This window comes from Tistlia consotensis USBA 355 (assembly GCF_900177295.1).
Classification (GTDB): Bacteria; Pseudomonadota; Alphaproteobacteria; order Kiloniellales; family DSM-21159; genus Tistlia; species Tistlia consotensis.
This window is the reverse complement of record NZ_FWZX01000014.1, coordinates 54,150-149,338: the sequence shown is the minus strand read 5'-3', so window position 1 is coordinate 149,338 and position 95,189 is coordinate 54,150. Positions and strand designations below refer to the sequence as shown.

Genomic DNA, 95,189 nt, shown 5'->3' with positions numbered 1-95,189 from the left:
CCTCGAACGTCTTGCGCCGGCCGGCGGCGGCGTCGCCCGCGGCCTGGAGCGCGCCCTTCGTCGGGTCCAGGCCGAGGTTGCGGAGATCGACGAAGGCGCTGGTCACCTCGCCGAGCTGGAACGGCGTCTTGGCGGCGAAGTCCGAGACCCAGTCCATGGCCACCTTGGCCTTCTCGGACGATCCCTCGATGGTCTCCAGGACCGCCCGGAAGCTCTCGAACTCGGTGGCCGTGTCGAGGAACTGGCTCTTGAAGAGGAACAGCCCGCCGAGGGCCGACCCGCCGCTCAAGAGCGCCAGGCGCCCGCCGACCTGGCCGAGCGCCCCGGCGAGGCCGCGCGCCCGTTCGGTAATGCCGCCGAGCGCCGCCGAGACACGGCCGAGGCCGGCGGCCTCGCCGAAGCGGCCGAGGGCGCCGTTCACCCGCCGCACCGGCTCGGTCAGGCGGTCGATCTGGCTCTGAATGCGCCGGACCGGGGCTGTGAAACGGTCGGCCAATTCGAAGATGACAGAGAGCTTCATCTGGCTCATGTCGCGTACCCCTCGCTTTCGGCCCGCTCGGCCCGCAGCCGAGCTACCAGGCCGTCGATTTCAGCCATTGCCTCTTCGGCCGTGAGCCTGCGCGCGGTCAGGGTCATGATCGCCTCCCTGATGGCCGCCATCTCGCCGTCCGTGAGCCCGGCCGGTATCCGCAGGCCGGCGGCCCACAGCATCTCCAAGGCACTCACCACAGCCCGGCCTCCCTGCCCAGCACATCCAGGATACCGGCGATCGTCTCCTCGGCCGCCGCCGCGTCCTGGCCGGTCAGCCGCGCCAGCGTCGCTCTCGACAGCCCGGTCATCATCGTGGAGACCGCCCACGCCCGGCTCTTCTTGGTCGGGCGGCGGCGGCCGGCCCGGCGCACCTCCGCGAGTGACGGATGCCGCACCCGCAGCTCGGTGACGAGCTGCCCCGCGTCGTCGCGGATCGGGTTCCGCAGGGGGATGACCGTTTCCGTCATGTGCCAGCTCCACTTGGGGGAGGGGCCGGAGCGGCAGCACCCGCTCCGGCCCCCGGTACCGGCCGGGGAACGCCGTCAGAAACCCCGGCCATCGATCACCGCGCCTCGGTGCAAGCAGGAAGGCGAAAACCGACTTGCCCGGCGCGGTGACGATCCGCCTGCGATCAGCCCGCCTGTGATCAGGCGAGCCAGGCCGACACGACCGGCTTGGCCGTGCCGTTCCACTCGTTCTGGATAGCGACCGACTGCGGCGCCGCCGGGTCGCCGACCATGACCGTCTCGACCCGCGTGCCGTTGTTGAGCAGCCGCAGGGCGGCGCCCTCCAGCGCGGGCGGCACGACCAGCGTGTTCGGCTTGATGCCGAGCGGCCGGCCCTCGTCGCCGGTCATCTCCATCATCGCCTGGCGCGCGGCCTCGTAGTTGTCCGCGGTGAGCGCGGCCTTGGAGGCGAAGGCGAGCTGCCACAGGCCGAAGCCGGCGTTCGCCCGCGCGGCCACGCCGTAGATGTACTCGTTGCGCATGAAGACGTTCTCGTCCTCCTCGCGGTCGAGCCGGGCCAGCTTGTAGTCGCGGCGCGGCTGGAACAGCAGGGGCTTGATCGCCCGGCTGCCGTCGAGCAGGAACCACGGCGTCTCGGCGCCGGCCTGGACGTTGCTGACGCTCTGCGCCTGGCCGTCCGGACCCTTGACCGGATGGTCGCTGTCGAAGAAGAACCGGCCGTCGTAGCCCTTGGTCTCGAAGCCCTTGGCGAGCAGCGCGAATACCAGCTCGTCCGGATGCTCCGCCGCCGAGCGGCCCATCTCCTGGAACAGCGGATCGAAGATCCCGTACTGGTCGTCTTCGATCTTGTTGCGGTGCACGGAGATCGTGCTCTCGAAGTCCTTGTTCTCGATCGCGTAGCTGTGCGCGGCCAGGTTCCGGATGACGCGGTCTCCGACCCACTCGCGCAGCTTCGGGAACTGGCCGAGCCAGCCGTAGGTGTTCCCGCTGGTGATGCTCGGAACGATCATCGCGACGTCGCGGTAGTGGCTCTCGGCGCCCTCGAAGCCCTTGTTGAACGAGACGTTGAAGCCCTCGAAGAGGGTGCGGATGTTGGCGGCGTTGATGAGCATGGACGGTCAGCCTTCCCGGTTCCTGGTGAACTCCTCGGGCGTGTGCCCGAGGGCGGCGCAGACGGCGCGCTCGGTGTCGTCGAGGGCACTGCCGCCGGGGCTCCAGCCCTTGGGCGGCAGGGCGGTGGCCGGCCCCGGCTCGAAGAGCTGGCGGATCGCGGGGCCGGTCTTCGCCATGAAGCCGTCGAAGGCCGGCTTGTTGACGCTGCACAGGTTGACGCCCCACTCCCGCAGGAAGGGCGCCAGGCGGCCGGCCGTGATCTCCCGGTCCACCGCGATCTCCGCGGCCTGGACCGAGACGCCCTGGTTGACGCGGTTCAGCTCGGCGGCCAGGCGCTCGAACTCGCCGATCGGCACGTAGTGGGCCGGGTCCGGCGCGGCCGACTGCGCGGCCGTCACGGCGTTCTTGAGTTCGGCGAGGATCGCCGAGGCGTCGGCATCGTCCGGCAGCCCCAGGGCCGCGCGGAGCTGCCGCATGAACTCTTCCATGTCCATGGTGGACGGGTCTCCGTTGCGTTGCTGTTGGGAGGCGAGGGCGGTCAGCTCCAGGTTCGGCACGTTGGTCAGGCCGGCGCGGAGCAGGTTGGTGATCGTGCCGTCCTTCCGGTGCCGGAAGACCGGCGACAGGTAGCGGTACTCGCGCGCCCAGATCGACGCGGCGGCACGCTCGGTCCAGGCGACCAGGCCCCAGATCCCGTCCGCGCGCGCCTGCAGGCCCTTGATCCAGCCTGCCGCCGGGGCCGGACGGCCTTCCGGTGCGGCCTTGTCCAGGGCGTGGTCGTAGTCGATCGGGATCTGCGCCGTCCCGGCGTAGCGGCGCGCGGCCTCGATCACGGCCGCCGCGTCGGTCAGGCGGTAGGGGCCGCGCCCGTCGCGGCCGGAGAAGGTGCCGGCCGGGATCAGGTGCACCCACTGCTCATAGGGTTTCGCGGTCGGCGTGGCATGGAGGGCGATGACGGAAGAGGCGGTGATCAGCACGTCGGCTTCCTCCCGCCGGTCCTGGCAAGGACGTAGCGCACGCCCCGCTCCGTCAAGCCGTAGCGGCGCGCCATCTCGCCAGTCGAGACACCGTCCTCCCTGAGTTCTGCAAACTTTTCCGGCCGGTATATCGATACAAGACTGCTATAGGAGGGAAGTTCGATGTAGTCGCGATGGTAGTGATCGTAGAGTGCTGCCGCCTTTTCCTCACCGACAAGCTCGATGAGCTTTCTGTACCCGTTAAATCTGGATACATATATCTTCGAACCGCCGAATGCATCGATCAGGGCGAACAGACCTTCGTATCCGACGATTGAAAAGATGTTGGAGGTTGTTTCTCCCATCGGCATCGGCAGCTTGTTCGGCTGCTGCAGGTAAAACGCCAGCAGCTCGCCTCGGGTAATTCCCGGCGCGACTAGAACATCCCGGTTCGCCTCGTCTTTCTCTTCCATGACCTGAAACAGTTCCGCCTGACACGCCGATAATGTTCGTGCCAACGACCCAAAGTCAGAGGAAGACATTCCGGTGTGTGGTGCGGGATCCATGCTGCTCGGCAGCGCGGCGCCGAAGGGTGTTGGAGGGCAGTGCGCGCGGAAGCGCCTGGAAGGCCCGTGAGCGCCGCGGAGGGGGTGAAGGCTACCCCGGCAGCCTCTTGGGGCCAGATCGCCGCGTAGCCCCGTTTAAGGACCGTTTAACGGCGATCCTGGAAGCCGCCGGTCCTTGCGACCGTCGCGGCGGGCTCTCTGGGGGCCTCGCCGATGTGGCCGGCGTGCCACCGGGCACCGGTTGGCGGGGCCACATCCCGACCGATGCCGTCGTCGACCGGATCATGGCGCCGTCCGGCCGGCCGGGCAAGGGCAGCCCCGACGAGAAAGGGCGGCCGGTCGCCGGCCGCCCTCTCCCCGCCCGCGACGCAGGCCGTCAGGCCGGCAGCCCGATCCCCAGCGCCGCCAGCGTCTCGCGCGCCTCCGCGTAGCTCGGGCAGCGCACGTCCGGCGGCAGGCGGTCCGCCAGCCGCTCGACCGCCGCTTCCAGGGTGCTCGCCTCGCGCCGCTTGAGCATGCGCATCAGCGGCAGCACCCACTGCGGCGCCGTCCGGCTCGGCGCCGGCGCGACCGCCGGGCCGGCCGGCAGGCTCGGCGCCGTGCCGGCGATCGGCGCGACCTGGCGCCGCTCGGTGACGATCCGCTTGACCAGGTCGTCGAACGCCGCCGCCGGCAGCGTCGTCACGTGGTACTCGCAGCGGAAGCCGCTCCGCGCCGGCACCTCCCGGAAGCGCCAGCCGCGCTGCCGGGCCGCCCGGTTGATGCCCTGGCGCGTCGCCGGCAGGCCGGGCAGGCCCAAGGCCGCCAGCTCGGCGGCGCTGAACCACTCCTTCAGGCCCGCCTTGTGGCGCAGCACCTGGATGACGACGGCCTCGAGGAAGTGCATGCGCCGGTTGACGTAGGCCCACTCGTCGGCGCCGACCGTCACGGTCAGGGGAAAGTCGTTGTCCCGCATCTCTTGCCCTCCAAAGGGAAAGGCGGGCCGCAGGGGCCCGCCTTCAGGTGGCTCGCTCGGCTGGCTTCAGCCGGCGGCGGCGCGGCGGCGGCGCGACGGCTTGCGCTGCGGCGCCGGCTCTTCCGCCGGGGCCGCCTCGGCGGCGTCGAGCTTCGGATAGGTCTCCGCCTCGGCCGCCTTCGCCGCTTCCAGCCGGTCGAGCGCCGCGCGGGCCGTCCTCCCCGCACGGCCACGCCGCCGGGCGCGCGCATGCTCCCCGGCGGCCTCGGCCGCCATCTCGGCCCGGGCGACCCGCTTGACCTCTTCGAAGAACTCCTCCGTGCTCATGCCGCGACCAGCCGGCTCCTCGGCCTCGCCGTCGAGCGCCTGCTCCAGCGCGCGGCGGGCCCCGAAGAAGTCCTCGCGCGCCTCGTCGGCCGCCTCCTGGACGGTCGCCGCGATCGACCGGGACAGCACGAACAGGCCGTGCCGTTCGTCGTCGTCGAGCATGCCGAGGTCGTTCGCGGTGGCCAGCAGCGTCCCCATCAGGCGGACGGAGCAGGCCGCGTCGTGCAGCTGGTCGAGGAAGTCGGTGAATTCGCGCAGCCCGAGGCTGCTGAGAGAGCTGGTCATGTCGGTCTCCTCTTTGCGTGCTTTCGAAGGCACCGGCCCGAATGGCTCGGGCAGCCGGGAGTTCGAAACCGCAAAGAGGCACGGCGCGACGGCTTTTAGGCTTTCGCCCTGGACATCTGCCGCCGCCTCCCGGCCTCGCCGTGGCAAGGGCCACGCTAAGCCGAACGACCAACAAAAAAGCACCGTTCGACGGCCTGTCGCCGTCCGGCGGTGCGTTCCGCCTCTTTGGTGGGTTTCGACGCCCACGAACAAGGTAGGCTACGCCTGCGACTCCGTCAACTCGGCGGGAACCGCTTCCGCTTGCCGGTAGCGTCTTGCCGGCGCCGCCGTGCAGCGCTCGCGTCAGAGTTCGAACGCGCTCGCATGGAATGACGAACATCCGCAATGTGTTGCGAACGTTGACCTTTTCGGAACTCTGACGGCCAGAGTTCGGGTATGCGCCTTCGGTCAGAGTTCGGCCGATGAACTCTGACCGAAGGCGTCAACCCACGGGTGAGGCGGCGCCAGTTTACCGGTCCGGTCAAGCCGGATTTTCGGTTCCCACTTAAACTGGGAACGGCGTTCCGGTCTTATCTTGTTTAGTGTCGTTTTATCAATGGCTTATGAGAAGTGGGAACGCACTGCGGCACGCGATGCAGCCGTTCCCGGTTTCCGATCCGAACCGGTAACCCGGCTCAGAGAGGTGTAGGCGTGTTTCAAAAACCGGTCTGAGGCTGCGAAGGCGGCTGGTGTCGCAAAGACCGCAGGCGTCAACCCACGGGTGAGCCGGCAGCCGCTGCGCGCGATCTTCGCCGTTCAGCGACCGTCGGAACGGTGAAGATCGCCCATCCCAGATCGCGCTGAAAATACAATGACTTCGCGCCGCTGAATCAGTTCAGCGGGCCTTGTGCATGCGGTTCAGCGGCCTTCCTTGCGGCTGAACCGGGCTCGGCGGCCTTCCCGGTCACACCTCGCCGCGGGCGATGACGCATTGTCGATTCTCTATCGCGTTGATATTGCGAGAGAATGTCGAGGTGTGACCGGGAACTCAGGTGTGACGTCTCCGGTCACACCTGGCGAACCGAGCTGTGACCGGAACGCCACCACCACCATGGAGAGAAGAATGGCGAGTTGAAGGGAGACTCCAGGCATTCAAGTTTTTCGGAGTTAGAGAGGGAACCCGTTGATTAGGTGTCCGAATTTATGATTCTGCATCAACGACTTAATGAACTCCGAAATAAGATGAATGGTCCGATGCTCGATTTCGGAGTTCCATTCATCTTCTCCGAACTTACATGAATGCCGGGAGCCGGTTTTCTGACCCGGTTTGGTTGCTCTCGGCGACCTGTTAAACGGTGTGTTTAATACCTCCAACCGAGGGCACCTTCATTTACGCTTCAATCGGGTCGGCATCGCGCCCCGCTATCGCCAACTACATGAAATCCTTGATGAAAGCGCCGTCTGTAAAGCGTTAGGCGCCAACCACGCCTCGTTTAACGGTCACCGATCGGGACCGTAAAATTTGCGTTGCGCGCTCACCGTTGCGCAGCCTTGCAGGCGAGTTGCTCAGGAAGTCGCCATGGAGTCTCAAATCTCGCGCCGAAAATGACCAGTTCTGCCGAAAACTGCGCATTTGGTGTCAAATCGACGATCGCGTAAGTCACTGTTTAGAATGCTGTTTCGCCAACGCCCAGGTCTCAAAGCGATCACCTCCCCACACAAGGGTGGCGAGCGTCGCGCACCTCGCGCTCACCCTCGTCGGAGATGAACGTGCCCGACACCAGCGCCTTCCCCCACGAGCTGGCCGGCCTCTCGCGGGTGATTGAGATCCTTCGGACGATCGACAGCGACATGACCGTGCAGGCAGTCGCGATCTTCCTCGCCATATGCAGGCGGGAGGGTATCACGATGAAGGAACTGGGAATCGGCCTCGGCATTGCTCAGTCCTCCGTCTCTCGCAACGTCGCGGCGCTGAGCGACAAGGCACGGCGAGATCGACCCGCCCTCGGCCTCGTGGCCGCCGAGGAGGATCCCGACGACTGGCGCCGGAAGATCGTCCGCCTGACGCCCCGCGGACGCCAGGTTCGGGCCCAGCTGGCAGAGCCCCTTCGCTAGGCGGCTCGTCCGGCGACGAATCCCGGCACGAACTCGCGACAGGCCTCCGTCATCGCCTCGCCGTCCAGCAGGCGGGACACGAACCGCAGGCGCTCGTCCATCACCGAACACTCCTTCCACGGCATCTCGACCTCCTGGCAGGCAGGCATGCCAGGAGGTGTTACCCATGTGTCCGGTACGTTCTGTCACCTATGTCTCGGGCCGCTCATCCTAGCAAGATCATCAATCAAACGTGGCCGCGCAAACCGCTGGCTTGGCCGCCGTAGGCTGCTCGTTGTTGGCCATCGCAGCGAGCGCTCCGGTTGCGCTTCACCGCAGCGCACGGCTACGGGAAGCGTCATGCACGTCCCGGGAGTCAAAGTGCCAAAAGCGGCAGGATCCGAGCGCTCGTTGATGGCCCTGAAGCGAGCCGTGGACGTTTTCCGTCTCGTCGATGCTGAAGCCAATCTCCAGATGGTGGCCATCTTCATAGCGGTCTGTCAGCGCGACGGCATCACGATGAAGGAGCTCACGACCGACCTTGAGATCAGCCAGTCGTCATTGTCGCGGAACGTCCAAGCGCTGAACGACAAGCCGCGCCGTGGCAAGAGCGGTCTCGGCCTCGTCCGCACGGACGAGGACCCCAACGACTGGCGGCGTAAGATCGTGATCCTGACGGCCCGCGGCAGGCAGCTTCGTGCACAGTTGTCTGAGGCCATTGGATAGCAGAGGCGGTTGGCGGGCCTCCGTCATCGTCTGATCGTCCAACTGCCGGGACACGCACCGCAGGCGCTCGTCCGTCACCGAACGCTCCTCTCACTGCATCACGACCTCCTGGCTGGCTCGCGTGCCAGGAGGTGTCACCTCTGTATCCGGTACGATCTGCCAGCTATGTCTCGGGCCGCTCACCGGGCGACGGTCGGCGCAGAGCGCCGGGAGCGCGGCAAGGCTGCCGCGTAGCACCAGGCCGCAGGGACCCCTGCCCGCGTCGCCCGGACGCCGCCGCCGCGCGCTTCCTTGAGGCGATCGGTCTCCAGGCGATGTCGGATCAGGCGTAGGCCTGGGGCCTCCTGGCGCCTTGAACAGCTTCCAGCGGCGGCCGGATCTGCGCAATCACCTCTGCCGCCCGGGCGACATGCGCGTCCATCTGCATCCGCGCGGCGACGGCGATCCATTCCCGCGCCAGCGCCTCCGCCGCGACGAAATCGTCCTGCCGCAGGCAGACCTCGACCTTGCTCTGCAGCACCTCGACCTGCACCGTGGTCGGCCGCTTGGTGTTGCGCGTGCTGCGCTTCAGCGCGTCCGAGAGCCAGAGCTGGGCGCGCTGCATCTCTCCGGTCTCCGCATAGGTCAGCCCGATCACCTTGGCGCAGGCCGCCTCCCACGAGGTGTCGTCGAGCTGGCAGGCCAGCGCGAAGGCCTCCTCCAGGCCCGGCCGCAAGGCCGCCGGATCGGCGCCTCGCCGCAGCCGGATCTCGCCGGCCACCGCGATCGCCCAGGGCCGGAAGGCGATCCAGTGCTCCGCCTCGACCAGCACGAGCGCGCCGGCGATCCAGCCCTCCGCCTCCGCCAGCCGCCCGGCCCGCAGCAGGCCCCAGGCGCCGATGGCGAGCGCCCAGCACTGGTTGCGCCGATTGCCCGCGGCGCGGGCATGGCCGAGCGCCTGCTCCAGGCGGCGGAGGCCGCCGTCATGGTCGCCGCGGCCGATCAGGTTGAAGCCCTGGAACGCGCGGATGCCGGCGAGGCTCTCGTCGCCCCGCGCGATCTCGGCCGCCGCGGCCAGATAGCCGTCCGCCGCGAGGCGCTGGCCGGCCAGCGCCTCGACATAGCCGAGCTCGCGTAGCGCGCTCGACGCGATGGCGACCCGGCCTGCGCCCCGGGCGAGCGTCATCGCCTGCTGGAGCAGGATCGCCGCCTCCCCGTCGTGGCCGCGGCAGGCATGCACCATGGCGGTGCCGAGCTCCATCTTCGTCATCGCCGTCAGATGGCCGTCGCCGGTTCGTTCGGCATCCCGCAGCGCCCGCCGCAGCTGCTCGATTCCGACATCGACGACCCCGGCAGCGAGCGCGGCGAGGCCCGAGCGCAGCATCGACTGGACATAGGCCGCCGTCGATATGCCCGAGGGCGAGGCCATGACCGGCTGCCGGGCCGCCGCCCGAAGGTCCGGCGACGGCCGCTCGCCCAGCTCTTCCAGGAACAGCTCCTCGGTCACCGCCACGTGGGCCAGCGCCGCCTTCTGGCGCCCGGCCAGCGCCAGGCTCTTGGTCAGCAGGATATGCGCCGCCTCGGTCAGCGGCTCGCGCCGCACCCCGAGCTCGGCCAGCCGGATCGCCCGCTCGTAGTCCTCGACCGCCAGCGCCCGGATCGTGTCCTGCCGCACCCGCGCGTCGACGATCGCCGCGATCCGCTCGCGCTCGATCAGCAGCCAGGTCGAGAACTCCGGGCTGCAGCGGGGCGCGAAGGTGCCGAGCAGGGCCCCCGCCTGCTCGATGTCGAAGTCGTCGCGGTCGAGGTGCCAGACGTCGACATGGATCCCGGGGCAGAGGTTCGGCTCCAGCGGATCGCCGCGCAGGCTGTCCGAGGAGTCGAGCGCCTGCCGCAGCGAGGCCAGGCACCAGCGCAGCGAGCCGAGCGGGTCCGCCGTCTCCGGGAACAGCTCGGCCGCCAGGCTGCGGCGGTCGAGCGGCCGCCGCGCCAGCAGCACGCGGGCCAGAAGCGCCCAGGCCTGATGGCCGCGCACGGGCCGCAGCAGCCCGTCACGATCGAGAATGACCGGTTCGCCAAGAAGTCGGATCGTGCTGCTCACGGGAACGGCCTTCGCTGCTGAACACGCAAAGCCTCGGTCAAACTAGCCCGGAATTCTGAAGCTGGAAGGGCCCGTCATCGCGCCGGCCGGACGACAGCGCGCGTGGACCCCGCCGCGGAGCCAATTCGAGCCTCGCGCCCCGCCGTATGACGAACCGTGTGACCGCGGGCCGCCGGAGCCCGCGCCCCGTCCGCATCCCGTCCAACGCCGAGGCGCGACGCTCCGATTCGCGGCGGCATCCGGCCGCCAGCCACACGGGAGAAGCACATGCCGACTTTCGTCATCGAACGGAACATCCCCGGGGCGGACAGGCTGAGCGAAGAGGAGCTCAGGGAGATCTCGGCCAAGTCCAACGAGGTCGTCGCCGGCCTCGGCGAGCCCTACAGGTGGGTCACCAGCTACGTCGCCGGCGACAAGATCTACTGCGTCCACGAGGCCGCCAGCGTCGACGCCATCCGCCGCCATGCGCGCGAAGGCGGTTTCCCGGCCGACCTCGTGACCGAGGTTTCGGCCGTGATCGGACCGCAGACCGCGAAGGCTGCCCGCTGAGGGCAGCGCGACCAGACGGGCCGGCGGGCCGCTCGCCCGCCAGCCGCCTTCATGACTTGGAGATTCGAATGAGCACGCTTTCCCGATCCGCGATCCTTCTCGTTGCCGCCCTGTTCGCCGGCGCCGTTGCCCCTGCCGTGGTCAGTGCCGGCCAGGAGAAGGCCGTCCCGCAGGCCGCCCGCAATCCGCTTCTGGACAAGGTGCTGAAGGCCAACGGCCGGTTCAAGAACGTCTCGGCCGCCCTCGGCGAGGGCTATGCGCCGATCCCCTGCGCCAGCGGCGCCGGCGGCGGGGCCATGGGCATCCACTATGTCAACGCGACCTATCTGAAGGACGACGCCATCGACCTCGCCCACCCCGAGGCGGTGATGTACGAGCCCCAGCCCGACGGCCGGCTCGAGCTCGTCGGCGTGGAATACATCACCTTCAAGGGCTCGGCCTCGCTCGAAGGCCAGCTCTTCAACTTCGCCGGCGCGCCCAACCGCTACGGCCTGCCGCCCTACTACGAGCTCCACGTCTGGGCTTGGCGCCACAACCCAAGCGGGCCGTTCGCCGACATGAACCCGAAGGTTTCCTGCGCCGCGGCGCGGTACGGCCGGTAGTCTGCGAGCGTTCGGCCGATGCATTTCATGTGATGGAGGCCGCGTTCGGTCTAGGATCAGCGAGACCGCGGACACCGGGCCGAAGGCGCACGTTCTGCGCCCGGCACCCGGAATAGTGGCACCATCCCGGCACTGAAGACTGCATCTTTGGCTGGACTCAGGAGAGGAGACCGAGATGACCGTGAGACCCGACCCGACCTTTCACGCCTCGCCGCAGCTGGCGATGGAGGCGCCGCCCGAGAAGCTGGCCTTCACGCTGATGCTCAGCCCCGACTTCAGCCAGCCCGACGGCGTCGCGGTGGTGAACGTCGACCGCCGCTCGGCCCACTGCGGCAAGGTGGTGAACACGCTCTTAATGCCGAACAGGGGCGACGAGTTCCACCATTTCGGCTGGAACGCCTGCTCCTCGGCGCTGTCGCCGCTGAACGGCCATCCGTTCCTCGAGCGGCGCTATCTGATCATCCCCGGCATCCGGTCCTCGCGGATCTACGTGGTCGACGTGAAGGACGCGCCGAAGATGAAGATCCACAGGATCGTCGAGCCCGAGGAGATCTTCGCCAAGACCGGCTACTCGCGCCCCCACACCGTCCATTGCGGCCCCGAGGGCATCTACGTCTCGACCCTCGGCGGCGGCGGCAAGGACGGGACCGAGGGCCCGCCCGGCATCTTCATCATGGATTGCGAGAGCTTCGAGGTGATCGGCCGCTACGAGATGGACCGCGGGCCGCAGGACAAGCACTACGATTTCTGGTGGAACCTGCCGCGCGACTACATGGTGTCGAGCGAATGGGGCCTGCCGCCGCAGTTCGAGAACGGCATCGTGCCCGCGGACCTGCTGTCCAACAAGTACGGCCACAGGCTGCACTTCTGGGACCTGCGCGGCCGCCGGAACGTGCAGACCATCGACCTCGGCGAAAACCAGCAGATGGCGCTGGAGATACGGCCCGCGCATGACCCGGTGAAGCAATACGGCTTCTGCGGCGTGGTGGTGGACACCACGAACCTCGAAGGCGCGATCTGGACCTGGTGGCGCGAGAAGGACGGCACGTTCAACGCCAGGAAGACCGCGACCATCCCGCCCGAAGCCGCCGATCCGGCCGACCTGCCCGAGCTCCTGAAGGGCTTCTCGGCCGTGCCGCCGCTCGTCACCGACATCGACCTCAGCCTCGACGACAAGCACCTCTATGTCGCCTGCTGGGGCACGGGCGAGCTGCGCCAGTACGACGTGAGCGATCCGATGGCCCCCAAGCACAGCGGCTCGGTCCGGATCGGCGGCATCGTGCAGAAGGGCAGGCACCCGAACGGCAAGGCCTTCCAGGGCGGGCCGCAGATGCTCGAGATCAGCCGCGACGGCAAGCGCGTCTACTGGACCAACTCGCTCTACTCGACCTGGGACGACCAGTTCTATCCCGAAGGGGTCGAGGCGGCGATGGTCATGGCCCATGTCGGAGACAACGGCGGGATCGCCCTCGACAAGGATTTCCACGTCGCGTTCCCCGAGGGCTACCGCTCGCACCAGATCCGCCTCGAAGGCGGCGACTGCTCGACCGACAGCTTCTGCTACCCCTCGGCGAGGTGATGGCCGATGCCCAATCGACGGCGGCGCTCTGGGGCGCCGTCGTCCTCTCCGGCCTCTATCACGGGGCGAATCCCGGGATGGGCTGGCCGCTCGCGGTCTCGGCGGCGATGATGGAGCATCGCCGCGCTGCCCTGCCCCGCGCCATCGTGGCGCTCGGGGCGGGCCATTTCGCCGCCATGGCGGCGATCCTGATCCCCTTCTCGATGCTGACGCTGCTCCTGGCCTGGCAGCAGCAGATCCGCATCGGCGCCGGCGCGCTCGTGATCGGGCTCGGCCTCTACCTCCTGATCCACCGCCGCCACCCGCGGTTCCTCTCGCGCGTGCCGCCCGGCCGGCTCGCGCTCTGGTCCTTCCTGATCGCCACCGCGCATGGCGCGGCACTGATGCTGGTGCCGATCTACCTCGGCCTGTGCGCCGACCCGGAGGCGCAGGGCGCGAGCCACGCGGCGGCGGCTCGGCTGATGGGCGAGAACGGCCTGCAGGCGCTCGTCGTCGCCGGCGTCCACACCCTCGCCATGGTCTGCGCAGGCGGGATCGCGGCGACGGCGGTCTACTGCTGGGTCGGCCTCAAGGTGCTGAACAGGGGCTGGTTCAACCTCGATATCCTCTGGGCGATCAGCCTGGTCCTGGTCGGCGCGCTCGCCATCGCCCTGGCGGCCTGAAGCGCAGGCCAGGCGGCCCGTCGTGCGGCGGCAGGCGCCGGTCGCGGGCGGATGGGGGTCTTCCATCGAAGGCTGAATCGAGAGCGCCCGTCACCGCCCCCTGCCCAAGTGCCGAGGCATCGATCGACCGTTACGGTGAGTGCCGCGGCGCGCGAAGCGACCCGACGCCGGCCCCGGCTGCTATGCTCCCGGCCCGAGCGAGTCGAGACGACCCGAGAGCCCATGCCACGCGCGCCCAGGGACCGCACCCAGCACGAGAGGATCCTCCGGGACCTCAAGGACCGCATCGTCAGCGGCGCCTGGCCACCGGGCTTCCAGCTGCCCTTCGAGCTGAAGCTGGCCGAGGACTATGGCGTTTCGCGCATGACCATGAACAAGGTGCTCAGCCAGCTGACGCGCGAGGGCTTCCTGGTCCGCCGGCGCAAGCTCGGCACCTTCGTCGCGACGCCGCAGGCGCAGTCGGCGGTCCTGGAGATCACCGACATCGAGTCGGAGGTCCGCGCGCTCGGGCTCGACTACGGCTTCGCGCTCCACGAGCGCGCGATCCGGCCGCCAAGCGAGAGCGAGCGCCGGGAGGCTGGGATCGCCGCCGCGGAGCCGGGCGAGGTGCTCTTCCTGCGCGGCGTCCACTTCGCCGGCCGGGCGCCCTTCTGCCTGGAGACGCGGATCATCAGCCTCGAGGCCGCGCCCGACGCCCGGGAGCAGGACTTCTCCCGCGAGGCGCCCGGCCGCTGGCTGCTCGAGCGGATCCCCTGGACCTCGGCCGAGCACCGCATCCGGGCCGTGAACGCCGTCGGCGCCACGGCGAAGCTGCTCGGCCTGGATCCCGGCGAGGCCTGCCTCGAGGTGCTGCGCCGCACCGAGATCGCCGGCCAGTGGGTCACGCTGGTGCGGCAGAGCTATCCCGGCTCGAAGCACCAGCTGCTCGCGCAGTTCACGCCGCGCGCCGACGCGGGCTGAGCCCGGACCGCGCCGCCGTCAGTTGCCGAGGATCGCGGGCAGGCGCAGGCCGTGCTCGCGGGCGCAGTCGAGCGCCTCCTCGTAGCCGGCGTCGGCGTGGCGCATGACGCCGGACGCCGGGTCGTTCCAGAGCACGTTGGCGAGGCGGCGGTCGGCGTCCGCGCTGCCGTCGCAGACCACCACCATGCCGGCGTGCTGGGAGAAGCCCATGCCGACGCCGCCGCCATGGTGGATCGAGACCCAGGTGGCGCCGCCGGCGACGTTCAGCATGGCGTTGATCAGCGGCCAGTCGGAGACGGCGTCGGAGCCGTCGCGCATCGCCTCGGTCTCGCGGTTGGGGCTGGCGACCGAGCCGCTGTCCAGGTGGTCGCGGCCGATCACGACCGGCGCCGTCAGCTCGCCCGTGCGCACCATCTCGTTGAACTTCAGGCCGGCGCGGTGGCGGTCGCCGAGGCCGATCCAGCAGATCCGCGCGGGCAGGCCCTGGAAGGCGATGCGCTCGCGCGCCATGTCGAGCCAGCGGTGCAGATGCTCGTTCTCCGGGAACAGCGCCTTCATCGCCGCGTCGGTCCTGTAGATGTCCTCGGGGTCGCCGGACAGCGCGGCCCAGCGGAACGGCCCGATGCCGCGGCAGAACAGCGGGCGGATGTAGGCCGGCACGAAGCCGGGGAAGGCGAAGGCGTTCTCCAGCCCCTCCTCCTTGGCGACCTGGCGGATGTTGTTGCCGTAGTCGAGCGTCGGCACGCCGGCGTTCCAGAAGCCGACCATCGCGGCGACGTGGGCCTTCATCGAGGCGCGCGCCGCCTGCTCCACGGCCTTCGGCTCGCTGTCCTGCCGCGAGCGCCACTCGGCGACGCTCCAGCCGAGCGGCAGGTAGCCGTGGACCGGGTCGTGGGCCGAGGTCTGGTCGGTGACGATGTCGGGCCGGCCGCTGGGCAGCGGCTCGCCGGCCTGCATGCGCCGCAGGATCTCGGGGAAGACCTCGGCGGCGTTGCCGATCAGCGCCACCGACTTCGCCTCGCCGGCCCTGGTCCAGGCCCCGATCGTCGCCAGGGCCTCGTCCAGGCTGTGGGCCTTGGCGTCGCAGTAGCGGGTGCGCAGCCGGAAGTCGGCGCGGCTCTCGTCGCACTCGACGGCGAGGCAGCAGGCCCCGGCCATGACCGCCGCCAGCGGCTGCGCGCCGCCCATGCCGCCGAGGCCGGCGGTCAGGATCCAGCGGCCTTTGAGGTCGCCGCCGTAGTGCTGGCGCCCGGCCTCGGCGAAGGTCTCGTAGGTGCCCTGCACGATGCCCTGGGTGCCGATGTAGATCCAGGAGCCCGCGGTCATCTGGCCGTACATGGCCAGGCCCTTGCGGTCGAGCTCGTTGAAGTGGTCCCAGGTCGCCCAGTGCGGCACCAGGTTCGAGTTCGCGATCAGCACGCGCGGCGCGTCCCTGTGGGTGCGGAAGATGCCGACCGGCTTGCCGGACTGCACGACCAGGGTCTCGTCGGCCTCCAGCGTGCGCAGGCTGGCGCAGATCCTGTCGAAGTCCGCCCAGGTGCGCGCCGCCCGGCCGATGCCGCCGTAGACCACCAGCTCGTGCGGGTTCTCGGCGACGTCGGGATGGAGGTTGTTCATGATCATCCGGAGCGGCGCCTCGGTCAGCCAGCTCTTGGCGGTGATCTCGGTGCCGGTCGGGGGAAAGACGTCGCGGAGGTTGTGGCGCGGGTCGGTCATGGTCGGGTCCCTTCTCTGGCGGCCGGCGGCTCAGGCGAGCCTCGGCAGGATATCCGCGCCCGCGGCGTCGAGCGCACCCTCGGCGACCAGCTCGCCCGCCGCCTGCAGGTCGCCCGCCATGTAGCGGTCGGCCGCCAGCGGCGCGACGCGGCCGCGGATCGCGGCGATGGCCCGGCCGAGCCGCTCCGAGGTCGGGGTCGGCCCGCGCAGCTCGATCGCCTGGGCGCCGGCCAGGGCCTCGATGCCGACGATCCAGAACAGGTTCTGGGTCATCGGCAGCAGCCGGCGGGCGCCGTGGCAGGCCATCGAGACGTGGTCCTCCTGGTTGGCCGAGGTCGGCGTGCTGTCGACCGAGGCCGGATGGGCGCGCTGCTTGTTCTCGCTCATCAGGGCGGCCGAGGTGACCTCGGCGATCATGAAGCCGGAGTTGAGGCCCGGGTGCGGCGTCAGGAAGCCCGGCAGCCCGTAGTTCAGCGCCGGATCGACCAGCAGGGCGATGCGCCGCTGCGCGATGGCGCCGATCTCGCAGACCGCGAGCGCGATCTGGTCGGCCGCGAAGGCGACCGGCTCGGCGTGGAAGTTGCCGCCCGAGACGACCTCGCCGTTCGAGAGCACCAGCGGGTTGTCGGTCGCGGCGTTGGCCTCGATCTCCAGCGTGCGCGCCGCCTGGCGCAGCAGGTCGAGGCAGGCGCCGGCGACCTGCGGATGGCAGCGGATGCAGTAGGGATCCTGGACGCGCTCGTCGCCCTCGACGTGGCTGTCGCGGATCGCCGAGCCCTCGAGCAGCGCGCGCAGCGCCGCCGCGACGTCGATCTGGCCGGCATGGCCGCGCAGGCTGTGGATCTCCTCGGCGAAGGGCGCGGTCGAGCCCATCGCGGCATCGGTCGAGAGCGCCCCGGTCACCACGGCGGCGCGCAGCGCGCGCTCGGCGCGGAACAGGCCGGCCAGCGCCAGCGCCGTCGAGACCTGGGTGCCGTTGATCAGCGCCAGTCCCTCCTTGGCCGCCAGCACGATCGGCGCCAGCCCCGCCCGGGCCAGCGCCTCGGCGCCGGGCAGGCGCTCGCCCGCGACGAAGGCCTCGCCCTCGCCCAGCATGACAGCGGCCAGATGCGCCAGCGGCGCCAGGTCGCCGGAGGCGCCGACCGAGCCCTTCGCGGGGACCACCGGCAGGACGCCGCGCGCCAGCATCTCCTCCAGCAGCCGGACGAGCTGCGGCCGCACGCCCGAGGCGCCGCGTCCGAGGGACAGCAGCTTGAGGGTCATGACCAGGCGGACCACCCGTTCGTCGAGCGGCTCGCCGACGCCGGAGCAGTGCGAGAGAATCAGGTTGCGCTGCAGCGTCGCGACGTCGGCCACCGCGATCTTGATCGAGGCGAGCTTCCCGAAGCCGGTGTTGACCCCGTAGACCGGCGCGTTGCCCGCGGCGACCGCGGCGATCCGGGCCGCCGCACGCTCGACGGCGGGCGCCGAGGCCGGATCGAGCCGCATCGCGCGGCCGTTCCAGTAGACGTCGGCGAGCAGCGACAGGGTCACCGCTCCGGGAGTGAGAAAGTCCGCCATGGCCAGCCCCTTGCTCCCCGGATGCCGGTGCCGGACTCGCGCGGCAGGCTCCGGGGTTCCGTTGCGCGAGATTATGTATATACATGACCGGAGCGCCGCGCAAGCGGACGCGATGCCGCGCCTCTCCGGAAGAACGCCCCGCCCGGCAGCCCGGCGCGCCGTCGCTTCGCCGCGTCCGGCCGAACCAAAAGCTGGAGCCGGCGGGCCGCGCCTGACAGACTGCCGACCCGACACGCCTCCGAAGCCGCGCAGAGGAAGGACTGTCCCATGGCGCAGACGGACGAGAGCCGCAGCCTCGCGGTGCTGATCGACGCCGACAACACCTCCGCGCGCTACGCGACCGCCATCTTCGACGAGATCGCCTCGCTCGGCGAGGCCAACGTCCGGCGCATCTACGGCGACTTCTCGGTCGGCCGCCTGGGCGGCTGGGACAAGGCGGTGCAGTCGCTGGCGATCCTGCAGCACCAGCAGCGCAGCAACACGACCGGCAAGAACGCCGCCGACATCGCGCTGGTCATCGACGCCATGGACCTGATGTACAAGGGCCGGCTCGACGGCTTCTGCCTGGTCTCCTCCGACAGCGACTTCACGCGGCTGGCGCAGCGGCTGCGCGAGGACGGCCTGGTCGTCTACGGCTTCGGCGAGCGCAAGACGCCGGAGGCCTTCCGTAATGCCTGCAGCCGCTTCATCTACGTCGAGAACCTCGTCGACCAGCCGGCGGCCGCGCCCCTCGCCAAGACCGCCGGCAAGGCCGCCGCTCCGGCCGACGAGGCGAAGAGCGAGGGCGCCAGGAAGGAGCCGGCCAGCAAGGCCGTGCCGATGCTCCAGAAGGCGATGGCCGGCCTCGAGGACGAGGAGGGCTGGGTCGCGCTCGGCGGCGTCGGCAGCCGCCTCGGCAACATCGCGCCGGACTTCGACCCGCGCAGCTTCGGCCACGCCAAGCTCAGCACGCTGGTCGAGAAGAGCGGCGCCTTCGAGCTCAAGCGTTCGGCCGACCGGCAGATGCTGATCCGGGTGAAGCCGAGCCCGAGGCGGGCCCGGGCGAAGTAGAGCGCGCCCGACCGCGGCTGCCGGGCGCGCTCACGCCATCGCCACCAGCACCCGCCGCGGACCGGTGAACGGCTTGCGGCCGTGCATCGCCAGCACGTTGTCGAGCAGCATCACGTCGCCGGCCTGCCAGGGGAAGGTCACCTCGCAGGCGCGCGAGACGGCGCGCACCGTCTCCAGGTCGGCGGGATCGATCTCGCCGCCGTCGCCGTAGGTGACGTGGTTGCCCAGGCTCGCCTCGCCGGCCGTCGCGGGATCGAAGCGCGGGTCCTCCCGGGCGCCGATCGAGACCTTCACGCTGGCGAGCGCGCGGTGCCATTGGTCGGCCTGGTTGTGCCAGCAGGACTCGCCGGCGACCGCGTGGCGGCGCACCGCCGGCCGCCGGGCGCGCGTGCGCAGCCCGAAGTCGGTCCAGTCCCAGTCCATGCCGGCCCCGGCCAGGTAGCGCTCGGCCTCGGCGCGCTCGCCGGTCTCGAAGGTCTCCTGCCAGCTCTTGCCGATGCCGGGCGGCCCCTCGGCGTCCCAGAGATGCTGCAGGTAGGCGATGCCGCGCGTCTCGAAGCGCTCGCGGAGCCCGGCCGGCAGGGCGCGATAGACCGCCCGCCCGTCGGCGATCTGGGTCTCGCCGCCGGTCGCGGCCGGCAGCAGGCAGCCGAAGAACAGCCGGTCCGGCGACCAGCCGGCATAGGACAGCTCGTTGTGCAGCAGCACCTCGAGCTCCTGCGGGTATTCGGTCGAGGTGTAGACCCGATCGGCGACGCCGCTGCGCGGGGAATCGCCGCCGGCGTAGGTCCGGAGGTCCGGGCGGATCGCGGCGCAGACCGCCCGGAAGGCGGCCGGGCCGTCGATGCGGAAGCCGCGGATCAGCAGCACGCCGGCCCGGTCGGCCAGCGCCTCGAGCTCGGCCGCATGATCCGCCGCCCAGGCCGCCGCCGCCTCGGCCGAGCGGTCTTCCACCTCAACCGCCGGCACCAGCGGGATCGGATGGCACTCTGTCAGCGGTTCGGCCTGCATGGCGGGGCAGCTCCCTGGTGGTCGGCGGGACAGCCCGGATCCTAGGGCGCGGCCGCTGCACGGGACAAGGCGGCACAGGACCTGGTCCCGCCCGGTGCATTCCGCCCGTCGATAATCGCAAGAGCTGTGCTAAAATTGCGCGCAAGGCGTGCTCCGACACGCCGCGACGAGCCGCAGGAAGGCCGCCGCCGCGCCGCCGCCAGGCAGGCCCGAGCCGAGCGACGCCACCGACGCTGCGGTCCAGTGTGTCCGAAGAATCGATGTTCCGATGCGTCGTCCCGCTGCGCCGGCCCCTGGTTGCCCGCCGCCGGGGACGAAGGGGCCGGAAAGGCCCGGCGACCGCGCGGCCGAAGGAGCGCGGGGCGGCCGGGCCCGACCGGGAGCGAACCAGAAGCCGAAGGGAGGACCATCATGATCGACTTGACCGTGAACGGCAGGGCCGAGCGCCACGACGGCGACCCGGCGATGCCGCTGCTCTGGTACCTGCGCGACTCGCTCGGCCTGACCGGCGCCAAGTACGGCTGCGGGGTCGGCCTGTGCGGCGCCTGCACGGTGCATGTCGAGGGCGAAGCGGTGCGCGCCTGCATGACCAGCGTCGGCGACGCGGCCGGCAAGGCCGTCGTCACCATCGAGGGCCTCGACCCCGCCGGCGACCATCCCCTGCAGAAGGCCTGGCGCCAGCTCTCGGTGCCGCAGTGCGGCTTCTGCCAGGCCGGCCAGATCATGCAGGCGGCCGCCCTGGTCGCGACCAACCCCGCCGCCAGCCCGGACGAGATCACCGAGGCGATGTCCGGCAACATCTGCCGCTGCGGCTGCTACCAGCGCATCCATGCCGCGGTGCGCCAGGTCGTGGGAGGCGCATGATGCTCGGCTATCTGGACCGGGAGCTGTCCGGGCGCGTGCGCCCCGACACCTCCACCGACCGCTCCGGCGACCCGATCCTCGTGGGCCGGCTCGAAAAGCTCGATCGCCGCCGCTTCCTGCAGCTGACCGGCGCCGCCGGCGCCTTCGTCGTCGCCTTCCGGGTGCTGCCGGCCGAGGCCATGCAGCCCTACCCGACCGGCGCCTCCGGCATGCCCAACGGCACGGTCAGCGACCCCCATGTCTTCGTCGCCATCGCCGAGGACGGCACGGTCACCATCGTCGCCCATCGCGCCGAGATGGGCACCGGCGTGCGCACCAGCCTGCCGATGGTCGTCGCCGACGAAATGGAGGCCGACTGGGCGCGGGTGACGGTCGTCCAGGCGCCCGGCGACGAGCCGAAGTACGGCAACCAGGACACCGACGGCTCGCGCAGCCTGCGCCACTTCGTGCAGCCGATGCGCCAGTGCGGTGCCGCCATGCGCGCCATGCTGGAGGCCGCGGCCGCCGCCCGGTGGGGCCTCGACCCGAAGCAGGTCAAGGCCGAGCTGCACGAGGTCGTCCAGCGCGCCGACCCGTCGAAGCGGCTCGGCTACGGCGCCCTCGCCAAGGCCGCCATGGCCCAGCCGGTGCCGCCCTTCGAGGCGCTCGCCTTCAAGGACGAGTCGGAGTTCCGCTACATCGGCAAGGGCGAGATCAGGATCGTCGACCTGCACGACATCACGACCGGCAAGGCGACCTACGGCGCCGACGTGCGCCTGCCCGGCATGAAGTACGCCGTGGTCGCCCGCCCGCCGGTGGTCGGCGGCAGGGTCAAGAGCTACGACGCCTCGGCGGCGCTCAAGGTGCCGGGCGTCGAGAAGGTCGTCGAGATCCCCGGCTCGACGCCGCCGGCCAAGTTCGCGCCGCTCGGCGGCATCGCCGTCGTCGCGGACAACACCTGGACCGCGATGCAGGGTCGCGATCAGCTGAAGATCGAGTGGGACGACGGCCCGAACGGCAGCTACGACACCACGGCCTACCGGGCCGCCATGTCGGCGACGGCGAAGCAGCCCGGCAAGGTGATCCGCAAGCAGGGCGACCCCGACGCCGCCTTCGCCGCGGCCGCAAGGGTCGTGAGCGCGGAGTACTACGAGCCGCACGTGACCCACGCTCCGATGGAGCCGCCGGCGGCGGTCGCCAACGTCACCGCCGACAAGGCCGAGGTCTGGGCGCCGGTGCAGAGCAGCTACGGCACCCGCGAGGACGTCGCCAAGCTGCTCGGGCTGCCGATCGAGCAGGTGACGGTCAACGTCACGCTGCTCGGCGGCGGCTTCGGCCGCAAGTCGAAGTGCGACTACGTGCAGGAGGCCGCGCTGGTCTCCCGGGCGGTCGGCGCCCCGGTCAAGCTGCAGTGGAGCCGCGAGGACGAGATCCACCACAGCTTCTACCACACGACCTCGGTCGAGCGGATCGAGGCGGCGCTCGACGGCAGCGGCAAGGTGACCGCTTGGCGCCACCGCTCGGTGGCGCCGTCGATCCTTTCGACCTTCGCGCCGGACTCCGGCTACCAGTTCCCGATCGAGTACGGCATGGGCTTCGTCGACATGCCCTTCGACATCCCCAACGTGGTCTGCGAGAACGGCCAGGCGATGGCGCACACGCGCATCGGCTGGTTCCGCTCGGTGTCCAACGTGCCGCGCGCCTTCGCGGTGCAGTCCTTCGCCGGCGAGCTGGCCCACGAACTGGGCCGCGACCCCAAGGAGATGCTGCTGGAGCTGATCGGCCCGGCCCGGATCATCGATCCCAAGACAGCGGGCATGCCGAAGGACTTCTGGAACTACGGCGAGCCCTACGAGGAGTTCCCGATCGACACCGGGCGGCTTCGCCACGTGGTCGAGCTGGCCGCCGACAAGGCCGGCTGGGGCAAGGCGCTGCCCAAGGGCGAGGGCCTCGGCATCGCCGCGCACCGCAGCTTCGTCTCCTACATCGCGACGGTCGTCCACGTGAAGATCGGCGACGACGGCGCGATCACGGTGCCGGAGGTGACGACGGCGGTCGACTGCGGCTACTGCATCAACCCAGAGCGGGTCGAATCGCAGATGCAGGGGGCCGCCGTCATGGGCATGACCCTGTCGCTCTACTCGGCGATCACCTTCGCCAAGGGCCGGGTCGAGCAGTCGAATTTCTACGACTACGAGATGGCCCGGATGACCCGCTATCCCGAGAAGGTCGCGGTGCACGTCGTGCCGCATCCCTTCCCGGTCCATGCCACCGGCGTCGGCGAACCGGGCGTGCCGCCCTTCGCGCCGGCGCTCGCCAACGCGATCTTCGCGGCGACCGGCAAGCGCCTGCGCGACCTGCCGTTCGGCGACACGCTGAGCTGAGCCCTGCCCTCCCCGCGGGCTGCCCCGGCGGCCCGCGGAGAGACTCTCTCCCCCTGACCGACCATCCTCGTGCCGCGGCTCGCGCGGTGGCTACCGCAGCCGGCCGAGACAGGCTATGAAGGGACCGGCTTCGTGGTCGCAGGAGGCGGCGCTACCCGGTCATGACCGTTCTTGAGGTGCCGAGCGCCTATCGGGAGGGCTATGCCCGGGGCGCGACGGTTGATGCCGCGCTGACCGAGCGCTACCTGCGCCATACGACGATCGGCGACCCCGAGGCCGATGCGGTGATGGCCGCCTTGAACGGGCATCCCGTCGATCAGCTCCAGGGCTGGCTGCGCCGCGGCCTCGATGGCGGCGCGGGCGCGATTCCGGACGCGCCGGCCGTGGTCCGCGACTTCTTCGACGCCATCGAGCCGGTGCCGACCTGGTTCGATGCCGAGCTCGCCCTGCCCGGCTGCCGGGCCTTCCACCGCCATTCCGAGATGTTCATCGGCGCCTTCGTGGGCGCGGTGCTGATCGAGGGCTTCTCGACCCTGATCAGCCAGTCCTTCTACATCACCGGCCGGGTCATCGATCAGGGCGTCAACCGCCTGAAGCAGAACAACCGCCACCTCGTCGAGATCTTCATGCCCGGCGGTCTGGAGCGCGGCGGCGACGGCTGGAAGCTGTCGGTGCGCATCCGCCTGATGCACGCCCGCGTGCGGCAGCTGCTGGACCGCTCGCCGGAATGGGACGCCGCCGCCTGGGGCAGGCCCTTGAGCGCCGCCCACATCGGCTACGCCGCCGCCTGCTTCTCCGGCCTGCTGCTGACGCGCGCGCGCATGCTGGGCGTCGAACTGAGCGACGAGGAGCGCGAGTCCTTCATGACGGTCTGGCGCTACTCGGGCATCCTGATGGGCGTGCCGGAGGCCCTGTCCTGCGCGACCCAGGCCGAGGCTCTCCGCCTGCACCGGATCGGCCAGCTCTGCGAGCCGCCGCCCACGGACGAGTCGATCATCATGGCCAACTGCCTGGTCAACTCGGCACCGGTCGTCGCCGGCATCACCGAGCCGCGCGAGCGCGACAGGCTGACCCGGCGAATCTACCAGGTCTCGCGCGCGCTGATCGGCGACGAGCTGGCCGGCCAGCTCAACTTCCCGCCGGCCAGGACCTTCGGCACGCTGACCGCGCTCAGGCTCAAGAACCGGCTGGAGGGCCTGGCCGGCCGGCTGGTCCCGACGTTCCGCCAGCGACGCCTGGCCAGCCAGTTCCAGCGGATGCTCGAGGTCTCCTTCTACACCGACGAAGGTATGCGCTACCGCATGCCGGAGAAGGTTCACGCCGAGGAAGACGTCCCGCAATGACCGACGCCCCGGACGGCAGGCCGGACGACATCGCACCCGTGCTGATCCTCAGCACGGGCCGCTGCGGCTCGACCCTGGTTTCGGAGATGCTCAACCGCCATCCCGGGGTGCTGAGCCTGTCCGAGTTCTTCATCACGCTCGGGCCCGGGGCCTTCTCGGAGCCGGCGCCGGACGGCGAGGACATGTGGCGGCTGCTCAGCCGCCAGAGCCCGGCCTTCCACTCGCTGCTCAAGGGCGGCGACATCGTCGAGGAGAACCTCTACCCCTTCGACGCCCCGGGCGCGCGTTTCGGCCCCGGCGACATCCCGCCGGTCATGACCGTCGCGCTGCCGCACCTGACGCCGGACCACGAGGCGCTGTTCGACGAGCTGGAGCCCTTCGTGCGCGCCCAGCCGCGCCGGCCGCTCGCCGAGCAGTACCGCGTGCTCTTCGCCCATCTGGCCGAGCGCTTCGGCAAGCGCGTCTGGGTCGAGCGCTCCGGCGGGTCGCTGATGCTGGCGGCCAAGCTGATGCGGCTGTTCCCGGACGCCCGCATCGTGCACGTCTATCGCGACGGCCGCGACACCGCCCTCTCCATGGTGCGGCACCACAACTTCCGCGTCCTGCTGGCGATGATCCTGCTGTTCCGGCGCTACGGCGTGGAGGCGCGGAAGGTCTATCTCTCGCCGAAGGGCAGCCGCTTCAACAGCTGGCTGCAGCAGGTCGTGTTCCGGCTCGTCGACACCGAGAAGCTGATCGCCGGCGGACCGGGGCTCGACGATTTCGGCCGCTTCTGGAGCGACCTCGTCCTGGTCGGCCAGGAGGCCTTCGGCGACCTGCCGCCCGATCGCCTGCTCAACCTCAAGTTCGAGGACCTGCAGAGCTCGCCGCGCGGGAACCTGCAGCAGCTGATCCGCTTCATCGACCCCTCGCTCGAGGATCCGGCCTGGCTCGAGCAGGTCGCCGCCCTGCCCCGGCCGGCCCGCTCCAAGTACCAGGCGCTGCCGCCCGAGCAGCGGGACTCGTTGACCCAGGCCTGCAAGCCGGGGCTCGAGCTGCTGGGCTATCCCCTGTGACAGACGCCGACACGGCCGAGCTGCTGGCGGTGCTGCGACGCACCTTCCAGCGGCCACGGCCGGACGGCTCCCTGCCCCGCCAGGCCCACGACAAGACCCACGGCTGCCTCGCCGCGACCTTCCGGATCGAGCCCGCTGCCGACCCGGCCCTGCGCCACGGCCTCTTCGCAGAGGCCGCGAGCTATCCGGCGCTGGTCCGCTTTTCCAGCTCCTTCTTCGACGACGACAGCCTGCCGGACACGCGCGGCCTCGCGATCAAGGTCAGGGGCTGCCCGGGCCCGGTCTGCGAGGGCGCGCCGGAGGGCCAGCAGGACTTCCTGCTGATCGACAAGCCGATCCAGCCGTTCCGCGACGCCGCCGAGGCGCGTGCGCTGTTCTACGCCCTCGACGGCATCCCGGCAGCGACGCCCCTGACCCTTCTTGCCCTCAGCTACGCCTTTCCGGGCCTCGATCCGCGGCGCATCCGCTGGCACCATCTCGCCTTCCTGCTGCGCGCCGGCCTGCGCAACCCGCTCGACCGGGACCTGGCGCGCCTGACCTGGTACAGCACGACGCCCTACCGCCTGGGCGAAGGAGCGACCCGCTACCTCTGCCGGCCCGAGGCCGGGACTCGGCGGCGCCCCCGGGCGCGCGGCCGTGATTTTCGCAGCCGCCTGCAGGCGGCTCTCGACCGGGGCCCGCTCGGCTTCGACTTCCTCCTGCAGCCGCGCCGCGGCGAGGAGGATGCGCTCGACGACGCCGGCCGCGCCTGGCACGGCCCGGTCTTCGTGGTCGGCCACCTGGAGATCCCGCCGCAGGACGTCGCCGCGACGGTGCCGCTCGGCGACCGCCTCAGCTTCAACCCCTGGCACTGCCTCGCCGCACACCAGCCGCTCGGCTCGGTCAACGCCCTGCGCCGCGCCGCCTACCGCGCCTCCGCCGAGAACCGAGGCGCCTGCCCCCTGTTCCCCGACGACCGGTCGGCAGGGCCTTGAGCGGCGGGAGCCCCCGCCCGGCCGGAATCGGCGCACCTTGAAGCGCGTCGGCGCATCCGGCAGCATGGCCGCGCCGTCATCTGCACCCCGGACCGGCGCAGCGAGATGATCGAGGCCGAGGCCCAGTCCGTGTAGTCATTGTCGAAGCTGCCGCGCCCGCTCGTTCCCGCGCCTCTCCACCCGCACCCCACGCCACGAGCGCAGACGGCATTCCGCGTGCTCAGCCACGCCCACGCCGGAGCCGACGGAGCGCCATGACCACTGCCCCCGCCGACTCGATCGCCCCCGTCCTGGTGCTCAGCACCGGACGTTGCGGCTCGACCATGGTGTCCGACCTGCTGAGCCGGCATCCGCAGGTGCTCAGCCTCTCCGAGTTCTTCGTGCCGCTCGGCGCCCAGGCCTTCGCCTGGCAGCGCCCCGACGGCGAGCGGATGTGGCGCATCCTGACCCGCCAGAACACGGCGCTCCATGCCATGCTGAAGGACGGCAAGATCGTCGAGGAGAATCTCTACCGCTACGGTACGCCCGGCGCCCGCTTCAGCCCAGGCGACGTGCCACCGATCCTGGCGGTGACGCTCCCGCACCTGACCGATCGTCCCGACGAACTGCACGACGAGCTGGAGCCCGTCGTGCGCAACCAGCCGCGCCAGCCGCTCGCCGAGCACTACCGGCACCTCTTCGGACACCTCATGGCACGCTTCGGCCGGCAGGTCTGGGTCGAGCGCTCGGGCGGCTCGCTGATGCACGCGGCCAAGCTGCTGCGCCTCTTCCCCGAGGCCCGCGTCGTGCATGTCTTCCGCGACGGCCGGGACACCGCGATCTCGATGGGCCGACACCACAACTTCCGGGTCCTGCTCGGCGCGATCCTGAAAGTCCAGAGCCTGGGTTACGATGCCCGCCGCGCCTTTCTGAAGTCGAAGGGCAGTCTGCTCGAGGTCTGGATCCACCAGCAGGCCTTTCGCCTCCTCGACGTCGGGAAGCTGGCGGCCCGTCCGACGCTCACCGACTTCGGTGCCTTCTGGAGCGACATGGAGCTGGTCGGCCGGCAGGTGCTGGGCACCTTGCCGCCCGAGCGTCAGCTCAGCCTCAGGTTCGAGGACGTCCTGTCCGCGCCGCGCGAGACGCTCGCCGGGCTGATCCGCTTCATCGACCCCTCGCTGGAGGACGCGGCCTGGCTGGACGAGGTCTCGGCGATACCGCGTACCGCCCGCTCCAAGTACCTGGAGCTGCCGGAGAGCGAGCGCCAGGCCCTGACCAGCGCTTGCGCGCCGGGCCTCGAGCTGCTGGGCTACGCGCTGTGAGCGGCGAGGCGACCGCCACGATCGACGCGGCCACGGCCGAGATTCTCGAGCGGCTGAGGCGCACCTTCCAGCGGCCGAGGTCGGACGGCTCGCTGCCGCGCCAGGTCCACGACAAGACCCACGCCTGCCTGACCGCGACCTTCCGGGTCGAGCCGGCCGCCGAGCCGGCCCTGCGCCACGGCCTTTTCGCCGAGGCCGCCCGCTATCCGGCCCTGGTGCGCTTCTCCAACTCCCTGTTCCAGGACGACCGCTGGCCCGACACCCGAGGCCTGGCGATCAAGCTGAAGGGCGTCGCGGGCTCGGTCTGCGACGGCGCGCCGGCCGGCCAGCACGAGATCCTGCTGGCGGACAAGCCGGTCCAGCCGTTCCGCGACGCCGCCGAGGCGACCGAGCTGTTCCGCGTCCTCGACGGCATCCCCTCCGTGACGGTGCTCAACATGCTGGGCGCGCGCTACGCGTTCCCCGCTCTCGATCCCCGACGGATCCGCTGGCACTATCTCGCGACGCTGCTGGCGACCGGCTGGCACACGGCCGCAGACCGGGACCTCGCGCGCGTCACCTATTACAGCGCGACGCCCTATCGCCTGGGCGACGGCGCGACCAAGTACCTCTGCCGGCCGGACGCACAGACAAAGCGGCGGCCAAGGGCTCGTGGCTGCGACTTCCGCAGCCGCCTGCAATCGGCACTGGACCGAGGGCCGCTCGGCTTCGACTTCCTTCTCCAGCCGCGCCGTGGCGAGGAGGACCCGATCGACGACGCCAGTCGCGCCTGGCGCGGCCCGGCCGTCAGGGTCGGCCATCTGGAGATCCCGCCGCAGGACGTCATGGCAGGCGTCGCGCTCGGCGACCGCCTGAGCTTCAACTCCTGGCACTGCCTCGCCGCCCACGAGCCGCTCGGCTCGGTCAACACCTTGCGCCGCGCCGCCTACAGGGCTTCGGCGGAGAACCGCGGCGCCTGCCCCTTCTTTCCGAGGGACAGGGCGGCACCGGGCTGACGCACCCGCCTCGGCTACTTCCGTTGCTGCAGGCTCCGGATCGCCTCGAACGCTGCGCGCGCGTCGGGAATCGCGATGAAGCCGATGTTCTCGCGCCGGTACGGCACTGGCGAGACGATCGAGGCCGGAGCCGTGCCGAGGTAGACATGCCCGCGCCCGCTTCGTGCCTCGTCGAGCTCGAACAGCTCGAGATTTCGCGCGTCCAGCCGCTGCACACGGCCGCGCCGACCATTGGCGATGACGATGCTGCCGTCCTCGCAGACGGCGTAGCGCATCGCCCGGGCCTCCAGGAAGCCGTAGACCGGCGCCAGCGCGAAGACCAGCGCCACCACGACAAACAGAAGGCCGACGCCGAAGAACAGCCAATGGATGGGAACGAAGTGAGGAGCAGAGAGCAGGCTCGTCAGCCAGAAGCTCATGAAGACCAGCCCGAACAGGCCGTAAGACGTCCGGATCGGCTAGCGCTTGGCAACGTAGCGAAGAGGGTCGGGTCGACCCGACCAGATGACCGGCGCGGTCGCCTGCTCAAAGCCCGCGCAGGCCGGGCCGCCGCCGAGACTGGAATCCATGGCATCCCCCCGATCCTGCCACCCTCCTTGTCGCAGCCGGCGGCCGGGCCGTCTACCGTGAGTCGTTCGCGGCGACAGAGGAAGCGACCGACGCATGCCACGCACCCCGCGCGAATCGGCCGGTCCGGGCCTATGATTGCGAAGGGTCTTTGCCGGTCGGAGTTTCGAAAATGCCCGTCGGACGTCCGAACGCCGCTCCGGACGCCAATGCGCCAAGCGCCGGGGCGGCATGCGGGCGCATGAGATGAGCGGCGGCCGGGCCGGTCTCCAGCGCTGGGCGGCGCTGCTGGTCCTTGGCGGCATCGCGCTGCACATGACGCTCGCCGTCCTCGGCAACATCACCGACTACGGCACCAACTGGCAGTTCGTACAGCACGTCCTGTCAATGGACACGACCTTCAAGAGCCCGGCGCTGATGTGGCGGGCGGTCACCGACCCGACGCTGCAGAGCCTGGCCTATCTCGCGATCATCGCGGCGGAGCTGCTGGCAGCCGCCCTGCTCTGGGCCGGCTGGCTGCGGCTCTGGCGTGCCCGGCGGGGCGAGACGGAGGCCTTCCAGGCGGCCAAGGGACTCGCCCTTTTCGCCCTGGCCTGGGCCTTCTCGATCTGGGTCGCCGGCTTCATCGCCGTCGGCGGCGAGTGGTTCGCGATGTGGCAGTCGGCGAGCTGGAACGGCCAGGATGGCGCCACCCGCTTCGCCACGGTCACCGGCTTCGCCCTGCTCTTCGTCGCGCTGCGCGAGTAGCGCTCAGCCCTCCGCCGCGAAGAAGCCCCGCAGCGCCGCGATCTCCGACGCGCCGCCCGGCGCCGCGAGCCGGGCGATGCCCTCGAAGGCCCCGGCCCGCCTGCGGCTGGCGTCGCTGCGGCCGCCCAGCAGGGTGCGGACCTCCAGGCCGTGCTCGACCAGGCGGCCGGCGAGGCCCGCCCCCATGTTGCCGGGAGCGACGACGGCGACGACTGGCTTCGTGGGCACCTCCGGTCGGACGGCCGCGAAAAGGATCGCCGGCCACTATGGCCGCCCGAGCGCGCGCCGGTCGAGCCCGCGGCCCGGCCATGCCCGAAACGCCCTGGCCGTCGCGGCCCGGAGGTCGTATCCCTTGTCCCGGCCATCGAGACCGGGGCCGCCGGCTGCCGCCGCCGGATCCCGGCGCAGAGATCCGGGAGACCAGAGGCGTGAGCGACCACGAGCACGAGCACCACGGCCATGACCACGGCCATGACCAGGGCGGCGAGCCGCGCTGGAAGTACGACGGCGTGCGCGTCATCAAGGGCGACCAGCTCGATCCCAACACGGCGCAGACGCCGGGCATGTTCCGCCAGGCGGCGATCAACCACGCCCGGGTCGGCGCCCAGAAGATCTGGGCCGGGACCGTCGCCATCGAGCCCGACGCGAAGACCGGCGTGCACCACCACGGCGCCCTGGAGAGCGTGATCTACGTGGTCAGCGGCAAGGCCCGGATGCGCTGGGGCGAGCGGCTGGAGTTCGTCGCCGAGGCCGGGCCCGGCGACTTCATCTTCGTGCCGCCCTACGTGCCGCACCAGGAGATCAACGCCGATCCCGCGAACCCGCTGCAGTGCGTGCTGGTGCGCTCCGACAACGAGGCCGTGGTCGTCAACATCACCGACGTCGACCCGGTCGAGAAGCCCGAGGCAGTCTACTGGGTCGACCCGATCCACAAGGACCCGGCCGGCTGAGACTGAGCCGCCGCCGCGGGAGGCGACCATCGTCACGCTCGCCCGAGAGCCCTTCGGCACGCTGCCCGACGGCCGGCCGGTCGAGCGCTGGCGCCTGGCCGGCGGCGGCATCGAGGTCGCCGTCTTGACCTGGGGCGGCATCGTCCAGGCGATCCGCGTGCCCGATCGCGAGGGGCGGGTCGAGGACGTGGCGCTCGGATTCGACGGCCTCGAGGACTACCTGGAGCGCAACCGATACTGCGGCGCCCTCGTCGGGCGCTATGCCAACCGCATCGCCGGCGGGCGTTTCACGCTCGACGGCAGGGAGCACCGCCTGCCGGTCAACAACGGGCCGAACTCGATCCACGGCGGCACGGTCGGCTTCGACAAGCGCCTCTGGGCGGCCGAGGAGGTCCGCGGCCAGGCCGACGCGGGCGTCGCGTTGCGCTACCGCTCGCCGGACGGCGAGATGGGCTATCCCGGCACCCTGGACGTGACCGTCCGCTACAGGCTGGACGAGGCCGGACGCCTGACCCTCGACTACGCGGCGACGACCGACCGGCCGACGGTGCTCAACCTGACCAACCACAGCTACTTCAACCTGGCCGGCGCCGGCCGCGGCAGGGTGCTGGACCAGGTCGCCTGGATCGACGCCGACCGGGTGACGCCGGTCGACGAGAATCTGATTCCGACCGGCGCGCTCGCCCCGGTCGCCGGCACGCCGCTCGACTTCACGAGCCCGGCGGCGATCGGCGCGCGCATCCGGGCCGACGACCCGCAGCTGAAGCGCGCCGAGCCGCAGGACGGCGGCTACGACTTCAACTACGTGCTGAACCGCCCGGGCGACCTCTCGGCGCCGGCGGCGCGGGTCACCGACCCGGTGTCGGGGCGGACGGTCGAGTGCTTCACGACCGAGCCGGGCCTGCAGTTCTACACCAGCAACTTCATCCGCGGGCTGCCCGGCAAGGACGGCCGGACCTACGACCACTGGGGCGCCTTCACCCTGGAGGCCCAGCACTTCCCGGACTCGCCGAACCGGCCGGCCTTCCCCTCGACCGTGCTGCGCCCGGGCGAGACCTACCGCCAGACGACGATCTACCGCTTCTTCGCCGCGTAGCCGCGTCACTGGCGGCGCAGGTCGTCCTGCTTCAGGGCGAACCGGGCCGTGACGCCCGCAGGCCCAGTGACCTCCAGGACGATGCCGTCGTCCTCGTCGAAATCGAGACCGGTGACCGAGACGGCGAGACTGCCGTCCGCAGCGCTCTGCCAGGACGGCTGCTCCTCGACCGGATCGTCGCACCAGCGCCGCACGGTGAGGCCGCCCAGGCCGACGCCCGGGTCGCTCTCGGCGACCAGCCGGAAGCGCCCGAGGTAGCGGCGCGCGTCGAGCCGGCTCAGCAGCACCGCCTCGCCGCGGACCAGCGCCTCGGCGACGATCCGCGCGCGGTCGAGCAGCCGGCGGTTGACGACCCGGCGGTGCGCCTCGGCATAGAAGGCGCGCGGCGTCAGCAGGACATGCTCGGAGCCTTCGCCGACCGGCATCTCCTCGGCATGGAGCAGGCGGCGCACGAAGACCCGCGGCAGGTCGCGGGCGATCGCCTCGCCCTCGCCGCGCGCGACCGGGATCTGCGTCCGAGTCTCCATGTCCTCGGCGTTCAGCGTGTCGAGCAGGTCCTGCAGGATCGCCTGCTCCAGGTTGCCGCCCCGGTCGAGCAGGGCGACCACCTTGTCCATCGCCGCGCGGTCGACCCGACTGCCGGAGAGCCGGCCGACCCAGTGCCGCTCGATCGCCCAGCGGGCGAAGCCGTCGATCCAGCGCTGCTCCAGCTTGGCCATCAGGGCGTCGCGCGTCTCCGACAGCAGGAAGTCGACGTACCAGGTCGCGAGGCCGGCGCCGCTGCCCAGCAGGTCGCCGGCGACCTGGCCGAGCGTGGCGTCGGTCAGCGCGAAGCCGAACTTGTTGAGCGCCTCCTCCTGCTGCGTCGCGGTCGCCGCGTCGCGCAGGCCGAGCCACAGCTCGATCCCGGCGGCGGCCAGGCCGACCTTGTCGAGCACGTCGCCGACCTTGAAGCGGCTCGCCTCGACGCCGGTGTAGCGCATGACGTCGCCGGTGACCTCGAAGGTCTGGCCGTAGGTCTCGGCGATCGGCCACTCGGCCAGCAGGTTGCCGGTCATCTTGACGTTGACGTCGACGCCCCACTTCCAGCTCTCGGCGAACAGCCTGGCGAAGCGCGCCGCGGCGGCCTGCGGGTCGGACGAGGGGCGCCAGCCGCTGTCTTTCGACAACCGGCGCAGCTCGTCGGCGGCGAAGGCCTCGAGGTCGGCGCGCGCCGCCGGGTCGGTCAGGAGCTCGCGCGCCTTGCGCTCGACCGGACCGCCGTAGAACACCGAGGCGACGGCCGCATCCTGTTCGAGCCGGCAGCGCAGGGAATCGGCCGCCGCGGCCGCGACCGGGACAGGCCGCCAGGTCCGCTTGCCGTCGGTCAGCAGCGGCGTCGGCGCGGCGACTTCGAGGGCGATCGTCGCCGACCGCTCGCTCTCCTCGCCGTTCAGCATCAGGACGAAGACCAGTTCGTAGCGCCCCGGCGCGTCGGGGGCGACCGCCTCGACGACGGCCCTGCCGGCACCGTCGAGCTCGGCGACCTCGGGCGTGACGGCGAAACGGCCGCCGGCAGGCCCGGCCTTGCCGGCGAGCGCGACCAGCCCGGCCCGCGCCGGCCGGGTGGCGATCCTGAGCTCGAGCCGCGCGCCCGGTGGCAGGCTCGCGGGCAGCGTCTGCCAGGGCCGGTCCGGCGCGCCGCGCTGCGTGACCTCGACGGCGACCGGCGGCGGCGCCTTCGGGGCCGCGGCGGGCGGCGGTACCTGGCGCGCGCCCTTGCCGCAGATCCGCTCGGCGCCGGCCAGCAGGACGGCGCGCGTTTCGCGCGCCATGTCGGCCTCCAGCTGGGCCGGGCCGGCCGGCCCCAGTTCCTCGGTCTTCCAGTGGAAGTCGCCGTCGAAAGTGATCTGGTAGTGGCCGCAGACCGCCCACATGCCGATGCCGACGTAGCCCCGCTGGGACTGCAGCTTCAGGGTGTAGAGGTCGGCGACGCCGGCGGCCTCGGGCGGCCGCCGCACCGCGGGCCGCGGCGCCTCCTGGGTGAAGCGGTGGACGCCGAAGCTGCCCTTGGAGCTGGAGACCAGGCCGCCGAAGCGCGTGCCGGTCACGAGGCGGACGTCCCGGAACGAGGCGGCGTAGCTGTCGGCCAGGCCCTGGCGCGCGCCGACGTGGTTGTAGCGTGTGGCCAGCGAGGCCGAGGCGCTGTCCGGGATCGGCGCCATGTAGCGCATCATGGCGTTCATCGCCTCGACCTCGGGGCCGCGCTCGCCGTTCGGCCAGATGCTCAGCTTGGCCGCCTCGGCGACGGCCGGGCCGAGCGCCCCAACCGACAGCGCCACCAGGAACGCGAGCAGGACCGGGACTGCGCGGCCACAGCCCCGCGGATGACCGCCGGTCATTGTGGAGCCGTCGGCGGCGTCGAGGCACCGCCCGGAGGGCCGACCGCCGCACCGTCCGGAGCACCGACGGCGGGCCCGCTCGCCGGACCGGTCGCCGAACCGGTCGCTGGGCCGGTCGCTGGGCCCACCGCCGGCCCCGTCACGGAGGGCGCGGGCGCCGGCCCGCCGCCCGGCAGGCCCAGCGGCGTCACGCTCCGGGCCAGGGCGAGCAGCTGCCGCCAGGCGTCGGGGCGATCGTCGGCCACCATGCCGATCACGATGAAGACCTGGGCGTCGCTCGACAGCAGGCGCACCACCGAGCGCAGCGGCCGGCCGGCGCCGCTGCCGCGGAACTGCGTGGTCAGCACGCTGTAGCCGGCGGCGCGCTCCAGCTCCTGCGCCTCCCGGCGCGCCAGGGCGCTCTCCCCGGCCGCGATGCCGTCGGTCACCTGGCGCAGCTCGGCGTCGCTCAGGCGACGCCCGCTCTGCTCGACGCCGACCTGGAGGGCGTCGAGGGGGCGGCCCGGGTTGAGAGCCCGCTCCAGGGCGCCGCTACTGGTCCGCGCCTGCCAGCCGGCCGGCAGGATCAGGGTGAAGCCCCGGACGTCGGTCAGCCGCTCGCCGCCGCCCGCGGCGGCGCCGAACCCCGCGGGCGGCGGGCCGACCCGCTCCGCGGTAACGCTGTTGCCGATCTGGTTGCGGCCGCTCAGCCGCCGGCCGTCAGGCGACAGCGTCAGGGTGTCGATCCACTTGCCGTTCGTCCAGTCGACCACGATGACCGGTCCGCTCGGATCGGCGCAGCGCCAGACGTTGACGGCACTGCCCGCGATCCGGCCGCCGGCCAGGAAGGTCACGGTGCTGCCGGTGAACCACTTCCAGGCGCCCAGCACCTCCTCGCAGCCGGCGGCACGGGCGCTGCCCGCCGCCAGGCAGAGCAGAGTGACGGCCGCCAGGCAGCCGGCGCCCGCGCGCCGTCCGAATGCCTGGATGGAGGTCGTGGTCGGCATCGCCCTTCCCGGTCTGGCAGTCCCCTCGATCTCGCGAGCCGAGGATGGCACCGCAGCTCTTCACCCAAGAATGATCCAGATCATTCGCGGACTGACGGCTTTGACCGATGGTCCGGCCTCGAAGAGCGCCCCGTCGTGACGGCCGGGGCCGGAGGGAGAACCGATGACCGCCACGCGACGCCGCACCGCCCTTCCCCGGCTCGTAAGGCTCGCAGCGCTGATCGGCGCGCTCGTCCTGCTGGCCGTCGGCGCCGAGGCCGGCTGGCGCGAGGATGCCGCGGCGGGCTACCGGATCTGGTTCCCGGACTCCTGGACCGTGCAGCGCCTGGAGCAGCCGCCGGGCCACACGGTGATCGGCCTCAGTCCCGACGAGGCCGTCGCCGTCTCGATCACGGCGGTGCCGGCCGGCCGGCCGGTGACGGCGGACCAGATGATGCAGGCCTTCGAGAGCACCGTGCTGTCCGACATGCTGACCGGCGGCCGGGCCGTCGACCGCGTGCGTCACAGCATCAACGGCCTGGAGGGCAACTACGTCACCTATGTCGGCTCCTACGACGAGGGCCAGGGCACCTTCGACGCCGTCGTCCACGCCTTCTATGCGGCCGCCGGCGAGACCGGCTATTTCCTCTGGTGGATCATCCCGAGCGCACAGGCCGCGCAGCGGCGTACCGAGGCGGACAGGATCTTCCAGTCGCTGACCGTCGCCTCGGTGACGGCGCGCGCGCCGGCGACGAAGGCCGGCCCGGGCCCCGCGCCGGCGACTCCTCCGGCCGGCGGCTCCGCGTCGAGCGGCGCTTCCTCCGCGACCGCCTCGCCCCCTGCCGCTCCGGCGGGCAAGACGGCGTCCGGGCGCGCGGCCCGCGATCTCGCATCCGGACCGCTCGAGGCTTTCCTGCCGGCGCCGGAGGAGCTGCCGCCCTACGCCAAGCGGCCCGATCTGCGCTGGCGGGTGCAGGTGCCGGCCCATCCGGTGCCGAACGTGCCGGCGGGCATCCGGCGGGTCGAGATCGTCTACGAGCTGGTCGGCGATCCGGGGCCGGCGCTGGGGGTCACCCTGACCAGCGGCACGCCCGAGGCCCTGGCCCGCCTGCGCAAGATGGACAGGATCATGGCCGACCCGAAGCTGGCGCTCGGCGAGATGCGCACCGGCAGCCTGGGCCTCGGCGAATGGGACAACCTGACCCTGCCGGCGAGCGACGACCTCCAGCCGGGCAGCAACGCCACGATCGTGTTCCACAAGGGCGAGGCCATCGTCCGCATCGTCGCGCGCCCCGTCGCCCTGGCCGAGCCGGTCGCCCGCCTGATGGCCGACAGGCTGCCCTGAACGCCCCGATCCCTGGGAGCTCGCCATGCGCATCCCGCTGCTTCCTGTCCTGCCGCTGCTCGCCGCCCTGGCGGCGGCGCCTGTCCTGGCCGGCGACCCGGCCTACCTCAGGGCGCATCCGGAGGCGACCGAGTCCGGAACGGGCGGCGACGCCGCGGCCTTCGAGGCCGCGCGCGACGCGCTGATCCGGACCGCCGCGCGGATCCCCTTCGGCTTCCGCAAGGCACTGTTCGTCCAGGGGGCTCCGCAGGGCTTCGGCATCTACCGCCCGCGCCGCGATACGGTCTTCGCCACCGACGAGCCGCTGATCGCCTACGTCGAGCCGATCGGCGTCGCCTGGACCCAGGCCGACGGCGCCAACCACGCGGAGTTCGTGGTCGACTTCGAGCTGCAGCTGCCGGACGGACGGATCGCCGCCGGCCAGCGCGGCTTCGGCAACTTCAAGTTCCGCAGCCAGGAGCGCAACCTCGAGATCTTCGCCCACCTGACGCTCAACCTGACCGGTGCGCCGGCCGGCCGCTACCTGCTGCGCTACACCTTCCACGACAAGGTCTCGGGCGAGGACGCGTCCGTCGAGCTGCCGTTCGAGGTGCGCTGAGTCCCCGGGCGGACCGTCGCCGCCGACACCTCCGCCACGACGGGGAGCGGCGCCGGGGAATCGGCTATGCTGACGCCATGACCGGCAACCCCTTCTCGCTCTGCCGCTCCTGGCTGTTCGTCGGCGGCCCGGACGCCCGCGCGGAGACCGCCGCCGAGAGCGGCGCCGACGTCGTGATCCTGGAGCTCGAGGACTTCACCCCGCCCGGCGGCCGGCCGGCGGCGCGGGCGGCCGCCCCGGCACTGCTCGCCGCCTGGCGTGCGGCCGGCGCCGTCTCGGCGGTCCGGGTCAATCCGCTGGCCGGCGACGGCCGCGACGACCTGGCCGCGGTGATGGCCGGCGCGCCCGAGGTCGTGATGCTGCCCAAGGTCGCCGGGCCGGCCGACGTCGCGGCGCTCGCCGAGGCGGTCGGCGCCGAGGAACGGCGCCACGGCCTCGCCGCCGGCTCGACCCGGCTGGTGCCCAACGTCGAGAGCGCCGCCGCCCTGTTCCAGACCCGCGAGATCGCCGGCGCCGACCCGCGCGTCGCCGGCTGCCTGCTGGCCAGCGAGGACCTGACCGCCGACCTCGGCGCGCCGCGCAGCCGGGAGGGCGGCGAGATCGCCTTCGCCCGCGCCTTCTTCCACGCCGCCTGCGTCGCCGCCGGGGCGCTCTCGATCGACTACCCCTACACCTTCGCCGACGAGGCGGGCCTGGCCGCCAGCTGCGCCGGCGCCAGGGCTCTCGGCTTCCACGCCAAGTCGGCGGTCGCGCCGGCCCATGCCGGGCCGATCAACGCCGCCTTCACGCCCTCGGCCGGCGAGGTCGCCGCGGCCGAGCGCCTGGTCGCCGCCTTCGAGGCGGCGCGGGCGGCCGGCCGCGACCGTGTCCTGCTCGATGGCCACCTGGTCGAGGTGCCGAGCGTCCGCAACGCCGAGGCCCTGCTGTCCCGGGCCTCGGCACTGGCGGGCCGGGACTGACCGTCACGGACGACGCCCCGGCGCAGGGAAGCCGCACCGGGTCGTCGTGTCGAGACGGTCGCGAACGCGGTCAGGCGGCCTGCACGTCGTGGAGGAAGTCGCGGACCTCCTTCTTCAGGGTCTCAGACTTCTCGGCGACGGAGCCGGCGGCGGTCAGCACCTGGGAGGACGCCGAGCTGGTCGTCTCCGAGGCCTCGCGGATGCCATGGACGTTCTTCGAGACCTCCTCGGTGCCCTTCGCCGCCTCGGTGACGCTGCGGCTGATCTCGTCGGTCGTCGCGGCCTGCTCCTCGGTCGTCGCGGCCACCGCCGCGGCGATTCCGTTGAGCTGCTCGATGACCTCCGAGATCGCGCCGATCACCGGGACCGTGGTCTCGACGCCGCGCTGCATCGCCTCGATCTGGGAGGAGATCTCCTGGGTCGCCTGGGCGGTCTGGTTGGCCAGGTTCTTGACCTCGGAGGCGACCACGGCGAAGCCCTTGCCGGCCTCGCCGGCCCGCGCCGCCTCGATCGTCGCGTTCAGCGCCAGCAGGTTGGTCTGCTCGGCGATCTCCTGGATCAGCGTCACGACCTCGCCGATCCGCCCCGCGCCTTCGCGCAGCACGTCGATCTGCGAGACCGCCGCCGCGCTCTTCTGCGAGGCCTCGCCGGCGATCGAGGAGGTCTTGCTGATCTGGCTGCTGACGTCGCGGATCGAGGCGGTCAGCTCCTCGGTCGCCGAGGCCACGGTCTGCACGCTGTTCGCCGCCTGGGTCGAGGCTGAGGCGACGGCCGCGCTCTGCGCCGCTCCCTCCTCCGCCGTCGAGGCCATCGAGCTGGCGGTCGCCTCGAGCTCGCTGGCGGCCGAGCTCAGCGTGTCGAGGATCTCGTCGACCTGCTTCTCGAACCGCGCCGTCGTCGCCTGGATGCGCTCGGCCCGCTCGGCCTTGCGCCGGGCCTCCTGCTCCTGCTCGGCGACCAGCCGGCGCTGTTCCAGGGCACCGTCCTTGAAGACCGCGAGCGCCCGGGCGATGTCGCCGATCTCGTCCTTGCGCTCGCGGTTGGCGATCTCGACCTCGAGGTCGCCTTCGGCGAGCCGGCGCAGCGTGCCGACCGAGGCGTTGAGCGGCCGGACGATCGTGCTGCGCGACAGGAAGAAGCCGATCGCGATGCCGCCGAGCACGCCGACGAGGCCGATGCCGATCATCAGCGAATAGGCGGTCGAGGCCATGCTGTCGGCGGACATCGACACCTAGCGGCTGTGCGCCTCGACGAAGTCGACGTAGGCCGCGGCCTTCTCGTGGAGCAGCGCGACCTCCTTCTGGGAATCCTGGACCGCCGACAGCACCGACCGCTGCTCGGCGGTGAGCTCGACCTTGCCGGCCTTTCCGGCGACCGCGACGACGCTCTCGAGCGCCTTCATGTAGTCGCCGAAGGCACCGTCGATTTCCGCCAGCTGCCGGCGGCCCTCGCCCGACGAGTCCGCGGTCGCCGCGTCGAGCAGCTCGCGGGCCTCGCCCTCGAGCTTCTCGATCTGCGGCTGCAGCGCAGAGACCTGCCCGGGATCCGCCGCCAGATGGTACTCGACCTGGCTGAGCGCCATCACCTCGGCGTTGAAGCGCGCGCCGAGCCTGATCTCGTCGGCGGAGTTGCCCAGATCGTCGGCAGACCGGACCAGCCGGTCGACGGAGAACACGCCGGTGCCGGCGATCGCGGCAGAGACGACGCCGAGCAGAAGCACGATGCCAAGTATCTTCTGTCCGATCGGCCAATCGGCCATCTTGCTGTTCATGGCTTTCCCCCAGATTTCCGGGAATCTGATCCAGATACCTCCTATCAGCTGAAATCCATTGGGTTAATGAACTGTAACTATTTCTCAGAACCTCAGGAAACATGCCGATTCGAAGACGCGTGCAGCATATTCATTCATACAACCTGACAATTTACTTGATGCGAATATGTCGTGCATCTTGTTCATGAGGAAACGAAGTATCCCCAGACCTAGCGGGAAGGGCACCGCCGCCCCAAAAATCGTAAACACCTCGTGCCGCAGACCCGCATGGTCACGTTTCGAGCGGCGAATAGCAGCCGTCGAGACTTCCCCCGGAAGCGAAAAGACGCGCCGGGCCGTTCCGCCGTGCGCGCCGGGCCGCCTGCGCGGCTGCCGGAAGGCCTCAGGCGGTCGGCTCGGGGGGTGGCTCGGGCGGTGCGTCCGGATGGTCCGGCAGCGGAACGCGGCCCGCCGCGGTGACGGCGGCCGTGGCCGGAGGGCCCGGGAAGATGCGCACGCCGACCGCCTCGGACCGGCCGCGCAGCCGCTGCGGCGGCAGCGGCTCGAAGCCGTCGAGCAGCCGCGCCGCGGTCGCCTCGCCGACTCCGGCCGCGACGGCCTCGGCCAGCGCCTCGCTGATCGCGATGGCGCCGCCGGTCGAGCGCACCAGCCCTTCGAGCCGGCTGGCGACGTTGACGGTGTCGCCGATCACGGCGATCTCGGTGCGCTTGTCGCTGCCCAGCGCGCCGATCAGCAGCGGCCCGACGTGCACCCCGATCGCGACCCGGGCGACCGGCAGCTGCGCGACCTCGCGCCAGGCGTTGAAGCTGTCGACCGCGGCCGACAGCGCCCGGGCGCAGGCGAGGGCGTTCCCGGCGTCACTGGCGCTGCTGCGCGGCAGGCCGAAGGTCGCCATGAAGCCGTCGCCGGTGAACTTGGTCAGGGTGCCGCCGGTGTCGAAGACCGCCCGCGCCCCGTGATCGTGGAACTCGCGCAGCAGCGCGAAGACGACGTGCGGCGGCCAGCGCTCGGCGAGGCCGGTGAAGCCGACCAGATCGGCGAACAGCACCGCGGCGGTCTGCTGGCGCGGCGGCCCGAAGGGCTCGTCGGCCGCCGCCACCAGGTCGACCAGCGCCGGCGCCACGAAACGCGACAGCTGGGCCCGCGCGCGGCGCTCGGCCTTCAGCGCCGTGACGTCGAGCGCCACGGTGATCACGCCCTCGACGGCCTCGGCGGTCCCTCCCTCGTCCGGCGCGCCGCCGAGCAGCGGCATCTTCGCCGTGTACCAGGTGCGCGGCCGGCCCGAGACGTCGACGAAGTCGCGCTCGCTGAAGGGTTGGGGCCTGCCGGCAGCCAGCACCTCGAGATCGAGCTCGCGCGAGCGGTCGCCGTAGGCGGCACCGACGATGTCGCTCGAGGTCAGGCCGATCGCCGCCTGGGGGTCGATCCCGTAGACCTCGCCCTGGTAGCGGTTCATCAGCAGGTAGCGGGACTGCCGGTCCTTGACGTTGATGAGCGCCGGCACGCTGTCGACGACGGCGCGCAGCAGGTGCTCCTTGCGCTCGAGCTCGAGCTGCGTGCGCTTGCGGTCGCTGATGTCCCGCAGGCTGCCGACGACGCGCTGCGGCCGTCCGACGGCGTAGAGGATGACGCCGCGCAGCACGATCCAGCGTGCCGCGCCTGCCGTCGGCCCCTCCGGTGCGACGAGGCGGCACTCGACCTCGAAGCTGCGCCGCCGCTCCGCGAAGCAGGCGGCGAAGAAGCCGTCGAGGTCGCCGCCCCGGGACGGCTGCAGCCGGCGCGACAGCTCGGCGAAGATCTCTCCGTCGCCGCCGGCGACGAGCCCCAGGATGCGGCGGCAGCGCCGCGACAGGAAGGCGGTGCCTTCGGGCGGGTCCCACTCCCAGAGGCCGTCGTCGGCACCGAGCGCCGCCAGGGCGTGGCGCTGCTGGCTGAGCCTGAGGTCGCGCTGCGCCCGGGCGCGGGCGACCGCGCCGCCGATCAGCGCGGCGGCGATCTCCAGCACCTTGATCTCCAGCGGGCTCCAGCCGCGCTCCGCGCGGCAGTCGTCGAAGCCGAGGAAGCCCCAGTAGCGCCCCTCGACGAAGATCGGCACGGACAGGAACGAGAAGGTGCCCTGCTCCTCGAAGACCTTGCGGTCGTAGCCGCTGGTCTCGCTGAGGCGGACCTGCAGGATCTCGCCGCGCGAGCGGCGCAGCGACCAGTCCTCCAGGCCCCGGCCGCTGGCGTCCCAGATCGGCATGCTGCGATAGCGCGGATCGCCCGAGAGCGGCGCCAGCCCCGGCTCCGCCCAGTCGAAGCGGCAGCTCTCGACCGGCCGGCCCTCGCCATCCTCATGGACCTCGAAGAGCGTGACCCGGCTGACCGCCGCCGCGCGGCCGAGCCGCGCGAGCAGCTCCTGGATGTCGCGCTGCCAGGGCCCGAGCGTGCCGATCCGGCCGGCGGCGAAGGCGAGCGCGTCGAGGATCGCGACGAAGGAGCCGACACCGGCTTCGCCCGAACCGTCCCGCGGCGAGGTCATGCGCCCCCGACTCCCCCTGATCGCCGGCGGCCCTGCCGGCGGACTGCGCAAGAGAGCTCCAACGCTCCATTCCCCGGCAATCTGCGCGTCTTCGCAGAGGGCCGCAACGGCGCGCCAGCGGGCCGGAAGCGGTGCCCCGGCTCAGCCGAGGAGCGGCGGTTCGCGGTCGCGGCCGAGCAGGGCCAGGGTCGCGATGCAGGCCAAGCCGCGGAACTGCAGCGGCAGCACGAAGCGCTGCCAGGCCTCCGGCCGCGCCACGCCGCCGACGACGATCGGGCCGCGGCAGGCCTGGGTCAGCGGCCGGCGGCTGCGATGGATCTCGAGAAAGGCCCGGGCGCTGGCCCGGCACAGGCTGCCGTCGGGCAGGTTGAAGCGGCCGACCAGGCTGCGCGCCACCGGCTCGCCCCACAGCTCGGCGGGCGGCGTGCGGTCGCCGCAGTGCAGATAGGGAAAGCCGTCGCTGGTCGGCAGCATGATCTGCAGCCAGGGCAGCAACCGCTGGAAGCCGAGCTCGTCCTCGGCGACCCGGCCGCCGGTGCGCTCGAACCACGCGATGGCGGTGCCGAAGATCGCATGGCGTGCCTTCAGCAGCTCGGGCGGACGATCCTCGAAGGTGAAGTCCGGCAGCGTCTCGGCGGGCTCGGCGGCCAGGCGCTCCGGCGTGCCCGGAACGATCCCGCCGCGGTCGAGAAGGCCCTCGACGCGCCGCAGCGCATCGGTCAGGGCCGACAGCTGATCGGCCGCGCCCGAGTCGCCGTCGCGCCGGCGGCGCAGCAGGTCCTCGACCAGGCCGCCCAGGCTGCTCACCCGGGCGATGACGCGGTTGAGGTCCTGCAGCTGGGCGTCGCTCAGCTGGTCGACCCGCTCGGCGCGATGCCGCTCGCGCATGTACTCCTGCAGCAGCTCGGCAAGATCCGGGCCCAGATGGGCCAGGGCCGGATCGGTCCTCGGCCGCCCGAACAGCAGGCTGCGCAGCTCGGTCCCGTAGGCCTCGGCGGCGCCGAGCATCTGGCCCACCGTCGGCTCCCGGTCACCCGACTCGATCTGCAGCAGCGCGCTCGGAGCGACTCCCAGGGCTGCGGCCGCCCGTTCCGGCGACAGTCGCCCGCGGGCCTCGCGGAAGCGATGCGGCAGGCTGCCGAGCGGCTGTGTCGTCCGCTCATCCATGCATGATGATTGCCAGCTTTACGGCCCAGCGTCCAGCTTCCCCATACGACCGGTGCGTCCGCGCCCTGCCGGCCCAGCGTGAACGAGCGCGCCTGTGGCTTTCACGCTGCACTCACGGCGCCTGCCGTCTGATCCGCCGGTGACCGGGCGCCGGCGCCGGTCCGGCGGCCTTCCGTCGCGGGTCGCCGGCCGGCGACAGGTCGGCCCGCCTCAGTTTGCCAAGGAAACCCGACGGGGAGACGGCCATGACCACGCTCGACAGACCGACCGAAGGCCGCTCCCGCAAGTCCGGGCCGACGCAGAGCTGGCTCGAGATCTCCGCCGAGCGCCGCCGCCATCGCGGCGGCGTCGAGGTCGGCCAGGGCATCGATAGCGGTGCCGGCCTGGTCGACCCGGTCGGCGACCTGCTGCGCATCGCCGGCGTCCTCTGACAGAGCCTCGGCGACGCAGACCCCCTCGGTAGCACCGGGGGGACCCGGAGGGCCGCCGGCCCCTCCGGGAAGCGGCCCAGCCGGCGGGACGGGCGCGCGAGGGATGCCGGCCCTCGCGCGCCTTTCTCTCTTTAGGGGGAAGCTGGAAGACGAGCGGCGGAGGCGCGGCGCCGAGCGCCTCGACGCGGGGCCGCATGCCGGGGCAACGGCGCCTCGCCCCCGGGGCTCCGGTCACCTCTCGCCCAACAACAGGACGATCCAGTCCGCGACCAGCGCGGGCTTGTCCTCCCCCTCGATCTCCACGGCGCTCTCGAGCACGAGCCGCCATTGCCCCGGCTGGCGCTCGAGGCAGTCCTTGAGCCCGAAGCGGCCCCGGATGCGCCTGCCCGTGCGCAGCGGCGCGATGAAGCGCACCGAGTCGAACCCGTAGTTCATCGACAGGCCGGCGCCCCGGACCTCGCCGCAAGCCTCCAGGAACAGGACCGAGAGCAGGGACAGCGGCAGGAAGCCGTGGGCGATCGTGCCGCCGAAGCGCGTGGCGGCGGCCCGTTCGGGATCGACGTGGATGAACTGGAAGTCCTCCGTCACCGCCGCGAAGGCGGAGACCCGGTCCTGATCGACCAGGTGCCAGTCCGACGTTCCCAGCTCGCACCCGACCTTCGAGGGCAGGCTGTCCAGGTCCAGGCCGCCGGCCGGCATCAGAGCACCTCGAACAGGCCGGCGGCGCCCATGCCGCCGCCGACGCACATGGTGACGACGACGTGCCTGGCGCCGCGACGCCGGCCCTCGATCAGCGCATGGCCGACCATGCGGGCGCCCGACATGCCGTAGGGATGGCCGATCGAGATGGCGCCGCCGTTCACGTTGAGCAGGTCGTCGGGGATGCCCAGCCGGTCGCGGCAGTAGAGAACCTGTACCGCGAAGGCCTCGTTGAGCTCCCACAGGCCGATGTCGTCGATGCCGAGATCGAAGCGCCCGAGCAGCTTCGGGACGGCGAAGACCGGGCCGATCCCCATCTCGTCCGGCTTGGTGCCGGCCACCGCCATGCCGAGGTAGCGGCCGAGCGGCTGCAGGCCGGCGCGCTCGGCGCGCCTCGCCTCCATCACCACGCAGGCCGAGGCACCGTCGGACAGCTGGCTCGCGTTGCCCGCCGTTACGACGCCGCCCTCGCGAACGGTCTTCAGGCCGGCCAGGCCCTCGGCGCTGGTGTCCGGACGGCTGCCCTCGTCCCGCGCCAGCGTCACCTCGCGGCGCGAGGTCTCGCCCGTCGCCTTGTCGACCAGCTTCATGGCGGCCGTCACCGGCACGATCTCCGCATCGAAGCGGCCCGCTTCCTGGGCCGCGGCCGTGCGCTGCTGCGACCGCAGCGCATGGGCGTCCTGGCGGTCGCGGCCGATGCCGTAGCGCCGCGCCACCACCTCGGCCGTGTCGATCATCGCCATGAAGATGTCGTCGTGCAGGGCGACGAGCTCCGGGTCCGGCTCGACCCGCAGCGCGTCGGTCTGCACCGTCGAGATCGATTCGACCCCACCGGCCAGGACGACCTCCATCCTGTCCACGACGACCTGCTTGGCCGCCGTCGCGACGGCCATCAGCCCCGAGGAGCACTGGCGGTCGAGGGTCATTCCCGGGACGTCGACCGGCAGGCCGGCGCGCAGCGCGGCGGTCCGGCCGATCGTGTGCTGGCAGCCCTGCGGCAGGGCGGCACCGAGCAGGCAGTCGTCGAGCTCGCCGCCCTCCAGTCCGGCGCGCTCGAGCGCCGCGCGGATGGCATGGGCCGCCAGGCTGGGGGCCGGCGTGTCGTTGAAGGCGCCGCGGTAGGCCTTGCCGATCGGCGTCCGCGCGGTGGAGACGATGACGGCCTCGCGCATCTACCCGGCCCTCGCCGGAACGAACCCGGCCTTCGCCAGCTCGTGGCTGCCCTGGCCGGCACCGTCTTCCGGCACGAGCTGGCCCGCCGGGTCGGCGAGCCGGCCGAGCTCGTCGAGAATCCGCTCGGCGACCGCGTCGCCGCCGCCGAGATGCAGTCCCCGGGTCAGGGTGATCTGGGCGATCTCGAAGCTGCCGGCACCGGCGCAGAGCACCGTCCTGGTCGGCGCCGCCTCCGCCACCAGCGCCAGCACCGCGGGGCTGACCAGCGCGGGGTCCAGCGCCGCGAGCTGCTCCGCCGGCATCAGCCCTTCGAGCATCCGGGTCCCGGCGGTGGGCGCCAGGCAGTTCACCTTGATGCCGTACCTGGCGCCTTCGAGCGCCAGCGTGTTCATGAGCCCGACGAGCGCCATCTTGGCGGCGCCGTAGTTCGATTGCCCGAAGTTGCCGTAGAGCCCGCTCGAGGAGGTCGTGAAGACGATGCGCCCGTAGTTGCGGTCCCGCATGCCCGGCCAGACCGCCTTCGCACAGTGCACCGAGCCCATCACGTGGACCTCGAGGACGGCGCGGAAGTCCTCCAGCGCCATCTTGGCGAAGCTTCTGTCGCGCAGGATCCCGGCGTTCGCGACCAGGATGTCGACGGCGCCCCAGCGCCCGGTCGCCTCTTCGACCATCGCCTCGACCTGGGCGAAGTCCGTGACCGACGCGCTGCTGGCGATCGCCTGCCCGCCCGCCGTGCGGATCTCCTCGGCGACGCGCTCGGCGGCCGCGAGCGACCCGCCGCTGCCGTCGACCGCGCCGCCGAGGTCGTTGACCACCACCCTGGCGCCGCGCCCGGCCAGGGCCAGGGCATGCTCGCGCCCCAGCCCGCCGCCGGCGCCCGTCACGATGGCGACCCTGCCCGTCAAGTCGATAGCCAAGATGCACACTCCCTTGCCGTTCGTGCTGAAGAGGGCGGCCGCCCGGCCCGCCCTGCCGGAACGCTCACATGAGCGACGGCAGGAAGAGGCTTATCTGCGGAAAGATCACGATGAGGGCGACCAGGACCAGGTAGGCGATCCAGAAAGGCAGGACGCCGCGGAAGATGTCGTACATCGGCACCTCCCTGGCCAGCGTCGCGATGGCGAAGACGTTGACGCCGATCGGCGGCGTCACGACGCCCAGCTCGACCATGATGACCACCAGCACGCCGAACCAGACGGGATCGAAGCCCGCGCCCATCGCGATCGGAAAGAACAGGGGAACGGTCAGCACCAGCGCCGGCAGGGCGTTCATGAACATCCCGATGACCACGTAGAACAGCAGGATGGCCACGACGATCTGGTACTTGCCGAGGTGGAGCCCGATGATCAGCTCGGCGAGCTGGTGGGTCAGCCCGCTGATCGCGATGAAGCGGCTGAAGGCCGTCGCGAACATGAAGATCACGATGATGCCGGCGGTCAGGCGCAGGCTCCGGGCGATCGACTGCCAGAACGCCGCCAGGGTGAGGCGCCGCGTCAGGACCGACACGAGCAGCGCGCCGAAGACGCCCAGCCCGGCCGCCTCGTTGGCAGTGACGAGCCCGGCGTAGATGCCGCCCAGGACCAGCAGCATCAGCAGCAGCACCGGCCAGGTGCCGGCGCAGGACGCCAGGCGGTCCCGCCAGCTGCTCCGCTCGCCCCGCGGCGCCAGCGCCGGATTCAGCGCCGCGCGCACGGTGATCAGCGCGATCAGGATGACGGCGAACAGCAGGCCGGGCAGGACGCCGGCGATGAACAGCTTGCCGATCGAGACCTCGGTGATCATGCCGTAGATGATGAAGGCGATGCTCGGCGGCACCATCACGCCGATGGTCGCCGCGCAGGCGATCGAGGCCGTCGCCAGCTTCATGTCGTAGCCGTAGGCCCGCATCTGCGGCAGGGCGATCGAGCCCATGCTGTAGACCCCGGACAGCGTGTCCCCGACGATCGAGGAGAGGCCCGCGCAGGCGACGGTGCTGGCCGAGGCCAGCCCGCCCGGCAGGTGGCCGATCCAGCGATAGGCCGAGCGGTAGAGCTCCGCGGCGAAGCCCGAGGCGACGACGATCAGGCCCATCCAGGTGAACAGCGGCACCACGCTCCAGGTCTGGTCGGTCACGACGTCGATGGTCGTCGTGCCGAGGCTGGTCAGGCTCGCCGCCGGGGAGATCAGCAGGCTGATGCCGATCAGCGCGGTGACCGCCATCGCCGCCGCGACATGGACGCCGAGGAAGATCAGGACGAAGCAGAGCGTGATGCAGAGGATGCCGCGAAGATCCCGGGAGAGCGCGAAGGGCAGCGCGTCGGGGTGGAGGCAGAGATAGACGATGAGGCCGACGGCCGCGGCCCAGACGGCGGCGAGGACGACCGCCCGGGGATCCCGCGCCCTCGCGACCTCGGCCAGGGCCGAGGCGAGGTTGGCCAGCAGCGCCAGGGCGAAGAGCAGGACGAAGACCATCGCGGCGATCACGAAGGGCCACTCGGGCAGGCCCAGGACGCCGGTGACGATGGCGTTGCCCTTCAGGTAGAGCGCCTGCTTCAGGATCTGCGCCGCGGTGACGCCCATGATCGCCAGGGCGAGCAGCAGCCCGCCGGCCTCGGTCGGCAGGCGCAGCACCTTCGGCATCGCCCGAAGCAGCAGGTCGACCCGGACGTGGCCGCGCTCGATCTCGACGACGCCCAGGGTCGACAGCGTGACGAGGATCGTCAGGAGCCCCGTCAGCTCCATGCCGCCCGGCACGACGATCGAGAAGAGGTTGCGGAGCAGGACGTCGGCGACCGTGAGCCCCATCATCGCGACGATCGCCGCGGCCCCGAGGTAGAGGGACAGGCGGTTCGGCCAGGAGACGACGCGCCGCACGGCCGCCGCGCCTGCCTCGAGCGACACGGCGAGCCCCTCGCCGCCCGCCGCGGATGACGTCGCCCGTCTCACGCTCGCCTCGGCCCGGCGGAGCTCACCGCTTCGCCTGCCGGCGGTGCCCCGCCGATGCGGCGGAAAGCGCGAAGCGTCCGCTAGTTCTGGTCATAGAGCTTCATCAGGCGGACGGTCTCGTCGAGGATCTTCTGCCCCGGCATCCCCATCGCGTCGGCCTTCTTGACCCAGTCGTCCCACTGCGGCCGCATCTTGTCGGCCAGCTCGGCCTGGTCCTCGGCGCTGAGCGTGAAGATGTTCTCCGGCGGGATGTGCGCCGTCGCGGCCGCCGCGCTGTCCGTCGTGTTGTAGAGGAAATAGAGCGGCGTGATGTCGGCGAGGTGCTGCTGCTCTTCGGGCGTCAGCTTGTCGTAGGTGTCCCGGTTCATCACGGAGCTGTAGGTGCCAGGGTTGAGATTGAGCAGGGTGTGGTAGGTCGTGACCTCGTTGAGCTTGAAGTTGTTGACCCAGCCCCAGGCCGAGAGCACGCCGACGATGGCGCCGCGCTGCAGCGCCAGGTAGGCATCCGAGCCGACCATCACGACGGCGCTGGCACCGAGTTCCTGGAGCACCTTCACGCCGGCCGAGTCCTGGGCGCCGAAGACCTTGCCCTTGAGGTCGGCCAGGGTGCGGATCGGCTCGCGGCTGTGCAGGTGCGAGCCCATGGCGACGAAGGTCGCCAGCTCGACGACGTTGTCCGCCTTGGTGAAGAGCTTGCCCATCTCGGGAAACGCCTCGCGCACGCGCCAGTAGACGACGCTGGCGATGGTCTGGTTCTTCGACAGCCCAGGCAGGCTGAAGAGCTCCATCTGCGGGAACTTGCCCGGCAGGATCGGATGCCAGACGAAGCCGAGGTCGAGCACGCCGGCGCCGGTCGCCTGCAGCCAGTCCTTGAAGGGCGTCACCGAGTTCGGCGGAAAGAACTGGACCTTGGCGCGGCCGCCCGTGACCGCCTCGATCTGCGCGGCGAAACGCCGGTCCATCCTGTTCCAGGGGGTGCCGTCCGGCGAGGCGAACTGCATCTTGAGTTCGAGCCCCGCGGCCGCCGCCGGACGGGCGACCAGCTGCGCCCCTGCAAGGGCGAAGAGTGACAGCGTGCCGAACGTCCTGCGGCTGAAGCGTCGCCCGGACGAAGGGCTGGTGATCGCTTTCTCGGACCTCATCGTTCTCCTCCCCTGTTCCGGCGGCGCCCCGAGTCGGGCGGCCCCCGCTGCCCGGCTGTGTCGCCGGGTCGTTTGCGTTCAGGAAAGACGTTAATGACCGGAAGCATTCAGGAGAACGCAGTTTCTCCTAAAGCGATCCCTAACTGCTGCTTAAGGCTCCGGCCATGATCCTCTGCCATTCGCTTTCGGTCCGCTGCAGCTCCTGGCAGAAATAGTCGTAGAGCAGCTGCGACGGACGCGACAGCGGCCGCTGAGCGGGAAAGATCAGCGCCACGTCGACGCGCAGCGTCGGATCGACGATCGGATTGACGGTGACCCGCTCGTTGCCGAGCTCCTTGAGGCAGAGCCAATAGGGCAGGATCCAGGACCAGTCGGTCTGGCTGACGAACTCGAGCCCGGCGGGGAGGTTGTCCATCAGGATCGTCCGCTCCACCGCGATCGCTCCGCCCTGGATCGCCTCTTCGATCTTCGGCCTGAGGCTGTTGGCGGCCGAAGGCAGGACCAGCTTGAGCGGCGCCACGCTGTCGAGACGCAGCGGCTTCATGGGCATGAAGCCGCGTCGGACCCCCGAGATGAGCGCGACCGGATAGCGGCCGATCGGATTGGCCGACAATCCGATGTGCGCCTTCGCGAACTGCCCGACGAAGAAGTCGAGCGTGCCGCTGGAGGTCGCCGAGACGAGCGCGTCGGCCGAGCCGCTGGAGATCTCCAGATCGACCCGGGGAAACTCGCGGGTGAAGCGCGCGAGGGCCTGGGGGAGGATCGCCTTCGCCACGCCGGGCGCGAAACCCGCGGAGACCGACCCGCAGAGCCCGGCCTTGAAGTCCTCGATCTCGATCTCCGCCTCGGAGACCGCCTTCAGCACCGCCAGGCAGCGATCGTAGAAGCGCCGCCCGGCAGGCGTCGGGGTGACGCCGCGCGGCGTCCGCTCGAAGAGGCTGGTGCCGAGCCGCCCCTCCAGGGCAGTCATCTGCTGGCTCACGCCGGGCGCCGTGCAGTTCAGCCGCACGGCGGCAGCGCTGAGCGAGCCCTCCTCGCAGGCCGCGACGAAGTAGCGGATTTGCCTGAGGTCCATGTCACCACGCGCATCCGATATAAGGGATCGATAACACCAGGCTTAGGAAATTTAAATACTGCTAAAGGCTAACTGGATTCTATGGTTCGGCCGCCTGGGTCCTGGAGGCGCCCCGCGAAGCTGGCCCTCCGGTCCCGCGTGAGAGGGAGAGCCCGGCATCAGAGGGAAGCAGGCATGACTCCGCAGGAGCGGAAAATCTGGGTCCGGCGCATGGGCGCGCGATCCGAGTGGTGGGATCGCCGTCGCGAAGCCGTCGTCGAGCCCGAATGGGAAATCGTCGACGCCCACTGCCACTTCTGGGAGGAGCGCGACCTTCCCGATCCGCAGGACAGCGGGGTCCTGCTCCGGACCAGCCGCTACCTGCCGGACGAGTTTCTTCGCGATGCCGGGAACGGTCACCGGGTCGCAGCCTGCGTCTACATCGAGTGCGGCTCGGGCTATCGCGACGAGGGGCCCGAGCATCTGCGGCCGGTCGGCGAGACGGCCTTCGCCGCGGAGCTCGCCGACCGGCTGGCCGCCCGCGAAGGCGCCCCCGAAATCGCCGCGATCGTCGCCCATGCCGACATGCGGCATCCGGACCTTCCCGCGGTGCTGGACGCCCACGAGAAGGCCGGCCGCGGCCGGCTTCGCGGCGTCCGGCACAGCGCGGCGCGCCTCGAGGATCCCGCGGCACGGCTGATCGCGGGCGCGGCGCCGCCCGGCCTCTACCTCGATCCGGGCTTCCGCCGCGGCGTGGCTCTCCTGGGCGAGCGGGGCCTGACCTTCGACGCCTTCCAGTTCCACTTCCAGCTCGACGAGCTGGCCGGCCTCGCCCGCTCCGCGCCGGGAACGACGATCGTGGTCAATCATCTCGGCGCGCCGGTCGGCTTCACCCGCGACCCCGGCGCCGGCGATCCCATCTTCGCCGCCTGGGCCGTGTCCATCGAGATGCTGGCCAGGCTTCCGAACGTCGTCATGAAGCTCGGAGGGCTGGCGTCGATCGTCACGGGATACGACGGCCACGAACGCGACCGGCCGCCGTCCTCGCAGGACTTCGTCTCGGAGCGCGGCGCCTGGTTCCGCCACGCCATCGACCGCTTCGGCCCCGAGCGCTGCCTGTTCGAGAGCAACTTTCCGGTCGACAGCGTGGCCATCGGCTACGGCGTCCTCTGGAACGCCTACAAGACGCTCGCCGGCGAGTACGACGCCGCGGCCCGCCATGCCCTGCTCGCCGGGACGGCGCGCCGTGTCTACCGCCTGTAGCGCCCGCACCACCCGGGCGGCCGGCGTCCCTGTCCGCCCGCGAACGACGTTTGAGGAGCAGCTCGCCGGATGACCATGGATCGTTCCGCCAGCCCGGACGCGGGCGAGGTCGCCCGCCCCTTCCAGGGCGTCCGCATCGTCGACGTCTCCCACGTGCTGGCCGGCCCCTATTGCAGCTATCAGCTGGCGCTGCTCGGCGCCGACGTCATCCGGATCGAGCCCCCGGCCAACGGCGACATCGCCCGCAACATGGGGCCGGATGCCGAGCTGAACGCCCAGGGCCTCGGCCTCGCCTTCCTGGGCCAGAACTCGAACAAGCGCTCGCTCGCGATCGATCTCAAGAGCGAGGCCGGCAAGGCGATCCTCTGGCAGCTGATCGACACGGCGGACGTCTTCATCGAGAACTATCGTCCCGGCGTCATGCGCCGGCTCGGCTTCGACTGCGAGGCGGTGCTGGAGCGGCGGCCGGACATCGTCTACGCATCGCTGACGGGCTACGGCCAGGAGGGCCCGCTCTCGACCCGTCCGGCCTACGACCACGTCCTGCAGGGCCTCTCCGGCATGATGTCGGCGAACCACACGCCGGCGGGCGAGCGGCACCGCGTCGGCTTCCCGGTGGTCGACTACGTGGCCGGGCTGATCGGGGCCTTCGCGATCGCCTCGGCCCTGTTCCAGCGCACCCATTCCCGGCGGGGCCAGGTCATCGACGTCGCGATGCTGGATGCCGCCCTGGCCATCATGGGCCCGCTGATCACCGAAGTGGCGATGAACGGCCGGCTCAACAGACCCGGCGGCACCAGAGCGTTCAGCGGCAGCCCCCTGTCCGGCATCTTCGAGACCGACGACGGCCTGATCGTCACCACGGCGAACACCCACGCCCAGGCGGTCGCCATGCTCGGCGCCCTCGGCCTGGCGGAGCAGGCCGGGGACCCGAGGCTGAGGAACTGGGGTGCCCATCCCGGCCTCGGCGACGAGTTCGCACCGATCCTGCGCCGGATCTTCGCCGGCGGCTCGGCCGCGCACTGGGAGGAGATCCTGTCCGCCGCCGGCGTGCCGGCGTCGCGGGTCCGGGACCTGCCCGAGATTCTCGATCATCCCCACCTGGCCTGGCGTCAGGTCCTGCTCGACGCACCGCGGATCGCCGGGCTCGACAGGGGGCTGCGCGTGCCCGGCGTCGGGTTCAAGCTGGCGAACGGCGGGCAGGCCCTGGACCGCCCGCCCCCGCGGCGCGGACAGCACAGCGTCGAGGTCCTGGAGTCGCTCGGCTGCTCGGTCGAGGAGATCGATCGGCTGATCGCGGCCGGCGTGGTCGGCGTGTCGCGGACCGGCGAGACGCCGTGATCCGCGCGGCCGTGCGCCGCGTGGCGAGCACCGGCCGGTTCTCGCCCGTCCCCGGCACCAGCAGGTGCCGCCGCTAGAAGAAGGCTTCCAGGAACGCGGCCGCCGCGTCCGACAGGCCGACGATCTTGTCTGTGGCCTGGCGGTAGAGCTTGAAGTTGAGCTCGGTCTCGGGGCGGCCGTCGGTCCAGTCGGCGAAGGGCCTGAGCTCGCGCCGGCCCAGAGGACGGCTCGCGAGGCCGGTGCGCCTGACGACGATGCTCACGCGCGGCGTCTGGCGGGCGATCCCGGGCGTCCGGGGGACTGCCTCGGCCGCGGTGACGAGGCCGCAGGCGACGAGGCCCCGGCCGCCCTCGTTCTCGCTGGCGAAGAGGAAGATTCTGTCGCCCTCGGCGACCTGCCTGCCGCCGTACATCGTCTTCTGCCGGCCGAACGCGAAGCTCTCGGCCCGCGGGTCGTCGATCTCGGCCTTGATCGCGTATGCCATGTCGGTCCTCCGCCGCCGCGGCCGGCGAGCTGCCTCCCGCTCCCTCAAAACGGCGGCGCCTTGCGCTCCCTTTGCATCTTCGCCGCCTCGGTCCACCAGGCGAGGTCGTCGGCGAAGCGGCCGAAGGCGCGCTGGAGCGCGGCACCGGGATCGCCGGTCGGCCGGCCCTCCGCATCCAGGGTCTGGGCGATCGGGCCGACGGCGAGGGTCGAGGAGACGACGACCATGCCCATCTCCGAGAGGATGGCGTGCCAGAGGCTGCCGGAGCGCACGCCGGCGAGGCGCCCGGCCGAGTAGCTGGCGATCGCGGCGGGGCGCCAGAACCATTCCTCCAGGAAGTGGTCGGTCAGGTTCTTCAGGCCCGGCTGCGGCCCCCAGTTGTACTCGCCGGTGACGAAGACGAAGGCGTCGGCCCGCCGGATCTTCCCGGCCAGGGCCTCCAGCGCCGGCGGCGCCTCGCCCTTCGGGTACTCCTTGTACATGCGGTCGAGCATCGGCAGGCCCACCGCCCGGGCATCGACCAGCTCGGGAGCCGCGCCGCGCGCCGCCAGGCCGGACACGATGAAGTCCGCCAGGCGGATGCCCATCCGGTCCGAGCGATAGGACCCGTAGAAGACCAGGATGCTGTCGGTCATCAAAACCTCTCCGTGCCGCCGCCGCGCCGCAAGCCCAGGATCGCGGCTGCGCGCCCTCCCGGCAACGGCCGCGGTGCGCCCGGCTGCCGCCCCGGGGTCCGGCAGCCTACAGCGGGAAGAACTCGAGCTGCTCGCTGGGCGGATCCCACTCGACCCTGCGGCCGGTCGCGCGATCCGGGTCCAGGCGGTAGACCGTGGCGCCCAGCACCCCGTCGCCGGTGACGCCGTCGCCGGCCAGCGGCAGGATCAGTCGCTCGCCCTCGCCGGCGCCGCCGGCGTGCACGAAGACGTGGCCGGAGCCGCGCATGCCGCAGGGCCCGATCATCACCTTCTCCATCCGCCAGCGCATCTCCCGGGCGTGCTCGGGGGCGAAGAACTGGTTCGGCGTCTTGCCGCGCAGGCTCTTGCCGAAGGCGGCGTTGATCTGCTCGCCGGCGAGCCGGCCGACGAAGTCGCCGAGCTCGGGATCGAAGCGCCAGGACCAGACGATCGGCAGATGCGGCTTCAGCTCCGCCGGATCGAGGTCCTGCCAGCCCGGCATCCGACGCGCCCCGCGGCAGCGGTTCCAGTGGTCGGCGACATCGCGCAGCGCGGCTGCCTGCAGACTCGCGAACAGTGCCTCGAAGCCCATCCCCTCCCCCTTTTCCCTACTCGTTTCATGGCTAAGGGGTCGGGTCAAGCCGCCGTCGGCTACAGCTGCGCCGCGGCGAAGATCTCCACGGCCCAGTCGAGGAAGACCCTCAGCCGCGGCGCCAACTGCCGTTTCTGGGGATAGAGCGCCGAGAGCGGCGTCGGGGACGGCGGGAAGTCGGCCAGGACCTCGACCAGCCTGCCCTCGGCGAGGTCTCGCTCGAAGCGATAGCGCGGCGCCTGGACGAGGCCGAAGCCCATGCGCGCCAGCTCGGCGACCGTGTCGGAGTTGTTGGCGGTGACGCGGCTCGGCAGCCTGACCTCGCGCAGCCGCCCCTCCACCGTGAACTCCAGCGGCAGCACCTCGCCGCTGCGCGACGAGACGAAACCCACCGCGCGGTGGCCCTCCAGCGCGTCGGGCGAGGCCGGCACGCCGTGCCGGGCGAGATAGTCGGGGCTCGCGCAGGTCGCCTCGCGGATCGTCGCGAGCCGGCGCAGCACCATGCCGCTGTCCCGGGGCTCGCCGGCGCGGATCACGCAGTCGACGCCCTCGCGCACCAGGTCGACCAGGCGGTCGCTCTGCCCGAGCTGCAGCGAGACCAGCGGATAGCGTTCGAGGAACGCGGGCAGGCGCGGCAGCAGGAAGGTGCGGGTCAGGAGCGGATGCGCGTCGACGCGCAGCAGGCCGCGCGGCTCGGCATTGCGCAGGGCCGACTCGGCATCCTCCACCTCGGCCAGGATCGAGAGGCAGCGGTGGTAGTAGGCCTGCCCGTCCAGCGTCGCGGCGACGTGCCGTGTCGTGCGCTCCAGCAGGCGCGCGCCCAGCTGCGCCTCGAGCCGCTTGACCGCCTCGGTGGCGGTCGAGCGCGACAGGCCGAGGTCCGAGGCGGCCGCCGTGAAGCTGCGCCGCTCGACCACGCGCACGAAGAGCCGCATGCAGTCCAGGCGATCCATGAGCTTTGTTCGTAAATTCCGAATACTGTTACCGAACATCGGCCGATTATCCGGCCCGAGCAAGTCTCTACCTCCGCTTCATCACAAGCGGAGACATCCCATGACAGACAGCCAGACGAGGACAGCGATCGTGACCGGGGCGTCGAAGGGCATCGGCGCCGCCGTGGCGCGGCGGCTCGCCGGCGACGGCCTCGCCGTCCTGGTCAACTACGCCCAGGGGCGCGAGGCGGCCGAGGCGCTCGTCCGCGCGATCGAGGCCGGAGGCGGCCGGGCGCTCGCCGTCCGGGCCGACATCGGCGATCCCGCCGGCCTGCCGGCCCTCTTCGATGCCGCCGAACAGGCCTTCGGCGGGGTCGACGTCCTGGTCAACAACGCCGCCGTCATGACGCTCTCGCCGATCGCGGAAACGGACGACGACGCCTTCGAGCGCCAGGTCGCCGTCAACCTCGGCGGCGTGTTCCGCGGCCTGCGCGAGGGGGCACGGCGCCTGCGCGACGGCGGCCGCATCGTCAGCTTCTCCTCCAGCGTCGTCGGCTTCTACCAGCCCGGCTACGGGGTCTATGCCGCCACCAAGGCGGCGGTCGAGGCGATGACCCACGTCCTGGCCAAGGAGCTAGGGCCCCGGCGGATCACGGCGAACGTCGTGGCGCCCGGGCCGGTCGAGACAGCGCTCTTCATGGACGGCAAGACGGCCGCGCAGGTCGAGGCGATCACGCGGCTGATTCCGCTCGGCCGCCTCGGCCGACCCGACGACATCGCCGGGCTCGTCTCCTTCCTCGCCGGCCCGGACAGCGGCTGGGTCAACGGCCAGGTGATCCGCGCCAACGGCGGCGCGATCTGACCGACGCCCCCCCCCCCCCGACAGAGATCGGAGAAGAATCCCCATGCCCTTCGCCAACTTCAAGATGCCGCAGGCCGCGCTCTCCCGGGCCCAGAAGGAGGAGCTGGTCCACCGGACCACCGACCTCCTCGTCGACTACTTCGGAGAGGCCGTGCGGCCCTACACCATGGTGCTGATCGAGGAGGTGCCCGACGGCGGCTACGGCCGCGCCGACGAGGTCTTCGTCGTGCCCGAAGCCTATCGGGCCAGGGACGGCGCCTGATCCCCGCCGGGCGCGGCGGCGGCCCCGGCGGGCCGCCGCCCCCTCCCTACCCCGCCGGCTGCGCCTCGTCGGCCAGGAAGCCGCCGGCCTGGCGGGCCCACATGTCGGCATAGAGGCCGCCGCGCCCCAGCAGCTCCCGGTGCGTGCCCTCTTCGACGATGCGGCCGCGGTCCAGGATCACCAGCCGGTCCATCGCCGCGATGGTCGAGAGCCGGTGGGCGATGGCGATCACGGTCTTGCCGGCCATCAGCGCGAAGAGCTGCTCCTGGATCGCCGCCTCGGCCTCGGAATCGAGCGCCGAGGTCGCCTCGTCGAGGATCAGGATCGGCGCGTTCTTGAGCAGCACCCGGGCGATCGCGATGCGCTGGCGCTGGCCGCCCGACAGCTTGACCCCGCGCTCGCCGACATGGGCCTCGTAGCCGCGCCGCCCGCGCCCGTCCTCCAGGCCCAGGACGAAGTCGTGGGCGTGGGCCCGCTTCGCCGCCTCGACGACGGCCGCGCGGTCCGCCCCGGGATGGCCGTAGCGGATGTTGTTGAGCACCGAGCGGTGCAGCAGCGAGGTGTCCTGGGTCACCATGCCGATGGCCCGGCGCAGGCTCTCCTGGGTGACGCCGGCGATGTCCTGGCCGTCGATGGTGATGCGCCCGCCCTCCAGGTCGTGGAAGCGCAGCAGCAGCTGGACTAGGGTCGACTTGCCGGCGCCCGAGCGGCCGACCAGGCCGACCTTCTCGCCCGGCGCGACGCTGAGCGAGAGGTTCTCGATGACCGAGCCGCGCCCGCCCTCCTGCTCGGCCAGATCCCGGCCGTAGTGGAAGCGGATGCCCTCGAAGCGCACCGCGCCGCGCGTGACCCTCAATTCGGCGGCGCCGGGCCGGTCGACCACGGCGTGCGGCCGGGCGATCACGTCGAGGCCGTTCGCGACGACGCCGACGTTCTCCGAGATGCCGCTCGCCGCGAACATGATCCAGTGGGACATGTTGGAGATGCGCATCGCGAGGCCGAGCGCCGCCGCGACGGCACCGACGCTGATCGCCTCCCGGCTCCACAGCCAGAAGGCGGCCGCCGCCGTGCCGGCCAGCAGCGCCGAGCCGAGCAGGCTGACCAGGATCTTGAGGCCGGTCATCAGCCGCATCAGCTCGGCGGTGCGGTCGTTCTGCTCGACGATGCCGGCCCGGGCGTAGTCGTCCTCGCGCGCCGCGTGGCTGAACAGCTTGACGGTCAGGATGTTGGTGTAGCTGTCGACGATCCGGCCGAGCAGGCGCGAGTAGGCCTCGGAGGAAGCCGCCGAGCGGCGTCCGACCGCCGGCACGACGAGCCGGAGCGCCAGTCCGTAGGCGGCCAGCCAGGCGAGCATCGGCACCGCCAGCCAGGGGTCGAGCCGCGCCAGGATCAGCAGGCTGCTGGCCACGAAGACCGCGACGAACCAGATCGCGTCGATCAGCTCGACCACCGAGCGCCTGAGCGCCAGGGCCGCCTGCATCACCTTGTTGGCGATGCGGCCGGCGAAGTCGTTCTGGTAGAAGGCCAGGCTCTGGCGCAGCACGTAACGGTGCGTCTGCCAGCGGATCAGGTTGGTGAAGGCCGGCACGACGGCCTGGTTGGTCAGCAGCGTGTAGACCACGTGCAGGACCGGCACAACGGCGACCAGCACCGCCGCCTGGACCAGCAGCGCCTCGTTCTCGGCGAAGAAGGCGCCGGGGCTCGAGGCCTCCCGCGTGCGGTCGATCAGGTCACCGATGTAGGCGAACAGCAGGGCGTTGACGACCGCGATCGCCGCCGAGGCCGCGAGCGCGATCGCCAGCAGGACCCAGGCCTGGGAGACGTAGCGCCAGTAGAAGGCGCCGAGCCGGTCGGGCGGCTGGTCCAGCCGGTCCGACTGGAAGGGGTCGATGAGGTGTTCGATCCGGCGGATCATCGCTTCGCTCTCGGCATGCAGGAAAAGGAGACGTCCCCAGAGGGACGGCGCCGGTCGCATGCAGGGGCGAAGCGGAAGCTCTCCGCGTCGCGTTCAGCGCCGGCGCATCAGCCCATTCGGGCGGGATTCGACGGGCGTACTGACATTTCGGATCCTTTCGGGTCGCGGGCGAGGACGGCGCCGGCCGTCCCCGAACGAGGCCGACAGCATCGCACAACCCTTGCGCGGCGTCGACGCACAAGGTGCACAAAAGTCACAGAGCCGGGGAGATTGTTGCAGAATTGCACCAGGACGACGGAGGCCGGCGCCCTGCCAGTCGCCGTCAGGCGCAGTCGCGCGGCCGTCCGAGCCCCCCGCGGGCCAACGCGGCGGCGATCTCGGCCACGTGCCGACCCTGATGGCGGGCACCCTCGAGCTCGTTGGCGCTCGGCTGCCGCCAGCCGCCGCTTGCCGTCGCGGCCAGGGTCGTTGCGCCGTAGGGCGAGCCGCCGGTGATCTCGTCCATGCGGGTCTGGCCCCGGAAGGAGTAGGGCAGGCCGACGATCACCATGCCGAGATGCTGGAGCGATGCCTGCATGGCGAGCAGCGTGTGCTCCTGGCCGCCGTGCTGGCTCCCGCTCGAGGTGAACACGCTGCCGACCCGCCCGACCAGGGCGTTGCGGACCCAGAGCCCGCCGCAGCGGTCGAGGAAGTGCTTCATCTGCGACGCCATGTTGCCGAAGCGCGTGGGCATGCCGAACAGGATGGCATCGAAGCCGGCGAGCTCCTCGACCGAAGCCACCGCCGTATCGTCGGGGCGATGGCCCGCCTGCCGCGCCGCCGCATCGTCGAGCAGCTCGGGCACCCGCCGCGTCGCGACCGATGCACCGGCCTGTCGGGCGCCCTCGGCGGCGGCGGCCGCCATCGCCGCGATGTGGCCGTAGGCGGAATAGTAGAGGACGAGAACCTTGGACATGGTCGCGCTCCGGTCTTGTGGTGTGCGGGAAGACGGGGGGCGGTCAGGAACGCGAGGCTTCGCGCAGGCGTGCGCCCCCGCCGGACAGCCCGCGCTGCGCGAGCCAGACGCTGCCGAGCACGACGAGCATGCCGGCGAGCTGCGCCGGGCCGAGCCGCTGGCCGAGCAGCGTCCAGCCGAGGACGACCGCGGTCACGGGACTGAGGAAGAGGAGCGGTGCGATCGCCGAGGGCTCGAGACGGGCGACGCCGCGGAACCAGAGGGCGTAGGTCAGCGCCGCCCCGATCAGGCCGAGGTAGAGGAAGCCGAAGACATTGGCCACGCTCGGATTCGGCAGGGGCGGCTCCAGCCACAGGGCGGCGGGCAGCAGCAGCAGCCCCCCGGCCGTGAGCTGCCAGGCCGTGAAGGTCAGCGGCGAAACCGGCGGCTGCCAGCGACGGCTGAGCACCGTCCCGCCGGCCATCGAGACGGCGCCGGCGAGAGCCGCCGCGACGCCGAGAGGATCGAGGTCGGCCCGCGGCGTCAGGATCAGCAGCGCGACCCCGGCGACCCCGGCGACCGCCGCGACGACGGAGAGCGCGCGGACCGGCGATCCCAGGAGCAGGCGCGCCAGCAGGATCACGACCAGGGGCTGAACGGCGCCGACCGTCGCCGCGACACCGCCGGGCAGCCGATAGGCGGCGACGAACAGCACCCACTGGAAGATCGAGATATTGAGCGCCCCGAGGGCGAGGGCCCTGGCCAGCCAGATCCCCCTCGGCAGCCGCCTGACGGCCAGCAGGAGCAGCAGGCCCGCCGGCAGGGCGCGCAGCGTCGCGTCCGTCAGGGGATAGCCGTCGGGCAGGAACTCCGTCGTCACCAGGTAGGTGCTGCCCCAGATCGCTGGCGCGATCGCCGTCGGCAGCAGGTCGAGGGTTCGGGTCATCGGAAGGCCTCTCAATTTATCTTGACGTCAAGATAGTCGGCATTGTCTTGACGTCAAGATAAATTCCGGCCGATCATGGGCCATGGATCGCGTCGACAGGATTCTGGCCCAGTGGCAGCGGGAGCGGCCCGACCTCGACGTCACGGCGATGGGCCTGATCGGCCGCATCAGGCGACTGTCCCTGCATCTGCTCCGCGGGATGGAGGAGACCTTCGCCGCGCACGGGCTCACGGCCGCCGCCTTCGACGTGCTGGCGACGCTGCGGCGCTCCGGCCCGCCCTATTCCCTGTCGCCGGGCGAGCTGATCGCGACGACCATGGTCACCTCCGGAACGATGACCCACCGGATCGCCCAGCTGGAGAAGGCGGGCCTGGTCGAGCGCGTCGTCAATCCCGAGGACCGCCGCGGCGCCATCATCTCGCTCACGAAGCAGGGCTTCGCGCTGATCGATGCCGCCGTGACGGCGCATGTCGAGACGCAGGCGCGGCTCACGGCTGCCCTGTCGAAGGGCGAGAAGGCCGCCCTCGCGGCCCTGCTCCGGAAATACCTGGCGGCGTTCGAGACGGAGCCGTGAGGATTCCGCGGCCCGGCCCCTCGCCCGTTGCGCCGGGCCTCCGCTTGCACAGGCCCGGCGAATCGGCAGACTGGCGGCCCCATCCCCGCCGAGGACCCAGCCCATGAGCAGCTTTTCCCGCTCCCAGGTCGTGCGCAAGCCGGCCGTCTCCGGCGCCGGCGGCCTGGTCGCCGCGCAGCACCGCGGTGCGGCCGAGGTCGGCGCCGAGGTGCTGGCGGCCGGCGGCGACGCCCTCGACGCGGCGGTCGCGACCTCCTTCGCGCTCGGCGTGCTGGAGCCCTGGATGAGCGGCCCGGCAGGCGGCGGCGCGATGATGCTGTGGCGCGCCGAGGAGCAGAAGGCCTACTGCGTCTTCTACGGCATGCGCGCGCCGGCCGGCCTCGATCCGGCCGACTACCCGCTGTCCGGAGGCAAGGTCTCGGACGATCTCTTCCCCTGGGCCGCCGTGGTCGACGACCGCAACGTCCAGGGCGCGACGGCGGTCGCGGTGCCCGGCCTGGTCGACGGCATCGGCCTGGCTCACGGCCGCTTCGGCCGCCTGCCCTGGCGCGAGCTGCTGCAGCCCGCGGTCGGCCTCGCCCGCAAGGGCCTGCTGGTCGACTGGTACGCGGCGCTGATGATCGCCTCGGCGACGCGCATCCTGGCCAGGGACCCGGACGCGGCGGCGCTGTTCCTGGAGGACGGCCAGTGGCCGACGATCGCCGGCTGGACCGCGCTCTCGGACAAGCGCCTCGACTTCTCCCGGATGGCCGACACCCTCGCCGAGATCGCCGACAAGGGACCGCGCGAGCTCTACGACGGCGAGGTCGGCCGGGCCCTGGCGCGCGACGTCCAGGCCAAGGGCGGCAGCCTCTCGGCGGCCGACCTCGCCGCCTACCACGCGGAGCTGCAGGAGCCGCTGGCGATCCCCTACCGCGGCGGCCGGGTCTTCGCCGCGCCGAGGCTGACCGCCGGGCCGACCCTGGCCGACGTGCTGGGCCGCCTCTCCGAGACGCTGCGGCCGGCGGGCAAGGCGCCCGACGGCACGGCCTACGCCGCCTACGCCGCCGCCCTGGGCGCCGCCTACGAGAAACGCCTCTCGGGCATGGGCGACACGGAAGGGGCGTGGAGCGGCGAGAGCCCCGAGGCGCCGGCCTGCACCACGCACTTCTCGGTGGTCGACCGCCAGGGCAACATGGCGGCGGTCACCCAGACCCTGCTGTCGAGCTTCGGCGCGCGCTGCGTCTCGCCCTCGACCGGCCTGCTGCTCAACAACGGCATCATGTGGTTCGACCCGGAGCCGGGCCGGCCGAACTCCCTGGCGCCGGGCAAGCGCTGCCTGATGAACGTCTGCCCGGTCGTCGGGGAGAGTGGCGGCGCGGACGGCCGCCGCTTCGCCCTCGGCGCCTCGGGCGGCCGCAAGATCATGCCGGCCGTCGCCCAGCTCTCCTCCTTCCTGCTCGACTACGGCATGAGCCTGGACGAGGCCTTCCACCAGCCGCGCATCGACTGCTCCGGCGGCCCGACGGTGGTCGCCGACGAAGCCCTGCCGGCCGGCGCGCTGGCTGCGCTGACGGCGGGCCACGAGGTCGTGACGACCAAGCGCACGGTCTTCCCCTACGCCTTCGCCTGCCCGGCCGGCGTGCTGCGCGACGCCGGGGCCAGCTGGGGCGCGACCGAGCCGCTCTCGCCCTGGGGCGACGCGGTGGCGGAAGCGTGAGGCGCGGCCCGGCGGCGGCTCAGCCGAGGTAGGCGGAGGCCAGGCCCAGGCCGGCGAAGCCGAGCGCGAAGGCCAGGGTCGAGATCCAGCGCGGCGGCTCCGGCCGGTCGCCTTCGGGCACGATGTCCTCGATGGTGGTCAGCAGCAGCACGCCCACGATGAAGGCGAGCGCGGTCTCCTGCAGGACCCCGCTCCCGCTGCGCAGCAGCCAGAAGGCGGCGAGCGCGCTGGCGAGCGCCGGCAGGGCCATGCCGGCGGCCAGCAGCCAGCGCCGTGGGCGCGGCACGCCGCTGTCCTGCAGGTTCTTGGTCGCGGCGAAGCCGCCGGGGATGTTGGCGACCGCCTGGGTCGCGCCGATCAGCAGGCCGAGGCTGCCGGCGACCGCGGCACCCGCGCCGGTCATCAGGCCGTCGCTGGCGAGATCGGCGGCGACCGCGACATAGACCATCAGCGCCGGGCCGCGGGCCGCCCCGACCCGGTGGCGCAGCGCCCGCATGGCCCGCGCCAGCAGCAGCGAGGCGCCGGCGCCGGCCAGGAAGGCCGGCAGGATCGCCCACATCGGCAGCGACTGCAGCAGGCGGGGCATCAGGTCGATGCCGACCAGCGCGATGGCGATGCCAGCGGCGCCGTGCAGCGCCGCACCGACCAGCCAGCGCGGCGCGCGGACACTCTCGCCGAGCAGGCTGCCGCCGAGCGTGCCGGCGACGGGCAGCAGCGCGAAGGCGAGGACGTTGACGAAGACGATCAGGGAGTCCGGCATGGCCTCTCGGCGCCGGTCCGGCCAGCGACCCGCGAGGGTCCCATCCGCCGGCCGGCGGCGCAAGCCCTCGGGGCGACGCCGGCGTCGCCGGCCCCCTCCTACCCCCGGGTGCCGCGGCCTTCGGTCACGGCCGGCGCGGTCGCGACGCTGTGGCTGGAGATCTCGGCGCCGGCGTCGGGACGCAGCGTCAGGAAGACCAGCAGCGAGCTGCCGGACAGGGCGGCGATCGCGACGAAGCCGGTGACGAAGTCGCCGACGGCCAGCGGCCCGCCGCCGCGCGCGGCCTGGGAGGCCTCGAGCACCAGGGCCGCGAAGGCGACGCCGGCGGCCAGCGAGAGCTGCTGGATGACGGCGGCGAAGGAGGTCGCGCGGCTCATCCGCGGCGGATCGATGTCGGCGTAGGCGATGGCGTTGATCGAGGTGAACTGCAGCGAGCGGAAGAAGCCGCCGGCGAGCAGCACCGAGACGATCACGAGGTGCGGCGTCGAGCCGCTGAACAGCGCGATCGCGCCGAGCAGCCCGGCCGAGATCAGCGCATTGGCGACCAGCACCCGGCGGAAGCCGAAGCGCCGCAGGATCGGACCGGCCGTCGCCTTCATGGTCAGCGCCCCGGCGGCGGCCGCGAAGGTCAGCGAGCCCGAGGCGAAGGGCGAGAGGCCGAAGCCGAGCTGCAGCATCAGCGGCAGCAGGAAGGGGATCGCGCCGGTGCCGATGCGGAACAGCGAGCCGCCGGCGACCGAGGCCCGGAAGGTCGGGATGGCGAGCAGCTTCAGGTCGATGATCGGATGCGGCGCGCGGCGCGCATGGCGGAGGTAGAGCAGGATCAGGGTCAGGCCGACGACGACCAGCAGCAGGGCGTCGCGCTGCGGCAGCACCGCGGCGCCGAGCAGGGTGAAGCCGAAGATCAGCGTCGAGAGGCCGAGCCCGGACAGCAGGAAGCCGCGGAAATCGAGCGGCGGCACCGAGTCGGCCTTGACCTGCGGGATGATCAGCGTCGCCAGCACCATGCCCGCCAGGCCGACCGGCACGTTCAGCCAGAAGATCCAGCGCCAGTGGTAGTAGGTCGTGATGAAGCCGCCGACCGGCGGGCCGAGCAGCGGCGCGATCAGCGCCGGGATGGTCAGCCAGGTCATGGCGTTGACCAGCTGGCGCTTCTCGACGACGCGCAGGATGATCAGGCGGCCGACCGGCACCATCATGGCGCCGCCGATGCCCTGGACGAAGCGCGCCGCGACCAGGCTCGTCAGGTCGTTCGACAGGGCGCAGCCGATCGAGGCGAGGATGAAGGTGCCGATCGCGGCGCGGAAGACCGTGCGCGCGCCGAAGCGGTCGGCGCACCAGCCGCTGATCGGGATGAAGATCGCCAGCGACACCAGGTAGGCCGTGAAGGCCAGCTTGAGCACGATCGGGTTGACCCCGAGATCGAGCGCCATCGCCGGCAGGGAAGTGGCGATGACCGTGCTGTCGAGGTTCTCGATGAACAGCGCCGAGGCGACGACGAGGGTGATCCGGCGGGCGCTGGGCATGGCCTCCTACTTAGCCCCTCCCCGGCCGGAGCAGGCAGGGGTCTGCCGCATGCTTTCCCCCCGGCGAATGCATGGCGGGGGACGCGCGGCCGGAAGCCGCCGGTCGAACTGTCCCCTACCGCTGACCGCCCGAACGCGTTATTGAGGCGCACTTCCGCTCACCGCCGCAGCAGCATCGTTCCGCCGCCTTGTCCGATTCCCCCGACGCTTCCCCCGAGACGCAGACCTCCCCCGAGACCAAGGCCGGGCCGCCGTCCCCGACGGCCGCCGGCGCCACAGCGCGCAGCGCGCTGGCCTCGCCGGCCGCGCCGCTGCTGGCGCGCGCCGCCCAGCTGCACAAGGCCGGCGACCTGCCGGCCGCGGTCCAGACCTATCGCCAGGCGATCGTCGTCGATCCCGGCTTCGCCGAGGCGCACAACAACCTCGGCGCCGCGCTGCGCGCCTGGGGCAAGCGCAACGAGGCGATCGTCGCCTACCAGGAGGCGCTGGCGCTGGCGCCGGACTACGCCCTGGCCCACGCCAACCTGGGCGGCGCCCTGGCCGAGAGCGGCGAGACCGAGGCCGCGCTCGACCACCTGGCGGCCGGCTACCTGCTGGCGCCGGACCGCCCCCAGATGGGCCGGCGCCTGGTCAACGTGCTGCGCCGCTCGACGCCCGCCAGCGTGACGCCGCGGGTCCACGAGGCCCTGGCCGCCCTGGTCGAGGATCCCGCGGTCGAGCCGCAGTCGCTCGAGCCCTGCATCGTCGCCCTGCTGAACGCCGACCCGCGGATCCGCGGCGTGCTCGACGCCCTGGCGGCCGGCCAGCCGCCGACCGTCGCCGAGGCCGGCCCGCCGGTCTACGCCGCGATCGCCGAGTCCGAGCTGCCGGCCCTGCTGGCCGAGGCGGTGCTGACCGACTCGCGGCTCGAGATGCTGTTCGCGATCCTGCGCGCGGCCTGGCTGGAGGCCCTGCTCGAGGACCATCCGGAGCTGCTGCCGGACCGTGCGCTGCTGGTCGCCCTCGGCCTGCAGCTCGAGACGGTCGAATGGTCCTGGCTGGAGAGTCCGGCCGAGCAGCAGCGCCTGGCCGGGCTGGCCGAGCGGCTGCGGGATCCGGCGGCGCGCCGCGACGGTCCGGATGCACCCGGAGCCGCAAGCCTCGCCCTGCTGGTCTATGCCCTCTACCGCCCGCTCGATCCCTTCTACGAGGACGCCGAGCTCCACGCCCTGGCCGATCCGGCCGCCGGACCGGAAGGCCTGCTGCTCTACCGTCATCTGGTCGAGCCGGCCGAGCGCGAGCGCTTCGCGGCGGCGATCCCGGGCGCGACGCCGATCCGCGACCGCACCTCGCAGTCGGTGCGCGCGATGTACGAGGTCAACGCCTATCCGCGCTGGCGGCGCCTCGCGCGCCGGCCGGGCCGGCGCGTCGACCTGCTGATGCCCGAGCTGCTGCCCGACCTGCGGCGCGTCTCGATCCCCTTCGACCAGCGGCGCGTGCGCATCCTGGTCGCCGGCTGCGGCACCGGGCGCCACGCCTGCATGACCGCCCAGCGCTTCGCCTTCTCCCAGGTCGTCGCCGTCGACCTGTCGCGCCGCTCGCTGTCCTACGCGGCGCAGCGGGCCCGCGACCTCGAGCTGCGCAACCTGCATTTCCTGCAGGGCGACATCCTGGAGCTCGGCGGCCTCGGCGAGGAGTTCGACATCATCGAGTGCTCCGGCGTGCTGCACCACCTGGCGAGCCCCGAGCAGGGCTGGCGGGTGCTGTGCGGCCTGCTGGCGCCGGGCGGGCTGATGCGCATCGCGCTCTACAGCGACCTCGCGCGCCAGGGCGTCGAGGAGGCGCGCGCCGTGATCCGCGAGCAGGGCCTGACGCCGACCCCCGACGGCATCCGCGCGGCGCGCGCGGCGATCCGCGCCCTGCCCGAGGACTCGCAGGCGCGCCTGCTCGCGGAATCGCCGGACTTCTTCTCGCTGTCGGGCTGCCGCGACCTCTTCTTCCACGTCCGCGAGGACCGCTTCACCGTCCCGCGCATCGCCCACGCGCTGGAGGCGTTGCAGCTCGACTTCCTCGGCTTCGAGCTGCCCAGCGAGGGCATCCGCTACAACTACCGGCGCCGCTTCCCGGAGGACCCGGAGCAGCGCGACCTCGCCAAGTGGGCGACCTTCGAGGAGGAGAACTACCTGACCTTCGCCGCGATGTACCAGTTCTGGTGCCAGGCGAAGGGCTGAGGCGAGACTCCCCCCGTGAGGTAGCCGCTCGGGGGCTTGGCCGGGCAGATGCCCGCCGCCTTCTGTACAGGATCTGTACAGACGCATGGACGCGCTCTATCTTGACGATAGAGGAACCGCGATGACCGAGACCCTGAACATCACCGAGGCCCGGGCGCGCTTCAGCGAGCTGGTGCAGCGCGCACGCAGGGGCGAGGAGATTCTGATCAGCCGCGAAGGCCAGGTCGTCGCCCGGCTCGTGCCGGCGCAGGGTCAGGGCCTGTCGGCGCCCGGCCTGCTCAAGCGCTGGCTGCCGTCGGAGCAGGCAGAGGCCCTGCGACGAGGGCTCGAGGCCGCCCTGCCTTCCGCCGAGCAGGCGGCCCAGGAGGGCGAAGAGAGCGACGGCCTCGGGCGCAGCCTGCCGCGGCCGCGGCGCGGCTGATGGCCGTCCTGCTCGACAGTCACGTCCTGGTCTGGTGGCTGTTCGACGCGCCGGAGCTGTCGGCCGGCGCGCGGGCGGCGATCGAGGAGGCCGACAGAAGCGCCCTGGTCAGCGCGGCGTCGCTCTACGAGCTGCTCTGGAAGGGACGGATCGGCAAGCTCCCGGGCATCGAGCGCCTGCCGGAGGCAGTGGCAGCGAGCGGCTTCGGCCTGCTGGCCATCGAGCCGCGCCACGCCAGCGAGGCCGCGCTGCTGGATTGGGGCCATCGCGATCCCTGGGACCGGATCCTCGCCGCGCAGGCCCGCGTCGAAGGCCTGCCGCTGGTCTCCTCCGACCGGATCTTCGACGAGATCGGCCTGCCGCGAATCTCCTGAACGGCCTTCAGGCGACCGCGTCGAGGGCCGCCTTCGACAGCTCCGTCGAGGCGATCCAGCCGCCGCCGAGCAGCCGGCTGCCGTCGTAGCAGACCGCGGCCTGGCCCGGCGCCACGCCGTACTGCGGCCGGTCCAGGCTGACCAGGGCGCCGCCCGCGCCGTCGGGCGCCACCCGTCCGGGCGCCGGCGCCTGGGCCGAGCGCAGCTTGACCGAGCAGGCCAGCCCCGCCGCCGGCAGGGCGCCGCCCAGCCAGTTGAGGGACTCGAGGCGCACCCGGTCGCGGGCCAGCGCCTCCTTGGGTCCGACGACGACGCGGTGCCGCCCGGCGTCCAGCGCCACGACGTAGAGCGGCGCCTCGGTGCCGCCGATGCCGAGGCCGCGGCGCTGGCCGACGGTGTAGCGCACGATGCCCTCGTGGCGGCCGAGCACGCGGCCCGAGAGGTCGACGATCTCGCCGGGCTCGACCGCGCCGGGCCGCAGCCTGGCGACGACCTCGGCGTAGTTGCCGTTCGGCACGAAGCAGATGTCCTGGCTGTCCGGCTTGGCCGCGACCGGCAGGCCGAGCCGGCCGGCCAGGGCGCGCACCTGGTCCTTCGGCAGCTCGCCCAGCGGGAAGCGCAGGAAGTCGAGCTGGCCGGCGGTGGTCGCGAAGAGGAAGTAGCTCTGGTCGCGCGCGTCCTCGGCGGCGGCGTGCAGCTCGGCACCGGCCGGGCCTTCGACGCGGCGCACGTAGTGGCCGGTCGCCAGCGCCGCCGCGCCCAGCTCGCGCGCGGTCTCCAGCAGGTCGCGGAACTTGACCCGCTGGTTGCAGCGCACGCAGGGGATCGGCGTCGCGCCGGCGAGATAGCTGTCGGCGAAGTCCTCGATCACCGCCTCGCGGAAGCGGCTCTCGTAATCGAGCACGTAGTGCGGGATGCCGAGCCGCTCGGCGACCCGCCGGGCGTCGTAGATGTCCTGGCCGGCGCAGCAGGCGCCCGCCTTGCGCAGCGCCGCCCCCTGGTCGTAGAGCTGCAGCGTGATGCCGACCGCCTCGTAGCCCGCGGCCCGGACCAGCGCCGCGGTCACCGAGGAATCGACGCCGCCGGACATGGCGACGACGACGCGGGCGCCCTTCGGCAGGCCGAGGTCGAGGGTCGGCAGGCTGGCGAGCGGAGCGGTCATGGCCGAGGACTTAAGGCAGCGGCCGCCCGCGTGCAACCGGCGGCGCCCGGAAGGGCGTCAGCGGATCAGGCTGACGCCCCGGATGCCGGCCAGGCGCAGTGCCCCCTGGGTCAGCAGCAGGACGCCGATCACCGTCGCCATGATGCAGACCGCGAAGGCCGCCGCCTGGTTGAGCGCGCCGCGGTCGTCGAGGTAGAGCACCGAGACGGCGGCCAGCTGGGTCGAGGGCGTGATCAGGAAGATCACCGCCGAGAGCGTGACCATGGCGCGCATGAAGAAGAACACGCCGACCCCCAGCACGGTCGGCCAGATCATCGGCAGGGTGACGCGCAGCAGCGTCGTCAGCCGGCTGGCGCCGAGCGTCGCCGAAGCCTCCTCGAAGGTCCGGCTGATCTGCTTCATGTTGGTGGTCGCCAGCAGGAAGCCCTGGGCGTGGTAGTGGTAGATGTTGCAGGCCGCGATGATCAGGATCGTGTCGTAGATCGCATAGACCGGATTGGCCGGATCGTTGAAGGCCAGGATGTAGCCGAGGCCGAGCACCATGCCCGGCACCGCCGCCGGCAGGATCGCCAGGAAGTAGAGCGGCCGCTTCAGGCCGCCCGAGAGCTGGTGGTTGGCGTAGGCGGCGAGCGTGACGACGACGACCGCGATCGCCGCGGTGACCAGCGCCACCTCGACCGAGGTCCAGAGCGGCGCGATGCCGTTCTGCACGTCGAAGGCGTAGTGGCGCAGGCTGAGCGACAGGTTGTAGGGCCAGAGCCGGACGAAGCTGGCGTAGACGACGATCGCGACGACCGCGAGGAGGGCGGCCGCGACCAGCAGGCAGTAGGCCAGCCAGAGCGCGTCGCGCCGGCGGTTCGGCCGCGGCTTCAGGGGCACCGACTGGGCGCTCACCGAGGCGTGCTGGTGCCGGGCGATCCAGCGCTCGGCGAGCACCGCCAGGGCCGCCGGCAGCAGCAGCAGCACGCCGATCACGGCCCCCATGGAGAAGTTCGCCTGGCCGGAGACCTGGTTGTAGATCTCGACCGCCAGGACGCCGTAGTTGCCGCCGATCACCACCGGGTTGCCGAAGTCGGTGATGACGATGGTGAAGACCACGAAGACCGCCGAGGCGATGCCGTAGCGTGTCGCCGGCAGGGTCACGGTCCGGAAGCTGCGCCAGGAGGAGGCGCCCAGCGTCTCGGCCGATTCGTAGAGCCGCTGGGCGCCGACCGCGAGCGCCGTCGAAAGGATCAGGAAGGCGTGTGGGAAGGCGTAGAGCAGGTCGGCGAGGAAGATGCCCCAGAAGCCGTAGACGTCGATCTCCGTGCCGAAGCTGCGGTTGATCAGGCCGTTGCGGCCGAGCAGGAACTGCAGGCCGAGCGCCTGGACCAGCGAGGGCGAGAAGATCGGCAGCAGGGCGACCAGCCGGAGCAGCGGCTTCAGCCTCATGGTCGTGCGCTGCAGGGCGTAGGCGAAGCCGTAGGCCAGCAGGATCGTCGCCGCAGTCACGCTGAGCGCCACCGTGAAGGTGTTGCCGATGATGCCGACGAAGCGCGGATCGCCGAAGTAGCGCGCGTAGTTGCCGAGCCCGAGGCCGTCCGGCGTGACCAGCGAGTAGCCGAGGATGCCCCAGAGCGGCAGCACGACGAAGACGACGAGCAGCAGCGTGGCGCCGCCGGCGAGGCCGGCCAGCAGCAGCCGGTCGGCGTCGAGGGCGGCGCGGCCGGGCCGCGGGCCTGCCAGGCTCATCTCGGCCCGGCCGAAACGGCGCTGAGGTGCTCGCCCGGCAGCACGAAGCGCAGGGTCTCGCCGACCTCGCCCTGCTGGAGCGGGCCGTGCACCTCGATCTCGACCAGCCCGGCGTCGGCCTCGACGAGCAGCCGGGTCATGTTGCCGAGGAAGGCGACCTTGCGCACCCTGCCCTCGACCACCGGACCGGCCGGCGCCTCGTCGGCCGCGAGCAGCCGGACGTGTTCCGGACGGATCGCCAGCAGCGCCTCCGAGAGGTCCCCGGCGGGCGGCAGCAGGTCGCCCCAGCGCTCGCGCTCCAGGACGTTGAGGCGGCCGATGAACTCGCCGACGAAGCGCGTGGCCGGCCGCCGGTAGAGATCCTGGGCGACGCCGACCTGCTCGATCCGCCCGCGGTTCATGACCAGGATGCGGTCGGCCATCTCCATGGCCTCGTCCTGGTCGTGGGTGACCATGATCGTGGTGATGCCGAGCCGCTTCTGCAGGTCGCGGATCTCGCTGCGCAGGGTCTCGCGGACCTTGGCGTCGAGCGCCGACAGCGGCTCGTCGAGCAGCAGTACCGCCGGCTCGGGCGCCAGCGCGCGCGCCAGGGCGACGCGCTGCTGCATGCCGCCGGACAGCTCGTGGGGATACTTGCCGGCCTGGTCGCGCAGGTGGACCAGGTCGAGCATCTCGTCGACCCGCGCCTCGATCTCGCGACGCGGCCACTTCCGGCAGGCCAGGCCGTAGGCGACGTTGCGCGCGACGGTCATGCCGGGGAACAGCGAATAGGACTGGAAGACGACGCCGAAGTTCCGCTTGCGCGCCGGCAGCTGCCCGAGGTCGCTGCCGCGCAGGAGGATCGCGCCCTCGTCGAGGCTCTCCAGCCCGGCGATCAGGCGCAGCAGGGTGGTCTTGCCGCAGCCCGACGGCCCAAGGAAGCAGATGAACTCGCCGGCCTCGATGTCGAGGTCGACGTGGTCGACGGCGGCGACGCCGCCGAAGCGCTTGGTGACGCTGCGCAGTTCGAGAAACATTCGGATTCCCCGCTCGGCGATCTCAGGCGATCGGAAGCCGCGCGGACGGCGGAGCGGACCGGCTGCTCCGCCGCCCTCGGCCTTGGCCGTGAGCGCCTACTTCTCGTAGCGCTTCTGCCACTCGGCGACGATGCGGTCGCGGTTCTCCGCCGCCCAGGCGTAGTCGACGTCGAACAGCACGGTCGAGATGTCGGCCGGCAGCCCCGCCTTCATGAAGCGCTCGGGCATGACGCGATCGGACATCGTCACGATCGACTTCCAGTTGTTGTACTCGTCGGCCGCCGCCCTGGTCAGGATCCAGTCGAGGAAGCGCCTGGCGTCGGCCTTGTTCTGCGAGCTCTTCATCAGGGCCGCCGCCTCCAGCTCGTGGCCGGCGCCCTCGCTCGGCACGACCATGGTGATCGGATAGCCCTCCTCGATGTTCTTGATGGCGCGCAGCGCGAAGGAGATGCCGATCGCGTACTCGCCGGCGCTGGCGACGTTGCAGGGCTTGGAGCCGCTCTTGATGTACTGCGCCATGTTCTTGTCGAGCGCGTCGAGGAAGGCCCAGCCCTTGTCCTCGCCCATCATCTGCAGGATCGAGGCGACGTGCAGGTAGCCGGTGCCCGAGCTCGCCGGGTTCGGCATCACCAGGCGGCCCTTGTACTCGGGCTTCAGCAGGTCCTGCCAGGTCGCCGGCATCGGCAGGTTCTCGGCCTTCATGATCTCGTTGTTGACGCAGAACGCGCCCATGTAGCCGGTCGTCGCGAACCAGCGGTTCTGGGCATCCCGGAAGCGCGCCGGCACCTTGTCGAGGCCCTTCGCCTCGTAGGGCTCGAGCATCCCGAGGATGCGCGGGTCGACCATCGAGGTCGCGGCCCAGCCCCAGATCACGTCGTGCTTCGGGTTCGAGGCCTCGGCGAGCATGCGGGCGCGCAGGTCGCCGGTCGACAGGCGCAGCACGTCGACCTCGATGTCCGGCAGGTCCTTCTTGGCCTTGTCGAGGAAGGCGGCCAGTTCGTCCTCCTCGTAGGAGGTGTAGACCGTGATCTTGCCGGCCTGCGCCGGAGCGCTCCCGGCGAACAGGGCGAGCGCGGCAACGGCCAGCGCACCCCGCAGGCCCCGCGGCAGAACGGAAACCGTCATGAGACATCCCTCCCGTTGCGGGCCCGGTCGTCCGCGCCGGGCCATCGGGGCGATTGTCATATTTTTGTCATCTTCCGCACAAGCGTCATGGTTGAACCGATGCTCGACAGCTCTTGCCGGCCGTGACGAGCGGGCGGCCGACGGTCCGCGGCGGTCAGCCCTGCCCCATCGCCGCGAGCAGCCGCCCGATCGGCGCCTTGTCGGCCAGCAGGCCGAGCGAGACGGCGAAATGGCCCTGGCGGCGCACGAAGAGGTTCTGCTCGGACAGGCGCCAGCGCCGCGCCAGGGCCAGGCCGCCGGCGAAGGGCACCAGCTCGTCGACGGCACCGAGCAGCATGACGATCCGCTCCGGCGGCAACGCCGGCTCACCGAGCGGGGTCAGCAGCGGCTCGATGCGGGACAGGCTCGCCTCGTCCCAGCCGGCGGCCCGCACGGCGGCGGGCATGCCGAGGGCCCGCCCCAGGCTGGCGCGCTCGGCGAGCTCGCCGGGCGCGCCGCTGGTCGCGACCAGCAGGGCCGCGTCCGGCGTCAGCGGCGCCGGCCAGCCGGCCGCCGCGCAGAGCAGCAGCTGCGCGGTCAGGGCGCCCATCGAGACGCCCGCGAGCGCCAGCGGCTCCGCGTATTCGGCGCGCAGGTGGCCGATCAGCAGGGCGACCTCGGCGACCCAGGCCTGGAACAGCTCGACGACGCCGAGCGGCCCGCGGCCGAGCATCGGCTCGCCGCCGTAGCGCCCGGCCGGCCGCCGCCGGCCGTGCCACGGCCCCTCGGGCCGCACCACGCGCAGGCCGCGCGGCACCTCCGGCGCCAGCGGGTCGGCGAGGCCCCGCCAGAACTCGTTCTCCATGCCGAGGCCGTGCAGGGACACAACGGTCCCGGTCGCCGGCCGGCCGCAGGGCTCCTCGACGCGGACCTGGCAGAGGTCGCCGAGAACCGGCGAGCGGAAGCGCAGCCAGAAGGTCCTGACGCCGCCGCTCTCGAAGGCCCGCGAGCGCTCGAGCGGCCGCGGCTCGGGCGGCGGCCAGAGCGGCGCCGCACCCGACAGGCGCGCGGCCTGCGCGGCCAGCGCCTCGCCGGGCGTCGCGACCTCGGCCAGCACCGGCGGGATGCGCCGGGCGAGGTGCAGCGGCAGGAACAGGCCGCGGGCCGCCATGAAGCGATGGGCCGCCCGGGTCCGGGCCTCGGTCGCGCCGGCGAGGTCGCCGTCCGCGCCGCCGAAGGCCACGGCCTGGAACGCGGCCTCGGCAGCCTCGTAGCGCCGCCGGCGCGCCGCCGTCGCCCCGAGGGCCCGCCGCGCCAGCAGGCGCTGGCCGCCGCTGCGCGGACCGCCGATACCGTCCCAGAAGCGCTCGGGCCGGCCGTCGACGTCGGCCGCGGCGGCCCAGGCACGCGACAGCGGGAAATAGAGGCCGGCGACCCAGCGCAGCGCGACCCGGTCGAACCAGGGCCGCAGCAGCAGCTCTCCGACCCGGCCGCCGAGCAGCCGATAGGGGTCGCGATCCGCCATGGATCCCTCAAGAGAAAGCGCCCGCAGGAGACCCCGCGGGCGGGCGGTCAGGCCGGCGGCGCCAGCCCCATGTCCCAGAAGCCGACCTCGAGCCGCACCGCGGTGGCGAAGGTGTCGCTGATCGAGGGCCAGCGTGCGCTCCCGTCCCAGGGCGGCGTCAGGCCGCGTCGGCCGGCGACGCGGTCGAGCTGCGCGGCCATGGCGGCCGCGCCCTCCTGGAACTCGGCGCCGCCGTAGAGCTCGATCCACGGCAGGTAGGGGTTGCCCTCCCGCTTCGTCGCCGGGTCGGCGAGCAGGCGCCGGCCGATTTCGGCATAGCCGAGGCCGCAGGGCGCCAGCGCGACCAGCAGGTCGAGCAGGTCGCCGGCCAGGCCGCGGTCCATGACGTAGCGCGTGTAGAGGCGGTTGGCCGGCGCCTCGGGGGTCGCCGCCAGCGCCGTCTCGTCGAGGCCCCAGCCGCCGCAGAAGTCGACGTGCAGCGCGATCTCGTGATTGAGCAGGAGGTCGACCAGCGCCGCCGACTGGCGCAGGTCGTCGAGCCGGTCGGACTTGACGACCGCCAGGGACCAGGCGCGGCTGTAGTGCAGGAGGAAGAGGTAGTCCTGGGCCAGGTAGTGCCGGAAGCAGCGCTCGGGCAGGCTGCCGTCGGCGAGGCCGCGCACGAAGGGATGCCCGACGTAGGCCCGCCAGTCGGCGCCACAGGCCGCCGTCAGGGCGCCGAACAGGCCGCCCCGGGGATCGCGCGGGGCGGACACCGCTACTCGAGCAGCATGTTGCGGGTCTCGCCCGGCAAGGCGACGGTCAGGCCGTCGAGTTCCTCGGTCATGATCAGCTGGCAGCCGAGTCGCGAGGTCTTCTGCAGGTCGAAGGCGAGGTCGAGCATGTCCTCCTCGTCCTCGCTCGGCTCCTTGAGCCGCTCGTACCATTCGGGCGCGACGATGACGTGGCAGGTCGAGCAGGCCAGCGAGCCCTCGCAGGCGCCCTCGATGTCGACGTCGTTGCGGTGCGCGATCTCCAGAACGGACAGGCCCACCGGCGCATCGACTTCCTTCCGGTTACCGTCCCGTTCGATGAAGACCATTTTCGGCATGGCGGACTGTTCCTCTGGGCCGGAGCCCGAATCGATGACGCACAGGTTCGAGTTGGCGGTGATGCCGACCATGTGGGAACCAGCCGGGGTCGGTAGCAGACTCCCCAGACGGCGACAAGCCGTTCCGCCAAGACCCAGCTATTCCGCCGCGGACTCGCCTCCGGATTCAGCATGACGGGCCCGCAGGCTGGCGACCGTCTCCGCGAGAATCCCGGCCGCCCGCTCGACCTCGCCGCCGGTCGTGAAGCGGCCGAAGCCGACCCGGATGGCGCTGCGCGTGCGCCAGTCGGGCAGGCCGAGCGCCTGGACGACGTAGGAGGGCTCGACCGCGGCGCTGCTGCAGGCGCTGCCGCTGGAGGCGGCGACGCCGACCAGGTGGTCGAGCAGCTCCTGGGTATCCACTCCCTCGAAGGAGAGGTTGAGGTTGCCCGGGATGCGCCGCTCCGGGTCGCCGTTGAGCGCGACCCCCGCCAGGCGCGCCCTCAGCCCGGCCAGGAAGCGCTCGCGCAGCACGGTCAGGCGCTCGGCCTCCTCGGCCATCTCCAGGCCGGCCAGTCGGCAGGCCTCGCCGAGGCCGACGCAGAGCGGCGCCGGCAGGGTCCCCGAGCGCAGGCCCCGCTCCTGCCCGCCGCCGTCGAACAGCGGCTCCAGGCGGACCCGCGGCCGGCGCCGGACGTAGAGCGCGCCGATGCCCTTGGGACCATAGAGCTTGTGGCCGGAGATCGACAGCAGGTCGATGCCGAGCGCGTCGACGTCGATCGGGATCTTGCCGACCGCCTGGGCCGCGTCGCAGTGCAGCCAGATGCCCTTCGCCCGGGTCAGCGCGCCGATCTCGGCGAGCGGCTGGATCACGCCGATCTCGTTGTTGACCGCCATGACCGAGACCAGGGCCGTGTCGTCGCGCAGCGCCGCCGCCAGGCGCTCGAGATCGACCAGGCCGTTCTCGCGGACCGGCAGGAACTCGACCTCGAAGCCCTCGCGGCCCAGGGCCTTGACCGATTCCAGGACGCACTTGTGCTCGGTCGCCAGGGTGACGACGTGGCCCCGGCCCTCATGGGCCCGGCGGAAGCGGGCGCCGCCCTTGATCGCCAGGTTGTTGGACTCGGTGGCGCCGGAGGTGAAGACCAGCTCGCGCGCCTCCGCGCCGATCAGCCGGGCGACCTCGCCGCGCGCCGTCTCGACCAGCGCCGCGACGCGCCGGCCGAGCTCGTGGTCCTCGCTGTGCGGATTGCCGAACTCCTCGGTGAAGAGCGGCAGCATCAGCTCGACGACCCGGGGGTCGGTCGGCGTGGTCGCCTGGTAGTCGAGGTAGATCGGCCGTTCCGGCCGGTTGCTCCGCTCGGCCTCGCTCATGCCAGGGCCCGCTCCTTCTGCCGGTCGTTCTCTCGGGGCCCGGCCCGGGCGACGAGCGCCTCCAGGCAGCGGTCGAGATCCCTGCGCCGGCTGGCCCAGCCGAACGACAGCCGCAGCGCGCCCGCGACCAGCCCGGCCGGCACGCCCATGGCGGCCAGCACGTGCGACGGCACGACCTTGCCGGACGAGCAGGCCGAGCCCGAGGACAGGGCGACGCCGGCGAGGTCGAGGCCGATCAGCAGGGTCTCGGCGCGCCGGCCCGGCAGCGCGAAGCAGCTCGTATTGGGCAGCCGCGGCGCCCCGGCCGCGAAGACCACGGCCTCCGGCAGCCGCTCGGCCAGCGCCGCCTCGAAGCCGTCCCGCCAGGCCGCCCGGTGCGCCGTCTCGGCCAGTTCCGCCGCGGCCAGCTCGGCGGCGAGGCCGAAGCCGACGATGCCGGCGACGTTCTCGGTGCCGGCGCGGCGCCGCCGCTCCTGGCCGCCGCCGCGCAGCAGCGGAGCCGGCTCGAGGCCGCCGCGCACGACCAGCGCGCCGACGCCCTGCGGGCCGCCCAGCTTGTGCGCCGAGAGGCTGACCAGGTCGAGGCCGAGGGCGGCGCGGTCGAGCGGCAGCTTGCCGGCGGCCTGCACGGCGTCGCTGTGCAGCAGCGCGCCGCGGCGGCGCGCCAGCTCGGCGACCTCGGCCAGCGGCTGCACGGCGCCGGTCTCATTGTTGGCGGCCTGCACCGAGACCAGCGCCGGCTCGTCCGAGGCGTCGAGCAGGCGTTCCAGCGCCTCGAGATCGACCAGGCCGCCGCCGGTCAGCGGGATGATCCCGGCCTCCGGTGCCGCGGCCAGCACCGCCGGGTGCTCGCCGGCCGAGACCAGGCGGCGCGAACGGCCGAAGCCGGCCAGTGCCCAGTTGTCGGCCTCGGTACCGCTGGCGGTGAAGAAGACCTCTTCCGGGGCGGCGCCGACCAGTCCGGCGACCTGCGCCCGCGCCCGCTCGACGGCGGCCCGGGCGTCGCGGCCGAAGCCGTGCAGCGACGAGGCGTTGCCGACCCGGCCGAGCGTCTCGGCGACGGCCTCGATCACCGCCGGACGGACCGGCGCGGTCGCGTTGTAGTCGAGGTATACGGGCTCGGCCACCGGGCGGCTCGTCGGGCGGCTATTCGGCGGCGACCGGCTTCGGCAGGGTCGCCTCTTCGTCGGCGAAGATGACGCCGCTGGTGCCGAGGATGCGCTTGCCGACGACGTCGGCGACGCTGACCGAGCTGAGATAGAGGTAGATCTGGTTGCCCAGCTCCTCCCAGAGGTCGTGGGTCGCGCAGCGGCTGCGGTTGCCGCGGCAGCCGTAGGGCTGGCCGGGCGTGCAGCGGGTCGCGCGGATCGGCTCGTCGACCGCCAGGATGATGTCGGAGATGTGCGTCTCGGCCGCCTCGCGGGCCAGCAGGTAGCCGCCACCGGGCCCGCGCACCGACTTGACGAGGTCGCCGCGCCTGAGCTTGGCGAAGAGCTGCTCGAGGTAGGACAGCGAGATCTCCTGGCGATCGGCGATCTCGGCCAAGGAGACGGGCTTTCCCTCGCTGTGCTCGGCGAGATCGATCATCGCCATCACGGCATAGCGCCCCTTGGTACTCAGCTTCACTGGACCTCTCCCGTCTGTCGCGACGCTCCGGCCGGCCCGGCCGGAGACGTCAACACTTGCCGGCCGGCGCCCCCGGGCCCTCGGACTCGGACTCGGCTTCCGGCGGCGCGCCGGCGACGCGCTCGTGGCGCGCGGCGTCCTCCTCCAGCTGATTGACCCGCTGGCGCAGGCGCTGGACCTCGTCGAGCAGGCCCTCGAGGGCGCGCGCCACCGGATCCGGCAGGTCGCCGGTCGGCGTGCCGTAGGCGACGAAGGTCGGCGTCTCGCGGTGCTCGGCCGCCCGCACCGGGCGCGCCGGGATGCCGACGACCGTGGTTTCGACCGGCACGTCCTTGGTGACCACCGCGTTGGCGCCGACGCGCGCGCAGCGGCCGACCGTGATCGGCCCCAGGATCTGCGCGCCGGAGCCGACGATCACGAAGTCCTCGAGCGTCGGGTGGCGCTTGGTGTTGCGCTGGCTGTCGGAATCGACCGAGGGCGCGACGCCGCCCAGGGTCACGTCGTGATAGAGCGTCACGTCGTTGCCGATCTCGGCGGTCTCGCCGATCACGACCCCCATGCCGTGGTCGATGAAGAAGCGCTGCCCGATCGTGGCGCCCGGGTGGATCTCGATGCCGGTCAGCAGCCGGCCGAGCTGGGACACCATGCGCGCCAGCAGGAAGAAATGTCTGCGCCAGGCCCAGTTGGCGATACGATACAGCTGGACGGCCTGGAATCCGGGGTAGCAAAGCACCACCTCCCAGGCAGAGCGGGCCGCCGGGTCGCGGGCCATGGTCGCATCGATCTCGGCGCGCAAAGTCTTGAACATTGAGGTGTCCTTTCGATATCTTCGCGCGCCGCATCTCCGGCACCGATCCCGGCAGCCAGGCGCCTACAGGAACCCCGTGGTCGGTCTAGGGATATAGGTTGCCCGACTAATCCAGTCAACTTTACCCGCTTCCCGGAACGCCCCCCTCGGCGGTGCGCCGAACGCCCCCGGGATGGAACCAAGAACGAAAGCGAAGCTGATGCCCGAGGTGATCATCAACGGCCCTGAGGGCCGGTTGGAAGGTCGTTACCAGCACAATCCGGTGAAGGACGCACCGATCGCGCTGGTGCTGCATCCCCATCCGCAGCACGGCGGCACGATGAACAACAAGGTCGTCTACCAGCTGTTCCAGGCCTTCAGCCGCCAGGGCTTCTCGGTGTTGCGCTTCAACTTCCGGGGGGTCGGGCGCAGCCAGGGCACCTACGATCGCGGCGAAGGCGAGCTCAGCGACGCCGCCTCGGCGCTCGACTGGCTGCAGGCCACCAACCCGAACGCCTCGGCCTGCTGGATCGCCGGCTTCTCGTTCGGCGCCTGGATCGGCATGCAGCTGCTGATGCGCCGGCCGGAGATCGCCGGCTTCATCTCGATCTCGCCGCCGGCCAACCTCTTCGACTTCTCGTTCCTGGCGCCCTGCCCCTCGTCCGGCCTCGTGATCCACGGCGGCAAGGACGAGCTGGCGCCGGAGCCCTCGGTCAAGAAGCTGGTCGACAAGCTGCAGCACCAGCGCGACATCGTGATCGACTACCGCGTGATCCCCGATGCCAACCACTTCTACGCCGAGCACCTCGACGAGATGATCGGCATGGTCGAGGACTACGTCCGCAAGGCGGTCGCCACGCCGGCCGAAGCGGCCGCGCAGTAGGCGACGTCCGGGACAAGGTGTTTTTCCTGGATCGGCATCGAGTCCGGTGACGGCACGCCCCTCGACAGGCTCGGGACGAAGCGACCATCGGAGCTAGCCTCGGCGCTTGCTTCGTCCCGAGCCTGTCGAGGGGCGTGGGAGCACCGACGCTCGCGGCTCCCTCTGTCACGCTGCGCGGCGCGGCCGGAAGCGGCGGCCGCCGGTCTGCGGCGCCGGCACGCCGGTCGTGCCGGGCAGGGACAGCGGCAGGCCCTCGAGGCTGCGCACCGCGAGATAGGCGAAGGCCTCCGCCTCCACGGCATCGCCGTTCCAGCCGGCCGCCTCGACCGGCTCGACGATGGCGCCGAGCGCATCGCGCAGGGCCTGCAGCAGCACCGGGTTGCGCCGGCCGCCGCCGGTCACCAGCCAGCGCCGCGGCGCCTCGGGCAGCAGCGGCAGGGCGGCCGCGACCGAAGCGGCCGTGAAGGCGGTCAGGGTCGCCGCCCCGTCCTCGGTCGAGAGGCCCTCCAGCAGCGAGACGTCCCAGGCGTCGCGGTCCAGCGACTTCGGCGGCCGGCGGCCGAAGTAGGGATGGTCGAGCAGCCGCACCAGGATGCCGCGCTCGACGGTGCCGGCGGCAGCGAGCCGCCCGTCCAGGTCGCAGGACAGACCGGCCCGCCGCGCCACCCAGTCGTCGATCAGCGCGTTGGCCGGGCCGGTGTCGAAGGCCAGCAGGTCCTGCCCGCCGGCCGCTCCGATCCAGGTCACGTTGCCGACGCCGCCGAGGTTGAGCACCGCCAGCGGCCGCTCCAGCCCGGTCGCGCGCGCCGCGTGGTAGAGCGGCGCAAAGGGCGCGCCCTCGCCGCCGGCCGCGACGTCGGCCGAGCGGAAGTCGGCGACGACCTCGATGCCGAGCTGCTCGGCGAGCCGCTGGCCGTCGCCGATCTGCCAGGTCCGGCGCCGCTCCGGCTCGTGCAGGATGGTCTGGCCGTGGAAGCCGACCACGGCGATCTCGGACGGCCGGCGGCCGGCCGCGGCGAGGAGCCGGCGCACCAGCACCGCATGGCGGTCGGTCAGCTCGGCCTCGACGGCGGCGACCTCGGCCGCCGCGGCCTTGCCGCCGAGCAGCCCGCGGAGGCGCGGCCGGAAGGCCTCGTCGTAGGCCTCGCTGAGGAAGGCCTGAGGCTCGACGCGCGTGAGGCCGTCGGTCTCGATCAGCGCCGCATCGATGCCGTCGAGCGAGGTGCCGCTCATCAGTCCGACCGCCAGCACCATGGTCTCCGCCCACCCCTTCGCGTTGTTGACCTCCGGGGAGTGTGGTAAGCGACGCGCCCGCCCGCAAGCGAACAGTGTCCCGAGCGATGACCAGCCTGAAATCCGACTTCCTGCGCGTGCTGACCGAGCGCGGCTTCGTGCACCAGGCGACCGATCCCGAGGGCCTCGACGCCCTGGCGAAGAGCGGCGAGCTGGTCGCCTACGTCGGCTACGACGCGACGGCGGACTCGCTGCACGTCGGCAGCCTGATCTCGATCATGATGCTGCGCTGGCTGCAGAAGACCGGCGGCACGCCGATCGCGCTGATGGGCGGCGGCACGACCAAGGTCGGCGACCCCTCGGGCAAGGACGAGTCGCGCAAGCTGCTGAGCGAGGCCGAGATCCAGTCGAACATCGACAAGATCGGCGCGATCTTCGCGAACTTCCTGGAGTTCGGCCCGGCGAGCCAGGGCGGGGCCACGGCGATGATGGCCAACAACGCGGACTGGCTCGACGCGCTGGCCTACATCCCCCTGCTGCGCGACATCGGCCGGCACTTCACGATCAACCGCATGCTGACCTTCGATTCGGTGAAGCTGCGGCTGGAGCGCGAGCAGCCGCTGACCTTCCTCGAGTTCAACTACATGATCCTCCAGGCGTACGACTTCCTGGAGCTGAGCCGGCGCCACGGCTGCCGTCTGCAGATGGGCGGCTCCGACCAGTGGGGCAACATCGTCAACGGCATCGAGCTGGCGCGGCGCGTCGAGGGCCGCGAGCTGTTCGGCCTGACCTGCCCGCTGCTGACCACCGCCTCGGGCCAGAAGATGGGCAAGACCGCCGCCGGCGCGGTCTGGCTCAGCCCGGAGCGGCTCGGCGACTTCGAGTACTGGCAGTACTGGCGCAACACCGAGGACGCCGACGTCGGCCGCTTCCTCAAGCTCTTCACCGAGCTGCCGCTCGACGAGGTCGCCCGCCTCGAGGCGCTCGGCGGCAGCGAGATCAACGAGGCCAAGAAGGTCCTGGCCAACGAGGCGACCGCGCTGTGCCGCGGCCGCGCCGCCGCCGAGGCGGCGGCCGAGACCGCGCGCCGCACCTTCGAGGAAGGCGGCCTCGACGAGGGCCTGCCGACCGTCACCGTGGAGCGGGCCCGGCTCGCGGCCGGCCTGCCGGCCTACGAGCTGTTCCGCGAGGCGGGCCTCGCCGCCTCCAACGGCGAGGCCCGGCGGCTGATCAAGGGCGGCGGCGCGCGCCTCAACGACGCCCGCATCGAGGCCGAGGACCTGCGCGTCTCGCTCGACGACCTGGGCGCCGAGGGCGTCGTCAAGCTGTCGGCCGGGCGCAAGCGCCACGCCCTGGTGCGCGCCGGGTAGCGTCCGCTCCGCCGCACGGCGGCGCCATCCTTCCCCATCCCCCGACGGCGACGGCGGCCAAGACACCGAGGGCCCGGCCGTGGGCGGCGTCTCGCGCCGTCGCTGCGTCGCCCTGCCCGCCCCCGGTCCGCCGGCGATTCGTAGTATTCGAACCGCGCCGTTGCGACAAATCGCTCCATACAGAACTGTAAGGATTCAGACACACAAGTCTGAGCGACAATCTCCTCGTCGAAGATAAGTCGACTGCGACGAATACTCGCGACCGGCAAAAATTCGTCACCAGATCCCGAAGCAACCGGGCACCCCCCAGGGCCCGGACAGGGACACTTGTACCGAAGCCGTGGGCTCGCTTGCGGACCGGAAGGCGAGCCTGGGGGAGCCCAGTCGGCGACGGGCGACAACGAAAGGACTTGCAGATGAGGAAGGTTCTTCTTCACGGCACCGCCCTGGCGGCCGGCGTCGTGAGCATCGGCATCGCGACACCGTCGCACGCCCAGATCAAGCTGGGCCTCGGCGGCTACATGCAGCAGTGGTTCGGCTACGCCCACAGCAGCACCAACGTCGGCTCGAGCAGCGACGCCTTCAACGGCTTCGACGTCAAGTCGAACTCCGAAGTCTGGTTCGTCGGTTCGACGACCCTCGACAACGGCCTCAAGTTCGGCGTGAACATCCAGCTCGAGGGCAACACCAACACCGCCGACCAGATCGACGAGTCCTACATGTACGTCGAGGGCTCGTTCGGCCGCTTCAACATCGGCTCCGAGAACTCGGCCGGCTACCTGATGACCTACGCCGCCCCCGATGTCGGCCAGGGCGTCAACTCCTCCGGCACCCTGACCGGCTACCTGCCGCAGGGCGGCAGCTTCGCCGGCGCCGGCTTCTTCCGGGGACCGCTGGGGTCGACCTACCTCGAGCTCGACCGCAACAACGACTCGACCAAGATCACCTACTTCACGCCGCGCTTCTCGGGCTTCCAGTTCGGCGCGTCCTTCCTGCCGGATCCGCAGCAGGATTCGAACTCGCAGGTCGACAAGGCGACCGTCTCCTACCGCAACGGCTTCTCGCTCGGCGGCAACTTCGTCAACTCGTTCAACGGCATCGACGTCGCCGTGTCGGGCCGCTACGACTGGGCCAACGACCAGTCGTCCGCCGGCACCGACCCGAGCCTCTATTCGTTCGGCACCAACCTGGGCTACGCCGGCTTCACGCTCGGCGGCTCCTATGCCCACACCAGCGACATGGGCGCCGACACCGGCCGTTCCTTCGACGTCGGCCTGTCCTACGAGACCGGTCCCTGGGGCGTCTCCGTCACCTATCTCAACGGCCAGGCCCAGGCCACGGCCGCGGCCGGGGACAGCACCTACAAGGCCTACGAGGGCGCGGCCAGCTACGCCCTCGGCCCGGGCGTGACGATGGTCGGATCCATTTCCTACCAGGATCTCAACGCCGACACCGGCTCGAACGCCAAGACCTGGGCCGTGGTCAGCGGCGTCAAGCTGAAGTTCTAGACTACCCTGTCGTCCTGCTTCGCCCTGCCTGGCCGCGCGAGTGGCCGGGCAGGGCGTCTTCTTTGGGCCGCGGCGGACTCAGCGGCCGATCTCGCCCGACGGGAAGACGTCGTCCAGCTCGTCGGCCTGGCCGCCGCCCGGCTTCGGCACGCTGAACAGGCCGCGCAGGAAGCCCGGCGCCAGGATCGACAGCGGGTTGACGCTGACGTCGGGATCGTCGATCCGGCCGCTGACCCGGTAGGTGACGCCGAGGATGCCCTCGCCCTCGCCGCCGGTCAGCAGCTTGCCGAGGATCGGGATCTCGCCGAGGATCCGGTTGACCGAATAGGCCGGCACCAGGGTTCCCGAGACGTCGGTCTCGGCGCCTTCCAGGTCGATCTGGCCCTTGGCGGTGATCCCGAGCGACGAGCCGTAGGCGCGGAACAGCGGCGTCGTGATCCGGTCGTCGGCCAGGGTGAACTTGCCGACCGCTCGGTCGAACTCGATGCCCTCGCCGCTCAGCAGGTTGCCGATGCCGGTCAGCGAGGCGACGGTCAGCAGCTTGGCCATGGCCGGCGCGTTGACGACGCGGAAGCCCTTGGTCTCGATCCGGCCGTTGAGCGGCGAGTCCGGCAGCGGCCCCGGCAGCGTGCCGACGATCTCGCCCTTGCCGCCCTCGATCGAGTCGATCCAGCCGAGCGCGCGCAGGGTCGCGCCGATGTCGTCGGCGAACAGCTCGAAGCGGTAGGTGCCGTCGGCCTCGGGCCGGTAGAAGACGCTCATCGACTTCTCGGCGACCTGGGCGTCCTCGGCGACCTGGCGGTTCTTGTGGCGCCACAGCGAGCGCGGGATCTGCGCCTGGGCCTTGATCAGCTGCCAGCCGCGACGGTCGCGCACCAGCTGCAGGCTGACCGCCTCGAGCGAGCGGCCCTCGGCGAGCCGCACGCGCGACAGCGAGGGCGCGTCGAGCTTGAGCGGCAGATAGGGCGGGCCCGACTTGCGCTGGCTCGCCGCCGCGGCAGCAGCGGCGGCCTTGGCCTCCGGCGTCTGGTCCTCGGGGCGCGTGCCGAGCAGCGGCGCCAGGTCGAGCGTGCCGGTCTGCACGGAGACGGCGTAGCCGCCGCCGTCCAGCGGCGTCACCACCAGGCCGGTCACGCTGTTGTGCGCCACGGCGAGCTGGTCGAAGGCGATGCGGGCGATCCCGCCGCCCTTGGCGAAGCCGATCTCGCCGTGCGCCCGGTCGTCGCCCAGGTCGACCGCCAGGTCGGCGATCCGGGTCAGGCTGCCCTTGTCGATGCTCATGACCGCCGACAGCGTGCCGGGCTTGCCGGAGGGCTTCTCCCAGTCGAGGGTCGGGATCCGGGCGCTCACCTGCTGCAGGTTCGCCGACAGGCCGATGCGCGAGCTGCCGTGGTGGTCGGCGGCGATGTCGAGCTTCAGCGACAGCGCGCCCCGGGCGAAATCGCCGGCGTCGAGGCCGAAGGCGGTGAGCTGCGAGACCTGGACCGCCGGCGCCGCGGCGGTCACCCGGGTCGGCGTCTTGACCGCCTCGAAGCTCTCGCTCCAGGTGACGCTCTTCAGCGGGATGCCGGCGAGCGTCGCCGTTCCGGTCGCCTTCAGGCCCTTGCCGTCGAGCTTGAGATCGAACTGGCCCTTGTCGAGATCGTAGCCCGCGACGCCGCCCTTCAGGCCGGCGTCGGCGACCTTGCCTTCGACGCCGACCTGGATCTGCTCGAAGGTCAGGTCGGCGACCAGCGGGAAGGCGAAGCTCACCTTGTCGTGGAAGGTGCCGCTGGCCGCCGCCGGGTCGATGCCGAGATTGCCCAGCAGGTCGAGCCGCGGGTGGGCGAGCAGGGTCAGGGCCTGCTTGAGCGGCCCGTCGGCGTCGAAGACGATCGAGATGCGGTGGTCGTGGCCTTCGAGGCCGAAGATCGAGATGCCGCCGTTGCTGATCTTGATGTCGTCGCGCTGCGCCTGCTCGACCGTGAAGTCGAGGCCCTTGAGGTCGTAGGCGGCGCTGCCGGTGGCATCGGTCAGGGGCGGCAGCGGACGCAGGTAGTGGACCTCGAGCCCCTGGTAGCGGAAGCGGCCGCCGAACGAGCCGATGCTCTGGATCTCGTGGCTGTCGCGATCGACCGACAGGCTGGTCGAGAGCGTCGCCGAGGTCACCTCGCCGGCGGTGATGTTCTCGATCACCCAAGGCCGGCCGTTGCCGCCGACGCCCTTCGGCCAGTAGAGCTTGAGGTCCTGGGCCGGCAGGTCGCGGATCTCGGCCATCAGCTTGACCTCGAAGACCGAGGGCTGCGGGTCGACGATCGCCTCGACCGAGAAGGCCGGGCCGCTGCCGCCGCCCGCCGCCGGCGCCAGCGAACCCGACAGCTTGTCCAGCACGAAGGGATCATCGAGGCCGCCGCCGTGGGCCTCGATCGCGAGGTCGTTGACCGCCAGCGGCTGCTCCAGGCGGTCGGGCAGGTCCAGGGTGATGCGATCGGACGACAGCTCGAGGACCGTCTCGCTGGGCCGGCCGTCCTCCGCCAGGGTCATGCCGACCCGGCCGTGCAGCGCCCCGGAGATGCCCTGCAGCGCCTTGGCGTCGGGCAGCACCGCGGCCAGCGCGGCGGGCTCCAGGGAATCGACGTTGATCACCGTCTCCAGGCCCGGCGAGCCGGCGACCTCGGTCATCGTCAGGTCGAGCCGCGAGCGCTTGTCGCCGAGCGCGATGGTCGCCGAGCCGGTGGCGCTGACCCCGGCGGTATCGCGCAGGATCTTGAGATCGACGTTGGGCGCCCGCCAGATCACCTTCAGCCGCTGGTCGATCATCAGGGCCGAGGCCCGCACGATGGTGACGTTGGCGAGCTGGGCGAAGGGGTTGTTCGGGTCGGGCTTGTCGCGCAGCTCCGAGAACAGCAGCTGCAGGGCCGACTGCTCGGCCTGCGCGCCCGCGATCTGGCCGCTGTCGGGCAGCGTGTCGGGTTGCGCCTCGCCCTCTGCGGCCGGCAGCTTGCCGAAGGTGAAGCGACCGTCCGGCCGGCGCAGCAGCGAGATGTGCAGGCCGCGCAGGGTGATCGCCGTGGGCGCGACCTGCCCGTCGAGCAGCGCGCTCAGGCTGAGCTGGATCGAGGCGTCGGGAATCGTCAGCAGCCGCCGGCCGTCGGCGCCGATCACCTTCCAGTCCTGGCCGGCGACCTCGATCCGCGAGCCCCAGCCCGCCCAGACCAGCTGGGTGCCGCCGACCTCGACCTTGACGCCGTCGTCGCTGCTGAGCGCCGCCTCGATGTAGGGCTTGACGAAGTCGACCGGCAGCGGCTCGCGGCTCAGCCAGAACAGGCCGAACGCGGCCAGCAGGGCGAGGCCGGCGATGACGGCGACCACCCACTCCAGCGCGATCCGGCAGCTCTTCAGCACCATGGGGCGATCCTAGCCTGGATTCCCGAAAGGCACAGACGGCCGCCGGGCGCGGCCGCCGCAGCGCTTGACCGCCGGGCCCTGGCTGGTCGACCTTGCCGCTACGATGCTCAACGCCGCCTTCGCCGCCGCCGACTGGCCGCAGCCCGCCGATCCGGCCCAGGCCGAGCTCGCCCGGCAGCGCTGGAGCGAAGCCGCCGCGCGACTCGAGCCGCCGGAGCGGGCGCGGGCCGAGGCGCTCGCCGCCGAAGCCGCCGGACGGCGGCTGCTCGATGCCCTGTTCGGGAGCTCGCCCTTTCTCACCGACGCCCTCCTGCGCGAGCCGGTCTTCACTCTCGATCTGCTGCGCGACGGGCCCGATGCGGTCATGGCCGAGCTTCTCGACGAGTTGAAGGCGCTCAGCAAGCAGGAAGTTCCACGCGATCGGCTCTCCGCCGAGCTGCGCCGGGCCAAGCGCCGCGCCGCCCTGGCCGTCGGCCTCGCCGACGTCGGCGGCCTCTGGGCGCTGGAGGCGGTGACCGGCGCGCTCAGCGAGCTGGCCGACGCCGCTCTCGACGCCGCGCTGGCCTGGCTGCTGGCCGAGCGCATCGCGCGCGGCGACCTGGAGCTGCCGGCCTCTGCCTGCGCGAAGGACGGCACGCCGCTGGAGCGCTGCGGCTACTTCGTGCTGGCCATGGGCAAGTACGGCGCCCGCGAGCTCAACTACTCCTCGGACGTCGACCTCATCGTCTTCTACGAGCCCGGCCGCATGGCCTGGCACGGCCGCCGCACCCTCTCGGAGGCGATGGTGCGCATGACCGAGGAGCTGGCCCGGCTGATCGACGAGCGCACGGCCGAGGGCTACGTCTTCCGCACCGACCTGCGCCTGCGCCCCGACCCCGGCGCGACGCCGCTGGCGATCTCGGTCGACGCCGCCCTCGCCTACTACGAGTCCGCGGGCCAGAACTGGGAGCGCGCGGCGATGATCAAGGCGCGCGTCGCCGCCGGCGACCGGGCGACCGGCGACGCCTTCCTGCGCGACCTCAAGCCCTTCGTCTGGCGCAAGCACCTCGACTTCTGGGCGATCCAGGACGTGCACTCGATCAAGCGCCAGATCCAGGCGGTCAAGGGCGGCGCCGAGGTCGCCGTCGAGGGCCACAACGTCAAGCTCGGCCGCGGCGGCATCCGCGAGATCGAGTTCTTCTGCCAGACCCAGCAGCTGATCTTCGGCGGCCGCGATCCGCGACTGCGCGACCCGTGCACGCTCCACGCCCTGCAGGCCCTGGCCGACAGCGGCCACGTCGAGGCGAGGACCGCCAAGGAGCTGGCCGAGGCCTACCGCGAGCTCAGGCGCATCGAGCACCGGCTGCAGATGGTCGACGACCGCCAGACCCACAGCCTGCCGGACAGCGCCGCGGGCATCGCGCGGATCGCGACCTTCCTCGGCTATCCCGACGGCGCGAGCTTCCGCCGGCACCTGCTGGCCACCCTGCACTGCGTCGAGGGCCATTACGGCGAGCTGTTCGAGGAGGCGCCGCCGCTGTCCGGCCCGGGTAACCTGGTGTTCACCGGCGGCGAGCCGGACCCCGGCACCGTCGAGACGCTGGCCCGGCTCGGCTTCAAGGACGGCGAGCGGGTCTTCAACATCGTCCGCGCCTGGCACCACGGCCGCTACCGCGCGACCCGCTCGGCGCGCGCCCGCGAGCTCCTGACCGAGCTGATGCCGGCGCTGCTGGAGAAGCTGGGCCAGACCCGCGAGCCCGACGAGGGACTGGCCCGCTTCGACGCCTTCCTGGGCAGGCTGCCCGAGGGCGTGCAGCTGTTCAGCCTGCTCTACCAGAACCCCAGCCTGCTCGACCTGCTGGCCGAGGTCATGGGTCGGGCGCCGGCCCTGGCCGAGCACCTGGGCCGCAACGCTGCGCTGCTCGAGGCGGTGATCGACGGCCGCTTCCTGGAGCCGTCCCCGGGCCGGGCCGTGCTGCAGGAGGAGCTGGCCCGCGAGCTCGGCCAGGCGCGCGACTTCCAGGACTGCCTCGACATCGTGCGGCGCTGGGCCAACGACCGCCGCTTTCTGATCGGCATCGCCCTGCTGCGTCACGGCATCGAGGTCGACGAGGCCGGCGTCGCGCTGAGCGACGTCGCCGAGACCTGCATCGCCGGCCTGCTCGGCCCCTGCACCGAGGAGCTGGCGCGCAACCACGGCCACCTGCCGGGGCCCGGCCTCGCCGTGCTGGCGCTCGGCAAGCTCGGCGGCCGCGACATGACCGTGTCCAGCGACCTCGACCTGGTCTTCCTCTACGAGGGGCAGCCGCACGGCGGCGAGCTCGACGAGTCGGACGGGCCGAAGCCGCTGCCGCCGAGCCTCTACTACGGCCGCCTGGCACAGCGCCTGATCTCGGCGCTGTCGGCGCTGACCGGCGAGGGCCGGCTCTACGAGGTCGATCCGCGCCTCAGGCCCTCCGGCAGCGCCGGGCCGATCGCCCTGTCGCGCCAGGGCTTCCTGCGCTACCAGCAGGAAGAGGCCTGGGTCTGGGAGCACATGGCCCTGACCCGCGCCCGGGTCGTCGTCGCCGAGCCGGCGCTGCAGGCCGCGATCGAGGCCGACATCCGGAGCGTGCTGACCGTGCCGCGCGAGCCGGGGCACCTGGTCGTCGAGGTCGATGCCATGCGCGAGCGCATCGCGAAGCAGTATCCCGGCCGCTCGCTCTGGGACTGCAAGTACCTGCGCGGCGCGCTCTACGACCTGGATTTCCTGGCCCAGTACCTGCAGCTGCGCCACGCCGCCGAGCACCCCGAGGTGCTCTGCCGCTCCTCGGCCGAGGCCTTCGGCCGGCTCGCCGAGGCCGGCCTGCTGGACGGCGGGCGCGCCCGCTTCCTGGCCGAGGCGACCCGGCTCTGGCGCCGGGTCCAGGGCTTCCTGCGCCTGACCGTCGGCGACCGCTTCGACGAGGTGGCGGCACCGCCGGGCCTGAAGGCAGCGCTGGCCCGCGCCGCCGGCGCCGAGAGCTTCGAGGCGCTGCAGCAGCGGCTGATGGAGACCGCCCAGGGCGTCAGCCAGTGCTACAGCGAGATCGTCGCCGGACCGGCGCGCCGCGCCCAGGCCGCCGCCGAGCGGGCGGCCGGCGCCCCCGGCGACGCTTGACAGTCCGGCCGCCCGCGACACCTTCTGCTCGTCCAGTCCAGCAAGAGGAGAACGACATGACGGTCGAGGTCGGCCAGCAGGCGCCGGATTTTTCGATGCCCACGGACGGCGGCGGCACGGTCTCGCTCGCGGCGCTGAAGGGCCGCAAGGTCGTGCTCTACTTCTACCCGAAGGACGACACGCCGGGCTGCACCAAGGAGGCCTGCGGCTTCAACGACTCCCTGCCCGACTTCTCCGGCCTCGACGCCGTGGTGATCGGCGTCTCGCGCGATTCCGTGGCCCGGCACGACAAGTTCAAGGGCAAGTACGGCCTGAAGTTCCAGCTCGCCTCCGACGAGGACGGCAGGACCTCCGAGGCCTACGGCACCTGGGTCGAGAAGTCCCTCTACGGCCGCAAGTACATGGGCATGGAGCGCGCGACCTTCCTGATCGACGGCCAGGGCGTGGTCCGCGGCGTCTGGCGCAAGGTCAAGGTCGCCGGCCATGTCGAGGCCGTGCTGAAGGCGGCGCAGGGCCTCTAGGGAGCCGCCCCATGCAGTTCGCCCTGGCCGGCGCCGCCCTGGCCGTGCTCGACGTCGCGGAGCCGGAGCGCAAGGTGCGGCGCAGCCTGGCGATCGCGTCCGACTGGCGGGCGCTGCGGATCCACGAGATCGGCAGCGCCGCGCCGCCCGACCGACCGGCCCGCCCGGATCGGCCGGAGCTGCTGCCGGCGACCCGCGTGAAGAAGCGCAGGATCGGCCCCGGCGCGACCGGGCGGATCGCGCTGCTCCACGCCCTGGCGCACATCGAGCTCAACGCCGTCGACCTCGCCTGGGACATCGTCGCCCGCTTCACCGGCGAGGACCTGCCCCGGGACTTCTACGACGACTGGGTCCAGGTCGCCGACGAGGAGGCCAGGCACTTCGAGCTGCTCGCCGACCGCCTGGCCGCGCTCGGCGCCGCCTACGGCGACCTGCCGGCCCACGACGGCCTCTGGGAGGCGGCGCTGGAGACGAAGCACGACCTGCTGGCCCGCCTCGCGGTCGTGCCCCTGGTGCTGGAGGCGCGCGGCCTCGACGTGACGCCGGCGATGATCGAGAAGCTCCAGGCCGTCGGCGACGCGGACTCGGCCGCCGCCCTGCAGGTCATCTACGACGAGGAGATCGGCCACGTCGCGATCGGCCGCCGCTGGTTCCAGTGGCTCTGCGAGAGGCGCGGCCTCGAGCCGGCGCCAACTTGGCAGGCCCTGGTCCGCAAGCATTTCCGCGGCCAGCTGAAGCGCCCCTTCAACGAGGCGGGGCGGCAGCAGGCCGGCCTGCCCCAGGACTGGTACGTCCCGCTGGCCGACGGCTAGCCTCAGGTCAGCTCCTTCAATCCGGTCGGTGTCTCGATCTCTGCCCGATAACGGACCTTGGGCCCCGGGATGATCGCGGGCGGGCGATCGATCGAGAGCTCGCGATAGAGCGCCTCGATGGCCACGGGGTCCGGATGTTCGAGGGTGAGCGACCGGAGGCGCGCGCCGCGATCGGGAATCGCGGCCATCGCCTCGGGTTCGCCCCGGCGATCGATGATCGAGGGAGCCGCGCCGTCGAGGGGCAGCGAGCCATCCTCGGGAATGGCGAAGTCGAAGGTCGGATCGGCGACCGGAAGCGGCACCCGGTCGCCGAAGACGGCACGACGGCTCGCAAGGAAGGAAGCGATCGCGTCCGTGCCGGCGACCCAGCCCCGCAGGCGCCGGCCTTCGTCCCAGTCCGATCTGACCCTCTCTCGATCGTCGAGACCGAACCAGCGCGGCCGGGCGGGAGCGGTACCGTCCGGGTCGAGCGCGACGATCTCGAGATAGACATCGCTGCCGAGCCTGAGCCGGTGATTGTGGGTGCCCATGTAGGCGTGGCGTGTCCCGAAGGGCACGTCGAGGTCGAGGCAGCTCCGGACGTGCGCCACCCCTTCGGCCAGCGTCGGGGCGATGACGGTGATGTGGTCGAGCTTCAGCACGGTCGACGAGCTCCAATGCGTCCTCAGGCGGCCGCGATCGCCTCGATCTCGAGCAGCCAGGCCTCGTCGAAGATGCCGGCGATCACGACGGTGGTCGCCGTCTCGCGCCCGCCGAGCATCTCGCTGCGGATCCTGCGGTTGTCGAGCGCATGGCGCCGGTCGGCGAGATAGGTGCGGTGCAGGACGAGGTTGTCGAGGCCGAGCCCCGCCGCCTTCAGCTGCGCTTCGACGTTGCGCCAGGCCAGGCGGCACTGTGCCTCGAAGCCCTCGGGCACCCGGCCGTCCGCTGCGACCGGGATCTGGCCGCTGACGAAGAGCAGGCGGCTGTGGCCGCTGATCGCCATCGCCTGGACGTAGCCGCTGGTCGGGACGAAGGCATCGTCGGCGTTGATCGGACGCTTTTCCATGGGATCTCCTCGCGGTCTGGATGTCCCGTCGCTTGTGCCCGTCCCGGACGGATGGCTCAAACGATGCTTTCTGGGTGCTTGCGACAGCTTTTCTATCGTGATGCCCGGCACGGCCGCAGCTAGTCTCGCTGCCATGAGCTACCGCCTGCCGCCATTGAACGGCCTGCGCGCCTTCGAGGCCGCCGGCCGCCACCTGTCCTTCAAGCGGGCCGCCGAGGAGCTGTCGGTGACCCCCGGCGCCGTCAGCCAGCAGGTCAAGCGCCTGGAGCAGGCCCTGGGCGTGCCGCTGTTCCGGCGGCTCCATCGCCACCTGGTCCTGACCGGACACGGGGAGACGCTGCTGCCCGAGGTCAGCAAGGCCTTCGAGCATCTCTCCAAGGCCGGCGACCTGGTCGCCCGCTCGCTCAAGGCGCGGCCGCTGCGGCTCGGCGTCTCGCCCGGCCTGGCGGCGGATCCGGAGCGCAAGCTGGCCGGGATCGCCGGGACCGGGCGCGCCGCGGACTTCCTCCGGATCACCCGGACCGACGACCTGGCGGAGCTGCTCGACGGCAGCCTGGACGCGCTGCTGAGGCCCGGCGCCGGCCCCTACCCCGGGATGCACGCCGAGCCGATCGCCCTGGGCGCGGCCTTCGCGCCCCACCACGAGGCGACGCTGGTCGTCTGGCCGGGCCTCGCCCGCTGTCGCGAGGTCGTCAAGCTGAAGGCGCTGCTCGCCGCCGGCTAGGCAGGGTCAGGCGGACGCGGGTACCCCGAGCCTCCACCGCACGCCCTCTCCGCCCCAGAGGGGCAGAGAGGGGAATGGCCTTGTTGGGACGCTTGACGTCCTGTCGGAACAAAGGCAGTACGATCGCTGACACTCTGCAACCGAGGAAGCCCACCCCATGCCCCTGACCCGCTGCTCCTGGTGCGGCGACGATCCGCTCTACGCCGCCTATCACGACGCGGAGTGGGGCGTGCCGGAACGCGATCCACGGGCGCTCTGGGAGCTGCTC

At 71.8% G+C, this 95,189-nt stretch carries 88 protein-coding genes and 1 pseudogene (1 of these 89 only partly in view); 39 read left to right on the top strand and 50 right to left on the bottom strand.

The genetic code is table 11. The features are described from left to right. The 8 genes from B9O00_RS17350 to B9O00_RS17320 all read right to left on the bottom strand — a co-directional run. Positions 1-529: tape measure protein (locus tag B9O00_RS17350; protein ID WP_200808549.1), on the bottom strand; the 529-nt coding region annotated here is incomplete at its 3' end. Continuing rightward, positions 526-726 (bottom strand): hypothetical protein, encoded by a 201-nt coding sequence (locus B9O00_RS17345; RefSeq protein ID WP_143598799.1) that lies wholly within the window; start codon positions 724-726, stop codon positions 526-528. The genes B9O00_RS17345 and B9O00_RS17350, both read right to left, overlap by 4 nt. Beyond that, positions 723-998 carry a phage tail assembly protein gene (locus B9O00_RS17340; protein WP_085123962.1) on the bottom strand — a complete coding sequence of 92 codons (276 nt, stop codon included), beginning with the start codon at positions 996-998 and terminating at the stop codon, positions 723-725. The genes B9O00_RS17345 and B9O00_RS17340 overlap by 4 nt, the downstream gene beginning before the upstream one ends. Before the next feature lie 179 nt (positions 999-1,177). Beyond that, positions 1,178-2,110: a Mu-like prophage major head subunit gpT family protein gene (locus B9O00_RS17335; RefSeq protein ID WP_085123961.1), complete on the bottom strand. Its 933-nt coding sequence runs from the start codon at positions 2,108-2,110 to the stop codon at positions 1,178-1,180. A gap of 6 nt (positions 2,111-2,116) precedes the next feature. After that, on the bottom strand, positions 2,117-3,088 hold the full coding sequence (locus B9O00_RS17330; RefSeq protein ID WP_159460244.1) for a phage protease: 972 nt from the start codon (positions 3,086-3,088) through the stop codon (positions 2,117-2,119). Then, positions 3,082-3,540, bottom strand: coding sequence for a hypothetical protein (locus B9O00_RS33100; protein WP_159460243.1), 459 nt, complete (start codon positions 3,538-3,540; stop codon positions 3,082-3,084). Before B9O00_RS33100 ends, B9O00_RS17330 begins: the two co-directional genes overlap by 7 nt. A gap of 469 nt (positions 3,541-4,009) precedes the next feature. Then, positions 4,010-4,588, bottom strand: coding sequence for a DNA-binding protein (locus B9O00_RS32550; protein ID WP_179243957.1), 579 nt, complete (start codon positions 4,586-4,588; stop codon positions 4,010-4,012). Positions 4,589-4,654: 66 nt separating this feature from the next. Beyond that, positions 4,655-5,200, bottom strand: a complete 546-nt coding sequence (locus B9O00_RS17320) for a hypothetical protein (RefSeq protein ID WP_085123959.1) — start codon at positions 5,198-5,200, stop codon at positions 4,655-4,657. Positions 5,201-6,949: 1,749 nt separating this feature from the next. Here B9O00_RS17320 and B9O00_RS17315 point away from each other — a divergent pair. Both B9O00_RS17315 and B9O00_RS17305 read left to right on the top strand, forming a co-directional pair. Then, positions 6,950-7,294 carry a MarR family winged helix-turn-helix transcriptional regulator gene (locus tag B9O00_RS17315; protein ID WP_200808548.1) on the top strand — a complete coding sequence of 115 codons (345 nt, stop codon included), beginning with the start codon at positions 6,950-6,952 and terminating at the stop codon, positions 7,292-7,294. A 390-nt stretch (positions 7,295-7,684) separates the two neighbouring features. Next, positions 7,685-7,999, top strand: a complete 315-nt coding sequence (locus tag B9O00_RS17305; RefSeq protein ID WP_159460242.1) for a MarR family winged helix-turn-helix transcriptional regulator — start codon at positions 7,685-7,687, stop codon at positions 7,997-7,999. Between the two features lie 322 nt (positions 8,000-8,321). Here B9O00_RS17305 and B9O00_RS17300 read toward each other — a convergent pair whose 3' ends face one another. Further along, entirely contained in the window at positions 8,322-10,079 is a 1,758-nt protein-coding gene (locus B9O00_RS17300; protein WP_085123956.1) for an AfsR/SARP family transcriptional regulator, read from the bottom strand. Between the two features lie 267 nt (positions 10,080-10,346). Between B9O00_RS17300 and B9O00_RS17295 the strand changes: the two genes are divergently transcribed. From B9O00_RS17295 to hutC, 5 genes are all read left to right on the top strand, one after another. Further along, a complete protein-coding gene (locus B9O00_RS17295; protein ID WP_085123955.1) occupies positions 10,347-10,628 on the top strand; it encodes a DUF4242 domain-containing protein in 282 nt (93 codons plus the stop codon). Between the two features lie 68 nt (positions 10,629-10,696). Then, complete coding sequence (locus B9O00_RS17290; RefSeq protein ID WP_089229720.1) at positions 10,697-11,230, top strand: hypothetical protein; 534 nt, start codon at positions 10,697-10,699, stop codon at positions 11,228-11,230. Between the two features lie 175 nt (positions 11,231-11,405). Continuing rightward, on the top strand, positions 11,406-12,809 hold the full coding sequence (locus B9O00_RS17285; RefSeq protein ID WP_085123954.1) for a selenium-binding protein SBP56-related protein: 1,404 nt from the start codon (positions 11,406-11,408) through the stop codon (positions 12,807-12,809). Continuing rightward, positions 12,809-13,471 carry a hypothetical protein gene (locus tag B9O00_RS17280; protein ID WP_179243958.1) on the top strand — a complete coding sequence of 221 codons (663 nt, stop codon included), beginning with the start codon at positions 12,809-12,811 and terminating at the stop codon, positions 13,469-13,471. The genes B9O00_RS17285 and B9O00_RS17280 overlap by 1 nt, the downstream gene beginning before the upstream one ends. A 222-nt stretch (positions 13,472-13,693) precedes the next feature. Next, on the top strand, positions 13,694-14,431 hold the full coding sequence (hutC, locus tag B9O00_RS17275) for a histidine utilization transcriptional repressor HutC (protein ID WP_085123952.1): 738 nt from the start codon (positions 13,694-13,696) through the stop codon (positions 14,429-14,431). Between the two features lie 18 nt (positions 14,432-14,449). Here hutC and hutU read toward each other — a convergent pair whose 3' ends face one another. Further along, entirely contained in the window at positions 14,450-16,147 is a 1,698-nt protein-coding gene (gene hutU, locus B9O00_RS17270) for a urocanate hydratase (RefSeq protein ID WP_085123951.1), read from the bottom strand. Between the two features lie 30 nt (positions 16,148-16,177). Continuing rightward, positions 16,178-17,707, bottom strand: coding sequence for a histidine ammonia-lyase (gene hutH, locus B9O00_RS17265; RefSeq protein WP_085123950.1), 1,530 nt, complete (start codon positions 17,705-17,707; stop codon positions 16,178-16,180). 267 nt (positions 17,708-17,974) lie between these two features. Here hutH and B9O00_RS17260 point away from each other — a divergent pair, with 267 nt between their 5' ends. Continuing rightward, a complete protein-coding gene (locus B9O00_RS17260; protein ID WP_085123949.1) occupies positions 17,975-18,757 on the top strand; it encodes an NYN domain-containing protein in 783 nt (260 codons plus the stop codon). A 30-nt stretch (positions 18,758-18,787) separates the two neighbouring features. On the opposite strand, the gene B9O00_RS17255 is transcribed toward B9O00_RS17260, so the two are convergent. After that, entirely contained in the window at positions 18,788-19,768 is a 981-nt protein-coding gene (locus B9O00_RS17255; RefSeq protein WP_085123948.1) for a TauD/TfdA family dioxygenase, read from the bottom strand. 411 nt (positions 19,769-20,179) lie between these two features. Between B9O00_RS17255 and B9O00_RS17250 the strand changes: the two genes are divergently transcribed. From B9O00_RS17250 to B9O00_RS17220, 7 genes are all read left to right on the top strand, one after another. Beyond that, positions 20,180-20,632: a (2Fe-2S)-binding protein gene (locus B9O00_RS17250; protein WP_085123947.1), complete on the top strand. Its 453-nt coding sequence runs from the start codon at positions 20,180-20,182 to the stop codon at positions 20,630-20,632. Next, positions 20,632-22,995, top strand: a complete 2,364-nt coding sequence (locus B9O00_RS17245) for a xanthine dehydrogenase family protein molybdopterin-binding subunit (protein WP_085123946.1) — start codon at positions 20,632-20,634, stop codon at positions 22,993-22,995. The genes B9O00_RS17250 and B9O00_RS17245 overlap by 1 nt, the downstream gene beginning before the upstream one ends. Before the next feature lie 161 nt (positions 22,996-23,156). After that, on the top strand, positions 23,157-24,338 hold the full coding sequence (locus tag B9O00_RS17240) for an oxygenase MpaB family protein (protein ID WP_085123945.1): 1,182 nt from the start codon (positions 23,157-23,159) through the stop codon (positions 24,336-24,338). Then, positions 24,335-25,393 carry a sulfotransferase gene (locus tag B9O00_RS17235; RefSeq protein ID WP_085123944.1) on the top strand — a complete coding sequence of 353 codons (1,059 nt, stop codon included), beginning with the start codon at positions 24,335-24,337 and terminating at the stop codon, positions 25,391-25,393. Before B9O00_RS17240 ends, B9O00_RS17235 begins: the two co-directional genes overlap by 4 nt. Next, positions 25,390-26,367 (top strand): catalase family protein, encoded by a 978-nt coding sequence (locus B9O00_RS17230; protein ID WP_085123943.1) that lies wholly within the window; start codon positions 25,390-25,392, stop codon positions 26,365-26,367. Before B9O00_RS17235 ends, B9O00_RS17230 begins: the two co-directional genes overlap by 4 nt. 254 nt (positions 26,368-26,621) lie before the next feature. Then, positions 26,622-27,668 (top strand): sulfotransferase, encoded by a 1,047-nt coding sequence (locus B9O00_RS17225; RefSeq protein ID WP_085123942.1) that lies wholly within the window; start codon positions 26,622-26,624, stop codon positions 27,666-27,668. Further along, positions 27,665-28,663: a catalase family protein gene (locus B9O00_RS17220; protein ID WP_085123941.1), complete on the top strand. Its 999-nt coding sequence runs from the start codon at positions 27,665-27,667 to the stop codon at positions 28,661-28,663. Before B9O00_RS17225 ends, B9O00_RS17220 begins: the two co-directional genes overlap by 4 nt. Before the next feature lie 14 nt (positions 28,664-28,677). On the opposite strand, the gene B9O00_RS17215 is transcribed toward B9O00_RS17220, so the two are convergent. Further along, on the bottom strand, positions 28,678-29,082 hold the full coding sequence (locus B9O00_RS17215) for a hypothetical protein (RefSeq protein WP_085123940.1): 405 nt from the start codon (positions 29,080-29,082) through the stop codon (positions 28,678-28,680). A 394-nt stretch (positions 29,083-29,476) separates the two neighbouring features. Between B9O00_RS17215 and B9O00_RS17210 the strand changes: the two genes are divergently transcribed. Further along, on the top strand, positions 29,477-29,977 hold the full coding sequence (locus B9O00_RS17210) for a DUF2165 family protein (RefSeq protein ID WP_085123939.1): 501 nt from the start codon (positions 29,477-29,479) through the stop codon (positions 29,975-29,977). Between the two features lie 3 nt (positions 29,978-29,980). Here B9O00_RS17210 and B9O00_RS17205 read toward each other — a convergent pair whose 3' ends face one another. Beyond that, positions 29,981-30,205 (bottom strand): hypothetical protein, encoded by a 225-nt coding sequence (locus B9O00_RS17205; protein WP_143596264.1) that lies wholly within the window; start codon positions 30,203-30,205, stop codon positions 29,981-29,983. Positions 30,206-30,405: 200 nt separating this feature from the next. Between B9O00_RS17205 and B9O00_RS17200 the strand changes: the two genes are divergently transcribed. Next, positions 30,406-30,927, top strand: a complete 522-nt coding sequence (locus B9O00_RS17200; protein WP_179243959.1) for a cupin domain-containing protein — start codon at positions 30,406-30,408, stop codon at positions 30,925-30,927. 28 nt (positions 30,928-30,955) lie between these two features. Further along, positions 30,956-32,023 (top strand): aldose epimerase family protein, encoded by a 1,068-nt coding sequence (locus B9O00_RS17195; protein WP_085123936.1) that lies wholly within the window; start codon positions 30,956-30,958, stop codon positions 32,021-32,023. A gap of 5 nt (positions 32,024-32,028) precedes the next feature. Here the strand turns inward: B9O00_RS17195 and B9O00_RS17190 are convergent, their stop codons facing one another. Together B9O00_RS17190 and B9O00_RS17185 are read right to left on the bottom strand one after the other, a co-directional pair. After that, positions 32,029-34,344 (bottom strand): hypothetical protein, encoded by a 2,316-nt coding sequence (locus B9O00_RS17190; protein WP_143596263.1) that lies wholly within the window; start codon positions 34,342-34,344, stop codon positions 32,029-32,031. A 56-nt stretch (positions 34,345-34,400) separates the two neighbouring features. Further along, positions 34,401-35,390 (bottom strand): hypothetical protein, encoded by a 990-nt coding sequence (locus tag B9O00_RS17185; protein WP_085123934.1) that lies wholly within the window; start codon positions 35,388-35,390, stop codon positions 34,401-34,403. A 163-nt stretch (positions 35,391-35,553) separates the two neighbouring features. Between B9O00_RS17185 and B9O00_RS17180 the strand changes: the two genes are divergently transcribed. The 3 genes from B9O00_RS17180 to B9O00_RS17170 all read left to right on the top strand — a co-directional run bounded on the left by B9O00_RS17180 (position 35,554) and on the right by B9O00_RS17170 (position 38,271). Further along, complete coding sequence (locus B9O00_RS17180) at positions 35,554-36,714, top strand: hypothetical protein (protein WP_085123933.1); 1,161 nt, start codon at positions 35,554-35,556, stop codon at positions 36,712-36,714. Between the two features lie 25 nt (positions 36,715-36,739). Continuing rightward, on the top strand, positions 36,740-37,312 hold the full coding sequence (locus B9O00_RS17175) for a hypothetical protein (RefSeq protein ID WP_085123932.1): 573 nt from the start codon (positions 36,740-36,742) through the stop codon (positions 37,310-37,312). 77 nt (positions 37,313-37,389) lie between these two features. Then, entirely contained in the window at positions 37,390-38,271 is an 882-nt protein-coding gene (locus B9O00_RS17170) for an HpcH/HpaI aldolase/citrate lyase family protein (protein WP_085123931.1), read from the top strand. Positions 38,272-38,341: 70 nt separating this feature from the next. Here the strand turns inward: B9O00_RS17170 and B9O00_RS17165 are convergent, their stop codons facing one another. The 4 genes from B9O00_RS17165 to B9O00_RS17150 form a co-directional block, all read right to left on the bottom strand. Continuing rightward, positions 38,342-39,496, bottom strand: coding sequence for a methyl-accepting chemotaxis protein (locus B9O00_RS17165; protein WP_143596262.1), 1,155 nt, complete (start codon positions 39,494-39,496; stop codon positions 38,342-38,344). A 6-nt stretch (positions 39,497-39,502) separates the two neighbouring features. After that, positions 39,503-40,042 carry an MCP four helix bundle domain-containing protein gene (locus B9O00_RS17160; RefSeq protein WP_085123929.1) on the bottom strand — a complete coding sequence of 180 codons (540 nt, stop codon included), beginning with the start codon at positions 40,040-40,042 and terminating at the stop codon, positions 39,503-39,505. Positions 40,043-40,424: 382 nt separating this feature from the next. Continuing rightward, positions 40,425-42,563, bottom strand: a complete 2,139-nt coding sequence (locus B9O00_RS34155; protein WP_085123928.1) for an adenylate/guanylate cyclase domain-containing protein — start codon at positions 42,561-42,563, stop codon at positions 40,425-40,427. Between the two features lie 141 nt (positions 42,564-42,704). Continuing rightward, entirely contained in the window at positions 42,705-43,730 is a 1,026-nt protein-coding gene (locus B9O00_RS17150; RefSeq protein WP_085123927.1) for a helix-turn-helix domain-containing protein, read from the bottom strand. A gap of 245 nt (positions 43,731-43,975) precedes the next feature. Here B9O00_RS17150 and B9O00_RS17145 point away from each other — a divergent pair, with 245 nt between their 5' ends. Continuing rightward, positions 43,976-44,161 (top strand): hypothetical protein, encoded by a 186-nt coding sequence (locus tag B9O00_RS17145; protein WP_085123926.1) that lies wholly within the window; start codon positions 43,976-43,978, stop codon positions 44,159-44,161. A 231-nt stretch (positions 44,162-44,392) separates the two neighbouring features. Here the strand turns inward: B9O00_RS17145 and B9O00_RS17140 are convergent, their stop codons facing one another. The 6 genes from B9O00_RS17140 to B9O00_RS17115 all read right to left on the bottom strand — a co-directional run bounded on the left by B9O00_RS17140 (position 44,393) and on the right by B9O00_RS17115 (position 51,175). Continuing rightward, the gene (locus B9O00_RS17140; RefSeq protein ID WP_085123925.1) at positions 44,393-44,860 is read right to left on the bottom strand and encodes a MaoC family dehydratase; all 468 of its coding nucleotides are present in this window, start codon (positions 44,858-44,860) and stop codon (positions 44,393-44,395) included. Next, on the bottom strand, positions 44,860-46,032 hold the full coding sequence (locus B9O00_RS17135) for an acetyl-CoA C-acyltransferase (RefSeq protein WP_085123924.1): 1,173 nt from the start codon (positions 46,030-46,032) through the stop codon (positions 44,860-44,862). Before B9O00_RS17135 ends, B9O00_RS17140 begins: the two co-directional genes overlap by 1 nt. After that, complete coding sequence (locus B9O00_RS17130) at positions 46,033-46,950, bottom strand: SDR family NAD(P)-dependent oxidoreductase (protein ID WP_085123923.1); 918 nt, start codon at positions 46,948-46,950, stop codon at positions 46,033-46,035. A 64-nt stretch (positions 46,951-47,014) separates the two neighbouring features. Next, positions 47,015-48,913, bottom strand: a complete 1,899-nt coding sequence (locus B9O00_RS17125) for a TRAP transporter large permease (RefSeq protein ID WP_085123922.1) — start codon at positions 48,911-48,913, stop codon at positions 47,015-47,017. 125 nt (positions 48,914-49,038) lie between these two features. After that, positions 49,039-50,100, bottom strand: a complete 1,062-nt coding sequence (locus B9O00_RS17120; protein WP_085123921.1) for a TRAP transporter substrate-binding protein — start codon at positions 50,098-50,100, stop codon at positions 49,039-49,041. 139 nt (positions 50,101-50,239) lie between these two features. Further along, positions 50,240-51,175, bottom strand: a complete 936-nt coding sequence (locus tag B9O00_RS17115; protein ID WP_085123920.1) for a LysR family transcriptional regulator — start codon at positions 51,173-51,175, stop codon at positions 50,240-50,242. Positions 51,176-51,349: 174 nt separating this feature from the next. Here B9O00_RS17115 and B9O00_RS17110 point away from each other — a divergent pair, with 174 nt between their 5' ends. Then, positions 51,350-52,417: an amidohydrolase family protein gene (locus B9O00_RS17110; RefSeq protein ID WP_200808547.1), complete on the top strand. Its 1,068-nt coding sequence runs from the start codon at positions 51,350-51,352 to the stop codon at positions 52,415-52,417. 69 nt (positions 52,418-52,486) lie between these two features. Beyond that, the gene (locus B9O00_RS17105) at positions 52,487-53,758 is read left to right on the top strand and encodes a CaiB/BaiF CoA transferase family protein (protein WP_085123918.1); all 1,272 of its coding nucleotides are present in this window, start codon (positions 52,487-52,489) and stop codon (positions 53,756-53,758) included. Between the two features lie 73 nt (positions 53,759-53,831). Here the strand turns inward: B9O00_RS17105 and B9O00_RS17100 are convergent, their stop codons facing one another. The 4 genes from B9O00_RS17100 to B9O00_RS17085 form a co-directional block, all read right to left on the bottom strand. After that, the gene (locus B9O00_RS17100) at positions 53,832-54,242 is read right to left on the bottom strand and encodes a hypothetical protein (RefSeq protein WP_085123917.1); all 411 of its coding nucleotides are present in this window, start codon (positions 54,240-54,242) and stop codon (positions 53,832-53,834) included. Positions 54,243-54,286: 44 nt separating this feature from the next. Then, positions 54,287-54,877, bottom strand: coding sequence for an NADPH-dependent FMN reductase (locus tag B9O00_RS17095; protein ID WP_085123916.1), 591 nt, complete (start codon positions 54,875-54,877; stop codon positions 54,287-54,289). Positions 54,878-54,983: 106 nt separating this feature from the next. Then, positions 54,984-55,508 (bottom strand): PAS domain-containing protein, encoded by a 525-nt coding sequence (locus tag B9O00_RS17090; RefSeq protein WP_085123915.1) that lies wholly within the window; start codon positions 55,506-55,508, stop codon positions 54,984-54,986. A 59-nt stretch (positions 55,509-55,567) separates the two neighbouring features. Continuing rightward, positions 55,568-56,461, bottom strand: a complete 894-nt coding sequence (locus B9O00_RS17085) for a LysR family transcriptional regulator (RefSeq protein WP_085123914.1) — start codon at positions 56,459-56,461, stop codon at positions 55,568-55,570. 100 nt (positions 56,462-56,561) lie between these two features. Here B9O00_RS17085 and B9O00_RS17080 point away from each other — a divergent pair, with 100 nt between their 5' ends. Then, positions 56,562-57,302, top strand: a complete 741-nt coding sequence (locus B9O00_RS17080) for an SDR family oxidoreductase (RefSeq protein WP_085123913.1) — start codon at positions 56,562-56,564, stop codon at positions 57,300-57,302. Positions 57,303-57,345: 43 nt separating this feature from the next. Then, positions 57,346-57,564 carry a tautomerase family protein gene (locus B9O00_RS17075; protein WP_085123912.1) on the top strand — a complete coding sequence of 73 codons (219 nt, stop codon included), beginning with the start codon at positions 57,346-57,348 and terminating at the stop codon, positions 57,562-57,564. A gap of 46 nt (positions 57,565-57,610) precedes the next feature. Here B9O00_RS17075 and B9O00_RS17070 read toward each other — a convergent pair whose 3' ends face one another. From B9O00_RS17070 to B9O00_RS17060, 3 genes are all read right to left on the bottom strand, one after another. Next, on the bottom strand, positions 57,611-59,479 hold the full coding sequence (locus B9O00_RS17070; protein ID WP_085123911.1) for an ABC transporter ATP-binding protein: 1,869 nt from the start codon (positions 59,477-59,479) through the stop codon (positions 57,611-57,613). A gap of 322 nt (positions 59,480-59,801) precedes the next feature. Then, the gene (gene wrbA, locus B9O00_RS17065; RefSeq protein WP_085123910.1) at positions 59,802-60,434 is read right to left on the bottom strand and encodes an NAD(P)H:quinone oxidoreductase; all 633 of its coding nucleotides are present in this window, start codon (positions 60,432-60,434) and stop codon (positions 59,802-59,804) included. Between the two features lie 43 nt (positions 60,435-60,477). Then, entirely contained in the window at positions 60,478-61,359 is an 882-nt protein-coding gene (locus B9O00_RS17060) for an EamA family transporter (RefSeq protein ID WP_085123909.1), read from the bottom strand. A gap of 82 nt (positions 61,360-61,441) precedes the next feature. Here B9O00_RS17060 and B9O00_RS17055 point away from each other — a divergent pair, with 82 nt between their 5' ends. Then, complete coding sequence (locus tag B9O00_RS17055) at positions 61,442-61,933, top strand: MarR family winged helix-turn-helix transcriptional regulator (protein ID WP_085123908.1); 492 nt, start codon at positions 61,442-61,444, stop codon at positions 61,931-61,933. Between the two features lie 103 nt (positions 61,934-62,036). After that, positions 62,037-63,632, top strand: coding sequence for a gamma-glutamyltransferase (locus B9O00_RS17050; RefSeq protein WP_085123907.1), 1,596 nt, complete (start codon positions 62,037-62,039; stop codon positions 63,630-63,632). A 19-nt stretch (positions 63,633-63,651) separates the two neighbouring features. On the opposite strand, the gene B9O00_RS17045 is transcribed toward B9O00_RS17050, so the two are convergent. After that, a complete protein-coding gene (locus B9O00_RS17045) occupies positions 63,652-64,392 on the bottom strand; it encodes a ZIP family metal transporter (RefSeq protein WP_085123906.1) in 741 nt (246 codons plus the stop codon). Between the two features lie 98 nt (positions 64,393-64,490). Then, on the bottom strand, positions 64,491-65,918 hold the full coding sequence (locus B9O00_RS17040; RefSeq protein ID WP_085123905.1) for an MFS transporter: 1,428 nt from the start codon (positions 65,916-65,918) through the stop codon (positions 64,491-64,493). 188 nt (positions 65,919-66,106) lie between these two features. Between B9O00_RS17040 and B9O00_RS17035 the strand changes: the two genes are divergently transcribed. From B9O00_RS17035 to B9O00_RS17025, 3 genes are all read left to right on the top strand, one after another. Continuing rightward, positions 66,107-68,128 carry a methyltransferase domain-containing protein gene (locus tag B9O00_RS17035; RefSeq protein WP_085123904.1) on the top strand — a complete coding sequence of 674 codons (2,022 nt, stop codon included), beginning with the start codon at positions 66,107-66,109 and terminating at the stop codon, positions 68,126-68,128. A gap of 121 nt (positions 68,129-68,249) precedes the next feature. Further along, positions 68,250-68,549 carry a type II toxin-antitoxin system Phd/YefM family antitoxin gene (locus B9O00_RS17030; protein WP_159460241.1) on the top strand — a complete coding sequence of 100 codons (300 nt, stop codon included), beginning with the start codon at positions 68,250-68,252 and terminating at the stop codon, positions 68,547-68,549. Continuing rightward, positions 68,549-68,923 carry a type II toxin-antitoxin system VapC family toxin gene (locus B9O00_RS17025; protein ID WP_085123902.1) on the top strand — a complete coding sequence of 125 codons (375 nt, stop codon included), beginning with the start codon at positions 68,549-68,551 and terminating at the stop codon, positions 68,921-68,923. Before B9O00_RS17030 ends, B9O00_RS17025 begins: the two co-directional genes overlap by 1 nt. A 7-nt stretch (positions 68,924-68,930) precedes the next feature. Here B9O00_RS17025 and mnmA read toward each other — a convergent pair whose 3' ends face one another. The 11 genes and pseudogenes from mnmA to epsC form a co-directional block, all read right to left on the bottom strand. Further along, complete coding sequence (gene mnmA, locus B9O00_RS17020; protein ID WP_085123901.1) at positions 68,931-70,085, bottom strand: tRNA 2-thiouridine(34) synthase MnmA; 1,155 nt, start codon at positions 70,083-70,085, stop codon at positions 68,931-68,933. A 57-nt stretch (positions 70,086-70,142) separates the two neighbouring features. Next, entirely contained in the window at positions 70,143-71,816 is a 1,674-nt protein-coding gene (locus tag B9O00_RS17015; RefSeq protein ID WP_085123900.1) for an ABC transporter permease subunit, read from the bottom strand. Continuing rightward, on the bottom strand, positions 71,813-72,832 hold the full coding sequence (locus B9O00_RS17010) for an ABC transporter ATP-binding protein (RefSeq protein ID WP_085123899.1): 1,020 nt from the start codon (positions 72,830-72,832) through the stop codon (positions 71,813-71,815). Before B9O00_RS17010 ends, B9O00_RS17015 begins: the two co-directional genes overlap by 4 nt. Positions 72,833-72,928: 96 nt before the next feature. Then, on the bottom strand, positions 72,929-73,957 hold the full coding sequence (locus tag B9O00_RS17005; RefSeq protein WP_179243960.1) for an ABC transporter substrate-binding protein: 1,029 nt from the start codon (positions 73,955-73,957) through the stop codon (positions 72,929-72,931). A 154-nt stretch (positions 73,958-74,111) separates the two neighbouring features. Then, positions 74,112-75,461 carry an alpha/beta hydrolase gene (locus B9O00_RS17000; RefSeq protein WP_085123898.1) on the bottom strand — a complete coding sequence of 450 codons (1,350 nt, stop codon included), beginning with the start codon at positions 75,459-75,461 and terminating at the stop codon, positions 74,112-74,114. 47 nt (positions 75,462-75,508) lie between these two features. Then, entirely contained in the window at positions 75,509-76,216 is a 708-nt protein-coding gene (locus B9O00_RS16995) for a TenA family protein (protein WP_085123897.1), read from the bottom strand. A 2-nt stretch (positions 76,217-76,218) separates the two neighbouring features. Next, positions 76,219-76,551, bottom strand: coding sequence for a ferredoxin family 2Fe-2S iron-sulfur cluster binding protein (locus B9O00_RS16990; RefSeq protein ID WP_085123966.1), 333 nt, complete (start codon positions 76,549-76,551; stop codon positions 76,219-76,221). Between the two features lie 138 nt (positions 76,552-76,689). After that, positions 76,690-77,904, bottom strand: a complete 1,215-nt coding sequence (locus tag B9O00_RS16985) for a cysteine desulfurase family protein (RefSeq protein ID WP_085123896.1) — start codon at positions 77,902-77,904, stop codon at positions 76,690-76,692. After that, complete coding sequence (locus B9O00_RS16980; protein ID WP_085123895.1) at positions 77,901-79,031, bottom strand: cysteine desulfurase family protein; 1,131 nt, start codon at positions 79,029-79,031, stop codon at positions 77,901-77,903. The genes B9O00_RS16985 and B9O00_RS16980 overlap by 4 nt, the downstream gene beginning before the upstream one ends. 19 nt (positions 79,032-79,050) lie before the next feature. Further along, positions 79,051-79,530 carry an Rrf2 family transcriptional regulator gene (locus B9O00_RS16975; protein WP_085123894.1) on the bottom strand — a complete coding sequence of 160 codons (480 nt, stop codon included), beginning with the start codon at positions 79,528-79,530 and terminating at the stop codon, positions 79,051-79,053. A 49-nt stretch (positions 79,531-79,579) separates the two neighbouring features. After that, positions 79,580-80,353, bottom strand: a pseudogene (gene epsC / locus B9O00_RS16970) (serine O-acetyltransferase EpsC); the annotation flags it as partial. Positions 80,354-80,537: 184 nt separating this feature from the next. On the opposite strand from epsC, the gene B9O00_RS16965 reads away from it, so the two are divergent. Further along, on the top strand, positions 80,538-81,200 hold the full coding sequence (locus B9O00_RS16965; RefSeq protein WP_085123892.1) for an alpha/beta hydrolase: 663 nt from the start codon (positions 80,538-80,540) through the stop codon (positions 81,198-81,200). A gap of 165 nt (positions 81,201-81,365) precedes the next feature. Here B9O00_RS16965 and B9O00_RS16960 read toward each other — a convergent pair whose 3' ends face one another. Continuing rightward, entirely contained in the window at positions 81,366-82,454 is a 1,089-nt protein-coding gene (locus tag B9O00_RS16960) for an anhydro-N-acetylmuramic acid kinase (protein WP_085123891.1), read from the bottom strand. An 86-nt stretch (positions 82,455-82,540) separates the two neighbouring features. Here B9O00_RS16960 and tyrS point away from each other — a divergent pair, with 86 nt between their 5' ends. After that, entirely contained in the window at positions 82,541-83,803 is a 1,263-nt protein-coding gene (tyrS, locus tag B9O00_RS16955; RefSeq protein ID WP_085123890.1) for a tyrosine--tRNA ligase, read from the top strand. Positions 83,804-84,219: 416 nt separating this feature from the next. Next, on the top strand, positions 84,220-85,311 hold the full coding sequence (locus tag B9O00_RS16950) for a porin (RefSeq protein WP_085123889.1): 1,092 nt from the start codon (positions 84,220-84,222) through the stop codon (positions 85,309-85,311). A 78-nt stretch (positions 85,312-85,389) separates the two neighbouring features. Here B9O00_RS16950 and B9O00_RS16945 read toward each other — a convergent pair whose 3' ends face one another. Next, the gene (locus B9O00_RS16945) at positions 85,390-88,698 is read right to left on the bottom strand and encodes a YhdP family protein (RefSeq protein ID WP_085123888.1); all 3,309 of its coding nucleotides are present in this window, start codon (positions 88,696-88,698) and stop codon (positions 85,390-85,392) included. A 64-nt stretch (positions 88,699-88,762) separates the two neighbouring features. On the opposite strand from B9O00_RS16945, the gene B9O00_RS16940 reads away from it, so the two are divergent. The 3 genes from B9O00_RS16940 to B9O00_RS16930 are packed head-to-tail and all read left to right on the top strand — an operon-like array spanning position 88,763 to position 93,149. Next, the gene (locus tag B9O00_RS16940) at positions 88,763-91,816 is read left to right on the top strand and encodes a bifunctional [glutamine synthetase] adenylyltransferase/[glutamine synthetase]-adenylyl-L-tyrosine phosphorylase (protein ID WP_218822880.1); all 3,054 of its coding nucleotides are present in this window, start codon (positions 88,763-88,765) and stop codon (positions 91,814-91,816) included. Between the two features lie 56 nt (positions 91,817-91,872). Further along, the gene (gene bcp / locus B9O00_RS16935) at positions 91,873-92,337 is read left to right on the top strand and encodes a thioredoxin-dependent thiol peroxidase (RefSeq protein WP_085123887.1); all 465 of its coding nucleotides are present in this window, start codon (positions 91,873-91,875) and stop codon (positions 92,335-92,337) included. 11 nt (positions 92,338-92,348) lie between these two features. Further along, positions 92,349-93,149 (top strand): ferritin-like domain-containing protein, encoded by an 801-nt coding sequence (locus B9O00_RS16930; protein ID WP_085123886.1) that lies wholly within the window; start codon positions 92,349-92,351, stop codon positions 93,147-93,149. Positions 93,150-93,151: 2 nt separating this feature from the next. On the opposite strand, the gene B9O00_RS16925 is transcribed toward B9O00_RS16930, so the two are convergent. Both B9O00_RS16925 and B9O00_RS16920 read right to left on the bottom strand, forming a co-directional pair. Next, the gene (locus B9O00_RS16925; RefSeq protein WP_085123885.1) at positions 93,152-93,790 is read right to left on the bottom strand and encodes a VOC family protein; all 639 of its coding nucleotides are present in this window, start codon (positions 93,788-93,790) and stop codon (positions 93,152-93,154) included. A 23-nt stretch (positions 93,791-93,813) separates the two neighbouring features. After that, positions 93,814-94,197: a RidA family protein gene (locus tag B9O00_RS16920; protein WP_085123884.1), complete on the bottom strand. Its 384-nt coding sequence runs from the start codon at positions 94,195-94,197 to the stop codon at positions 93,814-93,816. Positions 94,198-94,330: 133 nt separating this feature from the next. Between B9O00_RS16920 and B9O00_RS34150 the strand changes: the two genes are divergently transcribed. After that, the gene (locus B9O00_RS34150) at positions 94,331-94,921 is read left to right on the top strand and encodes a LysR family transcriptional regulator (RefSeq protein ID WP_085123883.1); all 591 of its coding nucleotides are present in this window, start codon (positions 94,331-94,333) and stop codon (positions 94,919-94,921) included. 157 nt (positions 94,922-95,078) lie between these two features. Beyond that, positions 95,079-95,189, top strand: partial view of a DNA-3-methyladenine glycosylase I gene (locus B9O00_RS16910; protein WP_085123882.1) — the 5' end (the start) only. It continues 450 nt past the right edge of the window; the window shows 111 of its 561 coding nt (coding positions 1-111); it begins with the start codon at positions 95,079-95,081; its stop codon lies beyond the right edge, outside the window.

Bases quoted from the DNA above. Each gene is read 5' to 3' on its own strand.
- B9O00_RS17340 (WP_085123962.1), bottom strand. From the start codon at position 998: ATGACGGAAACGGTCATCCCCCTGCGGAACCCGATCCGCGACGACGCG.
- B9O00_RS17335 (WP_085123961.1), bottom strand. From the start codon at position 2,110: ATGCTCATCAACGCCGCCAACATCCGCACCCTCTTCGAGGGCTTCAAC.
- B9O00_RS33100 (WP_159460243.1), bottom strand. From the start codon at position 3,540: ATGGAAGAGAAAGACGAGGCGAACCGGGATGTTCTAGTCGCGCCGGGA.
- B9O00_RS32550 (WP_179243957.1), bottom strand. From the start codon at position 4,588: ATGCGGGACAACGACTTTCCCCTGACCGTGACGGTCGGCGCCGACGAG.
- B9O00_RS17320 (WP_085123959.1), bottom strand. From the start codon at position 5,200: ATGACCAGCTCTCTCAGCAGCCTCGGGCTGCGCGAATTCACCGACTTC.
- B9O00_RS17295 (WP_085123955.1), top strand. From the start codon at position 10,347: ATGCCGACTTTCGTCATCGAACGGAACATCCCCGGGGCGGACAGGCTG.
- B9O00_RS17290 (WP_089229720.1), top strand. From the start codon at position 10,697: ATGAGCACGCTTTCCCGATCCGCGATCCTTCTCGTTGCCGCCCTGTTC.
- B9O00_RS17285 (WP_085123954.1), top strand. From the start codon at position 11,406: ATGACCGTGAGACCCGACCCGACCTTTCACGCCTCGCCGCAGCTGGCG.
- B9O00_RS17280 (WP_179243958.1), top strand. From the start codon at position 12,809: ATGGCCGATGCCCAATCGACGGCGGCGCTCTGGGGCGCCGTCGTCCTC.
- hutC (WP_085123952.1), top strand. From the start codon at position 13,694: ATGCCACGCGCGCCCAGGGACCGCACCCAGCACGAGAGGATCCTCCGG.
- hutU (WP_085123951.1), bottom strand. From the start codon at position 16,147: ATGACCGACCCGCGCCACAACCTCCGCGACGTCTTTCCCCCGACCGGC.
- hutH (WP_085123950.1), bottom strand. From the start codon at position 17,707: ATGGCGGACTTTCTCACTCCCGGAGCGGTGACCCTGTCGCTGCTCGCC.
- B9O00_RS17260 (WP_085123949.1), top strand. From the start codon at position 17,975: ATGGCGCAGACGGACGAGAGCCGCAGCCTCGCGGTGCTGATCGACGCC.
- B9O00_RS17255 (WP_085123948.1), bottom strand. From the start codon at position 19,768: ATGCAGGCCGAACCGCTGACAGAGTGCCATCCGATCCCGCTGGTGCCG.
- B9O00_RS17250 (WP_085123947.1), top strand. From the start codon at position 20,180: ATGATCGACTTGACCGTGAACGGCAGGGCCGAGCGCCACGACGGCGAC.
- B9O00_RS17245 (WP_085123946.1), top strand. From the start codon at position 20,632: ATGCTCGGCTATCTGGACCGGGAGCTGTCCGGGCGCGTGCGCCCCGAC.
- B9O00_RS17240 (WP_085123945.1), top strand. From the start codon at position 23,157: ATGACCGTTCTTGAGGTGCCGAGCGCCTATCGGGAGGGCTATGCCCGG.
- B9O00_RS17235 (WP_085123944.1), top strand. From the start codon at position 24,335: ATGACCGACGCCCCGGACGGCAGGCCGGACGACATCGCACCCGTGCTG.
- B9O00_RS17225 (WP_085123942.1), top strand. From the start codon at position 26,622: ATGACCACTGCCCCCGCCGACTCGATCGCCCCCGTCCTGGTGCTCAGC.
- B9O00_RS17215 (WP_085123940.1), bottom strand. From the start codon at position 29,082: ATGAGCTTCTGGCTGACGAGCCTGCTCTCTGCTCCTCACTTCGTTCCC.
- B9O00_RS17210 (WP_085123939.1), top strand. From the start codon at position 29,477: ATGAGCGGCGGCCGGGCCGGTCTCCAGCGCTGGGCGGCGCTGCTGGTC.
- B9O00_RS17185 (WP_085123934.1), bottom strand. From the start codon at position 35,390: ATGCCGACCACGACCTCCATCCAGGCATTCGGACGGCGCGCGGGCGCC.
- B9O00_RS17180 (WP_085123933.1), top strand. From the start codon at position 35,554: ATGACCGCCACGCGACGCCGCACCGCCCTTCCCCGGCTCGTAAGGCTC.
- B9O00_RS17175 (WP_085123932.1), top strand. From the start codon at position 36,740: ATGCGCATCCCGCTGCTTCCTGTCCTGCCGCTGCTCGCCGCCCTGGCG.
- B9O00_RS17170 (WP_085123931.1), top strand. From the start codon at position 37,390: ATGACCGGCAACCCCTTCTCGCTCTGCCGCTCCTGGCTGTTCGTCGGC.
- B9O00_RS17165 (WP_143596262.1), bottom strand. From the start codon at position 39,496: ATGTCCGCCGACAGCATGGCCTCGACCGCCTATTCGCTGATGATCGGC.
- B9O00_RS17160 (WP_085123929.1), bottom strand. From the start codon at position 40,042: ATGAACAGCAAGATGGCCGATTGGCCGATCGGACAGAAGATACTTGGC.
- B9O00_RS34155 (WP_085123928.1), bottom strand. From the start codon at position 42,563: ATGACCTCGCCGCGGGACGGTTCGGGCGAAGCCGGTGTCGGCTCCTTC.
- B9O00_RS17150 (WP_085123927.1), bottom strand. From the start codon at position 43,730: ATGGATGAGCGGACGACACAGCCGCTCGGCAGCCTGCCGCATCGCTTC.
- B9O00_RS17145 (WP_085123926.1), top strand. From the start codon at position 43,976: ATGACCACGCTCGACAGACCGACCGAAGGCCGCTCCCGCAAGTCCGGG.
- B9O00_RS17140 (WP_085123925.1), bottom strand. From the start codon at position 44,860: ATGCCGGCCGGCGGCCTGGACCTGGACAGCCTGCCCTCGAAGGTCGGG.
- B9O00_RS17135 (WP_085123924.1), bottom strand. From the start codon at position 46,032: ATGCGCGAGGCCGTCATCGTCTCCACCGCGCGGACGCCGATCGGCAAG.
- B9O00_RS17120 (WP_085123921.1), bottom strand. From the start codon at position 50,100: ATGAGGTCCGAGAAAGCGATCACCAGCCCTTCGTCCGGGCGACGCTTC.
- B9O00_RS17115 (WP_085123920.1), bottom strand. From the start codon at position 51,175: ATGGACCTCAGGCAAATCCGCTACTTCGTCGCGGCCTGCGAGGAGGGC.
- B9O00_RS17110 (WP_200808547.1), top strand. From the start codon at position 51,350: ATGACTCCGCAGGAGCGGAAAATCTGGGTCCGGCGCATGGGCGCGCGA.
- B9O00_RS17105 (WP_085123918.1), top strand. From the start codon at position 52,487: ATGACCATGGATCGTTCCGCCAGCCCGGACGCGGGCGAGGTCGCCCGC.
- B9O00_RS17100 (WP_085123917.1), bottom strand. From the start codon at position 54,242: ATGGCATACGCGATCAAGGCCGAGATCGACGACCCGCGGGCCGAGAGC.
- B9O00_RS17095 (WP_085123916.1), bottom strand. From the start codon at position 54,877: ATGACCGACAGCATCCTGGTCTTCTACGGGTCCTATCGCTCGGACCGG.
- B9O00_RS17090 (WP_085123915.1), bottom strand. From the start codon at position 55,508: ATGGGCTTCGAGGCACTGTTCGCGAGTCTGCAGGCAGCCGCGCTGCGC.
- B9O00_RS17085 (WP_085123914.1), bottom strand. From the start codon at position 56,461: ATGGATCGCCTGGACTGCATGCGGCTCTTCGTGCGCGTGGTCGAGCGG.
- B9O00_RS17080 (WP_085123913.1), top strand. From the start codon at position 56,562: ATGACAGACAGCCAGACGAGGACAGCGATCGTGACCGGGGCGTCGAAG.
- B9O00_RS17075 (WP_085123912.1), top strand. From the start codon at position 57,346: ATGCCCTTCGCCAACTTCAAGATGCCGCAGGCCGCGCTCTCCCGGGCC.
- B9O00_RS17070 (WP_085123911.1), bottom strand. From the start codon at position 59,479: ATGATCCGCCGGATCGAACACCTCATCGACCCCTTCCAGTCGGACCGG.
- wrbA (WP_085123910.1), bottom strand. From the start codon at position 60,434: ATGTCCAAGGTTCTCGTCCTCTACTATTCCGCCTACGGCCACATCGCG.
- B9O00_RS17060 (WP_085123909.1), bottom strand. From the start codon at position 61,359: ATGACCCGAACCCTCGACCTGCTGCCGACGGCGATCGCGCCAGCGATC.
- B9O00_RS17055 (WP_085123908.1), top strand. From the start codon at position 61,442: ATGGATCGCGTCGACAGGATTCTGGCCCAGTGGCAGCGGGAGCGGCCC.
- B9O00_RS17050 (WP_085123907.1), top strand. From the start codon at position 62,037: ATGAGCAGCTTTTCCCGCTCCCAGGTCGTGCGCAAGCCGGCCGTCTCC.
- B9O00_RS17045 (WP_085123906.1), bottom strand. From the start codon at position 64,392: ATGCCGGACTCCCTGATCGTCTTCGTCAACGTCCTCGCCTTCGCGCTG.
- B9O00_RS17040 (WP_085123905.1), bottom strand. From the start codon at position 65,918: ATGCCCAGCGCCCGCCGGATCACCCTCGTCGTCGCCTCGGCGCTGTTC.
- B9O00_RS17030 (WP_159460241.1), top strand. From the start codon at position 68,250: ATGACCGAGACCCTGAACATCACCGAGGCCCGGGCGCGCTTCAGCGAG.
- B9O00_RS17025 (WP_085123902.1), top strand. From the start codon at position 68,549: ATGGCCGTCCTGCTCGACAGTCACGTCCTGGTCTGGTGGCTGTTCGAC.
- mnmA (WP_085123901.1), bottom strand. From the start codon at position 70,085: ATGACCGCTCCGCTCGCCAGCCTGCCGACCCTCGACCTCGGCCTGCCG.
- B9O00_RS17015 (WP_085123900.1), bottom strand. From the start codon at position 71,816: ATGAGCCTGGCAGGCCCGCGGCCCGGCCGCGCCGCCCTCGACGCCGAC.
- B9O00_RS17010 (WP_085123899.1), bottom strand. From the start codon at position 72,832: ATGTTTCTCGAACTGCGCAGCGTCACCAAGCGCTTCGGCGGCGTCGCC.
- B9O00_RS17005 (WP_179243960.1), bottom strand. From the start codon at position 73,957: ATGACGGTTTCCGTTCTGCCGCGGGGCCTGCGGGGTGCGCTGGCCGTT.
- B9O00_RS17000 (WP_085123898.1), bottom strand. From the start codon at position 75,461: ATGGCGGATCGCGACCCCTATCGGCTGCTCGGCGGCCGGGTCGGAGAG.
- B9O00_RS16990 (WP_085123966.1), bottom strand. From the start codon at position 76,551: ATGCCGAAAATGGTCTTCATCGAACGGGACGGTAACCGGAAGGAAGTC.
- B9O00_RS16985 (WP_085123896.1), bottom strand. From the start codon at position 77,904: ATGAGCGAGGCCGAGCGGAGCAACCGGCCGGAACGGCCGATCTACCTC.
- B9O00_RS16965 (WP_085123892.1), top strand. From the start codon at position 80,538: ATGCCCGAGGTGATCATCAACGGCCCTGAGGGCCGGTTGGAAGGTCGT.
- B9O00_RS16960 (WP_085123891.1), bottom strand. From the start codon at position 82,454: ATGGTGCTGGCGGTCGGACTGATGAGCGGCACCTCGCTCGACGGCATC.
- tyrS (WP_085123890.1), top strand. From the start codon at position 82,541: ATGACCAGCCTGAAATCCGACTTCCTGCGCGTGCTGACCGAGCGCGGC.
- B9O00_RS16950 (WP_085123889.1), top strand. From the start codon at position 84,220: ATGAGGAAGGTTCTTCTTCACGGCACCGCCCTGGCGGCCGGCGTCGTG.
- B9O00_RS16945 (WP_085123888.1), bottom strand. From the start codon at position 88,698: ATGGTGCTGAAGAGCTGCCGGATCGCGCTGGAGTGGGTGGTCGCCGTC.
- bcp (WP_085123887.1), top strand. From the start codon at position 91,873: ATGACGGTCGAGGTCGGCCAGCAGGCGCCGGATTTTTCGATGCCCACG.
- B9O00_RS16930 (WP_085123886.1), top strand. From the start codon at position 92,349: ATGCAGTTCGCCCTGGCCGGCGCCGCCCTGGCCGTGCTCGACGTCGCG.
- B9O00_RS16920 (WP_085123884.1), bottom strand. From the start codon at position 94,197: ATGGAAAAGCGTCCGATCAACGCCGACGATGCCTTCGTCCCGACCAGC.
- B9O00_RS34150 (WP_085123883.1), top strand. From the start codon at position 94,331: ATGAGCTACCGCCTGCCGCCATTGAACGGCCTGCGCGCCTTCGAGGCC.